This window comes from Helicobacter bilis (assembly GCF_001999985.1).
Lineage (GTDB): Bacteria > Campylobacterota > Campylobacteria > Campylobacterales > Helicobacteraceae > Helicobacter_A > Helicobacter_A rappini.
This window is the reverse complement of the sequence record NZ_CP019645.1, coordinates 1324705-1440047: the sequence shown is the minus strand read 5'-3', so window position 1 is coordinate 1440047 and position 115343 is coordinate 1324705. Positions and strand designations below refer to the sequence as shown.

Here is a 115343-nt window from a genome sequence, read left to right as displayed (position 1 = left end):
AAGATTCTATAAACGCACAGCAAATACAAACCTATCCAAACACTACGCATAACACATTGCAAACCTATTCGATTATACATGATCTTCGCACAGCATTTGAGCCTTACTCCAGCATGGATACACAATATCAGGCTATACTAAAAAACTATAATGAAATGCTAAAAAATACACAGGATTCTAGCACTTATCCGCAAAACACTATGTCTATACAAAAGCGATTAGATTCTAAATCTTTTCATACCCAGAACTCATCTAAATCACTAGGGCTAGATTCTAAAACAAATGCTACAAGCCACACGCAAACAAAACAAGATTCTATACTACGACAAGAAACACAAGATATAGAATCTAACTTTACGCCAAATACCAAAGAAGCTAGAGAATCTGCACTCCATGTATCTACACAAAATACCAAACATTCATACAATGTAGCACCAGATTCTACAAATAGCCCCTTAAATCCTATCATTACACAAGAGTTAGATTCTACAAATCGCTATGCTACTTATAGGGATTTTCTAGCTATCCTTGATTCGTTTTGTTGTTCTGTGTCCCTGCCAAACACCATTATTAATAGCTTTGATTTAAGAGATTCTAAACAAGCCTTGCAACACATAGAATCTAGACTAAAAGACTCTATCCCACAAGATTCCCCATTAAAAGATTCTATGCAAAACACACAGAATCTAGCACAAAAACAAGACACAAAAAGCAAACAAAATAACACAAAGACAACTATCAACACAAGCCTACTAGCTCCAAAATGTGTAAAAAAGAAGTTTAATATTACAAAAGATGAAAAGCTAAATATCCACACCCTGCTACACGCTCTAGCAAAAGAGTGTGATTTCTCCATACAATATACACATAATGCCAAACAAAACCTACACAATCAACAAAATATAACGCTAAATATACGCGACAAACCGCTTGACTTTGTGTTAGAAATGCTTTTAAGTGATATGTTTTATAGTATAGATAGAAATCGCTTGATAATCAGTGATATTTCCATGCAAATGTTTGCGATAAACTACATTTCAAGCACAAGAATGGCTCAAAGCAACACTGATGTCCTATTCGCACAAGAGCAACATGAAAACTACGGCTTAGGATACAATGGATTCTATAATAGCATGACTCCAAACTACACACAAAACTATTCTACACAAAACTATGCTTGGCAGAATCTAGCAAATACACAAACTTCACAACGAGAAAATCAAAGCATGTCAGGCTACCTTGACAATCTCTCATTACGCAATCAACTTCGCTCTCAAATGAGTTCAGCTAATACGCGTTTTGGCAAAAGTGGGACAAAGGTGTATTCACTTGATGAGATTAACTTTTGGGCAGATATAGAATCTAAATTGCACATTATGCTTGATACAAAGCTTGGCGATAAATTCATGATTGACAAAGGGGCGGGGCTTATTGCAGTATGGACTACAAAGCAGAAGATGAGAGAAGTCTCACAATTTTTGCAAGATTTAGAGCAAAAGATGAATATGCAAGTAGCCATTGATGTAGAGATTCTATCACTCATACATTTTCAAACAAATAATGTTGGCATTGACTGGCAGCAGATATTTTCTATATTAAATCCTACGCAATCAAGTCTTAATATCGCATTTGGCGGTGGGGGTGCAATGCTTACACTTGGTAATAATAATGCTGATTTACAAAGTATTTTTAATCTCCTACGCACTTATGGCGATTTGCGTAGTCTTAGCAATCCAAAGATTATGGCTTTAAATAATCAACCAGCATTAATTAGTGTCGGCTCTGTCCTTCGTTACACACAAAATCTTGTATATCAATCAAATAATACAAATACGACAATCCAAAATACAAGCACGCAATACCCAAGCGTTTTTGCGGGAATCTTGCTTGATATTACCCCATCAATTAGCCATGATTCTGTAATCTTACGCATTAATCCATCTATCACAAAGACAAAAGACCCAGATATGGAAAACGCCGCAGAAGCCTTAAAAGCACCTCCAAACCTTAGCACAAATCAACTCTCTTCAATCGTGAAATTAAAAGATGGCGAACGAGTGATTATTGGCGGATTGTTAAATAATGTCGTCCAAAATACAAGCCAAGCTATACCAAAGATAGGCGAAAACAAATGGCTAAAAAATATCTTTGGCAAACAAAGTCGCACAAATCGCAGCGAAGAGTTAATAATCATCATCACACCGCATATTATACGATAACATTTTTTACATGCAAGATTACACGAGTAAGCATATCTCCACCACAAAGAATTTACATTTTGTTGTTACAATACACGCTTTGCAAACACAAATCTAATTTTATTTCAAGATTCCATAAAGGTTAATACATGCGTATCAAACAACTATGTATCATATATATACTCTTGCATATACACATAGCCTATGCGATAGACAATATAGAAAGTCATACTAAAGACTTGCAAACAATAGATTCTACAAAAGACTCTCAAGAAAACACGAAAGAAAATCCTAAAGAAGATTCCAAGCAAAAAGATTCTAAACAAAACGCACTAGACCAAAATATAAGTGATGATTATGCACGCATACAAACACCACCTTTTCATTCAAAAACACTTGATGTAAGATCATTCTTTTCACATTTTAAGTTTTATGAGCCATGGTATATATTACCTGCATATTATAGCTTTAGTGATATGTATAGCACGGATTTAACACGCACAGAGATTAAAGCACAAATAAGCTTTCGTTTAGAGCTATTAAGCGATGTGATGTGTAAATATTGTGCTTTTAGCTTTGACTACACACAAAGAATCTATTTGCAAACCTATAATGACCCACAAAGCGCACCTTTGCGTGATACAGATTTATCACCTGCGATAAGCTTTATATACAAAAAGCCCATTCCCATTGCAAATGGCGATGGTGGCTATTTTAACTGGTTTTCTATTGGATATCGACATGTAAGCAATGGTGAGAGAGAAAATATATATGATTCTGATCCGCGTCAAGAAGCATGGGGTGGTAAGTTTGTAAGATCTAAAGCATTTGATAGAGTGGTATTAGAAACAAATTATAAATATAAGGATTTCAATGCTAGATTGCGTGCGTGGATGAATATCTCTGCGATCGCTTATGATGGTGCAAAAACAAATGGAGATATTGGCAAATATATGGGATATGGAGATATAAAGCTATCTTACACATATAAAAATAATCATTTTGAGCTATATCTAAACAATATTTTTAATAATTATTTTAGCCGTGATTACTGGGATTGGAAAGGGCATGTAGAACTTGGATATAGCTATGGTGTAGGTAAGCATTATGCCATTTATGTGCAGTATCTCTATGGTTATGGTGATAGTTTGTATGAATATAGTTTGCCTGTAAATAGAATTGGCGTAGGCGTGCGTTTGCGTGATTTTTAATATTTAAAATAACGATAAAAACTTATTTCAACATAAGCAAAGAAAAATAAAGAAAGGGGAGACCGATATGTTTTTGCGTAGTCAATTTTAAAAGTAAAAAGGTTAATGTTAATAATACTCAAGCTTTCAGTTAAAGGAAAAAATGCAAAAACAAACAAATCTAAGAATTTTTAGTAACATTAAAAAAATTGCCACATTCTATACTATGAATCCCCTTAACACGCAAGTTCATAGATTTTAGAATCTAATCTCATCATGTTTAGCATAGCAAAACACCTAATAAAGATTCTAAAAGAGATATGTTGGTTTTGTTTCAATATGACAAGAAGTTAAGACTTTGCCAAATTGCACTCAACCCATACAAAGATTAACACAATACTAGATTCTATGCACTAACTTTATATATCATCTCTCTATATGCCAAGCATGGGGATATATTGAAACAAGTAAGACACAACAAAGATTGAGAAAATACAAAGGATAGCACACATAAAGGCTACAAAGCGAATGGGAGCGGTGCTATTGTCTTCATAAAAGATTTCATTACTACCTTGTTTGAAATACATAGCAACGATTAATTTTAGATAATAGCACACTGCAATGGCACTATTTAGCATCATCATAAATGCAAGTAGCATTTCATTTTGCTGCAAGGCATTTGTAATGATAAAAATCTTACCCCAAAAGATAGAAAATGGCGGTATCCCAGCAAGAGATAACATAAATAACGCCATGCTTAAAGCCATTATAGGATGCTTTTTCCCAAAGCCATAGAATCTTTGCAAGTCGTAATCATAGCGAGTTTGCGTATTAAGCGGCTTTGCTATCCATAACATTGTAAATGCTCCAAGATTTGTTATCAAAAACAATACCCAATAAAGTATCAAGGTATCAAATGTCCCAAGATAGATACAAGCAAGGGCAAAACCGGAATGCGAAATCGAACTAAACGCAAGCATTCTTTTCACATCTTTTTGCACTAAAGCCATAATATTTGGCAAAGTAATAGTAATGAGTAAAAGGATTCTAACAAGATATTCAATGTAATTATGCGATGCGTTTTCACTCTGTAAAAGCGGTAAAAAAAGTATAGCAAAAAGACCAAAACCAGCAATCTTTGGCACAACAGAAACATAACCTGCTAACACGGGATTACTTGCCTCATACACATCTGGCATCCAGCTATGCCATGGGACTAATGAGACTTTAAAGCCAAGCCCTGCAAGCATGAAAAGCATACTAAAAAGCAGCAATAAAACATCTAAAACATGTCCGTGTAATAAGACATTTTTGTATTCAATAGCATTTCTTTGCAATGAAAAATCGCCAAAATAGAGATAAAAAAGCATGATTCCAAGTATGAAAAATATACTTGCAAGCGCACTTGCTACAAAGTATTTTATCCCTCCCTCAATGCCATAAATCCTGCGATTAAACGCTAACATCGCCGCTAAAGGCAGACTGCCTATCTCTAGTCCAAGTAGTACTAATACTAAATTATTACCTTGGACCATAAGCATAAAGCCTGATATGGAGAATAGATAAAGCGGATAAAACTCTGGTGTTTGAAACTCAACAAATTTATATTTTGAAAAAGTAAGCAATATAAACCAAAATGATGCGATGAGAATAATATATTCCGCACTTAAAGTAATGGCTGAAACATTCTCAATATGCCCAACGCTAAGGCAGAAAAAGAAAGCCGCTGCGATAAAAATCATACATAAAGATAAGCTTGTATTGCGTGAAAATTGACTTGCAAATACATTGCTAAATAGCACAACAATAGCCCCTAGCACTAAAATGACAGAAGGCATATACATGTATAAATAAGTGTAAAAATCTAGCGTATTCATATTTACTCCTCTTTATTTGTGCTATTGCTTTGATTGTCTATACTTTGAGATTCTGTATTAGAATCCATGCTTTCTCTTTGCGGTGTGGGCGGTGGTAATTCGCCAAGATTATCCATTATTGTATTATTTAGCATTGCCCTTTCTATGACTAAGCCATTATTGACTTTAGCGATATGCTCTTTTGTTGCTTTCTCTTGTGCTAGAGTATAGGTTGTGCCTACAAGTTGCTGCACAGAAACTTGCATAGGTTTTAAAAGCGTATTTGGAAACACACCAAGCCATATAATCACAAATGCGATAGGACCTAGCACACAGAACTCTTTGAATCCTAAGTCCTTTAGAGATTGTGTGATATGCGTTTGTTTGAGTGTGCCATAGAATACATTTTTAAAAAGATAGAGCATATAACTTGCCGCGATAATGAGTGTAGTCCCAGCGATAGCCGTCATAATAGGCGAGGTTTGAAAATATCCATAAAGTGATAAAAACTCTCCTACAAAACCGATAGTAAGCGGTAAGCCAACATTTGATAGCATAACAATGGCAAAGAAAGTTGAGTAATGCGGCATAACATGTGCGACACCGCCAAAATCATCAACATGCCTTGTCATCGTGCGATAGTAAAGCATACCTGCTAACATGAAAAGCCCCCCACTTGTAACACCATGTGCTACCATCATAAAAATCGCACCGCTAATGCCCTCATTATTAAACGCAAAGATTCCAAGCACAACAATACCCATGTGTGAGATTGAGCTATATGCAATAACCTTTTTTATATCCTTTTGTTTAAAGGCAATAATACCTGCATATACCACCATAATAACGGCTAAAACGCTTACAATAGGCATAAAATGCACGCTTGCATCAGGAAATAAAGGCAGGACAAAACGCAATAACGCATAAGTCCCCATTTTTGAAAGCAAGGCTGATAGCATAACACTGCCAAGGGCTGGGGCTTCACTATAAATATGTGGTAGCCAAGTATGCAGGGGAATGATTGGAATCTTTACAGCAATGGATACAAAAAAGCCTAAAAATAGCCATATTTGTGTATCTAATGGAATCTTTAATGCTCCACTCAACCACACACCTAAATCAAAGCTCCAATATCCAAGCTGCTCATAACAGAGATAGCCAATATAAAGGATTGCAAGTAACATCATAAGGCTTGATGCAAAGGTATAAACAAAGAATTTTAAACCAATATAAATCTTTTGTCCGCTACCCCAAACACCAACCATATAAAGCACAGGTAATAATGCAAGCTCCCAGCATGTATAAAACATTAATACATTTTGTGAGACAAAGAGAGCCATAAGTATAGCTTCAAGTGATAGCAAACATACAACAAAAGGCTTTGCATCATCTCTTCTTTGCAAATAGATATTCGCAAGGAAAATAATAAAAGCAGTCAAAATAATCAAAAACAAAGAGATTCCATCAACAAACACAATATAATCAATGCCAAGGGCTGGAATCAAAAATATCTTTGTAAAAAACTGCGTATCCGCTATATCCACACGATAGCTAATCCATAAAGCGATAACAAGCCCAAGCTCAATAAAAGAAATAATTCGCCCAAATCGCTTTGCCCCGCTATCATCAAACATGAATATAAATAAACATGCTACAAGGGGGCAACCAATAATTAAGCTTAATAAATATTCCACTTTTACTCCTTGCTTAATTCATTATAAAATACATAAGCGTTACACATATTAAAATGGCAACACCAGCACTCATTAACCGCAGCATACTGCTTAGATTCCCATTTTGCAATGGTCGCAACATATAGCTACATAGCACAAAGCACTTTGCAATACCATCAACTATTTTATCTAGAATCCCCATATCGATAATATGATATAAGAAATCCGATATAAAGCCAAAAGGTTTCACAATAAAGATTCTATATAAATGCGGAATGTAGTATTCATTTTCTAGAATCTTATGTAAGATATTTTTCTTACCATCTTTATAGCCATTTCTATACATAAAATACGCACTCACAATAGAGAGTATCACAAGCCCTAGAGTAAGTGAGATAAGCATGATAATATTATCTACATGTATTTTTGCTGGGACAAGCACAGATGATAAGAAAGTATCAAATTGAGTATAAAATAACCCAGCAACAATAGCTAGAAATGCTAAAGGAGTTATAGCATATAGCATAACCTTACTTGCTTCATGTGGATGCTCGTTATGATTTTTTGGTGCTAAAAAGACCAAAGTGAAAAGTCTAAAGCTATAAAAAGCCGTACAGATAGCACCAATAAGCAGCACAATCCATAATTCATAGGAGCTTGTAAAGGCAACTTCTAGAATCTTATCTTTTGAGAAATAACCAGAAAGTGGCGGGATACCACAAAGGGCGATAGAACCTATAAACATGAAAATCATGCTAATTTTTAAAGGCTTATTTAAAGCCCCCATCTTTGTAATATCAAGCTTATCATTCATAGCGTGCATAACATTACCCGCACCTAAGAATAAAAGCGATTTAAAAAAGGCATGTGTGAAAAGGTGAAAAAGGGCTATTGTATAAGCCCCAAGTCCAGCCGCTACAAACATATATCCAAGCTGTGAAAGCGTAGAGTAGGCAATAATCCTTTTTAAGTCCTTATTTACAATTGCCATAAGTGAAGCAAACACGGCTACAAAAGCCCCAAGACATGCGATAAAGTAAGCAACTTGTGGGACACTATTATAAAGTGGGGCTAGTCTAATGACTAGATATACTCCAGCAGTTACCATAGTAGCAGCATGGATTAAAGCTGAAACTGGTGTAGGTCCCTCCATAGCGTTTGCAAGCCATGTATGCAGTGGAAATTGTGCGGATTTTCCCATAGCACCGATAAAAAGCAGTATAGCAGCCCATGTCAGCACAGAATCTTCTGGTGGATTACTTGCTAATTGTATAAAAATCTCATTATATGAGAGTGAGCCTACACTTGTATAGACTAAAAAGATTCCAAGCAGCATACCTAAATCAGCGATTCTATTCATCACAAAGGCTTCAATAGAAGCTGCATTTGCACTCTTTTTTTGATACCAAAAGCCAATGAGTAGATAAGAGCAAGTCCCAACACCTTCCCAACCGATGAAAAGCACCATAAGGTTATCGCCACCAACAAGAAGTAACATTGAGAATACAAATCCACCAAGATACGCAAAAAAGCGATTAAACCCTTTATCATGCGCCATATAGCCGATAGAATAAAAATGCACCATACTTGAAACGAGTGTAACAACTAGAATCATCACTGCATTAATATGATCAAACATGAAAGAAAAGGTTACTTGAAACTGCCCTGTTTGGATAAAATCCCACAGCACAACATGAAAACTCTCGCCACCATTCATTAAAAAATAAAATAATAAAAGCGAAAGGATAAAACTCACACTAATACAAAGAGAAGAGATATAGCCAAGCATAATGGAGGGTTTTAGGGTAGAGCTAAGCCCAGCCATAAGAGCGGATATAAGTGGAAGTAAGATTAAGGCTATAAGTATTTGTTCTTGATATTGCATAATCGTTGTAAAAAGCATAATTACCCCCTCATGTTACTAAGCTTATCAATATCAAGCGTTTTATATTTTTTATATAGCATAAGCACTAAGCCTAAGCCAATAGCTACTTCTGCCGCTGCTAATGCAATGACAAATAATGCCATAATCTGCCCTTGCAAATCGCCCTTATAATAGCCAATAGCCACAAAGGCTACATTGATAGCATTGAGCATAATTTCAGTAGCAAAGAGTAGAAGCAAGATATTTTTTCGTCTTAAGATTCCATAAAGTCCAATACAAAACATAATGGCACTAAAAACAAGATAATGATTTAATGTAATCATTGTGCCTCCTTCTGTGATAATTGATTGTGCGGTATTGATTGATTATATTTAAATACATCTTTTTCACTCTCTTTTGATGTTGAGACATCTTTATTGAGTAAAGCTTTATTTGATTCTTCATGCGTAAATTCAGGCTTATGAGAGCCTACGCCAATACCTGCTATCATTGCCATTAAAAGCATGATTGCCGCTGCTTCAAAGCATACAAGATAGTCTTTAAAGAGTAAATGTGCGAGTGCGTTTGTGCTATTGTCATTTTGATATGGGATTGTTGTTTGTGTATTGCCAACGACAATTAAAAGACCGATAGCAAAAATACTTACAAGTAGCCATACCATAAATTGATTCTGAAATCTTTCTTTGACTTCTTTACTCACATCAAATAGCATCATACCAAAGGCATACATAACCACAACAGCACCTGTATATACAATAATCTGCACCACACCTAAGAAATCAGCATTCAGCAAAAAGAATAAACCAGATACCAAAATCATACCAAAAGCAAGTGCGGTGAGTGCGTAAAGAATGTTATTTGTCATAACGACAATCAAAAACGCACATAAACACAACGCACCAAATACATAAAATGCGATAGCCTCAAACATACCTACTCCTTAGTAATCTAGCGGCGTTTGCTTGACTTCTTTATCCGCACTTGGACGCACAGACCCAAACCCTGCAAACTCAAGCTGATGATGACTTTTTGCTTCTTCTAAATCTTTTAGAAAATCTTCTTTTAAACCAAAATGCGCTCTTTGCTCACTTGCATTCTCAAAGCGATTCCCCATAACAATGGCAAGTTCTGGGCAGACCTCAGCACATAAACCACAATAAATGCACCGACCTAAATTAATCGTGTAAGAATCAATCTTTTTACGACCATCTTCGCCCTCATGCGTTAAGATTCTAATGCAATTACTCGTGCATATCTTCTCGCATAAACCACAGCCAATACATCTCTCACTACCTGATTCTAACATTCTCTGCAAGTTATGCACAGCACGATAGCGTGGGCTTAAAGGCTGTGTTTCAAAAGGATAGTTAATCGTTACAGGCTTACTAAAAAACTCTTTTATTGTTAAGCCTAAGCCTTTGATAATATCTGCACCCAAGCTTAACTTCACACTTCGTTTAAAGCTTTCAAAGCCATTTTCTGGCATTTTCTCCATACTCACAAAATAATAATCTTTCTTTTCTTGTGAATCTGTCTTTGTCTCTGTATGTGTTGTTTGCATACAATCTCCTTATAATAATACAATGCCTGTAATAAGCACATTTGCCAAAGCCAAAGGCACAAGCACTTTCCAACAAGTATTCATCAATTGATCTGGGCGGACATGTGGAAGAGTAGCCCTTACCCACATGAATAAAAAGATGAAAAAGCATACCTTTAAAATGATAGCAATACCACCGGGGATAAAGCCGATAGGATTAAAACCACCTAAGAAAATAAGGCTTACAACAAAGCCAAAGGCAAACATGTGTGCGTATTCAGCGATGAAAAACATACCCCATTTTAAGCCACTATACTCCGTGCAATACCCCGCAATAATCTCTGCTTCATGCTCGAGTAAGTCAAATGGCGTTCTGTTTAACTCTGCATAACTTGCGATTAAGAAAAGCAGGAATGCCAAAGGCTGCTTCCATATAAGCCAATCAAGCACACTGCCGCTTTGATAGCTATTCATAGCCACAAGTGAGAGTGAGCCTACAAGCATAATGGGAGCTAAAATCGCAAGTCCGCTTACAATCTCAAAGCTTAAGACTTGGATACATGCCCTAGCCCCACCTATTAAACTCCACTTATTCCCACTGCTAAGCCCTGCTAAAAGCGGCGCATAGATTCCTACTGCACCAACTGATATAAAAAAGAGTAAGCCGACATTAATATCTGAAATAATCGGCGTTACCTTATAGCCAAAAATCTCAAAATCAGGAAAAAATGGAATAGCAACCATAGAAGTCATCGCACTCACTAAAGCCACAACAGGGGCTAGTGTGAAAATAAACTTATTTGCACCTTTAGGGATAATGTCTTCTTTAGTGAAAAGCTTAATCGCATCAGCTCCAAACTGCAACAATCCAAAAGGTCCTACATAAACAGGTCCAAGTCGCCTTTGAAAAAATCCTAGAATCTTTCTTTCAAGATATGTTGCAAATCCACCTAAAAATGAAAACACAAGCAAAACAACTAATACTTTTATGATAGTCTCAATGATAAACTCACTCATGCCCTATTCCTTTCTTCCTTATTCATTTCATCTGCCTTTACAATCTCTAGCGATGTGCTAAAATAGCCTTGAAACAATGCTTTTATATTACTAATCATAGGTGAAACAAGCAAAAGCATAGTATCTATTTCATTATCGCAATAAATCTCACTCTCAACGCGTATATCATTGTGTATAAGATATATGGAATCTCCCTCACTCAAGCCATGCTCTTGCATATATGCTTTACTTGCATAAACACCGCTTTTTGATTGTAGATTCTTACTTGAGCGCGTTGTGTTATTAAACTGATTCTGTGTTTCAAGCAATAACGCATTATAGCCTATATTCTCACGCGGACATAATGAAAACTTCACTTCAAGGCTACTTTGTGCTTCTTTTTTATCTAAAAGCAACATATAGCCGCGATTATCCCTGCCATCTCTCTCAAAACTCACCTTTAAATCTTTATGTAGAATCTGCTTATAAGCGGCATTATTCATATACAAATATTCTGTAAAATCGCTTAAATACTCTAAATGTGAAATCTCATCAGGCAAAGCTTCTAACTCTCTTGCAATATCGCTTAAATCAAGTCCAGATTCTAAACAAGAATCTAAATAAGGCACACTAGGGATTAAAGGCAACACACGATTTTCTAGATTCGTTATACTACCCTCACTTTGTGCGAGTGTAGGCAGACCAAAATTTGGCTTTATAGTAGGGAGATTAGAATCTAGAGTGAAGCTTCCATTTGTGCGGATACCTATGCTATATTTAGATTCTATACTATCACTTGGGCTTAAAGCACAAAGATTTGCTACGCCAATTGTATTTGTGCCTTTTGGGATATAAAGCAGGGAAAGATTTAGCCTATTGCATACAAAGGCGATTAAATGAGCTAGAATCTGCAGTTTTACGCCATTATCCATAATATCATGTCGCACAGATTCTGTAATGCCCTCCATAATCGCTGTTGCCACTGCATTTTCTATTGTGGGGGGATTTTTATCTGTAAAATGTGATTGCAATCCATAGCCTTCACTACTTGTAAAATCATGCGCTAAAAACTCATCAAAAACATATTGTGAGATCATTAAGATTCCATCTTTTTTAGTAAGCTTTAAGCTACTTAGATCAGTGATATTTAATGCGTTTGCGATTATGTTTATATCATAGGGACTTAGATTATCAACTTCGCTTTTTGTGTCTGCTTGTTTCTCTTCTGCTTGATTTTCATTTTGCTTATTTTCTGCTTGATTTACTTCCACTTGATTTTCAACTTGAGAGTCTTTAGATTCTAAACTCTCTTTAGAATCTTGTGTCAAAGTCTCTTCAGCTTCTTTTTGGATATAGAATCCTTCTACCTTTTGGACTTCCTTTTTCATAAATGCACTTAAGCTATTAGGAAAGCATTCTTCAAAATCATCAATTAAATCATTTGCAAATACTAAGCCAAGTATCCCCATAAGTGAAACATTCGCATTATCACCTTGTATTTGTGTAACATTTTTGCCAAGAGATTCTAAAAGTGTATCTTTAAAGAGAGTTATGCTTATCACTTGTGAGTTTTTCTGCATTTTGAGATTATTGTTTAGCTTGTAGCGAACAATTGGTGCGTCATGTTTAAAATAAGTATGTAATGCTATAAAGCTAGGGCTTGTTTTAAAGTCTTCAAAAGTAGCAAAGATATTGTGTTTAGATTCTGTGCTAAATTGTGTTGCATAAAGCTTTCTTGCTTGCAAAAAGTAATTTTCAAAATGCTGCAAACAATAGGCTTCATGATTTATTAATGGAATCTCTAGCTTTTTAGCAATCAGGTCGGCAAGAAAAGCTTCTTCATTACTCACATCACTGCCTATAAATATAGAATCTGCCCTTTGGAATGCTTGGTGCAATGCCGTTGTATTACGAGATCCAAGAGATACCATATCAAAGGCAAACCGCCCTGCCCCACAAATAGGATTATATAAAAAGTCATTTTGCACGCGATAGACTTTTTGTAAATCACCCTTTACATCTAAATGCTTTACATTATATATAAGCTCACAACCACCCGCACAATGCGTGCAAGTAGAATGAATCTTTTCTAACTCCCACGCATTACTTGTATAGGTAAAATCTTTATAAGTCATAGCCCCGACAGGACATACAGAGATACACTCTCCACAATCTTTGCATTCATTTTTACCCACAAACTCAATCAAGCCTTTTTGTCTTTTCGCCCATACAGAATAGGGATCTTTACCCATAGAATCTTTATAATTATCTGGCGTGAAGAGATTTGCTTTACCTGCTTTCAAGTTTGCTTCCCCAATATTATCCTTGCAAGTGGTAACGCACCTTTCACACATGATACATAATGCTGGGTCATAAAAGCTTTGAGCAAAACTATATGACTTTTTATCTGCCTCTTGTAAGCCAAATTGTTGCGTATCAACCTTTGTATAAAGCGTGAAATCTTGCAATTCACACTCCCCACTTTTATCACACACGCCACATTCTAAAGGGTGATTCACACAATAGGTAGTCATAATCTCATTTCTATCTTTTTGTAACTCTTCATTATGGACTACAACTTCCATGCCATCTTTTACTTTCGCATTACAGCTATACACCCTTTTACCATTGACTTCCACCATACACATTTTACATGCTAAAGTCGGGCTACAACCGCTTAAAAAACAAATGGTAGGAATCTGTATATTATTGCGTCTTGCAACATCAAGGATTGTATCCCCATCATTTGCTTGAAGCACTTGCCCTTCAATCGTAATATTCATACTATGCCTTTAATGTTTTATAATCAAAATATTTTGTAGAAGTTATTACATAATCACTTGCAAGGACTGCTACCATGCCTTTCATAAATGAAGTCTGCATAACTCTCACACTAAGGATAACATCGCCTACTTGTAGATTGATAATCTCATTATCCTGCAATTTTGTAGCAATGCAAAACTGCTTTGATACCTTTAAGATTCCATGCAATTCTTTACTATTATAGACTAGATTTTCACTTCTGTATTCATTGCGATAAAAGCTTAAATTGCCACTTAAAGCCGCTTTATAGATAAAAATACCACTGCCCTCACTCATTACAATTTCTGGATATTCAAGCAAAGCTATATTATCTAAAGTAAGCTTCAAACTTTTAGAATCTAAACGCATTTTAGATTCTAAAGAGTCAAAATCTTTAATATTTTTTTCTTGTAAAAACTCACTTAAAAAAGGAACTTCACTTGTAATATCTATCATATATTCACAATCAAGCCCTAAATAATCCTTACTTATATCAAGCAAATCTCTTTGTATAGAATCTTTCGTGCTACTAAAAATATCATCATCTCTAAAGCTTGGATAAAGCTTTACTAGATTCCCATACATATCAATTACACTTCCTTCCATAAACTGCATTGGCATAATGGATACATGTTTGTGTGTATTCTTAGATTCTATTTTAGAATCTAGTTTGAAGGGCATGGGTGCAATGCTAAACTCTGCATTAGAGCGGATACCTAAGATATTATTATAACTACCATCATCATACGCTAAATCGCATAACAAACCAATCGCATGGATATTATCATAGCAAAGCGGGATAATAGAGCAATTCTTATTGCAAAGAGAAATAGCAGATAAAATCTGTGCGATAAGCTTATAATGCTTAGAGAGATAGAAATCTTGTCCTATTAGAATCTTTATGTGAGAAGTTTGAGTGATATGAGATTCTAAAGGCTTATTATAATTACACATAGAATCTAAAAGGGCTAATTCAGCTTCACTTACATTGCTTTCTGCCATAAGATAGGCTAAATCTTGTGCTTGTAGCCATTTTAGAGTATTTTTTAATAAGGCTAGATTCTGTGAGCTATTATTTAGGGCTTGGCTAGTTTCTAAAGTGCTGATTGTAGCTTGTATTTGCTTTGTAAATAGGCTTAAAAGTAGCGTGCTAATAGCAAGCTCACTTGATACTTCATAAGTAATTGCTAAATCACTTTGAAATCTCTCTTCAGCAATAGGGCTTATCCAAATATTTTTCACCCCTTTTTTGAGTGATAGCTTTGAGAGATCACTACGCAATACGGGCATTTCATCATAGAGATAACTGCCTAAGATAATCACAACGCCATTATGTTGTAAGTCTTTTATTGCGTTTAGATTCTCTACTTCTGTGTATGTATTACAAATCGCATTAAATTCTTTATAGGATAAAGCCTCGTTGCAATACAGCTTTTTATTTGCTTTTTGTGCTAAAAGATTTGCGATATAGATTTCTTCATTTGTTAGATTTGTCCCAAGACGCAGGGCATTTGCTTTTGATAAAGTCTCATTTAAACTAAAATTATTAGTTGTAGAATCTTGTAAGTTTTTGCGTAAAAAGTTATGTCTTCCAGCATGGCATAACTGCATGATATGGGCTTCATTTTTAATGCGATAGACTTCTTTTTTAGAATCTATATTATGCTTTACTTCATAATGCAAAGGGCAGTGCAAACTACAATGGATACAATGTGATTTAGCTTTCTCTAACTCCCAAGCATTACTTGTATAAGTAAAACGCGTAGAAAACATAGCACCCGTTGGACACACACTCACGCATTCATCACAATCTTCACAATAAGCATTAAAATCTACACCAATCTTTGAGTGAAAGCCCCCTGCAAGCACAGATAATACACTATTTCCCACATATTCATTACAAGTTCTAGCACATCTCTCACACATGATACATAAGGCTTCATTATAGACTTTATTGTGAAAATGCACATAGTCATTTTGCTTTTGAATGGCAAAAAAGGGCTGGATTGCAACCTTAGATTCTAACACTTTATCCTGCAATTCACACTCACCGCTTTTATCACATACACCGCATTCTAAAGGGTGATTGATACATAAAAAGCTCATAATTTGATTGCGATATTTTTGCAACTTCTCAGTTTGTGTGTAGATTCTAAGTGGCTTTGCTACATAGCTTTTACAACTTGCAATAATATTGCCATTATCCTCTTCTACCACACACATGCGACATGCACCCGTTGGCGTAAGCTTTTTAAGATCACAAAGTGTAGGGATATTTATACCATTATTCCTTGCTACGCTTAATAAACTCTCCCCTTTTTTTGCATAGCATTCCTTATCATCGATAAATACTTGGATACGCTCTGTCTTAGAATCTTCATGCTTTATAGCAATACCTGCTTGTGTCATGTTGTCTCCTTTTGCAAAGCTTCTTTGTCTTTAGAATCTGTATCACAGCCTACAACACACATGCTAATATAATAGCACCGCATACATCGTTGTGCCTCAGCTATTGCCATTTCATTATCAAAACCTAGATTAACTTCCTCAAAATTACCTGCCCTATATTCTGGCTGCAATTTATCACTTACTGCCCGCGTATTGCCTGATAAAAAGCCCTTAATCTCTCTATTCTTATCAAATACACCAATTTGCTTTAATAAATCCTCCATTCTCTCATCATCATTAATCGCTACCTCGCCTGTTTGTAGGAAATTAGCTACAACGCTTGCTACTCTCCTGCCCTGCCCTACTGCATTTACAATCGTTAAGGGACCGCTTACGCAATCTCCTGCGGCAAAGATCCCCTTTTTTGTTGTTGAAAAACTTGCATCATCAACAGCAATTGTTTTCCATTTACTTATCTCCACACCAAAGCTAGAATCTAAAGGGAAATCCATCTCTTGACTAACCGCTGGGATTAAAATATCACACTCTAGCATAACCCCGCCATCTTCAATGAGTTTTAACTCGCCCTTTGGACTTGTATCACTTTTTATTAACTCATAGCGATTTATTTTCAAGGCTTTGATTCTAGAATCTTCTTCTATTATCTCATCTACTGCACTTAAAAACTGGAATACAACGCCCTCTTCACATGCCTCATGATACTCTTCTTTTGAAGTGTTTTTAATGATAGTTGCCTCATCTCTGCGATAAAGCATAATCACACTAGAAGCCCCAAGCCGCACGCAACATCTCACAACATCCATAGAAGTGAAACCACCACCAACGCATACCACTTTTTTACCCGCTAAGTTTGGTAACTCGCCGATATTAAATTTTTGTGCTAGATTTACAGAATCCATAAATTTAATCGCTGGTAAGTAGCCACTTAGAGTTGTATTTTCATTCTTACAGCCAAGCTTTTTACTAGCCCTTGTGCCTACTGCTATCACTAAAGCATTATGCTTAGATTCTAATTCACTAATATTTTTAGAATCTACTAAGAAATTTGTATGAAAAATAACACCTAAAGACTTTAAAGATTCTATATCATGATTATATTCATTAATTGGCATACGATAGTTTGGCACACCCACAGCTACCTCACCACCTAAAACAGGCAAGGCTTCATACACATCGACCTTAATCCCCCTTAATGCCATGTAATACGCACTGCTAAGCCCTGCTGGACCTGCTCCAATAACACCTACTGACTTATTAGCAAACTCTCTTGTCTCTATATTATTTGGGTGAGAATAGCCCTGCCATTTGCTTGTCTGCTTCTTGCTAAACTCAATGTTTGCACCAATTCGCTTTAACTCCATAATGCTAATAGGATCATCTAAAATAGCCCTGCGACACGCATTCTCACAAGGATGCGGACATACACGACCACACACTTGAGCTAGTGGCATACTCCCCCTTGTGCTACTTAGTGAATCAAGATATCGCATATCTTTCACACCCTCAATATAGGCTGGAATATCCACACGAGATGGACACTCATCAGTGCATGGTGCGGTGATTTTTGATATATATTCTAGGTTATTTATCCTTGTTGTGATTGCACTTTTATATCGCTCTAAAGATTCAAAAGTATTTTCAGCGGAATTGTCTCTCGTAATATTATAAGCTACAGGCATAAGCGTGTGAGTTTTTATCTCTTGCGTTGTATTTTTGCCACTTTTGCGGGAATCTATGGTGTCGGCTCGGTCATGTATGTTTAATACACTCCCTTCGCCTCCACCTTGATAACCCGCAAAATTGTCTAAAGATACTTCCGCAGTGGGCATTTTGGATTCTTTAGAATCTGAAATCTTGTCATGTTGAGCCGTTGAAAAAGGCGAAACATCTTTGTTAGATTCTATACTAGATATTTCAGCACACGCCTCAATATGACAATTTTTAGAATCTGCATTCCTATCATTTTGCACCCCTGCACCTTGTGTCCGCTCATTTAGGCTAGAATCTACATTCTCTCTTGCTATCTTTCTAGCAGATTCTATCATTATGCTTTCTAAATCCTCTTTTTCTTGTGTAGCCTTTATATTCTCCATTCTTTGCATAACATCATGGACTAAGGAAGCTGGGGTAACTCCGCTTTCAATGCTTTGCTGCACTTTATCTACAAAATCTCTTGCATCTTGCAGTTTCTTTGTGCTTTGTTTTAATTGCTCTGTTAAGTCATTTAGACTTTGCGTGCTATTCTCTAAATTAGAATCTTTTTGTTTTGATAAAGGCAGGGCTTTTGCAAAGACTTCTGGTTTTTCTTTTAAAATTTGAAGAATAGGATTTGGTGTGGTTTTACCGACTTCACATTTTGAAGTAGCTTTCATTAACTCACATACTTCCTTTAGCTTCTCAATATCCTTTAATGCCTCACAATCACTTGCATAGTTATAATTTTGTAGCTTTTCTAAAAGCTCATAAAGCACTTTGCCACCATATTTACCCGGCGTGCATCTCCCACATGATTGTGCGTAGTTTTGATATTGCTTTGCATAGATTTTTAATGTTTGTAAAATATCTAGGGAAGGATCAAAGATTACTATCCCATCCCAACCGACAAATGCTTTTATCTCTTTTTGTGTGGTTTCAATAGGCTCTTTTGTAAAAAACTTTACTTGCGGTAAAACTTTAGGAAAATCACTTAAGCTATATGGAATGTTTGGATTTGTTTTCTTTACCATTACGCAACCCTTATATGTCCTATGCTTTTTTTACAACTATTGTCCAATCAACATGATTAAACTGCAAAGAGTTCATAAGTGTATGTCCCCTTTCTTTCACATAGTTTGCACTCTTTGCGACATTTTCATGCTCTCCCTTTTCAAAGAGAAAAATGCCTACTTCCCCACTCTCTAATTGCGTTTCAATCAGCTCGCCCATTTTGTCGTAAAATTCACTTTTTAAATGTCGTAAATCAAATCGTTTCATGCCCTACCCTTTTAGAATCTCTATCTATCTATTTCGCCTAAGATAATATTACTATTACCTATAATCGTAATAACATCGGCTAAGTAATGTCCGGGCAGCATTGCCTCTAATACTTGTAAATGATAAAAGCTTGGGGCTTTTATCTTTACTCTGTGTGGATATGGATTCCCTAAAGAGCTTATAAAAAAGCCTAATTCACCTTTTGGAGATTCAGTGGGAGCATAGACTTCACCCTTTGGCGGTCTCATACCTTGTGTTACAAGCACAAAATGCTGCATTAAAGAATAGTTTTGTGTCATCACATCTTCTTTTGGTGCGGAGATATATTGTGGTGCGTGTGCCATAAGAGCTGTATCTGTATCTTTATAGAGTTTCATTGCTTGTCTAATAATGGAGCATGATTGAAACACTTCTTCAGTGTAAAGCACATAGCGACCATAGCAATCGCCACTATCTGTAAAAGGCACGCTAAAGTCTAACTCATCATAGATTTCATAAGGCTCTTCTTTTCTAATATCATAAGGGATACCAGACCCACGAAGCATAACACCGCTAAGCCCATAATCTTGTGCCATCTCTTTGCTGATTTTACCTACACCTTCTAATCTCATACGCCAGATTCTATTCTTATCTAAAAGTCCTTTTATGAGATTAATTGTCTTTGTAACTTCATTTAAACAAGATTCTATATTTTCAAACCAATTATGCGGAATATCAAGTGGCACACCACCTATGCGGATAGAATTATGCGTTAATCTTGCCCCACAATAATCCTCTATCATGTCAAGCACATATTCCCTACCCTTAAATGCATATAAAAATACACTCATAGCTCCAACATCAAGGGCATGTGTAGCCATAAAAAGAAAATGTGAGATAATGCGATTAAGCTCTAAAATGATTGTGCGTATAACCTTAGCCCTTCTTGGCACTTCTACCCCTAAAAGCGTTTCTACACCATAGGCAAAGGCGTGATTATTACTACTTGCAGCGGTATAATCCATTCTATCTGTTGTTGGCATAAATTCATTATAAATCATATTTTCTGCCAACTTTTCAATCCCTCTGTGCAAGTAACCAATATCAGGATATGCCTTTTTTACCATCTCTCCATCAAGCTCTAGAATCAGTCGCAATTGTCCGTGTGCGCTTGGATGCTGCGGACCTAGATTTACAACCATTTTGCCTTCATCTTGCTCAAATAAAACATTTTCAAATTGCGTTTGCAGCTTATTAAAATATTGTGCCATATCTACCCCTATACTCGTTTTTCACGCACTTTTGGTTGTGTGTTTGGAAACTTTTGTAGAATCGGTGGTTTATTTGTCTCTTGATAGCTTATCTCATGCACCATATCGCTTGGCGTTGCACCCTTTGGCACTTCTTTCCCTATGCGTGAGAAATTGATACTATCATTTCTATCAATCCTTGCACTATCTCTTTGCTCTGGTCCTACAACATCTCTATATTCTCTGCCAAAAATCTTATCGACTTCATACCATGAGGCAAACTCATCGCCTTTTAATGGATAGGTTTTTAATAAAGGATTGCCTACCCAATCAATAGGCATAAGGATTCGCTTCAAAAATGGGTGATTGAGAAACTTTATACCAAACATATCATAGCATTCTCTCTCACTCCAATTCGCACAAGCAAAAATGCCACTCACACTAGGCATAGCCTCATTTTCTTTTAAAGCACATTTTACACGCAATCTACGGCGGTCTTTATGTGATTTTTCATGTGAAGTAAGCTGATAGAAAAGCTCAAATGTCCCATCACTTGCAAGATTATCAATCGCACTCATTTCAGACATAATGTTGTATTTCATAGATTTTAGAATCTCTAACGCCCTGCAAACATCTTCTTTTGGGACATAAAATACTGCTTGATTAATCTCTACATAGCTATTTAATATATTAACTTCTTTTTGCAGGGATTCTAAAACTTCTTTATAGTTTGAGTTTATAGTCTCTATTTTTGGGGTTGTTATAGGCTGATAGAATCTATCTGTATGATAGACTTTTTTTTGGACATCTTGTTTTTGTGCTTTTCTGCGTATCATGTTGTATCCTTATCTTCCTTTATTCAAACTTTCCTAGATTTGAGTTTTTACTAGATTCTAAATCCTCTATAAAACAAAGTTTTACTTAACTGCTTGTAGAATCTAAACGCCATATTAAAACTTGTAAATGCAATTTGTCTTATAAAATCTATACGATGCAAGGTTTTTCTATATTTATATAAAGGATATTTACATAAACACGCTCTTTTTGCATTCCTATATGACATGTCCTGCATTCCAAATCCTTTTTAGATTCTCATTCCAATCTATACCTAATTCTTTGACTAGAATCTACCTTATATAAACTTCTCTACACAAGCCTTTTTGGTGCTTCAGTTTTAATCGCCTTTTCAGAGCGAATCTTTTGCTGCAATACCATCATAGCATACTGCAGCGTCTCTGGTCTAGGCGCACAACCGGGCAGATAAATATCTACAGGGATAATCCTATCTACACCCTGCACTGTAGCATAGGTATTAAACATGCCTCCAGTATTTGCACAGCTTCCCATAGACACAACCCATTTTGGTTCAGGCATTTGATCATACAATCTTCTTGTAAATTCTGCGTGCTTCTTCGTCAATGTCCCTGCGATAATCATAACATCGCTTTGTCTAGGACTAGCACGAAAAATGATTCCAAATCTATCGAAATCAAACCTTGAACCACCCGTTGCCATCATCTCAATAGCACAACATGCAAGCCCATAAGTAAGGGGCCAAAGAGAGTTACTTCGCCCCCAGTTTAGAATCTTATCCACACTTCCAAGTGCGACAGGCATACCCCTTGGGCTAAGCTCACCTACCTCATGTGTTGCCATGACAATGCCCCCCTTTTCCACGCAAACAAAAAGCCAACTACAAGTAAGCCAATAAATGCAAGCATTTCAATAAATCCTAACATTCCAAGATTACGATACTCTAGTGCCCATGGAATCATAAAAATAACCTCTACATCAAAAAGCACAAATAGCACAGCTATAATGTAGAATTGGTGTGAGATTTTATTTTCTTGCTTGATAGGGATAGGTCCGCATTCATAGGGTGCCATCTTAAGTTTATCGCCCTTTTTCTGTGCTATCTTTCTTGATACAAGTCTTTGTAAAAAGAAAGTTGCTTGAAAGGCAACAAGCGTTAAAACAAACATAACAAATGCACCAAAATATGGGTGTGCCAACATAGGCTCTAGCGTTTTGGGCATATTCTTCCTTCACTTTCAATTTTGTATGTAATTCTAATTTCAAATTAATAAAAAATAATTTAAACTTAATTTCAATGCGTCATTTTATTGTTATACAAGTTACAAAATGTTACTCAAAGATTTTATCTATACATATATCCACTTATTATAGAATCTGTTATTTTATATACATAAAATTATATATTAAATAATTTTAAGATTATTTTCATAGACTTAAATATGCTTTATTAATCTAAACCCACTAAGGCATATTTAATATAGAATCTAGCTTTAATCTTTTTAGAAACTATTATGCTGCTTAAACTCTTAAGCCTTCCTAAATTTGTAGGACTTTATGTTATAATACTAAGCATTTGGGATTCTAAATTTATTCACAACTACTAAGGATTATAATGACTACAAAAACTACTATGACAAAAAATTCTAAAATCTTTGTTGCTGGGCATAATGGGCTTGTTGGCAGCTCTATTGTAACAAGCCTTAAAGAGCAAGGATTCCATAATATTATATGTCGCACTAGGGCTGAACTTAACTTGTTAGATTCTGTGGCAGTGGAGAATTTCTTTGCTACGCAAAACATAGAGTTTGTATTTTTAGCAGCAGCTAAAGTTGGCGGGATTTTAGCGAATAACACTTATCGTGCGGACTTTATTTATGAAAATCTTGTAATACAAAATAATATTATCTTCAACGCATACAAATTCAATGTAAAAAAGCTTTTATTTTTGGGTAGCTCATGTATCTATCCAAAAAACTCACCTCAACCTATGAGAGAAGACCACTTGCTTACAGGGGAGTTAGAATATACAAATGAGCCCTATGCTATCGCAAAGATCGCAGGATTTAATATGTGTGAGAGTTTTAACCTACAATATGGAACGAATTTTCTTGCGATTGCCCCGACAAATTTATATGGAAATAATGATAATTTTAATCTTTTAAACTCTCATGTATTACCCGCTTTAATCCGTAAATTCCACCTTGCAAAGCTACTAAGCGAGAATAAAAAAGATTTAGTATATAAAAATCTCATGCAAGATTGTGTTAAGAGTGAGAGTGAATGCGAAGCCCTTTTAAAACAACTTTTAATCACAAAAGATTCTGTTGGGATATGGGGTAGTGGGAAGCCTAGAAGAGAGTTTCTACACAGCAAGGACATGGCAGATGCAAGTGTATATATCATGCAAAATGTTGATTTCTCCGATTTAGCAAAAGGTGAAAATGTGCGTAATACACATATTAATGTGGGCTATGGAAGCGATATCAGCATAAAAGAACTTGCAAATCTTGTAAAAAGCATTATAGGTTATAGTGGCGAGATTGTCTTTGATACGACTAAGCCTGATGGCACATTTCAAAAGCTTATGGATTCAAGTAAGCTAAACTCACTTGGATTTAAACCTAAAATCTCACTAGAAGAAGGCATAGCAAGCGTCTATCAACACTATTTGCAAAAATACAATGGATAATCATGCGAAATCTAGCCTATAAATTTCGCCCTACAACACTTGAAAACTTCATAGGACAAAAACATTTATTAGCACAAGATGCACCGCTAAGAATAATCATCGAGAAAAACATACAAGATTCTAATATGCTACCAAATCTTTTATTTTTTGGACCACCGGGCAGTGGCAAAACAAGCCTAGCCCACATCATCGCAACACTTAGCAAAAAAACCTTTTTATCCTTTAATGCAACAAATTTTAAGCTAGATTCCCTAAAAAAAGAATTAAGCTTGTATGAACACACAATGAATAAGCCGCTTTTATTTATCGATGAAGTCCATAGGCTAAACATAGCACAACAAGAGTTTTTACTACCTATTTTAGAAAAAGGACAAGTCGCATTCATTGGGGCTAGCACAGAGAATCCTTTCTTTACCCTAAGCCCAGCCCTAAGAAGTAGATCCTTTCTTTTTGAGTTAAAAGCCTTGCAAACACAAGATTTTGAAGAGCTTTATAACAGAGTATTAAAAGCCTATCCACCAAAGCATAGCTTTGATTCAATAAAGTCATGGCTTTTAAGCCATCACAATGGCGATTGTCGTGCGTTTTTGAATCTACTTGATATTGCCCTTGATATAGATTCCAAACAAGAAGTCAGTGTATCTATGCTTCAATCTCTAGTCCAAAACGCACAGGGAGTAAAGTCACAAAATACACATTATGACTACATATCAGCCCTTATTAAATCCATACGGGGCAGCGATGAGAATGCAGCATTATATTATCTCGCATGTCTTATACAAGCAGGGGAAAATCCAGAGTTTATAGCACGCAGACTAGTCATTCTAGCAAGTGAAGATATAGGCAATGCAAACCCAAATGCACTCAATCTTAGTGTAAGCACAATGCAAGCAGTAAGTAAAATCGGCTATCCAGAAGCAAGGATCATTCTCTCTCAATGCGTGATTTATCTAGCATGCTCTCCAAAAAGTAACACCGCATACACAGCGATAAATCACGCCCTAGAAGATACAAAAATCCGCTTAGAATCTGTGCCAAGCTATCTAAAGACAGACGCAAAAGGCTATAAATATCCACATGACTTTGGTGGCTTTGTAAAGCAAATCTATCATCATGGAAAAAAGTATGTATTCCTTAAAAACATCGGCTTTGAAAAGACCTTGCAAGAATGGCTAGTGAAAATAAGAAAATAATTATTTAGTGAAAACAATATAATTTAGTTTTAACTTTCAAACCATAAGTTTTAATTCATCATTTTTTTGTAACATTGTTGTTTTTTAATCATCTAATAGTGATTATATTATAAATGAGCTAAACGATATGAATATTGACTTGCAATTAAGCACAAAGCCATAAATTTGTTAAATAAAATATCGCAGAGAAACAATATATTGCATAATACTTTGTCGCATATTAAGGCATTAAAATAATTTAGCATAACAAAAATATGAAAATTATTTTAAAAACAAGTATTTATTATGTGATATCATAGTTCATAAGTTACAAAGAATGTATATCATTATAACTTCACTCCCCTATCTAATTAAAGCTTATAACTATATATTGTTATAAAGAGTATAAACACTTTATGATTAAAAATCTTGTTATTTTATTTGATAATAAAACTTTTAAGTATTGAGAATATTTCAACTTTATGCTTTAAACCTTGCTTTCACTCACAGAATCTACAAGATAAATAAGATTTTGCCAAATGATATTTGTTTTGTCATTTAGCCCTATTTCACAAGTGCTAGAGCTTGAAAAGCCAAGGCGTAGTTTTTTATGCCTTTGTGTGTTATTTTGCGTAGTGGATTCTACGCTAGAATCCACTTTTTCACTCTCTATTTTAGATTCTAGCCCGCAAGCTGAATCCCTTTTTTGCTTATCTGCGTAAAACTCGCTTAGCTCCCGCAAAGCTAAAGCATTTAGCTCGCTGCAAATAAAGCCCTTATTCCCAGCAAAGCCACAGCACTGCGTTTTAGAATGCACTATAACTTCGCCACTCGTGCAAGTTTTGGCAATAGATTCTAGAGACTTATCCCATTTGCCCTTTCTTGTAGAGCACATCGCATAAAGCGCAATATCTTCATCTAAAGGCGTGATATGTAATCGTGGCAAAAGAGTAGATTCTATACATTCTGGCATATCTAAAATAGTGAGAGTAGAATCTAGCTCCTTTAAGCCATTTTTTAGCTCATAGCTACACGCGCTATGATCGCACACAATATGGATTTGCTTCACACCTTTGCTTTGCAACTCTTTCACACTAGATTCTAACGCCCTATACACTTCCTTGCGTTTAAGCTTGGCACTTTGTGGATAGTCTTTATACGCCTTGCCACAGCAAAGATTACTAAGATTTTGCGGATATACCACACTCACATTAGCTTTCTTACACAAGGATTCAAAGACTTCTTGCAAGGCTCTTGTATCTTTCAAGCTTGATTGTGGGGCAAAGGAGCGATTGATACAAGTGCTAAAATATATGATTGCTACTTGGGATTGTGCGTTAGAATCTTTAGATTCTAGTCTGTAAGCATTTGCCCTAGGCAGTGAATGGGGGATATAGGGCAGGAAACTCATCTTTTTGCTTAAATTACTGAGTGTATTTTTACCCAACATATTAGAGCTAAAGTTTGCTATGCGTAAGCCCCCTTTAGCAAGGCTAAGAGTGGTGCTAAAATGCTTGGCACTCTGTGTAGCAACAAAGCGTGAAAATGTGCCTTTTGCGGCAGGGCTAAGTTTGGAGGCGATTTTACCGCTATCAATTTCTAGGGGGCAGGAGAGGGAACACATAGAGCAGGTGGCACAGGTTTCCACACCAAAGTATTGATAGCTTTGTTTTAACTCTTTTAGTTTTTGTGCGTTGTCTTTTTTGCTAAAATCTTTGATTTGGCGTTCGCCAACTGCGTCATTTATGTTTAATAAACTCCTTGTTGGCTCACTTAAAAACAAAGATTTTAGCTCAAAAATACTGCCGCACTTTGTCCCACATTCTCCCCCTTTTTCTGCGTTTGTAGTTTCCGCATTTGTAGTGATTGATTTTTGTGGCTTGGTTCTTAAATCAGCGATTGCTTCGCTTCGTGTCTCCACACCAGATTCTATAACACCTTTAGAATCCATAGAATCCGCCCCATTAAGCAAAGCCTCTAGCCTTGTGATTTCTTTTCGCACCGCTATTCTCTGCCTTGGCGTCAAAGTAAGCTCTCTGCTAGGGCAAACCTTTTCGCAAAATCCACATTCCATACATTGATTGATAAAGTCCTCTACCTCGCTGCTTTGTTTGAGATTTTGCGTGTGGATTTGGGGATTATCACTAATGATAACATCAAGATTGATAAGGGCGTGCGGATCAAAAATCTCTTTTATCCTGCGATTTATAGCATAGGCTTTCGCACCCCACTCTTTTTCCACAAAGGGGGCTATCATACGCCCTGTGCCGTGCTCTGCCTTTGTGCTACCCTGCAAGGAGATAACAGAATCTACCATCGCTTCCATAAACGCCCCAAAGGCTTGGCTTTCTTTCTCATCATTAAGATTAGGCGTGATGATAAAATGCACATTCCCACTTAAAGCGTGTCCAAAGATAATGCCTTGAAAGTTAAACTTCTCAAAAAGCTTAGTAATAGAATCTATGCCTTGTGCGAAAGTGTGAATAGGGAAGCAAATATCTTCAGTGATGACTATGCTCCCACTTGGGCGACTTCCCGCTGCAAGGGGCAAAAGGGCTTTGCGGATTTTCCACCAAGATGCCATAGTCTTTTCATCACTGCTAAAACGCACGCCAAAAAGGCTTGGCACAGATTCTAGCTCCTTGCTTATAAAAGCGATTTTAGAATCTAGCTCCTTTTGTGTGCTAGATTCTAACTGCACTAAAATCGCACAAGCCCCACTCTCTATTTGCCCTAGCTCACGCGGTGCGTTTTCCAAGCCTTTAGCAGAATCTAAACACGCATAGTCCATAATCTCCGCCGCACTCACAAGGCTTTCATTTGCCGCTAGAATCTCCACCGCCTTTGCCCCAAGAGCTAAATTCTCATAAAAAAGCAAAGCACACGCTTTGTAAGCATAGTCTTCTACGCATTCATACTCCACAGAAGACACAAAGCCCAAAGTCCCCTCCGCACCGATAAAAAGATGATTGATAATATCTTTAATTTCACTAAAATCTAGCAGGGCGTTGATACTATAACCGGTTGTATTTTTGATAGCAAATTTTCTTTTAATGAGTTTGCAAAGATCTTTATCTTGCAAAATCTCTTTACGCAAGGCTAGAAGTGAATCTGCCTTATCTTTATGTTTTTGCAAAAAAGATTCTATGCTTTCATTTGGCTTGGCATTCTCACTTGTATCAAGTATAGTGCCATCAAATAGGATAAATCGTGCGGATTTTATGGTGTTGTAGCTATTTTGCTTCACGCCACAGCACATACCGCTAGAGTTGTTTGAAAAGATTCCACCAATCATTGCGTTATTGATAGTCGCTGGGTCTGGTCCTATCTTTTTGCCATAGGGTTTTAGGGCTTCATTCGCTTCTACCCCAATCACGCCACAGCTACATTTTATACTCTCCGCATTCCCCACAATCTCAATATCCTGCCAAAACGCATTGGCTAATACAAGCACAAAGTCACTACACGCCTGTCCGCTTAAACTCGTCCCCGCGGCTCTAAATGTGAGTGGGGTATTATATTTTTGACTAAGTGTAAAAAGCGTGATGATTTCATTTTCATTCACCGCTCTTACCACCACACGCGGCACATACGCATAGCAAGAGGCATCAATCCCATAGGCAAAGCGGCGGAGATAATCTGTGTAGATTCTATCTTTAAATATTTCTTTAGCTTGGGCGATAAAGCCTTCAAAGTCTCTATATTGTGTTGTCATTTTTACTCCTTTGGCTTAATAGTTGGGTTCATCTATGATGACTTGTTGGTGGTCTATCACCCCATTTTTGTCCCATTTCTCTGCATTTTGTTCCATAATCTTTTCTAGCTCTTTGGCTTTATAAGCCATACCTGCATTATATTTTAAGCTACTTGTATCCCACTTGGTAATATCTAGGTTAAAATCTTCACGCCGATAAAACATAAACCTCATATCCTTAACATTACTTGTATCCCAAGATTCTATACCTGCTAGATTTTTTCTTTTACCGCCATTTTCTTTGTAGCATTGAAACATTATAATATCCCATTGCTTAAAATTGTTACGCCGAATCTCATTTATTTTCCCTTCATAATATAGCCAATCATCATATAGCCAATCCATAAGAAAAACTTCCCGATGATCTTGATACCCTTCACACAACTCGCCGGGTAGCCAGTCTTTCCCCCAGCTACCCCTACCTTCAGGATCATCATATACAGGATAGTATTGATTTCTCAAGTGATTTGCAAATAAAAAGCTCATATCTGTAATGGCACTGGTGTCAATCTTTGCGAGATTTACGCGTTTATCATTGATAAGCTCCACAAGCTCATCTCTATTTTGCGGAAAGTAGGGTAGTCCCTTTTTTGATTTTGGCTTTTTAGATTTGCCTACATCTGCTTGACTACATTGATAGGCAGTAGTGTAATAACAGGCATTTGCACTTTGTAGCAAACAACCATTCTGCAAAAACTCACAGACTTTTTTCTGTGAGGCTTTTTGCTGTGAATTATCATAGTAGTTGCTAATCCCCATTATCGCAAACTTAAACCAAGTCCTTGCTCCGTAAAACTCATCTGCAAACATCGCACAATATAGCCCAAATCCCTGCAAACAAGCACTTTGAAAAAGTTGTGCCGTCATCGTATCTATGCGTTGCTCAAAAATCGCAGCCAACACATCGTTATTATCTGCAATAACTTTATGCTCACTCTTTTTCAAATCCATAAAGCTATAATACAATCTCACACAGCCCGTAGGCTCACCTAGCTCACAAGCCCTAGTATTAAGATATGTCCGCACACTAAATTGCGGCAAACCAGAGGGCTGAAGTTTTTCAACCTCTTTGACTAAGTCTTTATAGGTATCATTAAATCGCTCAAAGTCCTTTTCTCTAAAAAACTTATTTAAAGCCACACAAGAAAAGCCGCTATCTATATGTGCTTTTTTAGCCATACAACGAGCCTGTAACTTGTTGAGATGTTTTATATATTCCTTATCTTCAAATACCCTTGGAGCTGAATCCTCTCTTGCCGTCTTTGCATAGATTCTTGCATATTCAATAAACTTATATTGTGTCTTAATTTTCTCAAGGCAAGCCACCTCTAAGCCCCTTTCACACGCTAAACTAAGTGCATTTAAGCCCTTTTTAACATCATTTTTTTCTACCTCAAATCTCCCATCATCAAGCAGATGCAAAACTTCCTTATACCATTGCTTTTGCTCTTGGCTAAAATCTTTGGCAAAGATATAAGATTCTGGCTGGGAGTGCAAAAATCTTGGGATAAGAGCTTTTGTTTTTTGTAAAAGCATAGCTTCTGTGCTTTCATCTGGAAAAGTATAATATTGTTCTTGGTATAAGCTTCTTTGTGTAGAATCTGCTGCATTCCCCACACAGACCCATAGCATCACACAGAGCAAGATTTTTATAGCGATAGAGTAAAGATTGATACAAATTCTATCCTTAAAATATTCCTTTGCCTCAAGCATAAAGCGTTCAATTTCTCGTGTCATCATTGTTTTTTCTTTTGATTATTATTTACTAGCAAATTATTCCACTATTATAACACATCTGACCAATTATGTTTAGTTCTTGCTATAAAACTATAAATACCCGCATGATTTTGGTAGCTTTGTAAAACAAATCTATCATCATAGAAAAAAGTATGTATTCCTTAAAAACATCGGCTTTGAAAAGACCTTGCAAGAATGGCTAGTGAAAATACGAAATAGTGCTATATCTAAAAAGTAGATTATATAATTACTAACTACTGCTATGTTAAAAGCAGATTCTAATTTTTACTTACAATATCAAAATAATCTTATAGGATCTCATCTTAATAAGTGATCTTTGCCAACTTATATTGCTACTACATTCAACGATTTTTCCATGCAACCTTGCCATAATTTGTGCTAATGACATATCACCATATAAACCACTTGCTTTATTAAGATTCTGTGTTAAAAAATTCTGTATAAGGCACTAATCGTCAAAAAGTACCTAGCAATCAAAGCTGTGTTCTGAAACATAGAATCTAAAAAAAATAAAACCTGCATTTACTCATAATAGTCTTCTATTTCTTTTACTATAAGGTTGCCATCATCTGTTCTTTGGGCAGTGTATTTTATCTCTTTCTCTTCTGCTGCCATTTCTTCTGCACCCCTAGACATCTCTTCTTTAAATTCTTTTGCCTTTTTCTTTGCCTCGTTTATTATCTTCTCTTTTTGTGCCTTAGACATATTATCGCTGATCTTGTTTTTTTCAGCGGTTCTTATAAAAATTTCTTCAATATTTTTCTCTGTTATCTCCTCGCCGGACTTAAACTCTAAAGTATCTTTAAGTTCTACTCTGCCTATTAGATACATAAAATCTTTTGCCGCATTGACATCGATTTTCACATGTGCTTTACAAGTAACCTTTTTTCTTGTGTCATTCACTTCATCTGTAATGAAATTTTGAAATTTCGTGCCTTTTACGATTTTTTCCAGTCCTATGTCCCTAGTAAATGGAGTATCTTCCATGTGTGATTTTAAAATTTCGGTAAGTTTTTCTTGCACATCTTTATCGCCGCATTTTGGTGTGCTTGTATTATTTCCACACGCTATAAAAGCAAACACGCAAGCTGCACTTATAACACTAAGTGAAATCTTTTTTCTAAAACTCATACTAACTTCTCCCATAATGTATTCAGTCTTATCACAAACAATAAAACGCAAAAGGATTTTACAAAAAAAACAAATCAAGTGAAAGCATTTTAAGCCTAGAATCTATTTTGATTTAGCCCTATAACTCTGCCATGTGGTAATAAGATTCTTACAAAAGTTACTTTCATTATGTGGATAGATAATAATGTCATCTTGTGTCAGTAGCAAACAGAGTTTAGAATCTGTAAAAATGGGTAGCACATAAGTGGAATTATGTCGTTTTAAACTAGATTGCAAATAAACCAACCATGATATAAAGGTGGTTTGTATGCACTTCTTTTGTGCTGGATAGTGTGTATTTCCTGCTTTGCACTGCATGATAGCTGTGGGATTTGTAGGCTCAAAAGGTGTAAAGGAAAAGTGTTTTTGCATGGTCTTTACATTGCTGTGTTTTTGCTGTGTGTATAAGATCTTATTGCTAGCTTTTAGTGTAGAATCTGGGAATTGCCTTGACATTACATGCAATATGGAATTGCTTTGAAATTTTTCCATATATTTGGCATATAAGATTCTATAAAATAAAAAAGAGTATAGGGAATCTGGCAATACATATTGTGTTGTTTCAGTGATTTTTTGTGTTTCTTTGCTAGTTTGTGTGGCATAGGTGTATTTTTGTGTGAGATATAAAAGGTTGTGTGCTAATACGATGTTATTGAGATTCTCATAGCTTTCATTTTCAAGTTCTTCTATCTCTGCGGCTATATTTGCTACAAAACTAGCACTTAAGATATGATTGCTAAACTCAATATCACTTGCAAAGGCTTCCCATGGGGCAACTATTAAACCCCTTTCCTGCAAGAATAAAAACTCTCTAAATAAATCCTGTGCAAAGAGTGTAAAGCTAACAGATTGCAAAAGTTTATCTTGTGGAATGCGCTTATCATAATCTCGCATTTGACTTAAATCTGCGAAATAAAGCTTTGCAAACTGCTCGTATTCTTCTGCACCTTTTTTGCTTGATGATTGTTTGAGAATGGGTAGAAACTGCTCTTTATACCATTTATTACTTTCTGCTTTATTTGTGGCAAATGGTATGCTTGGCTGGTTTGTTTTAACTTGTGTTTTTATATCTTGTTTGGGTGGGACTTCCTTCTTAGCACAGGCACTAAAAAAGGCATATATAATGCAAAATAGAATGTATAAAATAGGTTTTGGCTGTGCTAACTTCCCTATATTCATGATTTTTATTCTTTAATCACATAAGCACATTACGCACACTTAAGCATTCTGGTATGGCTTTTAAATCATCTAATAGCTGGGTAGATACCGCACTATCAACAAGTATTAAAGCTAATGCATTTCTTTCACTAGAATCTGTTTTTCTGCCGAGTCTAAAGTCCGCAATATTTACCTTATGCTTTGCGATTGTATGTCCTATGCTACCTATAACGCCCGGGACATCTGTATTTCGCACAAGAATCATATTGCCATTGGGCTCTAAATCCATGCCAAAACCATTAATATTATTGAATCTCACAATATGTCCATCATAGATTGTGCCGCTTACACTCATGCTTTCTTTAGCAGTATTGAGAGTAATTTTTACAAGATTCTTATAAGGTCCTGCATTATGTTTGACTTCTACACTGCTTTGCACGCCCCTTTCAGTCGCAACAAATGGGGCATTTACATAATTGATTTTATCATCAAGGGAAGGCTTTAATGCTCCAACAAGTCCAAATGTTAAAAATGCGTCTTTGTATTTCTCAAGCTCAACGCCATTAATATACACATGCAATGCACTGATTGCCCCATCAATTGCTTGTGCGGCAAAATAGGCAAGCTTTTGTGTAAGCTCAAGATATGCGATGATAGAATCTGGCATATCCTGCGTTTTGGTTGGGAGATTGAGTGCATTTGGAAAGGCTGATCCTCTTGCTGCTGAAATGGCGGCATGTGCAGCTTCTATTGCTATTTTTTCTTGACTTTCAAGCGTATTTGCTCCAATGTGTGGCGTTACATAAATATTGTCTAAATCTAAAAGTTTGTTATTTGTAGCAGGTTCAGAATCAAATACATCAAGTCCAGCCCATGCGATTTTTTTTGATTTTAATCCCTCATAAAGGTCATTTTCATTATACAAGCCACCACGCGCACAATTGATGAGTATCACGCCATCTTTCATTTTTGCGATTTCTTTACTTGTGATCATATTTGTAGTTTGCTTATTCTTTGGCGTATGGATAGTGATAATATCACAGGCTAGAATGTCATCAAAATTCGTTGTATATTCTATACCTAAATCGAGAGCTTTATTTGGATTAATGTATGGATCATAGGCGATTACTTGCATGTCAAAGGCTTTTGCACGGATTCCAACACGGCTACCGATATTGCCAAAGCCAATCACACCAAGCTTTTTATCCTTTAGCTCAATACCATACCAATCTTCTCTCTTCCATTTACGCTCAACTTTAAGCTGTGTATGTGCGCTTGGGAATCTGCGGATAGCACTTAAAAGATGAGTCATTGTCAGCTCTACTGCAGCAATCGTATTTGCAGTAGGCACATTCATAACCACAACACCTCTATAAGAACACGCATCAATATCGACATTATCCACACCCACGCCAGCACGCACGATAGCTTTCAGCTTTTTAGAATCTTTATATGCAGATTCCAAAAGCCTTCCATTAACTCCAGTTGAGCTTCTAGTGATAAGCACATCGGCTTTATGTAAATGAGTGAGTAGCTCATCTTTTGGTAAATGTGCTAGATTCTCCATAGAAATATCATCTTGTGTGCTTAGAATCTTTAAACCTTCATCATGGATATGATCGCATACTATAATATGTTTTTTCATGTCATTCCTTTAAAATCATTGAGATAGAATCTATTTTTTCAAACTAATTTCATACTCTATACCATAATACTTAAAATCATTTAGAATCATTTCTCGTTGCGCTTCATTTGGCATAAATAGCAATAAGTCAAGCGTATCTTTATGCTTAAAATAAGAAAAGTCAATATGCTTTTGTCGCAAAATCTCATTCAAACAGAAAAACTTATAGTCATCAAGATTTTTGACTAGCACCTTTGTATAATCTGTCTTTAAGTCTTCATAGCGTTTGACTTCAATATTAATATCTAGCACATTTGAAGGAAACTGATAAGTAGTGGCAATTGCTTTTTCATTTGCATTGCTAATCCATACATCATCTTGTATGGTTTCCATTTTTGGGATATTTTTTATTACCTGCTTTTGTGGGATCTTGGCAACGGACTCTTCCACTTGCACATCAGCATTTTGCATTTTTTGATAAAACGCATATAAAACATAGCCACCACCAAGCACAACAATAAGTATAAGCCCAGCAATTATGCCCCTTATCATTCAAAACCCTACACACAAAGATATTATTTTTTACCGAGATTCTTAAACTTATCGCCTAATGTATCGCCTAATGTAACCTTCTCATCAGAATTATAATCATTTAATTCTTGACGCTCTTTTTTCTTTTGTAATCTACGCACAGATAACCGCACACGATTTGCCTTTCTATCAACCTGCACTAATGCTCCCTTGATAGTATCGCCCACCTTAATGCTGTCTCTAGCAATATTGCCTAAATCTTCATTGCGAATAAGTGCGTCAATATTTTCATTCTCTACCTTGATAAATACACCAAAGTCTTTAATATCAATAACCTGCCCAGAAATCTCATCATCAATAGCGTATTTTTTTGCAAACTGCTCACTAGGCGATTCTACAAGATAGCGTCTATTAAGTGAAATTTTCTCATTGGTAGTATCAATCTTATCAATTTTTACTTCAATAGAATCTCCAACCTTAAACTCATCGGCACATTTCTTAGACTTATCCCAAAATGCGTCTTCATTATGTAATAGTCCATCAACAGAGCCAAGATTCACAAACGCACCAAAATTTGTAATAGTCGCAACCTTACCTTTTATCACATCGCCTACCTTATGCTCTTTTGTAAATCGCACAAAAGGTTTATCTTGTAGCTTCTTTAAACTTACTCGTAAGCGTCTATTATCAGGGTCAATCTCTATAACCTCAACATTAATCTCTTCGCCTACTTTTAAGCAATCGCTAGGTTGTTTAATGTTCTTATCCCACGACATTTCAGAGATATGTAAAAAGCCCTCAACATCATTGCCTAAATCTACAAACGCACCATAATCTTCAATATTACTTACCGTAACGCGTATAACATAGCCAACTTTAATCTCATCTTTAATCTCTTTCCATGGGTCATCAAAAAGAGCACGTATAGAAAGTGATAGTCTATTTTTCTCTTCATTATATTCAAGTGGTTTTACTTGCACCTTATCGCCGACTTTATAGTGCTTTTCAGGATTCACAGGTCCCCTATGACTAATCTCTGTAAAATGCACGAGTCCATCAACAGAACCTATTTCAACAAATAAACCAAATTTTGTAACATTTTTTACAACACCTTCATAAGCCAAACCGCTATCAAGAATCTTTTTTGCATTCTCTTTTTGTGCGGCAGTATGTGTGTCAAGATAACGCTTTCTTGAAATTACAATGGAGTTGCCATTTGGTCGTATATCAACTATACAAGCTTTTATGGGCTTTCCAACCACTTTAGAATCATCTTTATCACGGCTTAGAGCTGAATAATGCCTTGGCATGAAATATTCAACACCATTTGCAGATTCTACAATATAGCCACCTTTATTTTTCCCTCGTATTACACCCTCTACCACTTTATCCTTATAATCAGTGCCAAGAGCCTTGATCTCATTTACAACTTTTTCATACTTAATGGCTTTTTTGTAAGATACTCTAAGACCACCTTTTTTTGACACATGCACAAGAATGCTATCGCCTTGCTTAAACAAAAGATTCCCATTAGAATCTTTTATCTCATCGATACTCATGCGACCTTCTTTTTTGTCTTGCACATCAATCATAACGCTTTCATCATCAATCTTTACGATTTTTCCTTCTCTCAAAACATTATCTTCAGATTGTTCTGAACGGCTTAACATTGTTGCAAAATCTTCTCCTTCATTTGGAAACATTTCATCGATTTTTTCTGGACTAATTTTCATCGGATACCTTTTTTGAAATCTATAGATTTTGTTATTTTAGTATATTTTCAGTGAAAATGCGATAAAAATCTACAAAAAACGATTTTTTTAAAGTAGAGTTATTGCAAAGTTTTACGCAAATTTGATTTAAATATTGTTTTATGCTATTTCATAACATTCTAAATTTTGTTAATTTTATATTAGAATATAATATTTTCATATAAGGCTATATTATGATTATTATTCCAGCACGACTTGCCAGCTCAAGGTTTCCAAATAAGATTTTATGTGATATAGGCGGTGTGCCCATGTTTATTAAAAGCGCACAAAACGCACAAGCAATCGATGAAGTCGTCCTAGCCCTAGATTCCACTGAAACATACAATATCGCAAAGCAGTATAAGATAAAGGCAGTCCTAACTCACCCAGACATTCCAAATGGCAGTCTCCGTGTGCTTGAAGCTGCTAGAATCTTAGGGCTAAATGATGATTGCATGATTATAAATCTACAAGCAGATGAGCCATTTTTAGAACACCATGTGATACAAGCGTTAAAAGATTGTATGCAGCCTGACATTTTTATGGCAACTTGTGCGAAGGGCATAACGGCCGAGCAAGCACAAAATCCGAATCTAGTAAAAGTGATAACCAATCACTTACAACATGCTATATATTTCTCTCGCACAGCGATACCATTTTGCAGAGATCGCAATGAATCTATACCTATAAATTATCTAGGGCATTTAGGCTTATATGGATTCTTTAAAGCAACACTTGAAGAATACGCAAATTTGCCAGAAACAAAGCTAGAACAAATTGAAAAGCTAGAACAACTCCGTGCAATTTACTACAACAAACCCATTAAAATTGCGCATGTAGAGAGTGAAAGCATAGGCATTGACACAGAAGAAGATTTGGAAAATGCAAGAAATAAGTATGGGTTTTAAGAAGTTTTAATAACTGATTTAATTTTCCATAGCAACATATTGTTGCTTAATGTTTTAAACTTTTAAATACCGACTTTATTTAGCGTTCAAAGCTGTGCAGTTTTGCATAAATCAAAGTAAGAGAAAAAATTTATACAGATTCAAAAGAATTCTATACATTCCTACCTATTTTTATACATTGTGCGGGATAGCATAAATTATGGAGTTTAAAGGGGTATTTAAAAGATTAAAGGTTTTTGTGTTGTTGTTTGTGGATATAGGCATATAGATTTCTATAAAAATATGTAAAATGCGCATGTAGCTGGGGTTTAACTATACGTTTAAGATGTTTAATGCGAGTTTAAAGGCTAATGCGCGGGAATTAAGGAATCTTTTGGAATAAGCCTACAACAATGCCTAGTATCCCATCTTCTCTATCTTCTAGCTCTATGTCATCATAACTCGCTTATAAGCTTATATTTGGGGCATTTTTGCAATCTTTTTACATAGAGTTCATCTGTGCGGGTAGCACATATTTGTCCCCCTCGTGGTGTGCCTTTCTGCACGATAATCTGGCAGTTTTCAGGCACGGCTGGTAGCATGGAGTCCACTCTGGCTGTGATAATGGATAGATCTAGGAATGAAGTAAGCCCAAAATATGAGCGTAAAAAGTCCTTGTCTAGCTCTATGTGTCGCGTGATATGCTTATCGTTTATAAAGCCTTGCCCTGCACTTGCATAGACTTCATCATATACTGGAATTTTTACAGAATCATTTGATTGAGTGTTGTTTTGACTGAGAGACACTAACGAATTACTGGGAGACAACCCAGAGGCATGACTATAAGACATATCTCTCATAACAAATAATTTCACATTAACTTCTATGTTTATTGAAACCATCTAATGTAATATTATTGTCTTTTACAGATTCATATCGTTTAATACTTTGCAAAGATACACCACTTACTTCTGATAAGTCTTCTTGAGTTCATTTTTAACTTCCCCTATTTCCTTATTTTATAATTTAGTCTCATGCAATGTATTATCCTTTTTACAAACATAATGCCACCGAGGCATGAGAATAAAGGCGCGGGCTTTATCTAAAGTCCTAAACCAAAGAGATATAGAATCTCTAAATCTCTCTCATGTGACAGATCTAAAGGTATAGGAGGGCAGAAGTAAAAACTTAGAGAAATGCTAGATTCAGAGGGATTTTATATCCCAAAATCGATGTATTCCGCAGCGGTGGACATGGCGGACAAAGTGTTAATACAACTGATTCTGCTGTGCGTATCACGCATATTCCAACGGGTATCAGTGTGTCTATGCAAGACGAAAAGTCTCAACATAAAAATAAGGATAAAGCCCTAAAGATATTGCAGGCAAGGTTGTATGAAGCCGAGCTTGAAGCACAAAATGCACAAAATAGAGAATCAAGGAAAAACCAAGTCGGTAGTGGCGATAGAAGTGAGAGAATACGCACCTATAACTATCCACAAAACCGCATGAGTGATCATCGCATAAACCTTACATTATATAGCCTTGAAGAGATTATGTTAAGTGGCGATTTAGATAAAGTGATAGACCCACTTATCGCACATGCACAAAGCCTTGCTTTATCGAACGCAAATGAAGCGTAGGTGATTTGGCAGCAAACTTGCTTTAGCATAAGAAATGTTGTCTTTAAGCATTAATGCCATTGTTTTTTGTAATTTATGCTATAATACCCCACACTTCACAAAAAACCACAAATTAACACAAAAGGATACACATGGGATTACGAAAACTTATAAGAAAAACTTCTTGGTATAAAAACTATCAAGCAAAGAAAGAATCAAAAATGAGTGATGAAGAATACTTCATATACAGACATAAAAAAATCTTTGGCTATACACCAGATTTTAAAAATCCACAAACCTTTAATGAAAAAATCATTCATAGAATCTTATTTGATAGAAATCCAATATATACAGCCCTAGCAGATAAACTCAAAGCTAGAATCTATATAGCAACAATATTAAAAGACTTTAATGCTAACAATACACTAGACTCTAACAAAGATGCTAATACTCTAGTTTCTCATACAAATCATATAACTCATATAACTACGGGGGGGGGGGGCAAATATAGCCTAAATCAAAACAACACAGATTTACAAAATAATCCTACTTTAAACACAACAACTTCTATTACCCCACAAACACAAAATAAAGAATATTGCAATCCAAATCAAAATAACACAGAATCTAGCAATAAAACTTCACAAGCAACACAACATAAAGAAAATGAAAGTATAAATTCTACTTCCATTTGTCATACTGAACCTTTAGGTGAAGTATCTAAAACTTTAGAATCCAAACAAGATTTAAGCAAAGATATTTCGTGCTTACACACTCGCACGAGCGAAGCTCTTGCCCACACTTGCAAATATGACAAGAATCTAGATTCTAAAAATTATACCCTAAACCCCGCAGCCCACCCAAATTCAGCACAGAATCTAGAACCCACACCAACAGAGCACGCAAACAAAACTACAAATTCTAGCAGTTGTTCTGTGGCTTTGGAGACTTTGGCTGACTTAGGGGGTAGGAGTTATCTAAGCGATATGACTATCCATCACAATTCAGCCAATCGCCCAAATTGCATAGACAAGGGAGTAAATTTAGAGAATCTAGAACCCACACAAAACACACCACAAAATCCTATACCTAACCAAGCAACACAGAATCTAAGCTCACTTCTTACTAAAGATTCCTTGCTTTTTAAGCCAATAGACACACTCACACAAGAACTCTTTAATACAAACTCTTGCTCCTACTTACCAAAACTCTATGGAATCTATAAAAGTGTTAATGAGATTGATTTCTCTAAACTTCCACAAAGCTTTGTATTAAAGACAAATCACGATTGTGGTGGTGTAGTCTTAGTGAAAGATAAAGACACTTTTTTAAAAGATTCTAAAAGCTTTAATGAAGCTATAACTAAACTCACAAATCATTTAAACACAAATTTTTACACACTTTATAGAGAATGGCATTATAAAGATATAGAGCCTAGAATCTTTGCGGAGGAGATGTTGTTAGATGGGACAAAAGATCCAGATACCTATAAATTTCATATTTTTCAAGGTTTAGAAGATCATTATATCCAGCTTACTGCCGATAGATTCACAAATTATAAACGCACGATTTTAGATAAAGATTGGCAGCTTGCCCCATTTGGTTTTCTTTATGATAATACAAATAATCCCATTCCGCCAAAGCCTAGTGAGTTAGAGCATCTTAAAAGACTAGCCTTTATGCTTTCCCAAATGTTTGATTATGTGCGTGTGGATTTATACTATATGCCATTTGCTAAGGGGCAAAAAATCGTTGTGGGGGAGCTAACTTTTACGCACGCTTGTGGGACAGAAAGGCTTGTCCCAGAATCTTGGGATAAAAAACTAGGTGATATGTGGAAGCACACTTCATATAATAGGGGGAGTGATGAAGGCAAATAGTTTTATACAAAATCTTAAGCCCTATATCCCTATCGCACATAAGGTATGGGAGATTTCAAAAAAAGAAGAGATTCTAAAGCTTGATTGGAATGAATCTAGTATGCCGCCATCGCCAAAAGTCCTAACCGCCTTGCAACAAGCCATTTTAAATGATAACTTGCACTGGTATCCAAATACGCACAATGCAGAGTTATTAGCCCTTTTGAGTAAGTATGCAAATGTGCCAAGTGAATGTATAGAGATTTTTGCAAGCTCTGATTGTTCGCACGAGTTTATTTTGCAAGTCTTTGGGAGTGTTGGCGATAATGTGTGTATTGTTGCACCAACTTATGATAATTTCCGCTCAAGGGCTGATGGCATAGGGCTTCAAAGTGTATTTTTTCACACAGATGAAAAGGGCAATATTGATTTTAATTTGCTTGATAATTTTCTTGCAAATACACAACCAAAAATCGTGTATCTATGTAATCCCAACAATCCAACTGGCACATTGCACGATATATTGAATCTAGAATTACTTATCACAAAATATGGCGATATTCTGTTTATTATAGATGAGGCGTATTATGAGTTTTGTGGTAAAAGTGTGGCGTATTTGTTGCCAACAATGCAGAACCTTATCATCACAAGGACTTTTTCAAAGGCATTTGGCTTAGCATCATTTCGTATAGGCTATTGCTTAAGTTCTGCGCAAAACATTGCTGCATTAAATTTACTTCGTAATGCAAAAAATATTACTCATCTCTCACAAGTAGCAGCTATTGCAGCAATAAAAGATAAAGAATATATGGAATCTTATGTAAAAGAGGTCATATTGGCAAGAGAGTTTTTTATAAATGCGTTAGATTCTATGCGAGAGTTTAAACTTTATCCATCAAATGCTAATTTTGTTTTTATTCAGCATAGGGATATAAATGGATTAAAAATGTTTTTAGAAAAAAGGAATATTTTTATACGAGATTATTCGCATATTGTAGATAAGCATTGTCGTATTAGCATAGGCACAAGAGAGCAAATGCAGTGTGTTGTTAGAGAAATAAAGAGATTTTGCAATGAGTGATTGGAGAAAATATGCAGACAAGAGAGCAGAACAACAGAGTTTTAGCATTATTTGATTTTTGTGAAACGCTTGTAGATTTTCAAAGTGCAGCAAGATATTTAGAGATTGTCGCAAATTATCGTGGCTACAATATGAAACAAGATCTGGGACATAGAGTGTGTGCTAAATTGAAGCGTAAAGTAGGCAAGAGGATTCAAAAAGTTTTACCTAAATCATATCGCAATAAGTTTATTCAAAAACCTGTTAATTTTGAAGTTTTGCGGGGATTAAGTCTAAAAGAAGCAGAAAATATCGCACAAGATTTCTTTGAAAAAGAATTGCTTTTGCGTGTTAATGAACGCATTATGGAGCGTGTGCGTTATCATCAAAAGTTGGGGCACACCATAGCGATTGTATCAGGTGGCTTTGAGATATATATTCGCATTTTTGCAAAGCATTTTGGGATTCAATATGTTGTGGCGGTTTCGCTGGAGAGTAGTGAGGGGGTTTTAAGCGGCAATATGGCAGGTATTCATACGATGGAGCATAGAAAGCTTTATAAGTTATCACAAACACTTGATCTATCAATGTATGATTTAGCACAAAGCTATGCGTATAGTGATTGCCCTAGTGATATTCCTTTGCTAAGTTTAGTGGGCAATGGCATTGTTGTAGAATGCGGGAAAGATATAGAATGGGCGAAGATTTTAGGATTTGAGATTGTTTAGGATTTTTGCTTGAACTACCAGCCCTAACACAACTTAACCACACATTAGCACCAACAAAGGCCCCATATTAAACATCTTTTATAATTTGATTAATGTGCTTATATCTTACATTCATTGCAAAATAAAAACAAGCTTTCAGACTTTATTAAAGCGATTCATTTCTTAGTGTTTTATGTTTGCGAAACGCCAACCTAAGGGGTTTTTATGTTTTATACAGGGCGTGACAAGAGATTAAAAGAAAGTGGTTTAAGTAAAAAAGAGTTTGCAAAAATTGTGCATATGCGGTATGTAAAGTGCAGTCAATAATAACAAAGTTAAAGATTGTTTTGTTGAGCCTTTAGGCGAAACACCTCTTTTACACGAAAGGTTAGATTTTTTCATACTTGCAAAATGATAGTCTTTATCATTGCCAACTTCTAACCCTTGTTGTTATTTTCTATCATGCACTGGACTTACTTGCAGGTTGTAGCAATCTAAACACTCATTCCTACCTTTTCTTATAAAAACTACGCTTTTATTGTTGCCAACACTGCAAGAAGCATATATAACGCATGTAAAATCAGTGTCGCCAGACTTATAAACAACAATATCATAAACGAAATAAGTTTTCTTATCTTCTCTATTTATATAAAATATTTTTGTGCAAAATTTCATTCTTTATCCTTTAGCACATCTAATTTTCTTTCCATAAAATCTAAACTTGTATGTCTGTATTCTATGTAATCATATTCTGTAATATTCATGTATCACCTCCTATAAAAGCAAGTTTCATATTCGCTAAACTCATTGTCATGAAATAATAATATTTGCTTTGCTTCTCTTTTAAACCCGCTTACTTCTTTTTCATTCCACTTCCACTCATGCAGTGGATATTTTGTTATTGCATAATCTAAATGACTTACCCGCCATTCTCTACTTCATTATGCGTATAGCCAATGAGTGCAGCTACTCTAAACTTATCTTTGCATAGACTTTTTACAAACTTTTCAGTAGGACGGATCTTTGTTTCTCTCGTGCAGTAATCCTTACCTATAGGATAACAAAGCTTATCAAAAATTAATATTTTAATATTACTAAAAGTAAAAATTAATCTTATTATGCTATTATTGCAAATCATATAAAATTGAATATGGAGTTTATTTTGCAAGGTATTATGGAGTTTTTGAAAATCTATCTTGATCCGCTTGTATTTAGTATTTTGGGTTTTATGGCATTGCTTGTTGTATATTTTAGTATCGAAAGATTTATGTTTTTTACTCGTTTGCAGTTTGAGAAATACACCGATGTAAAAGAGTTAGAAGAAGATGTGAGCAAGAATCTCACACTTTTATATATCGTGTATTCTAATGCACCTTATGTTGGGCTTTTAGGCACGGTGGTAGGCATTATGATTGTGTTTTATGATATGGGTGGTAGTGGTAACATTGATGTAAAAAGCATAACACTTGGGCTATCTATGGCATTGAAAGCAACAGCACTTGGGCTTGTAGTCGCCATTCCTACTTTAATGATTTATAATGCGTTTTTGCGTGTGGCAGACACAAAGGTAAATCGCTTCAAGATTCTAAATAAGAAACACACAGACTAGGGGCATTACATGAAGATTAAACGCGGAGATGGATTAAATATTGTTCCTTTTATCGACATTATGCTTGTCCTACTCGCACTTGTATTATCAATCTCTACCTTTGTTTCACAAGGAAAAATAAAAGTGGAAGTGCCAAATGCAAGCAGCACAGAACAGGAAAAAAAAGATGATAAAAAACCCATTGTAATTGTAGTTAATGCGGACAATAATATATATGTAGATGATAAGGAAATAAATATAGATGACTTTGAATCTTTTATAAGCACGATACCAAATGATTCTATGGTGCATTTTAAAGGTGATAAGAATTCTAGTCTTGAGCGATTAGTGTTTGTGATAGACCAGCTCACAAAAAAGGGGCATGATCATGATAAATTTAGAATCGATACGCAGCGTAATTAAGAATCCAAGCTTTTATGGTGTTGCATTCGCATTTATAGGTGCGGTGGGAATCTTTAGCTATAGCATATATAGTAGCACAAATATTTTTACAGAAAAAGAGAATGGCGACCAATTTATAACCATTCAGCTTTCAGCCTTTGCCCCTCCAAGCAAAGACCCCATAGCAGAGAGAGTAGAGCAGCCAAAAAAGGTGCATAAGCCACAAATACACAAACCAAAAAAAGAGATGATACAAGCCCCGCCAAAGCCAGAACCTACGCCATTACAAGCTATGGAGGAGCCACAAAAAGAGGTTGCAGAAAAGATTCCAGAATCTCCAAAAGAAGTCGCACAAGAGACAGAGGCGACAAAAGCCACTACGACAGCAAAGCCCAATAATGAAGCGTTCGCACAAGAAAATATCAAGATTATGCGTTTCTCTGATGGCAATGAAAACGAGTTTCTACAAGCCATACATCGTGCGGTAGAGAAGCGACATATCTATCCGCCGCTTGCATTGCAAAGAGGATATGAAGGAGAGGTGCTTGTAAAATTCTATATCGATATAAATGGAAAGGTTTCTCACTTTGAGATTGTAAGGCGTTCACCACATGCTTTGCTTGATAAAGCCGCGATTAAGACCTTAAAAAGAGCGTGTAAGCATTTCCCAAAACCAGATGAAAATGTATATGTTGAGATTCCAATTGTTTATAATTTACAGAGAGGATAAGTTGGATAAGGTGTGATTTATATTAAAAACATGTTTCATTGTATAAGCAATACACAAGCAATATTAACATGCTGTATCTTTTATATTGGGGGTTTTGACATCCAAGTTGTATCTACTTTTTACTTGTGATAATTTAACAGGCATCTTTTGTGTTTAAAAACTCAAGATTTTTCTCTAATGAATCTTGGCAAAGTTGCATAGCTTTTGTTTTCGATGTGATGACTGATTATTCAGGGCTTGGCCACTGAAAACCAATTTGGATTTGGTTTCCACATATCCCCAAACTTTTTATCCCATTCTTGTGGTGTGAATCTGCCCGTGCCGCCTTCTGGGGTAAAAGTAAGTTCCCCAACCACAATTCTACCTTGAATATTGTATAAATCAACTCTTAGATAAGGCGACATTATTAATATACGGGCAATCTCAAGCATAATGTTAAGGTGTTCGGGCTTATTTGGAATAATATTTGGAAGCTGATAAAGATATTTCATCGGCATAACACTCCAACTCTCATCAAAAATACTTCTTGTATGCTCCACAAATCTATCAGTATCCACTTGTATGCATTGTGTTTTATCAAAGCAGTGGATTTTATAATCACTTGGCACTTTAGCTTCCCCATTTGCGTTAGTCTCAAGCAACATCTCCTCCGCAAAGATTCTAGGCTCTATATCTTTATAATGCCATTCTCTATAAAGTGTGTAAAAATTTGTGTTTAAATGATTTGTGAGTTTAGTTATAGCTTCATTAAAGCTTTTAGAATCTTTTAAAAAAGTGTCTTTATCTTTCACTAAGACTACACCACCACAATCGTGATTTGTCTTTAATACAAAGCTTTGTGGAAGTTTAGAGAAATCAATCTCATTAACACTTTTATAGATTCCATAGAGTTTTGGTAAGTAGGAGCAAGAGTTTGTATTAAAGAGTTCTTGTGTGAGTGTGTCTATTGGCTTAAAAAGCAAGGAATCTTTAGTAAGAAGTGAGCTTAGATTCTGTGTTGCTTGGTTAGGTATAGGATTTTGTGGTGTGTTTTGTGTGGGTTCTAGATTCTCTAAATTTACTCCCTTGTCTATGCAATTTGGGCGATTGGCTGAATTGTGATGGATAGTCATATCGCTTAGATAACTCCTACCCCCTAAGTCAGCCAAAGTCTCCAAAGCCACAGAACAACTGCTAGAATTTGTAGTTTTGTTTGCGTGCTCTGTTGGTGTGGGTTCTAGATTCTGTGCTGAATTTGGGTGGGCTGCGGGGTTTAGGGTATAATTTTTAGAATCTAGATTCTTGTCATATTTGCAAGTGTGGGCAAGAGCTTCGCTCGTGCGAGTGTGTAAGCACGAAATATCTTTGCTTAAATCTTGTTTGGATTCTAAAGTTTTAGATACTTCACCTAAAGGTTCAGTATGACAAATGGAAGTAGAATTTATACTTTCATTTTCTTTATGTTGTGTTGCTTGTGAAGTTTTATTGCTAGATTCTGTGTTATTTTGATTTGGATTGCAATATTCTTTATTTTGTGTTTGTGGGGTAATAGAAGTTGTTGTGTTTAAAGTAGGATTATTTTGTAAATCTGTGTTGTTTTGATTTAGGCTATATTTGCCCCCCCCCCCCCCGTAGTTATATGAGTTATATGATTTGTATGAGAAACTAGAGTATTAGCATCTTTGTTAGAGTCTAGTGTATTGTTAGCATTAAAGTCTTTTAATATTGTTGCTATATAGATTCTAGCTTTGAGTTTATCTGCTAGGGCTGTATATATTGGATTTCTATCAAATAAGATTCTATGAATGATTTTTTCATTAAAGGTTTGTGGATTTTTAAAATCTGGTGTATAGCCAAAGATTTTTTTATGTCTGTATATGAAGTATTCTTCATCACTCATTCTTGATTCTTTCTTTGCTTGATAGTTTTTATACCAAGAAGTTTTTCTTATAAGTTTTCGTAATCCCATGTGTATCCTTTTGTGTTAATTTGTGGTTTTTTGTGAAGTGTGGGGTATTATAGCATAAATTACAAAAAACAATGGCATTAATGCTTAAAGACAACATTTCTTATGCTAAAGCAAGTTTGCTGCCAAATCACCTACGCTTCATTTGCGTTCGATAAAGCAAGGCTTTGTGCATGTGCGATAAGTGGGTCTATCACTTTATCTAAATCGCCACTTAACATAATCTCTTCAAGGCTATATAATGTAAGGTTTATGCGATGATCACTCATGCGGTTTTGTGGATAGTTATAGGTGCGTATTCTCTCACTTCTATCGCCACTACCGACTTGGTTTTTCCTTGATTCTCTATTTTGTGCATTTTGTGCTTCAAGCTCGGCTTCATACAACCTTGCCTGCAATATCTTTAGGGCTTTATCCTTATTTTTATGTTGAGACTTTTCGTCTTGCATAGACACACTGATACCCGTTGGAATATGCGTGATACGCACAGCAGAATCAGTTGTATTAACACTTTGTCCGCCATGTCCACCGCTGCGGAATACATCGATTTTTAAATCATTTGGATTAATATTTATCTCTAGTGAATCGACTTCTGGCATGATAGCAACAGTTATTGCGGAAGTGTGGATTCTGCCTTGTGATTCTGTCTTTGGGACGCGCTGCACCCTATGTGTGCCACCCTCATATTTTAGCCTTGAGTATGCACCATCACCTTTCACTAAGGCAATCATCTCTTTATAGCCGCCGACTGAATTTTCACTGCTGCTAATAATCTCTACTTTCCACTGCTTAGAATCTGCGTAACGACAATACGCACTAAACAAATCGCCCACAAAAATCCCCGCTTCATCGCCGCCTGTCCCAGCCCGAATCTCAAGATAGATATTCTTTTTATCATTTGGATCTTTTGGGATTAATAGAATCTTAATCTCATCTTCAAGGTTTTTTTGTGCCATTTCAAGCTCTTTTAGCTCCTCTTTGGCTAACTCTCCTAGCTCTTTGTCCTCTAATAACGCCTTGTTGCTAGTAATGTCATCAAGGACTTTTAGATACTCTTTTGCCTTCGCGACTATCTCATCGCTTTCACTTTTTTCCTTGCTTAATGCGGTGAGTTTCGCAATGTCATTTATGACTTCTTCAGTGCTTAACATGGCTGCTAATGCGTCATTTCGCTCAATAATTGGTTTTAATCTATCAACTAACATGAATGCCTTTGCTTGTAAAATATTGTATTATAAAAGATGGATTCTATCTTAAATCTAACAATTATCGTAACTTTAATGATTTTGCAGATCCTAAGCTGGATATTAAATATGATTTTGCAAGGGTAACTACATTTTCAAAAAAAATGCTTTTAGCATTGAAAAGAATTATTGTCATATTAAGCGAATTATCTTTTTCAATAGCAATATTGCTTGAGATAAACACACTTGAATCATATTTATTTTTGACACAGCGATTGATAATTGGGGTTGAGACTTGCCATCTAGATAAATGTAGGACTTTAATACCCTTAAAGATCAGAGAACACGATGGATTCAAATCTTGTGACTTACATATAAGTCTTATAGTTTCTTCTATGCACTATAAATTAGATTAAAACACAATATCCAAACCTAATTGTCCAATACGATACAAAGCAAAGTCATACTTTATTGGGTCTTTAGAATCAAAGGATTTTAGTGTATGCGTGATTTCTTTTACTGCCTTTAGATTATAAGATTTAGTTTTACAGAGTCCAAGTTGCTTTGAGATCTTAAAAGTATGAGTATCAAGAGGTAAAAGCAAATGCGATGTATCTACTTCGTGCCATAGCCCAAAGTCAAGGTTATCCTTGCGGATTAGCCATCGTAAAAACATATTGTATCGTTTGCGTGTGGATTGCATATTGCAGGGGTTACCAAATAAAAATTGCAATCCATAACTCTGAATCTTGTGTGCGTTTATATAGTCATTTGCTAGTTTTTCAATACGATTGATGGCATGTAAAATATCAAAATGTTTTGTATAAGATTCTAAAAATAGCGATTTAATACCGCCTTTTTTAATAAAATCAGCAATGATGAGAAAACAATTTTTAGTATCTTCTCGTGTTTGGAATCTGTAATATGGAAACAAATCTAGTGGCATATCTTTTATAGAATCTGCGTCAATCAAGCAAGAAAAGGGCGTATAAGAGAGATTTTTTACAATCATTTGTGCGTTACCATAGGCATATAAAGCACAGATCAAGCACAATTCATCAAAATATATAAAATCTCTATGTTTGTGGGCTATTTGCAATGGGTCTGGGTGTGAATGCAGGTATATTTGTGCGTTAAAAAGAGAGTATTGTGCGTCTAGGAATTGTTTTAGTTTCCTGTTATATTGCATAAAATTCCTTATCATTACTAGAATCTATAAAATTTTATCATTAAGTCTTGACTATTAATAAAATTTTCTATATAATTATATCTTTATTTTTACTTCATTCCGGATTAGCTCAGCGGTAGAGTAGGTGGCTGTTAACCACTTGGTCGCAGGTTCGAATCCTGCATCCGGAGCCATTCATTATCCCCTTTTTTGACTTCAAATTTATTTGTTACAATTTTCTATGATATTAAATCAAGATAAAATTTGTTATACACTATACTTTACATCTAAGCACGATCTTATTGCCATTACAAACAATATTGAAATATTCATTATTAATAAAAAGACTGACGAATATAAAGTCTAAAAAGAGCGACATTAAAACATGTCGCAAAGATTTGAAAGAGCTAATTATATATTAGCTGTTAGAGGGGATAACAGAAACTTTTTTTCTGTATTTATCTTTTTGTTGGAAACTCACAATACCATCGAGAAGCGCATAAAGCGTATGGTCTTTGCCCATGCCGACATTATTTCCTGCATGCACCTTTGTGCCTCTTTGTCGCACGATAATATTCCCTGCTCTTACAAATTGAGAACCAAATTTTTTAACGCCCAACCTTCTTCCTGCAGAATCTCTATTATTCTGCGTACTACCCTGACCTTTCTTGTGTGCCATCTAACATTCCTTACTTAATGATATTTGTTACTTTTACGCGTGTAAAGTCTCGTCTAAAACCTCGTTTTGTTTTGCTGTCTTTACGCCTTCTTTTCTTAAAGGTAATAACCTTTTTGCCTCTACCTTCATTAATAACCTCTAATTCCACTTTTGCATTTGCAATAAATGGATTCCCTACGACCAAATCCTCACCATTTACGATAGCAAGGACTTCACTAATTTCTAGCTTTGACTTCGGCTCAAGGCTCAATTTATCAAGCAGAAGTATATCTCCCACTTGTGCCTTGTATTGCTTGCCTCCGTTCTTAAATATAACTTGCATAGCTATCCTTTAAAAAATGTAAAACCGCTATTATACTATCATTTTCTAATTTTTACCTTAAAAACCACAAAAAATGACACAATCATAGAATCTTTATTGCACAGAATCTCACAAAAGAATCTATGCAAAATCAGCATACACTAACGCACTTCCCCATGTGAAACCAGAGCCAAAGGCATCAAGCAATAATAAATCTCTGTGCTTAAACTTACCACTTGTATAAGCATCATCAAGTGCCATAGGAATGCTTGCTGCAGAAGTGTTGCCATATTTTTGCACGGTTAGGATAATCTTTTCATCAGGGAGGTTAAGCGTATTTGCGACCGATTGTATAATGCGTAAATTCGCTTGATGTGGCACGAAATAATCTAGGTCTAATGCGCTCATATTATTGTGTGCTAAAATATCTTGTGCGTCCTTTGCGATTGTCCTTACTGCTACCTTAAATACTTCATTGCCTTTCATTTTTAAGACTTGATTTTTACTCTCTTCTTCATCTATGCTAAACATGCTTAGAGCTTCGTTTTGTGTGAAAGTATTGAATCTTTTTGGAGTGCAAAGCAGGTGTGAAAACTGCCCATCAGAAGAAATGTGAATATCTTTAATGCCGACTTTATCCCCTCTCCCAACGACACAAGCCCCAGCCCCATCACCAAATAAAACGCAGGTTGTTCTATCGGTAAAATCAAGCACAGCGCTCGTCTTTTCAGCACCTATTATAAGGACATTTTTATACATTCCGCTTTCTACATATCCTTTGGCTGCAGATAAGGCATACACAAAACCCGTGCAAGCTGCAGTTATATCAAATGCAGGGACATCAGCAATGCCAAGCTTTGTAGCGATAATACAAGCGGTTGAGGGCATGGCGAAAAAGTCTGGATTAATGGTCGCACAAAGGATTAAATCAATATCTTTTAGACTAAGATTTGCTCTCTTAATAGCAATCTTAGCGGCTTCCACACCTAAATCACTACTCATCTGTTCTTTATCTGCAAAATAGCGTGTTTTTATCCCTGTGCGTTGTGTAATCCACTCATCATTAGTATCTAAGAATTGCGTAAAAAAATCATTTGGGACACAATTGCTAGGGACATAAGAGGCGATAGACTTGATAGAGGCATAGAACATATCTTCTTCCTTAAAAACACTTGTAACGATACATATTGAAGCAAAAAATGAAATGCTTACAACACAATGGGCTTTAAAACAATAGCCATTATATTATCACTTTTTATCGTTGCATAGACTGAAACGCTTCTGCAATTTTATCACATATTTTTGAATCACACGCTTCAATAGCCTGATAAATTGCACATTCCATAGCCCTAGCATTACTCTTGCCATGACTAATAATTACAGGCTTTTTAATGCCAAGCAGGGGAGCACCGCCATATTCTGCATAATCAATCTTTGTTTTCAACGCTTTGAATGCTGACTTTGCAAAAAGATAGCCTAAAGAACTCATAAAAGACTTTTTAATCTCAGCCTTTAATATCGTGCTAATAGAGCTTGCGACACCCTCACTTGCTTTTAGCACAAGATTCCCCATAAAGCCATCACACACGATAACATCAACAGAGCCATTGAATATGTCTGATCCTTCAACATTGCCTTTGAAAAAGTTATATTCTCTCAATAATTGAAAGGTTTGCTTTGTGAGTTCATTGCCTTTAGAATCTTCCTCGCCATTTGATAAGAGTCCAACGCTAGGTGTTTCATAGTGCAAAACATGTTTTGCGTAATGAAAACCCATTAATGCAAAATCGACAAGATATTCAGGCTTACAATCTGTATTTGCACCTGCATCAAGTATAATGCTGCATCGATTCTCTATCGTTGGCATACAAGTGCATATAGCGGGACGAGAAACGCCCTTTATCCGCCCAATTTGCAAGGTGGCTAAACTCATTGTAGCACCACTATGTCCTGCGCTGACACATGCGACTGCTTCATCATTCTTTACAAGCCCAATGGCATGATATATAGAAGTGGTTGTGCGTTTGTTCGCATCGCTTGCTTTCTCTTCCATACGCACATAGTCATCAGTATGCAATAACTCAATGCGTTGCAATATATCACTTGAGAGATTCTTAGAATCTAAAGAAGTTTTTAGCAACGCAGTATCGCCTACTAAATATGCCTTAAAATTTCTATTTTGCAATGCTTGCAACAAACCACACACGACAGGCTCAACGCCATTGTCAGCACCCATTGCATCTAATGCAATCTGTAACATAATGCCCTAACTATAAGATTGTGTAAATTTATTAATATGGTGCGGTAGTTTCCAGCTACCATCTTTATCTTTTACCGGTGTTGCTAGTCTTACTTTGTAGTGCGTTCTTCTCTTTGCCGCTCTAGTTTTACTCACTCTTCGCTTAGGAACAGCCATGACTTACTCCTCAATATTATAATCTAATCGTATAGATTCTATCTCGCTCGCTAAAACAAAATCAAAATCTATGAAACCATCAAAAAACTCAATCACATCAAGTGAATTGATGACTTTTGATTGGCTTTGTGCCTCCCAGATTCCATCTGAAAAATACAAAACCAACGATTCATCAATTTCAGCACTAAACTCATTTCCACTCAAAGAGCAAATAAGCTGCAAATTCCCCTTAATATTACCACGAAATACCGCAAGTTTAGAATCTTGCCGCATAATCTCGCCTTGCAATTCTATATGTTCGTTTTCAAATATAACTTCACTTTGCTTTTTATCAAGTATTAAATGGATTTGCTTTGGCTTTTCTGTGATTTTTCTAAACTCAATCCGCACAAAAACCGCCTATTTGCCAATATGCTACAATACCTTATAGTATCTTACTTTTTGCGAAGAAAAAGGCTATCTCAATAGCCGCATTTTCTTTAGAATCGCTCCCATGCACTGCATTTGCATCAATGCTATCTGCAAAATCAGCACGTATAGTCCCGGGTGCTGCTTCTTTAGGATTTGTAGCACCCATCAGCTCCCTATTTTTCGCAATCGCATTATCTCCCTCTAACACCATAACAACCACAGGACCACTTATCATAAACTCCACAAGATCATTATAAAAAGGGCGGTCTTTATGCACTGCATAAAACTCTTTTGCTTCGCATTTGCTTAACTGCACTTTTTTTGCTGCCGCGATACGCAAACCATTGTCTTCAAATCTTGTGATAATCTTACCGATAACATTCTTTTTCACCGCATCTGGTTTAATAATAGATAGTGTTTGTTCCATAACTTCCCTTTAATTCACAAATATTCATCAGTCATCACTAGACTGATAAAAATTAAAAGTATGTATTCTACCCTAAAAAATGTTAAAAATCAAGATATGCCGATGATAGACACTTCTTTTTATGGAAACATTATCTAGTTATAGATTCTTAAAGACAATAACACAACTTTACTTTTTGTAAAACTTAAAATAGACTATCTAACAGATCAAAAAATTCTTTTAAAGATGGAATACTTTTTTTGCCTTTTTGGCTTTCAAAACCAGAACATATATCAAGCAACATGGGTTTGAGTGTGAGTATAGTCTGTAAATTTTTAGCAGAGATTCCACCTGCTAACCATAAGTTCCCCTGCAAAGTTTTGTGTTTTGCTAGAAAATCTTGCATAGCCACAATATCTATATCACACCCACTACCCGCACTACTATCCCATAAGGCAAAATGTGTTTGCAATCCTTTTTCTACATGCAATAGTTCCTTATAGTTGATGGATGGATAAAAGGGTAAAAGCCCTGCATTTAATCTCGCATAAAGTGTATGCAGGGGATATGGTCCATAAAAAGATTCAATATCTTTTACAATCTCACTTTCAATGCAAAATGATATAGGCATATCATGCAGTTGCAAGCAGTCAATAAGTCCTTCTTCTAAATATTTTACACCGACCTCAACGCACTCATGCGTAACTACACCGACCCTTAAAGGCATAGAATCTTTATGTGTGTTAAACGCTTTTTGTGCTTCTTGTAGAAACTTTCTACCCACATAACGCATACTCTCTGGCGTTAGGATAAAGCCTAGCATATCAGCGTATTTCACACTCTCTTTTAAAAACTCTAAATCATTAATACCGCATACTTTAATGAGTGGTTTATAGCACTCTTTTTGCATTGAGTGATTTTTTGTATAGAATCTTTGCAGTAAAGTAGCAAATATAGCCTTATTTGCACCGATACTGAGTGCTTGTTTTAATCCATGTATGATGCTGTGGTGTGGTATATGTTTAGATGCTGGAATCTGCGTTGTCTTTTTAGCACTTTCAAGTGAGTTTGCTTCTTGTGCTTCGTCATTTATGTCTAATAAACTCCTCGCACAAGAATCTGCACAACCCTTGAAATTGTCTAAAAATACTTCCGCAGTGGGCATTTTGGATTTTTTAGATTCTACATAAGACAAAACTAAATCCCCACTAGATTCTAAAAAAGCTTCTTTTTTATCAAGCTGCTCTACTAAAAAACTGCCGCATAAAATCCCTTGAAATCCACCACTCCCAGCCATAAAGCTATCATACTCTGATTGTATGCCAGATTCAAAGATAACAGGTATATGCTTTGGAATCTGTGCGCGTAATTTCATCGCCTCCATTTTATTGATTTGAAAGGTTTTGAGATTCCGCGTATTAATGCCTACAATAGCTTTTTCAAGATTTAAGTCCTTAATCAGATTGTATTCAGCAAGTGTGTGAATCTCTATTAATGGTGTGAGATTATAGGCTAAGAGTTCATCATATATAGCACAAAAAGATTCCATATCATCAACAAAAAGTGCCACTATAAGCAGCACCATATCCGCCCCAAAGAGATAGCTAACTCTTGCTTCATCTTTATGTAAAATGAAATCTTTACGCAAGATACAAGCCTGTGGAAATGCCCTTTTAATCGCATATAAATCCTGCAAACTTCCTTGAAAATAGTCTTCCTCACAAAGCACAGAAATTGCATTTGCCCCTTGATTTATATATATCTGTGCAAGTTTTGTTGGCTCTGTGATGGTGCTGATATGTCCTTTTGTAGGGCTTTTTCGCTTCACTTCAGCAATGACAAATGGAGCAGTTCTATCATTAAGCAAAGTAGGGCAAATCAGTGGAAACTCCCTTTTTTGCGGTAAATCATATCCAAGCGATATGCCCTTTTCTTGCATTTTTCTCTTTTTTGTTTCGCATATTTGAGTGAGAATCTCAATGCCATCAATTTGTGGTTGCATGTAATCCTTTGCATGTATAATAGAAATCTTGAAACAAAATTTTACACAAACTTCGTTTGTAAATGCAACTAACACTATATATTTTATTCACACAAATCACAATTAAAAGTATTTTGTTATAATCTTAGCATGTAGCCCGTATCATCATGTTTGTATGATACATCTGTGATTGGGCTACAAATGTTTATAATTATTAGGAGAGATATATGCAAGAGTTAAATCATAGCAATTTTTCGAGTATGACAAGTGAAGGTGTGGCAATAGTCAATGTTGGGGCTAGCTGGTGTCCTGACTGCAAACGCATTGAGCCGATCATGACAGCATTAGAAAATGAATATAAAGATAGAATCCGCTTTTTTAAAGTCAATTTTGACACAGAAGAGCAACTCAAAGATTCACTACAAATTAGAAGAATCCCAACACTCATTTTCTACAAAAATGGCAAAGAAGTCGCAGAACGACTAGTCGAGCCAAAAAGTCAAGCAGAGATTGAAAAAGTCGTGCAACAAGTGCTATAAAAATAGCATGATAATAACACTTTGAAAAATCACTCATTGTATGTAGAATAAGCATATATAGGGTGATAGCACAAAATCACTATTTATTATAAAAAACTAAGCATGACTATACTTTAATAACAAAAATTTATAAATTCAATGAATTACAATTTCACACATTAAAGCCACTAAAAGATTAGAATCTTTTTATAAATAATCCTACTTAAACTTTACATAAACGCATATCACACGGCAATCTACTTGCTTTTATCCGCCCAAATCATCTCAAATATCACGCCAGAAACTTTTTCTTTAAACTCCGCTTGTTTGTCCCCTAGCTGTTCTAAAAATGGCGAGTTTTCTAAGTAAAAATCTAAATATTTATTTTTAAAAATATCCGCAAATAACCTGCGTGCATTTTGCTCATCGCCTAGAGAATCTCTAAAAGTCTGCTCCTTTGCAATATCATCTTTTAAATCCATAAGTTCTTTTGCTATCTTTTCATCTGCTCCAAATTCTACATTGCCAAATTTATCATTAAATGCCTTAACGATATTTAATAGTCGTTCAAACTCTACTTCTTTCTTGCTAGAACCATCAGCACTTGATGGTTTAACCCCGCCTTTGCCCTCTTCTAGCTCTATGTCCTTTGTGTCTGTAAGTATTATGCGTATGCTCTCTAAATCTACATTATTTACTATCCCCTTTGCTAAGTCCTCCGTGCTTGGTGGGGCAATCTTAGTGATAAGCATTTTTAGCAAGATATGTAGCTTTTCAAGCTCTGTATCATTAAAGGGCAGAATCTGTGCGAGAAAGGAGTATTCTCTCAAATACGCCTTTGCTTTTGTGTAAAACTCTGTCTTTTCATCATCGCTTTTTGCGTTATATTCCTTTACCATAGTATCAAGTTTAGAGTGGATTCTATCCTCGCTTTGCCTTTGTAAAATAGCTTCTACAAAAGAATCTAGCTCATATTGCGTATAGATTCCATATTCAAATAGATTACTTTTAAGCGTGAAAATCTTTTCAATATCGCTTGGCTCTTTGAGATAAGTCTGCCCATAAAAAGTGCTAAAAGACTCCCCAATCTTTTCGTGCGTGTTTGCAAAGTCTAGCACACAAGTATCCTCTTTATTTTTACAGATTCTATTAAGGCGTGAGAGTGTCTGCACCGCACTTATGCCCTCTAAGGCTTTATCTACATACATTGTGTGTAAAAGCGGCTCATCAAAGCCTGTTTGATACTTCTCTGCGACAATTAAAAAGCGATACTTATCCTTTTTAAACTCATCTTTTAGCATAGATTCACTAAAGCCATTAAGACCTGCTTCGCTATAACTCTCCCCATCTATTTCCTTATCCCCTGAAAATGCCACTAAGGCTTTATATTGTGGATAATTCTCTTGCAAATACTCCCTAAAGAAAAGATAATATTTAACCGCATTTTCCCTAGAGCTTGTAACGACCATTGCCTTTGCCTTGCCGCCGATTTTTTTATAAATATTTTGAAAAAAGTGTTCTATCATTATTTTTGCTTTTTTCTCAATGGTTTCATCGTGATTTGTTACATAGGCTCTTAATTTCGCATTTGCTTTTGCTTTATCATATTCTTTATCATCATCTATGCTAGAGATGATTTTATAGTAGCTTGTATAAGTGATATAGCCCTTTAATACATCAAGGATAAAGCCCTCTTCTATGGCTTGTTTCATAGAGTAGAGATGAAAGGGGATAAACTTTCTCTCCCCATTTATCTCACAAGGGATTCCAAACATTTCTAGCGTTTTTGGCTTAGGCGTAGCAGTGAAAGCAAAATAACTTGCATTTTTTTGAAACTTTTTATTTTCAATGATTTTTATCAGCTCTTCTTCTATGTCTATTTCATTAGAATCTATGTGATTAGATTCTTTATTGCTTATGGCTTTCGCCATTTCTTGTGCGTTTTTGCCACTTTGGCTTGAATGTGCTTCATCTATGATTATTGCAAAGGTTTTATTCTGTAAATGTGTGATTTCATCAGCGATATAGGGGAATTTTTGTATCGTTGTGATGATGATTTTTTTACCCTCTTCTATGGCGGCTTTTAGCTGTCTGCTTCCATCTGTGATAGATTCTACAAGGTTTTTATCTTGTGTGAAAGACTTGACATTCTCTTGTATTTGTCTATCTAGCACTTTTCTATCCGTTACGACTAGAATGCTATCAAAGACAGGTTTTTCTTCATCATTTTGCTTTCTGTGTAAGCTTACTAGATTATGGGCTAACCACGCTATTGAGTTGCTTTTCCCACTTCCTGCACTATGCTGGATAAGATACCTTTGCCCCACGCCCTTTTCTTTTGCGTCTTTTAAAAGCTTACGCACCACATCAAATTGATGGAATCTAGGAAATATCACAGATTCTGTTGCGTCTTTTTTTACAATTTGTGCGAAGTTAAAAAGCAGATTCAGCACATTATCTTTTTGCAAAATCTCTTCCCAAAAATAGCTTGTTTTCATTTTATTCGCAACAAGCGGATTCCCACTGCCACACTCACACCCTATTTCTCCACTGCCATTATTTAGCCCACGATTAAAGGGTAGGAATCTTGTAGCCATTCCCTCTAGCTTTGTGCTCATATACACTTCATCACTATCAAGGGCAAAATACACCACACTTTGCTTAAATATACGCTCTCTTGGGTCTCTGTCTGTTTTATACTGCTTTGTGGCGTTATGGGCATTTTGATATGTGAAAGGATTTTTAAGCTCCATAGTGATAAGGGGCAGTCCATTTAGGAAAATCGCCATATCTAAAGAGTTGTTATTTTTCTCACTATAATAAAGCTGACGCGTGATAGAAAAGATATTTTTCTTGTAATTTTCTATGGCTTGTGGATTAGCACTTGAATTTGGCTTAGGGTATGCAAGAAAGAGTTTAACGCCCATTATTTCTATATGCGATTGCAGGGCTTTTAAGATTCCTTTCTCGCTTATTTGTGAAGCCACTCTTTTTAGCAACTCTTGCTCTTTTATATTTCGTTTTGCTAATTCTTGCAGGGCTTTTGCTTGAGTTGATTGCAAAAAGCGTTCAAATAGCTCTTTATCCACACATAAATTTTTATCATAATCTTTGCTTTCTCTTTTGATATAGCCATTTTCTAATAAAGCAGATTCTATAAAGTTTTCTAAATCTTTTTCTGTGTAGTTAGTCATTATTGCTCCTTTCTTGATAATTAAATAAGTTTGGTTGCAAATCTTTTTCTTTCTGCCGTTTCCTTTTTAGACCAAATTTTGTAAGCTCTATTTTTTCATCAAGTCGTGTTCCAACCACTTTTTTAACTCTATAAGATATTTTAACTTCTTCTCCATATTCATCAAAAGTTCTACTAATTTCTAAATCACAAATAATACTTGTTCCGTTAATAAAATTATATTTTTGTGTAATTACATCATTCTTAAAGCTACTATCACCCATACTGAAATCTATTTTATTTCCATTATAGATTCCTTTCCATTTGTATTCATCTTCTTTTAATACAGGGGATATAATTTCAATTTCAGCATTTTCTATAAGTTCTATATCCTTATTTTCTGTAAGAATGAAAGTTTTAAATTGTTCTCTTTTAACAAGCAATTCGCTTGACTTCTCGGTTTTGTAGCCTATTTTTTCAATTTTTTCATATTTTTCTGCTTTGTTATAAAAATTTGACACTATCCTTCTAATTTTTGGACTTCGATCAAACCCTTGAAGTATCTTTTTAAGTTCGGTCAGCACATCATTATTATTTTTTAGCTGTAATTCCTTGATTTGCTCTTTCTTTAAGAGATTTTCTAACTTTTCTCTTTTGTATGCTCCTGTGAGATAATGGATTATAATTTTATTAACAGATTCCTTCAAATATATTGCAACGCCAATAGCAATTGATGTAGTAGCAATAGAATCAAAATGTAGAATCAAAGATTCTATCAGTCCGCCCTCATCTCTTGCTTGATTTTCTACTTTAATTTTTATATCTAAAATATTTGCAATTTCTTTCATCAAATTGAGCAAATATTTTTCCATAGCATTGCGGACAAAAGCGTCCATTGAATGAGACTCATCTGTAAAATAATAATGGATTTGCAAAAGTTGTTTTTCAATTTCTAACTTATCTTGTTCCAAATATAACCCCCTTTTTAATTTACTCTTATCCTACCACAAACGGCTTCGTTTATAAGTGTGTTTTTGTATTCTTTCACAAGTTCTATTTGCTTTTTTGTTTTCTCTATAGCTGAATCTATTTGTGCGACTTTGGAATCTAAAAATGCCGCAATTTCTTCTTGCTCTTGTAGTGGGGGTAGGGGGATTTTGAAGTTTTTGATAATATCTTGACTAATATTGGGTTGTCCGCCACCATATGCCATTGAAATAAGGTCTTGTCTTTTTGCAACAAAATAATAAAAAACAAATCTTGTATTCAAATATTTACTTTCACATAAAACACAACACGCCTGATTTGTGCAAGCATCAATTCCTAAAATAGATACTTTCCCTATTGTTGCTCCATACATAGCTATAATCAAAGAGCCTTTGGGGAAAATTTTTAACGCGGAGTGTGCCATCATTGCCTTTTGTGTAATTTTATTTTTGCTATTTGTTAATACAGAATCGTTTAAATCCCCAGAGTTAATCCAAAAAATATTACCATTTTTATAATACTCATCATTGTCGCTTTGTGGTGTCGTTCCACTGCTAATATTTTTATAAATCAATCCACTTCTTACCACTTCCCAGTGGTGTGGAATAAGCCCGAGATATTCTATATCGCTATTTTTAGATTCTATATTTGGATTAAGTCCTTTTGTAGCGGCCTCATTAATTAAGGCTTGTTTTTTCTCTTGTAAAAGTGTGATTAGCTTTTGCTTTTTATCTATATAGTTTTGAATCTTCTCGCACTTAGAATCTAAAAATTCCGCAATCTCTTTTTGCTCTTGTAGTGGCGGTAAGGGGATTTTGAAATTTCCTAATTGTGTCGTTGTAACTCCACCTATAAGACCACTGATATTTGAAAAAAAAGTATTTTTGAAAAAACTTCCTTGAAAAAAATAAAACAATGCTTTTGAGTCCAATTCTTTTGACTTATTACTAATACAACAAAGTTTATTTACAAAACAAACTTCTTGATTCAAAAAAGCTATTTTCTTGCCCGCATTTGCACCTTCTAAGCAAAGCAATGTAGAATTTTTATAAGCTCTTTTAAAGCCTGTATCATCATTTTGTATAAACATACCATTGTTGTAATTTACATCATTAGAATCTAGCCCTATATCTTTTGTGGCAATATAAGGAATAGCATTTTCAACAATACTATATTTGTCCTTATCAGCGTCCTTTATGCTCTCGCCTGTAAAAAGAATGGTTAAATGCTTTAAACGCCTTATCTCCCAACTTTGCGGAATCTCCCCAAGCCATTCTATCCCGCTAGGTTTGTAGGACACTTTGCTACTTTCATAAGGGGATTGAGTATGCTTTTTCATTTAGTTGCCTTTTAGCATAGCACTTAAGATTTGTGCCAACTCATCTTTGCTTATCTCACCACTTGCTACGCTTACAATTACATCTTCTAGCCTTTGGTAGAAATCAGCAGGGAGAGAATCTGGGCGGTTTAGCTTGATAAAGGCTTTTGCTATGTAAAGTGCGGTGCGTTTATTGCCATCTGCAAAGGGGTGGAACTTCACACAAGCAAACATTAAATGGGTAAGCTTATCTATAAAGCTTGGGTAGTAATCATCGTTTTGGATTTGTGTTAGTGCAGAATCTAAAAGGGCGATTTGCTTAGGATTTGCCCCACTTAGTCCGCCTATTTCATTGATAATATCATCGTGCATTATTTGCACTTCTTGTAAGCTTAGATATTTCATTTATCTTTAAGCCTTTCAAACACGGCTTTATTTTCTGGCTTTTTTAAATCTTGTAGCATAGCTTCGCGTAATTGTTGAAAATCATCAGTTTGTGTTTGTGTTTGCTCTATGCTTAAACCCGCCCCCGCCTTATCTGCTAGGGCTTTAAAATCATCTAAAAACTCTTGCTTGACATTTTCTAGTATCAAAGTCATTTTTGCTCCTTTTGTGTAAATTTTAGCACATTATCTTTAAGTCATTTGCTAACATAAAATCTGCTTTAATAAATCCTGCGTTTCTTGCTCTAAGTCTTGTAAGTCTTTATTGATAGATTCTAGGCTTCGTGGGGCTGTGTAGGTATAGAAATATTTGTTAAACAAAATCTCATAGCCTATGTTTAGAGTATCCCACGCTATCCACGAGTTTGGTACATAGGGCTTTACTTCGGTTTCATAGTAGCTTTTTATATCTTGTGTTAGGGGGATTTTCTCTGTGTTGTTTGTCTTATCGCTATCTATGAGTAAATTTTCCTCTGCTTTTTTGAGTTTGACATCAAGGAAGTTTATAAAGTCTTCTTTGCTTGTGAAATCTTGCGGATTTGCCTCTAGCTCCTTAAGCTTTGATACAAGCTCATCTTTTTGCTCTAGGGCTTGAAATTTCTCATCGTTTAGTAAAATTTCTATGCTTTTTGGTCTCTCAATGGTGATTTTAGCATAACCAAACTCGGTGTTATCATAAATTTTACAATCATCATTTTCTTTATTTGCTAAGAAAAGATTTGTAATCTTGTCTATATGCTCTTTTGTCATATTATTTTGCTTTTGCCCTAAGGACTTTTTCATCTTTGTGTAATATGTCTCTTTTGTGGCGTTTATGAGCTGGACTTTGCCTTTTTTAGATTCTGTTTTGTTGTTGGTTAGAATCCATATAAAAGTGGGAATGCCTGTGTTATAAAACATATTTGTAGGCAAGGCGATGATGGCTTCTAGGAGGTCGTTTTCTATGATGTATTTACGGATAGCTACCATACCGCTATCGCTATTAAAAAGTGAGCTGCCATTATGCACGGAGGCTATGCGAGAGCCTACGCCATTATTCTCGCTTGGCTTTTTCATCTTGCTTAGTTGGTTAAGTAAAAACATCATCTGCCCATCGCTTTTACTTGTAATGCCTACCTGAAATCTTGGGTCATTGCAAGTGGTGATTCCGCCCTTTTTGCTGACATCTAATTCTTTTTGGTCTTTTTCCCACGATTTGCCATAAGGGGGATTTGTCAGCATAAAGTCAAATTTTTCGCCGCTTAGCTTATCTTCGCTTAGGGTTGAGCCGTATTTGATATTGTCGGGATTTTCGCCCTTTATCAGCATATCGGCTTTACAAATGGCGTAGGTTTCTGGGTTTATCTCCTGCCCGTAGAGATAAATTGTAGCTTTAGATTGGATAAGCCCTTTTTCATCTGTGATAAACTCTTTAGATTCTGTAAGCATACCGCCACTTCCACACGCATTATCATAGATAGTAAAAGCACCTTTTTGGATTCTATCTTTTATAGGTAAAAAGACTAAATGTGTCATAAGCTCTATAAGCTCTCTGGGCGTGAAATGTTCCCCAGCTTCTTCGTTATTCTCTTCATTAAATCTTCTTATAAGCTCTTCAAAGACATAGCCCATACCAAGATTGCTTAAGCCTTTGTGGATAAGCTCATTTTTATCGTTGAAAATAGGGTGCATAGAGAGATTTATTTTTGCAGAGCAGAATCTCTCTATAACGCCATAAAGAATTTTTGCATCTTCTAGCGTGTCAAGCTGATTTTGAAATTTAAACTTTGTGATAATGTCTTTGATATTTTCACTAAAGCCTTCAAGGTAGTTTTCAAAATTGATTCTAATGTTTTTGGGGTCATCTAAGAGCTTTTTAAGTGTGAAATTTGAGTGGTTATAAAATGTAGCTTCACTTGTTTTGCATAGTAAAGTATTTAGAGTATCTTTGTCTATCTTGTCTTTATGTTTGTTATAGGTTTCTAGGACTTTATCTTTTGTCGGCTCTAGGATAACATCTAGTCGCCTTAAAATCGTCATAGGCAGGATAACATCGCGGTATTTTCCTTTCACATACACATCGCGTAATAAATCATCTGCTACACTCCAAATAAAACTAATGATGGGCTGAAATTGATGGATTTGCATAGATACTCTCTTTTCTTTTTGTGAAATGATAGTAAATAATCACTAAATTGTCTAGCCGTGTATGAGATTTAAGGCTAGATTCTATTATGTTTAGGTCATTCTTAGCATATATTAGCAAGGCACAATATATAAACCATTGCGTTTAATCTTGCCCTCTAGTTCATACGCAAAGACTAAATCTCCAAAAAGTTTTAAGGCATCTTCAAACAATCCATTATTGTATGCAAACTCTAAAAGCGGGTCTTTTATCTCTTGCATATAGGCGATATTGTGAATCTCACAAGCATTTTTTACAAAAGATTCTATATCATAGATACATTGCGCCTTCTGTGCGTGCAGCAACTCTTGTGTGCCGCGACTTTCGTGCAATCTATGGGGCAATACAAAAAGGGGCTTTTGCAGGGTTATGGCTAGATTTGCCGATGAGCTTGAGCCACTTTTTATATCTGCTTGGGGTATGATTATGATATCACTCCATGCAATTATCAAGCGATTTCTCTCTAAAAATGTATGCTTCATGGGCTTATAGGTGCCGCTATATTCGCTTAAAACCAGCCCATTTTGTGCTAGATTATTAATCAAAGTAGCATTTTCTTTGGGATAGATTGCATCAATACCGCAGGGCAAAATAAGAATGGCGTTATTATTCGCGTTTAAATGTGCGATAGAATCAATGCCAATAGCCCCACCGCTAACGATTACAAAGCCTTTTTGTGAAAGCGTGTTTGCTAGTTGTGTAGTCATTTGTTTTGCATATTGATTTGGCGATCTTGTGCCAATGATGGCTACTTTTGGCTTTTTGAGTAGGGATAGATTCCCATGCGCAAAGACTCCATTAAATGCTTTGTATAAATGTTTGCTTTTGAGATTATTTTCTTTTGCCTTATGTATTAAATCGTCAAGTAAAGCGATTTTATCCATTGAGAGATATTTGGCTAACGCACTAGATTCTAAAAATTCACTTTGAGTGATGATTGTGTGCATAAATGTCCTTTATTTATTATATTAGGTTTTACGCATTCGCACACAGCGAGTCCTATCCATTGTTAAGTGTAGAACAAATTTTTGTTACATTGCACCGCAGATAGAGTCTCCATTCAAGAGATTGTTGGAAATCTAACCCCTACATACACTCTGCTTTGCAAGTTACGATAAGTAGGCGATTTTATCCATCACACGGAATCATAGGAAAAATATCCCAAGAGAATCTAAACTTGAAAATATTCCATTGCACTCGACATGGCAACTTCAACAAAAACTTAGATTCTATTAATCCTTATTTGAAAGACCTAATATCTGCAGTAATGCAGTAAAGATATTCAACACATCAAGGTATAAAGAGATAGCCGCCATAATAGGATTATCATAACGACCTCTTACAATATTTTGTGTATCATAAGCGATATACAAACTAAAGATAAGCACTACTGCACTTGCAATTGCAAACTGAAACATAGGGCTTTTGAAAACAAACATATTTAAAAGACCAAATACAAAAATCACAAGCACTGACCAGAATAATGCAGTCCCCATATTTGCCAAATCTTTTTTAGTTTTCAAAGCAAAAATACTCATGATACCAAAAATAATAGTAGTCATAGCAAGAGCTTGAGCTACAATCGCCGAATTTTTCGCCATCACAAACGATAAAAGCGGGACCAAAGCCAAACCACTAATGAAAGCAAATGCGGCAAATACAGCCAGATTAATACCGGGCTTATCTTGCACAAAACCCAGACCAAAAATCAGTGCAAGTTCAAGCACAAAAATTGGAATTCTATATTGTGCAACCAAAACAGGATCATAAAACCCAACCAATGCACCTATTGTCGCTAAAAGCAAACTGCCTGCAAAAAATTTATATGTCGTTTTTACAAAATTCACAAGAGCAGTATCACTATATGAAGATTGATAATCTACTTCTTGTGTATTTTGAGTGTAATTTCTATCATAAATTCCCATAATTTCTCCTCATAATAAAGAATTTGCGAGATTTTAACCAAAAATTATTAACCAAGCAACAAAATGCATTGTTCCACAAAAGCCCAAACTATGTATAATCAAAGTTATTTGACTTTATAAAGTAGTCCCACCCTGCTGGACCATCCTAGATTCTTTGGCATGTAGGGTAAATGAGACACTCATTACCGCATGGCGATATGAAACAACATTTAGCTTATAAAATATGCACTTCGTAAATATAATCCTTTGTATCCATGCTATAACGCAATTCTCGTATAAGCGTGTGATGATTTTTCCCTTTGAAAAAGCTCTCAAGTTTTTTCAAATCTTTTTCCGCATTTTCTCTATCAAGATAAAATATTGCACCTTTGCTACCGCTTTCTTCCACCTTTTTTGCCATTGCTTCAAATGTAATGGTGTTTGCCTTGATATCTGCCTTGAGACTTTCTTTAGCAAGTTTTAGTTCCATGTATATCCTTTTTCATATATTTAAAATGAATGGTATTCTATCTTAATCTTGTTAAGATGTTAGCATTACAGCATAATAAAATTATTACCTCCGCAACGCCACGCAACATGCGAAAAAATACTTTGTATGGTTAATTGAAAATCCAGAAAGAAGTGGTACGCCCAAGAGGATTCGAACCTCTGACCTACGGCTTAGAAGGCCGTTGCTCTATCCAGCTGAGCTATGAGCGCATGAAGTGGTACGCCCAAAGGGAGTCGAACCCCTAACCCCCAGATCCGAAGTCTGGTGCTCTATCCAATTGAGCTATGGACGCATAAAGCTTCGCTTATATTATGCTTTGTAACAATGTAGAAATATGGGGTGGATGATGGGGCTCGAACCCACGACCCTCAGAGCCACAACCTGATGCTCTAACCAACTGAGCTACACCCACCATAGATATCCTGAAATAACTTATAGTGAAAATGGTCGGGGCGAAAGGATTCGAACCTTCGACCCCTTGGTCCCAAACCAAGTACTCTAACCAGACTGAGCTACGCCCCGACACAAAAAAAGAAGTGATTATAAGATATTTTTGCAATAAAGTCAAGATATTTTTATGATTTTAAGTTTAGTTTTGTTTATCATAAAAAAGCATTTCCATCTCGCATAGAGTAAAAAACAAATAAACTATTTTTTATTTCTTTCAACCTGTATGCCTAAACGCATCCATTAGATATGCTTCAATGCATAGATGATAAAGAATTTGCTACATGAAAGTACGATAAAATCCAACAACCTTATTTCCACAACTCCCCTAGTTTTCTATCCCATTCGTTCGGGGTGAATTTGCATGTGCCACCTTCTGGGGTAAAAGTAAGTTCCCCTACAATTACTTTTTGAGGCATAATATATAAATCAACTCTTACAAAACTAAATAGATATGATAACATATTGGCTATCATTACAGATTCTTCCAATATTTTTGGCTTTGGTAGCTCATCTGACAAAATTTTATTATTGTAGCTAAACGGCTGAAAATTCCAGTTTGCATCATAAAAATATCTTGTGCCATAAACATCCATATCGCTCGCTTGTATGTATTTTGTCTCACCAAAAGTAAAAAATCTATACACCAATACATTAATACTTATTGCCGTTGTATCTATATTTGGCAAAAGTATTTGACCCTCTATACCCCTCTCTTGCTCCCCCAACATCTCCTCCGCAAAGATTCTAGGCTCTATATCTTTATAATGCCATTCTCTATAAAGTGTGTAAAAGTTTGTGTTTAAATGATTTGTGAGTTTAGTTATAGCTTCATTAAAGCTTTTAGAATCTTTTAAAAAAGTGTCTTTATCTTTCACTAAGACTACACCACCACAATCGTGATTTGTCTTTAATACAAAGCTTTGTGGAAGTTTAGAGAAATCAATCTCATTAACACTTTTATAGATTCCATAGAGTTTTGGTAAATAAGGGCAAGAGTTTGTATTAAAGAGTTCTTGTGTGAGTGTGTCTATTGGCTTAAAAAGCAAGGAATCTTTAGTAAGAAGTGAGCTTAGATTCTGTGTTGCTTGGTTAGGTATAGGATTTTGTGGTGTGTTTTGTGTGGGTTCTAGATTCTCTAAATTTACTCCCTTGTCTATGCAATTTGGGCGATTGGCTGAATTGTGATGGATAGTCATATCGCTTAGATAACTCCTACCCCCTAAGTCAGCCAAAGTCTCCAAAGCCACAGAACAACTGCTAGAATTTGTAGTTTTGTTTGCGTGCTCTGTTGGTGTGGGTTCTAGATTCTGTGCTGAATTTGGGTGGGCTGCGGGGTTTAGGGTATAATTTTTAGAATCTAGATTCTTGTCATATTTGCAAGTGTGGGCAAGAGCTTCGCTCGTGCGAGTGTGTAAGCACGAAATATCTTTGCTTAAATCTTGTTTGGATTCTAAAGTTTTAGATACTTCACCTAAAGGTTCAGTATGACAAATGGAAGTAGAATTTATACTTTCATTTTCTTTATGTTGTGTTGCTTGTGAAGTTTTATTGCTAGATTCTGTGTTATTTTGATTTGGATTGCAATATTCTTTATTTTGTGTTTGTGGGGTAATAGAAGTTGTTGTGTTTAAAGTAGGATTATTTTGTAAATCTGTGTTGTTTTGATTTAGGCTATATTTGCCCCCCCCCCCCCGTAGTTATATGAGTTATATGATTTGTATGAGAAACTAGAGTATTAGCATCTTTGTTAGAGTCTAGTGTATTGTTAGCATTAAAGTCTTTTAATATTGTTGCTATATAGATTCTAGCTTTGAGTTTATCTGCTAGGGCTGTATATATTGGATTTCTATCAAATAAGATTCTATGAATGATTTTTTCATTAAAGGTTTGTGGATTTTTAAAATCTGGTGTATAGCCAAAGATTTTTTTATGTCTGTATATGAAGTATTCTTCATCACTCATTTTTGATTCTTTCTTTGCTTGATAGTTTTTATACCAAGAAGTTTTTCTTATAAGTTTTCGTAATCCCATGTGTATCCTTTTGTGTTAATTTGTGGTTTTTTGTGAAGTGTGGGGTATTATAGCATAAAAATAATCTCTATATCCTTGTATTACAACATTTTATTCAACCATCCATTTTAACTCACATTGAGATTGCACTACACAGAAACTGGTATATACATTCTCACACAAAGCTTAGTATAATACTCATACAATAAACACAGAAAATAAAAAAGGAAACACTATGTTACCACCTTTTCTACAAAATATAGAGATTAATGATGGATTTGACTTGCTTGTGATTTTACGCCAACATTATAATGTCGGGGATAAGCAAAGCTGGTGGTGGCCTAGCTTCTTGTCTTTGCGTGTAGAAAATGGCATTGAGATAAATGGAGCAGCACAGATTGAGATGGATTTAAGCCTTTGCTTTGCTGCTATTTTAGGACAGAATACAAAGTATGAATATGCTGCTACTAGCCTTAGTAATCTCTACATGTTTTTTTATAATAATCTTACAAAAAACCTAAATGATGATATACATCTATATAGCAATTATCCTAATCCACAACTCACACAAATCGCCCAACCACATTATCAAGATTTGATACTCAAGCAACTTGCAAATCTTTTGCCACAAGATATTATGCCTCTTATTAGAATCTCTGGATTCTATCAGCAAAAAGCAACGCGTTTAGTCGCCCTAGCGAAAAATATTATAAAGGATTTTGAAACTTTTCATAATTTCTCACTACATGTTACAAAAGAGTGGCTTTTATCTCAAAAAGGCATTGGGCTTGAGAGTGCATCAAGTATTTTAAACTATGCGTTAAAAAGAGAAGAAATGGTGGTTGATAGCTATACACAACGCTTACTTGGGCATTGCGGTTTGCTTTTTGATGATTATCACTCAATGCAAGACTTTTTAACACAGAATCTTTATAGGGCAAGTGATTTGTATGGTGATATGCCATTAGCACAAGTTATGGCAAGGTTTCATGGAAAAATCGTTGAATGTAGTAAGCAGTATAAGTTAGCAAAACTTACTTATCTAAGATAAGATTCTATATCGATATACATAACTTAAAATAGTTTCTACTTTTTTGTCATTTTGAGCGTAGCGAAAAATCTTTAAAGTATAGAATCTAAAAAAGATTCTCTACTCTTTTCAAAGACACAATACGATAAACATATAAACCACGCAATATTATTAAAGCATTATCATAAAACATCATTCCCATTTACAAGCAATCTTGCGGCTTGTTTTGCATGCAAGATAAAGCTTTGAGCGATATTATCAAGGCGGTTAAATGGCAATTTAAATAGCACAATATCAGCACATTTTCCTGCTTTAAGACTGCCATTATTTAAACCTAGTGCTTTTGCGCTATTACGCGTGATAGAATAGATTAAATCCTTGCTTAAAGATTCTATATCTTGTGCTTTATCTTGACTAAGTGTCGCAAAAAGTGCGTAACGAATCTCTTCTAAAATATCAACATCAGCATTCGAGCTTTTACCATCAGTAGCAATGATATGATTTAATCCCATTTTGCCTTGCAATAAAAGGTTAGATCTAGGACAAGAGATAATAGACCCTTGTTTTAATAGTCTTTCTTTAAGGTTAGAATCTGCATACAAACAATGCACAAAAAGAGTATGTATATCGCCTAATAAATCTAAAAAGCTATCTATGCTAAAATGTGCCTTTGCATCTTTTACCTGAAAATTCTTTGCATAAAATTCCTTAAAATACCCTGTATTCTCACTAAGCCATTCTAACTCTTGTCTAGATTCTAAAAAATGTGTTGAAAGCAAAAGGTTATAACGCATAGCAAGCTCAACCACATAATGTGCTATTTTTGGATTTATGGAATATGGTGCGTGCAAGGCTAATGCGGGTGTAAATGTAGCATTTTTTAAAGACAAAGTCTTTTCAAGGCGATTTGAGATATTTAGGGCTTGTTGTGTGAAATCACTCTCCATTGCCCCCAACACTTCATGGCAATAAATCACTTTGAGTTTAGAATCTAATAATAACTCTAAATCCAAATCATAGCTACTAATCGCACAGACACTGCCCACGCCACTACGCTTTTGCGTCCTTATAGCCTGCTGCATTGCCTGTGTATTGTGCTTTAGGACTTCACCACGATTTGCCATAACGCTATCAAGCCATATATCAAAATCCCCATAACAAAAACTTGTATCATTCTTGCTAAATTCAAAATGTATATGAGAGTTAATAAAAGCTGGTAGCATAACATGATTTTTATAAAACACAAAATCGCAATTACTATATTTTTGTCTCAATGAATTAAAATCGCCAACTTCTTTAATCATACCAGAATCAATGATAATACCACCATGTTCTACAACCTCCCATACTTCATCGCAAGGGAGCATTATGCTTGTGCCTATGAGTTTCATATCTGTCCTTATTATTTTAAACATTAGAATCTTTTGTATTATAGCAATAAGTATTCTTTCTTAACAGCATATAGATTTTTTGCATACTAATTTTAACAAGCTTTATGCAATACATGTAAATTCCATGAGATTATCTTGTAGGAAACAAGCTAAAAACATTGATGAGACATAGAATCTAAGCTTTAGCTATATTTGCTATAATTAGGGCTTTGTTTAGATAAGGATTATTATGCGTCAAAGTGCTATGAGCGGCATTTTATTCATGTTTGCTGCTTCACTTACTTTTTCTTTAATGAATGCGTGTGTTAAGCTTTTAGATTCCATGTCTTCTATGGAGCTTATATTTTTTCGTCATGTTTTCACGGTGGTTTGTATAGGTATTTGGTGGTGTTTTTATCCACCTTTTAAGCCAGATTCTAAACCACGCAAAAAAGGTGGCTATTTGAGATTACTTATGCGTTCTCTTACAGGTGGATTAGCTATGCTTGCTATGTTTTATAATATCGCTACTATCTCGCTTGGGACTGCTTCAGCCTTTGCACAGACTATGCCTATTTATATTGTGTTATTTACACTGCTTTTTACAAAAGAGCATGTGAGATTACCCATCATATTAGCAACGATGATAGGCTTTGTTGGGGTGATTTGTATCTGTGATATACGCACTGAAAGTCTAGGGATTGATAATATTATTGCAGGTATTATTAATGGAATCATGATGGCATTAGCTTATATGAGTTTAAAGGACTTGAAAGAATATTTTAATGAATCAAGTATGATTATGGGCTTTGCCATGACTATGGTTGTCGTTGGTGGGGTGTTTATGTTTATTGAGATTCCACATTTATCTGGCTTTAGCATACCAAATGTGCGTGAATGGATAGGTATCCTTATCTTAGGGATACTTGGGACTTTAGGACAAATGTTTCTAACAAGGGCTTTCATACTAGCCCCTGCTGGGCTTATATCCCCGCTTGATTATATGCGTATTGTATGGGGTGTGATTTTTGGAGTAATGCTTGGAGATTCTCTGCCTAATATGATGACATTAAGCGGCATTACACTCATTATCATATCTGGTGTTTTGATAGCTATGCCTGTGTTTTTACAAGACTATAAAAAGTATAAAAACAAGAGTCTAAAACCTTAGACTTTGAGTGGTGCTTTATGTATTTTATCTTTAATGTAAAAAATAGTAACTCTTTATTTTATCATTTATATAAAAAATACACAATGTAATCTATATTAATGCAAAAGATTGTTAAAATTCTGTTTTGTTATAGAATTAGTAATTGGGGTGCAAAATTTAGATTCTACAAAGTTATAATAAGCATAGTTTCATAGAATCTAATTGAATAAACAATATACAAGATTCTAAGTTTTATGATGATAAAAGGAAAACTATGTTTGGTTTTAGAAAAAAACAACAAAAAGAGCAAATTACAACACATATAGTAAGCCTATATCTTAAAAGTCATGAGATAGAAGAAAGGCTTAATAATCTCACCATTCAGCCAAAATTAGCCATTGGCTATCTTATGCCAAATATGGATTTTGCAAGTATTGCAAATAAGATAAAACAGACATTACCACATGATTGCGTTGTGATTTTAGCAAGTTCATCTGGGCTTTTATGCAGTCAAGATGAGCTAAAAACATGTGATAAATTTTATGGTAATGATATGGAGGGTGATGGTGTTGCTATCATGCTTTTTGCCGAAGGTATGATAGAGCATATACATGTGCATACGCTGCCCCTGCATAAAGATTCTGCTGATATAAATGCACAAATCTCACAGCTTGAAAGTGAAGTAAGAAAGGTGAACTTACCCTTTAAAGCCACGCATACAGATACGCTAGGGTATGTGCTTGTTGATGGGCTTAGTGGTAGTGAGAGCTTCTTGATGGAAGCGATTTATAATGCAGGTAAATTGCCATGTTTTTATGTGGGTGGAAGTGCTGGTGGAAAGCTTGATTTCAAAAACACCTACATTTATAATAACACGAGCGTTGTGCAAAATGTAGCGGTGCTAACCTATGTCAAATTGCGTGAAAGTTATCGTTTTGGAATCTTTAAAACACAAAATTTTGCACCTACAAATACACATTTTGTAGTGCTTGATGCTGATATGAAAACACGCGTTATTACAGATTTTTTAGACACAAAAACCTATACGCAAGTAAATGCCCTGCAAGCCCTTGCCACACATTTTAACTGCCCTGTTGAAAAAGTCCCAACTTATATGCAAGAATACACATTTGGTGTAAAAATACAAGATGAAATCTATGTGCGTTCAGTAGCAAATTTTGATATAGAAAATGGCAAAATATGTCTTTATTGCGATGTTGATAAGGGAGAAGAGATTCTGCTTTTAAAAAGAACTGACTTTATAGAATCTACAAAAAAAAGATTACGAAGAGTTTGCAAGAAATAAGCCAAAACCGCTTGGTGCGATATTTAATGATTGTATTTTAAGGCGACTAAACAATACGCAAAGACTTTCTTCATTGCAAATTTTTAATGATTTTCCTGTAGTTGGGTTCTCAACTTTTGGAGAATTGCTTGGTGTGAATATCAATGAAACTCTAAGTGCTATATTTTTCTATAAGCAAGAAAATGGCGTATTCAGTGATGTCCTTGTAGATTCTTTCCATAGACAATACGCACAATATAAAACATATTTTATTACTAAGAAAATGCGTAAATTAGAACTTATTAATAATATCAATCAAAAAATGCTAAGTCAGCTAAAAGCAAGTGTGCCGACATTCAAAAGCGTATCTGATACTCTAGCCCATGTTGCAGAAGACTTTAAATGTGTAGAAAATAATCTTGATGATGTAAATATGAGCTTTGATAGCTTTGTAAGCGGTTTAACTTCTGCTATGGATAGAAATAGCGAAAATATGAATCTAGAAGATTATATTAAAAGCCTTTTGTCTGGCATTGATGACTTAAATAGAATCTTAGATATTATCGCAGGTATTGCAGACCAAACGAATTTATTAGCATTAAATGCAGCGATTGAAGCAGCAAGGGCAGGAGAGCATGGCAGAGGCTTTGCAGTCGTAGCCGATGAGGTGAGAAGTCTAGCTGAAAGGACACAAAAAAGTCTCGTTGATACAAACACTTCGGTAAAATCAGTTATTGAAAATGTGCAAACTATCGATCAATGTGTGAAAAATACAAATCAAGGCATGTGTGATATTCAAGAACAATCTCACAGCATATCAAGCACAATTACAGAACTTATAAATAACGGCAAGGCAATATCAACTATGATAGCCCAAAAATCACAAATAGGTGATGATCTTGACAGAGAACTAGAACACATAGCAGTGTATGAGCGTATTTTGGAAATGCTTTATAAATAATCTTAAAAAACATTACCCATATAAAGCTTAGATTCTGTTACATTAACATAGCCTTATTTGCTATTTGATAACGATAAAATAAGATATAATACGCCCTTTAAACAATAAATTAAGGTAAATTTATGAAAAAAACAATTTTTTTAACAAATGATGATGGCTATTTTAGTCAAGGCTTGATTGCCCTGCGTAACGCTTTAAGTGATATTGCACGCGTTGTGGTCGTAGCCCCAGCCCATGAAAAGTCAGCATGCGGTCATGGTTTATGTGTGAGTAAGCCTCTGCAACTTATAGAATTGGAAAAAGATTTCTACAAGCTTGATGATGGCAGTCCAACTGATTGCGTGTATGTTGGCTTGTGTGAGCTTTTTTCTAACACAAAACCAGATTTGCTTATATCAGGGATTAATATCGGTGCAAATTTGGGCGAAGATACAACATATTCTGGCACGGTCGCAGGTGCAATGGAGGGGGCATTGCATGGGATACAAAGTATTGCCATTTCACAATGTATTAACGACAAACATGGCGAAGACAATAAACTAGCAAATCGTGATTTCACACTAGCCCTTGATACAATAAAGCAACTCTCATTTGATATATTGCATAATAACTATACGATTGGACACAGAAAACTACTCAATATCAACATTCCTGCAATCTCAAAAGATGAATGCAAGGGCATTAAAGCTACACAGCTTGGATATAGAATCTATAATTCAAAAGCACAAGTCATGCAAAACCCACGCGGACAGAAATACCACTGGATAGGCTTAAATCCATTGCAATGGCAAGAAAGAGATAATGCGGATAATCCATACTTAAAAGATAATTTTTACACTCGTAAAGATATGAAAATAATAAGTGATTTTTCCGCAGTAGCAAATAACTATATATCTATTACGCCTATGCAGCTTGATATGACAGATTATGCATGTATGCAATCTTTGCATTCATATTGCGTGGAGAAAGAATAAGTTTTTGTGTTAGGTGATTCATTAATAGAATCTTATGCCGCAATATTAGCTTAATGTGAAACATTTGAATTGCATGTTTGTATAGGATTATAAAAAGTATTAAATATAGACACATTGTAAGTTTAGGTAAAAAGCGGATACTTTTTTGCTTGGTTTCATTAATCTATATCACTTGTTGTCTCATATAAATAAACTTTCGGGCAACAAATGCTTATGCAGACATTTTTCTCTAGCAACATTTTTTAGCACCATCTCTACTATATCTCTTATTTTGAGAATCCATGAAAAATTCTTTGCGTGTTTTTGGTGTGCAGTGTGGATGATATTTTTTATGATAGTCTAAATATTTTTCATAGCTTGGCAATCCAACTAAGAGATGAAAAAATCTTTCAGAATCTTTATACCATCTAAAGCAAAACTGAAAAAGAGATAATACAATATCTTCTTGCTGTTTCTCTTTGTATTCTCCGTGTAATGAATCTTGACCTAGTGAATCTTGTGTATTTATCGCATTAGGTGTTTTTTGTGTGTCTTTTGATTCCATGCTAATCCTTTTTGTATGGCTAAGTCATTCTAGCACATTTCACAAGGCATGTCAATAACTGCTTAACGCACATCAGCCCGAAGCGTTACTATGCTAAACATTGCACCACTTTTGCATTGAAAATACTTGGTAATGCGTTTTGGGCTATTATTTAAATAGCTTTCTATGTTTCCCACTTTTGTGCCACCAAGTAGTAAAGCTTGAGTTTGTAAATCCTTTAATGCGGAGAAAAAGAGCATAGAACAAACTTCTTTAGAATCTTTAAATACATGAGAAGCCATTTTATTTGCGATAATACCTTGCTTTCTTAAGATAGAGCGCTTTGGATTCTTACTGAATTGCAATGTGATATTTTTATGTAGCTTACTTATACTTTGGGATTTTTTGAGATTTGGTAGCGGTATGTCCTGTGTATCTGCATAAAGTGGATAAAACATTATGCAAAACAAAAGCACAAAACAAACTTTCATTGAAAACCTTGCTAGAGAAAGCCTACTACTCTATGAAGCCATCATGATTCCAGCATGTACATAGTTGATATTGTAGAGCTTATTTACAAGCTGACTGATAAGCCCTTTCATCTCCATGCTTAACTGCTCGTTACGCAATAATTTATTAAACGCTTCAAAGTTAATGTCTTCGCTTGTTTTAGCGATATAACCTGCTGCGATTAAATCCTGACTATTAAGAATATTTTCACCACGCAATACATTTGCCATTGCCATAAAGCTTGAAGCGTCCTTAAATCCCCCTTGTATAGAATCCCCTAGTCCTTCAATCTTTTGCAAATATTCCGATTTTACAAACACATCTTGTGGCAAATAGTTTTCATCTGCACTTATTGGAATATAGCGATTCCTTGAGCCATGATGAATGTCGATTCCTTGCTGATTATGCACGCTGTCTGTATATCTTTTTTGTAAAACATTCTGTGAAACTTGCATTTGAAATCCTTTCAAAATAGATTTATAGGCTTTTAAGCAAAAAGGATTCCAAAATTAAAATATGTAAAAATATAGACATTTTAGTGTGTCAAATGGGTGAGATTTTATGTGTTTAAATACTCTGAATTGCTGGTCTAACATGATGAATAAAAGCGAATCTAGATTCTGTAAATTTTGCACCCACCCAGATTTGGTAGAGAATCTAGAATCTTAGAATATTTATAGCCTTGAGTAAATTGTGCGATTTTAAAGTGTGATTTTTAGAATCTTTTGGTGTTGTAGTCAATGTTTTGCAACAAGTTTTATATGTTTTATAAAAATATGAAAGGTATTTTGTGCGTAGATTAAAAACTATAAGTATTGCTTCTCTACTAACCTTATTTGCTTACTTGCTTTTTGATGGATTAAAGCCACCGCAAACATTCCGCGAAACTAAAGAGATATTGACAAAAATATGGGAATCTAAAGGCTTTACAACGGAGTTTTATTGCAAAGCACCCTTTCAAATCACAGATAATGGTATAAAGCCAATAGAATCTCCACACTACACCCCCAGAAAGCCACTCACAAAGAAAAAGACAATTAATGAACGCACACAAAATATTGAGTTTGAGCATATCATGCCAGCCCATAACTTTGGACATCATCTCCCATGTTGGCAAAAAGGCGGCAGAAAAGCATGCAGGGATGATAAAACCTTTAATCTCATGGAAGCAGACCCAAGAAACCTTGTCCCAGCAATCGGCGAAATAAATGCAGACAGAAGCAACTTTAGATACGCAGAAGCCCCACGATATATAGTCTATAATCAATATGGAAATTGCAAGGTTTATACTGACTTTAAAGCAAAGAGATTCTATCCAGCAAACTATTCTAAAGGGCTTATCGCCCGCACATATCTTTACATGAGTGAAACTTATAATATCCGCTTAAGCGATCAAGAGAGAAAACTCATGGAAGCATGGGACAAAATGTATCCAAAAGATGAGTATGAAAAAGCAAGGGATAGCGCCATCGCTCAAATACCTTTATGGAAAATGTTTTATAAAGCACAGAGTCTGATCACAAGATTATAGAATCTTGGCAGAAAAGATATGTTTTAATCTCTTTGGTAGATACATATAGCCGTGTAGTTAGCTTTCATATCAGTGATACTGAAAATAGTCTAGGTGTGGCTAGGGCTGTGGCTAAATATATCCTTAAATATGGTAAGCCAAAAGTTATTAAAGGGGATAATGGAAAAGCCTTTCTATCCAAATACACTAAAGCTGTTATGGAAAACTTAGATATAGAGTATAAGAATGTAAGGGCTTATAGTGGGTGGTTAAAACCTTATGTAGAAAATACTTTTAGGGCATTGCAAGATAGGATTATCTCTTGGGGTAAAGGCTATATTGGACATAATGTAGCTCAAAGACAAGCAATAGAGTTTTTCTTTAGTAAAAAAGAGAGAAGACTTAAAAAAGGGGCTTTAACAAACTTAAAAGAGCTAGATAGCTTTGAATCTATGCTTTATGCGATAGACACATATACAGATACACTGCTTAATAATCGCTATCTAGATTCACTAGGCATGACTCCAACAGAGGCTTATAATCAAAAAGCAAATGAAGCAGTGGCTATGAATGAGTATGAACTCATTATGAAGCTATCGCCTAGCGTAAAAAGAAAAGTGAATAAAAAGGGCATTATGCATGGGGGAGTGTGGTATCAAAGCATTCAAGCGTTTAACTATGACTCTGTAATCATTCGTGCAAACATCAATAATACACAAGAGTTGTTTATCTATGATGAAAAAGGGGTGTTTGTAGATATAGCTACTCGCATAGGCTTTGATGGTGTGAGTGCAGAGAGTGCAAAAATGGCTGAAAAAATATCGCTTAAACGCATAAAGGCAGCTAAGAAAGATATGCAGGCAGCAAAAGATAGTCAATATGCAAACTTGCAGGGCTTAATAGAGAGTGCTGCAAGTAATGCACCAAGAACAATAAAGCCTTGTGTGCCTAAAATCAATAATGTAGACATTGTATCTGCAAAGCTAAAGAGTGAGGCAAATAAGGCTATTAGTGGTGGGGATGTAGTGAATCTAGTGGAGTTGCAGGAAAATGAGGTAAAGGGTGAAGTTAAAAGGGATTTGAGTTTTTATAATGCGGTAACCAAAAATAAAATAATTATAAAACATAATGTTTTATTGCAAAGTCTCTATTGATTGCTACAATTCTTTTGTTTTAATCTAAAAAAGGTTATACATTTTTTAAATTATTAAACTATGTTTTATGTGCTTAAAAGGTATATAAAACTACACAATAAAGGCTTATAAATTCCATTAAGTAGAGAATGTAAAATTAAAGTATTGTTTGCTTATGTAATTTTAATTTGTATCAAAGCTTAAGTAATTTGTAATTTTGTATTGCTTAGTTTGTCACACTTTGTAAAGTGAAAAAGTAATATATAATCACTATATAAAAATCATATAAAAAGACTTAGATTTTAAGTTATGATGTAAGGGTATTTTAAAAAACAGGAAAGAAATAAAACTTTAAAACCTTATTCATACAACACAATCAAAACTGAAATCTTTAGAATATGTATTATTTTACTTGTGATTTTTTGATTTAATCTTAAAAGGTTATACAGAATTATAACAGGGCTTTTTTGCTTAGTGTTTAGAGTATCGGTTTTAGGGTGTTTGGAGTTAAAAAAGTTTAATATTTTATAAGTGATAACTAAAAATCCTTACTTTATATGAAAACTCTTAACCCACATGCCCTACAAAAACATAGAATCATCTCTATTTTAAGCGCTACTTGTTGTCATAAAATATTAAAAATGTTACTTTTATCTACACAAAACTAAAATAATTTCGCTTTTTTTACAAAAAAAAAAAAACGATTTTGCATATATTATAATGCAAATCTACATGTAAAAATATTTTTTATCGACACTACTTAAGGAACACAAAATGCAAACACAAATCCAATCATTAATCTATAAATCTCTCCAATCTCTAGCAGATGAACTAGAAAATGAGAATCTAAAAAATCCAACGCTTGAAACAAAAATCTATGGGATTGAGGGCAATTTAGATTCTCTAGCCCTTGTAAGCTTTATTGCTGACTTAGAGGAAATGCTAGCGGATGAACTCAATCTCAATCTTGTCCTAGCTGATGAAAAGACAATGAGCGGAAGAAACTCGCCATTTAAAGATGTCGCTACCTTAAGTGCCTATATCCTAGAAAAGAGCAAAGCAAATGCCTAGAGTTATACTTATCACAGGGACACGCAAGGGCATAGGCAGGGATTTAAGCGAGTATTACTTAAATAAAGGCGATATTGTATGTGGTTGCTCACGGACACAAAGCAATTTGGAGCATAAAAATTATAGGCATTTTACCCTTGATGTGTGTGATGAAAATGCGGTTGTAAATATGGTAAGGGCTGTGAAAAAGGAATTTGGCACAATTGATGTTTTGCTGAATAATGCAGGTATTGCCCCTATGAATCATATCCTTACTACACCACTAAAAACTATGCAAAATATCTTTAACACAAATGTATTTGGTAGCTTTCTTTTCTTACGAGAAGTCTCAAAGGTTATGGTGCAAAATTATAAAAAGCGTATAAAGGATTTAGAATCTAAGGGGCTAGATTCTAAAAATAATGCGAAAAATGCTATTGCGGAAGCGGTTTGTGATGATTTTAAAGAATCTGCAATCTTAGATTCTAACAATAAGGATTCTACTGCGGAAGGATTTTTGAGTGATTTTAGTGGTTTTACTAAAGAAAGCATAGCTTTTGGAGCGAAAGGTGAAGGGAGTTTATTAAACATAAATGACCGAGCCTTGAGCGAATAATCCGCCAAAAGCACCACTTGTGCGAAGCACCAGTCCAAACCTGCAAAAAAGCCGACGCAAACAACGCAAATGCCCTACCGCATCGTAAATTTCGCCACCATCGCCACCCCCTTACGCCTAGAGGGTGAAGCCGCCTATGCCGCCTCAAAAGCCGCACTAGTCAATCTCACACAAGTATGTGCTAAGGAATTAAGCGAGTTTGGTATCACCATAAATGCCATTGGTCCTACACCTGTGCCAACGGATTTAATCAAAAATGTCCCTAAAGCAAAAATGGACGCCCTTTTAAACCAACAAGCCATCAAACGATTTGGTGAGTTTAGAGATGTGCTAAATGCCATTGAGTTTTTCTTAAATGAAAAGAGTGATTTTATCACCGCACAAGTGATTTACCTTGGAGGCGTGAATGCGTAGTAATTCTTATAATTTCACGCACCCATTTTTACGCAAGATTGAGGGTTTTGAGCAAGATTCTATATGTCTTATTGCACAATCTCAAAGCCACACTTATGGGGAGCTTTTAGATTCTATATGCAATGCTCTAAATTTGCTAAATGACATAAAGGCAAACAGTGTCATTGGCATTATCGGCGATTATGATTTAAAGACTTTAGCCTTTTTCCTAGCGTGTGTAGAAAAGGGGTTTATTATCACACCGCTATCTGCTTCACTTGCCCCAAAAGATTCCATATTCTCTCCTATGCTTCAATCTTATATCAAAGAAGGGCAAATAGACTATCTTTTCTATAATAACACCTTGCATTCTACGCATAGCACAGACAAAAAACACAGCATTATTGCTTCCCTGCAGGCAAATCACACAAGCGGATTAATCCTTTTTTCAAGCGGTAGCACGGGCAAACCTAAAGCCATAGTGCATAATCTAAACACCTTGCTTCAAGGTTTTTTAGAGAAAAAGCCAAAGCGTATAAATATCTTATTATTCCTTATGTTTGATCATATAGGTGGGCTAAATACGCTTTTTAATGTGCTAAGTCTGGGGGCGTGTGGCATTACTCTAAAAAATCGCAAAGATATGCAAGAGATTGCAAAAAGTATTCAAGATTACAAAATCGCCCTTTTACCCGCTAGTCCTAGTTTGCTTCATCTCTTTTTGCTCTCAAACCCAACGCAGCTTTATGATTTAAGCTCACTAAGGCTTATTACCTATGGCACGGAAAAAATGTCAGATTCTCTTTTAGCAAAGCTTAAAAACGCTTTTCCAAAAGTGCGATTTCATCAAACATTTGGAGCAAGTGAGATAGGTATCACGCAGACTACAACAAAGGATAATTTTATTCGCCTTGATAATATGGAATATAAGATTGTAAATAACGAGCTTTTTATCAAATCCCACACAAACGCACTAGGCTATCTTAATAGTGATAATAGTGTGTTTGATAATGAAGGCTATTTTGCAACAGGGGATTTAGTAGAAGTAAAAAATATTAATGGGGAAGAGTATATAAAAATCATAGGCAGGGCAAAAGAAGTTATAAATGTAGGTGGAGAAAAGGTTATCCCACAAGAAGTTGAAGGGGTGCTATTACAAATTCCATTTATAAGTGATTGTGTTGTATATGGGGAATCTAATGCTATTACAGGGCAAAGTGTGAGTGTAAAGGTGGTGCTAGATTCTGAAAAAATAGAAGAGGTAGAATCTCAATCTCACGCTACTTCAAACTTAGCGCTAAAAAAACATATCCGCACTTTTTGCAAAGACAAACTCGCCTCCTTTAAGATCCCAAGTAAAGTAAGCATTGTGGAATCTTTAGAAATGAATGAGAGATTTAAGAGAATAAAAATATAACGTGGAATTGGTTATTCTATAACACTAAGAAATAGAAAGGAAAACTATGGCACAAATAATTCGAGAAGAAGAATTGCAAGGAAAATATGTAAATTTACGCGAGATTACTTTGGCTGATGCGGCATTTGTCGTTGCGCTTCGTTGTAGTCCAAAGGCAAAGTTTTTAAATCCAACTAAAAATGATGTGGATTTGCAAGAGCAATACATTGAAAACTATTTTAAAAAGAATGATGAATGGTATTTCATTGTAGAAGACAAGCAAGGCAAGGCACTTGGGACGATTAGGATTCACAACGCACATGATGGTGAGTTTGGCTCTATTAGCTGGATTATGTCAGATGATGCTAAGCAAGAGCAAACCCTAGAAGGCAAATACCTTTTAAAGCATTATGCCTATCATGTCTTAGGATTCAATAAAGATTGCTTTGAAGTGCGTAAAGCAAATAAAAAAGTCGTGCAATATCACAAGTTTTGTGGATCACGCATTGTTGGGGAAACCGATATAGATTATCTTTTTGAGCTTACAAAAGATGAGTTTGATTCCAATAAACATAAACTTTTAGACCTTATGGAGATTTACGCTAAAAATTAGTTTCTTGTGTGTTAAACTGCGTAGCTATCATGGTAAAAATGTTTTTACCAACTAGATTCTAAAGACTTTTTAAGACCGCATGATTCAAATAGCCAAACAATACTAAGTAAAGCCAATGATAATGCTATAATACACAATCTCAATTTATGATTTAAGGAATAGCACATGATTATATTCAGTAGTTTTGATAATGACAAAAAGTTTATGCAAGTAAAAAGGCTTAGTGATTGTGATACTTTAGAAGCTGATAGCTATGCGTTTATATGTATAAAACATGCGGACAAAGAAATGTTAGAATCTTATTTTACGCTTGGCAAAGAACTATATAAACATAATATCCCTTATGCCGTGTTGCTTGATAGCCCGGCTGTGCTTCAGTATTGTGGTCATACTAAAACAGAAGATGGTTCGTCAAAGTGGGAAAAACATATATATCGATATAGAGGCGATATTGCTTATACAGACGATGGGGAGTATAAAAGTGAAGATATAAGTAGCCTTTTACCACTTCGAACACTACTTTTTATGTTTGCAAAGCATGGTGCAAGTTTTTTTATACTTGATAAGCAAAACTACGATTTTTTACCTGCGGCACAAACATGGATAGATCATTATTTACTTGATATAAAGCTTTTAGGACTCGTAGATTCTTATATGGAGATTGAAAATATTGCTTCGTGGTCTACATATCATGACTTTATGTACAACTTCTTAAAAAATTCCAACAAATACATTGGCATTGATGGTGTAGTAGAAAGAAGTTTGCTTGTTTTTAAATAAACAACTGGGTTGCAGGTCTATTCTACCATAAAGACTCCCTTAAAACTTTCCACAAGATTCTAAAATAAATCTTTGTAGATAAAAATTCGCTTTAAAAGATTATAATACGCACATCTTACAAGATATAGGACATTATGCTAACAACTTTAGAATCTTTTCTGCAAGCCATTATGCAATATAGCTTTTTGCAAAACGCCTTACTTGCTATTGTGCTTATTAGCGTAATTGCTGGGATAATTGGCTCTTTGCTTGTGTCAAATCGCATTGTATTTGTTGGTGGCGGTGTCGCTCATTGTGCGTATGGTGGGATTGGCATTGCGTTATTTTGCGGTTTTTCTGTGTTGCTTGGGGCAAGTATCAGTGCGATTATTGTGGCATTTAGCCTTGCGTTTGTGCAGAAGAAATGGGATACACATATTGATACTTTTAATGCGATATTGTGGGCGCTTGGCATGTCTGTGGGCGTGGTGTTTATGAATCTTAGTCCAAACGCAAATGCCGATATGGAATCTTATCTCTTTGGCTCACTCATTAGTGTGGATATGGAATCTTTGCTGCTTATGGGCGTGTTTGATGTGATTTTGCTGCTTTTTGTTGGTATGTATTATAAAGAGATTCTAAGCGTGAGTTATGATTCTGTGTTTTGTCAGTTGCGTGGGCTTCATACAAATATCTTTACACAAAGCATTTTTGTATTTATTGCCATTGGGATCATTCTTAGTATGCAAATATCGGGTTTAATCCTTGTATTAGCCATGCTTTCTATCCCTGCGTATATGGGAAATATTTTTGCAAAAACGCTCAAAACTCAAATGTTTTTTGCTGGAATCTTTGCGTTATTGTTTATGGTTATTGGCTTATTTCTTGCTTATGCTTATAATATTATGCCCGGTGCAGCTATCACTTTTGTTGGCACGATTTGCATTATTTTGGTGCATTTATGTAGATGGTTTTTGGGATATTTACAAAAAGGATAGATATGGATTCTGATATAAAGGCATTGCTAGAGCAAGTAAAGAGTTTACAAAATGAGCTAGACGCACAGAAAAAGACTACAAAAAATGCATTGAAACTTAGCATAGGCGTTGGCATACTCTGCTTTTTCTTTGTTGCGCTAAATCTTAGCATACTCTTCACTATTGCAGGTGGTGTGGCAGGAAATGAACGCAAAGTGCAATCCCTGCAAACACAAGTAGAGAAAATGCAAAATCTCGGTGAGAAATAAACTTTTTACCTTTATATGCTTGGTATAGATTAATACAGAATCTTTTGGCTATTTCTCTAGAGTTTCTTAGACTACCTTAAAGTTTGCTGCAAAGATTCTATTTCTTGCATACTATATCCAGCCTCTAGTCTTGCCTCTATATTTGGAATCTTGCCTATGATATTAAAGTCATAGCCTTGCAATATCTCACATAAACTGCGATTATCATTATAAAGCTTTTGTGCGTAATTGAGCCATTTTACGCCTTTTGAGACATGCCCTATTTCATCATGTAAGATTCTATCAAGTGCAGCAAGAATCTGTGATTTTAGCGGCGTTTGTGCTTGTTCTATCTTCTCTCTTACAAATGGATTTGCATCAAGTCCTAAGGCTTCTAAGCCCTTATGCACGAGTGCCATACGATCAATTAAAGTCTGTGTGCTTTGCATAGCGCAAAACAGATTATCATGCACGAAAAAATCTCCATAGCCATACCCAAGCTCTTTTAGTAAAGATTCTAAAAGCCTAAAATGCAAAACCTCTTCACCAGCAAGAGTGATAAAATCATAATAATATTCAAGCGGTAAATGTCGAAAACGATATGCCGCATCAAGCCCTAAATCAATCGCATTGTATTCTATATGTGCGACTGAATGCAGGATTTTTGCTAGGGCTTCTTTTGAGTTTCCGCCCTTTGGTCTTTGCAAACGCGTAGGGTGTATAACCTTGCAAAAAGGGGCATAAGAAGGTGTTTTTATACTCTTAATTTCAATATCATGCTGCATATTATATGTGTAGAAATTTGCCTGTAAATATTCTACTTTTTGTAATTTTAAATCAATTTGCGTAGTGGTGAGTGCATCAAAAACTGCGGTAAAAAACTCCATTTATGCTCCATTTCTATCTTTCAGATTCTAACATAAATAATGCAAAGTATAAACCAAACCGATAAAGACATATAATATTTGGTAGTTTAAATGTAAAACCAATGCGAGAACATAAAACCTTGCAATTACAGCACAAAGTATTTTCTATACAAATGATTATAAAGAATATAAAGCATTATCATTGGTTTTTTTGCTATCATCCAAATCTTTTACAAATCCTACGATTGATCATACTTTCTATTTTATATAATCTCCTATTAAATACACAAAGAAGTAACTTTTATAAAAGCTTTCAAATATAATGTAGAATATGGTAACCATCGCATATACTTTTAATATAATTTATCATTATAATAATACATATTATTATTCATAATGTATATAATTCCACCTGTTAATGATATTAATTATCATAACATTAGATTAAAATGGGATTATATATATGCATTTTTTGCAACATTGCATTTGAGTTATGCTCTAGCTTATCCATTAATGGATAGCAATACGACTAAAGAAGAAATCAAAGGCGATATAAAAACACATACACTGCAATCTGTCGTTACAACTGCCACAGGCAAAGAGCATTTACAAAAAGATGCACCAGCTTCAATTACCATAATCACACAAGAAGAGATAGAATCTAAACCGCACAAAGATTTGACAGAAGTGTTGTCAGGCATACCATTGGAGGGGGTATGGGTAGAAGTGGCAATGCAGAAATATCTGTGCGAGATATGCCTAGCGATTATACATTAGTGCTTATAGATGGCAAAAGACAAGATGTAAGCGGGGCAATAAACACTTTCAATAATGGTTATCAACAAATCGATAATGGTTTTTTACCGCCATTAAATGCGATTGAAAGAATCGAGATTATAAGGGGACCATTAAGCACATTGTATGGCAGTGATGCAATGGGTGGAGTTATAAATATTATCACAAAAAAGCATATCAACAAATATGGACTGAATTTAAATATTGAGACAATACAAAATGAGCATAGGTATTTTGGAGGGCATTATATTGCTAATATGTTTGGTGTTATTCCCATTATTAAAGATGTATTGGGGATACAATTGCGTAGTTGCTTTTATTATCATAGTCCATCAAGCATAATGCTATCAGGTCCAATACAAACAACAACAGGCGACAACAACAATAATGAGAATTACACATTAGGACAAATTGTTACAAGCACACCAGATGGCGGGATAGGAAACACAACAGAGGGGTTAATCTTTGATATTGGTGGACGGATTTTATGCAATCTAGATTCACAAAATCACATTTACTTTGATACACAATTCGCAAAACAATTATATGATAACAGCAAAGAGCAGTGGGGACCACATACAAGTGTAGCAAGCAATTATATCATCATGCGTAATAATTCAATATTAGCGCATGAGGGAAAATACCACAATTGGAGTATGCAAAACTCCATACATCTCAATTAAGCATACAATGCAAACATATATAATTTTAGCAAACTGGATTCACTCACAACACCACCAACACCAAGGGATATTCAGGGTAGAGATGTGATATTAGAATCTAGGGCATTTATGGATTTGGCATTTAACAACACATTGAGTGTTGGTATGCAATATTGGTATGCGTATATGCAGGATTTAATCGGCAATCCTAGCACATTTTCACAACATACCATATCTTTGTTTGCCGAAAATGAATGGGAGGCAAGGGATAATCTAAAACTTACTTTCGCCTTGCGTGAAGACTACAACTCTCGCTTTTCCCAGCAATGATAAAACGCAAAGCATTGAGTTTAATAAACCCTGCGGCGTCCTTTTGATTATACACAGAATCTTCCTCAAAAGTGCTGTATGCGGCGTTAAAGAGTGAGTTTTTAGACTCTCTTCCTACGACAATCACATTGCCTTTATACAGCTTCAAAGACACCACGCCACTCACACGCTCTTGTGTCTTATCTATCAAGGCTTGAAGTGCCTCTCGCTCCGGGCTAAACCAATAGCCATTGTAGATTAACTCCGCATAGCGAGGCATAATAGAATCTTTTAAGTGCGCTTCCTCTCTATCAAGGCATAAAGATTCTATCGCACGATGAGCCTTTAGATATATTGTGCCACCGGGCGTTTCATAGCAGCCGCGAGACTTCATACCCACATAGCGATTTTCTACCAAATCAAGCCGCCCTATGCCGTGTTTGCCCCCTAGCTCATTGAGTTTCGCCCAGAATCTTGCCGGGCTTAGTCTCTCTCCATTAATCGCTACGCCATCGCCTTTTTCAAACTCCAGCTTAACAGATTCAGGCTCATTTGGTGCGTTCATCGGTGAGACACTCCAACGCCACATATCCTCTTCAGGCTCGGCATTTGGATCTTCTAGAATCTGCCCTTCATAGCTGATATGAAGCAGGTTTGCGTCCATTGAATAGGGCGATTTATTTGGCTTTTTCTCAATGCTAATACCAGCAGATTCTGCATAGGCTAAAAGCTTTTCGCGGCTGTTTAGGTCCCACTCACGCCAAGGGGCGATGACTTTTATATCAGGATTTAACGCATACGCTCCAAGCTCAAATCGCACTTGATCATTGCCCTTGCCCGTTGCTCCGTGTGCTACTGCGTCTGCTCCAACGGCTTTTGCTATCTCTACAAGCCTTTTTGCAATCAAAGGTCGTGCGATGCTTGTGCCTAGCAGATATTCGCCCTCATAAATGGTATTTGCACGAAACATAGGGAATACAAAATCCTTGATAAACTCTTCTCTCAAGTCCTCAATGAAAATATTCTCACTTTTAATGCCAAGATTTAAAGCCTTAGCCCTTGCGGGTTCTACTTCCTCGCCCTGCCCAATGTCTGCGGTGAAGGTTACCACCTCGCAGTTGTAGTTATCCCCAAGCCACTTTAAAATCACGCTTGTATCAAGCCCACCGCTGTATGCCAAAACGACTTTTTTAATTGCCATGTTACTTTCCTTTAAAAATTGTAAAATTGAGATTTTAAAACAAGTGATATTTTAGCTTTAAATTATGGAATACTAGTTTATTAATCTCTATATGTCGTCAAAAATTAAACTCGATGAAAAATGGGAATACATTTCTTGCTGCATATGTTTAAAATTTGATTATTATGGTTATGTGCAATAAGTCTTTTCTATCAATAGATTTTTTAATTTACAGAATCTAGCGCATGTTTATTACCATATTGACCCTTTGGGAAGATGAAATATTTTTATTTGTTGCAGAATCTATATTTTCTGTCTGTGTAAATTGGTAATAATTTTTTAAATATTCACAATATTATAGATCTATTGCTTTTGTCTTATTGGCGTTTATAACATGCAGTTTTTACTTTATTCTACATTTATGATGGCAATCAAGCGATTTGCTTTTACATAAAACATTATTCTTATGACATAGATTCTATTATGTTACTTTTTGTAAAAATTAGCTTTTTTGTTATTTTTTGATAATCTTGTTTATCATATTTATTTACATAAATGAATCATGATTGATTATCAAGTTACTTAAATGATTTGACATTTTACATAATAAGGATTAGTATGCAAAGACCTGTTTGGAGTTCTCAACTCGCATATATTTTAACCGTTGCTGGTGCGACAATAGGCTTTGGGGCTACATGGCGTTTTCCCTATATGGTCGGGCAAAATGGTGGTGGTGCGTATGTGCTTACATTTTGTATAGCGATGATTCTAATCGGAATCCCTATGATTCTTGTTGAAAATGCGATTGGCAGACGCATGCATAAAAACTCTTTTGATTGCTTTAGTGGCACAGCAAATGGCAAACCTATATCGCCGCTTTGGAAGATCATAGGCATTACTGGACTTATTGGCTGTTTTGGTATTATGGCGTATTACATGGTGATTAGTGGTTGGGTTTTAAACTATATTTTTAATAGTATAACAGGCTCACTTTCTCTCTCGCATACGCTTTCTGCTAGTGAGACAAAGGCATTTTGGGAATCGAGTGTCGTTCATGCACCACTTGCAGTAAGTATTGCTACTTTCTTTTTTGTTTTGGCAAACTATATTGTTTTAACTCGCGGTGTTATTAATGGAATCGAAAAGGCTGCAAAGATTCTCATGCCTCTGCTTTTCTGCCTTATGATTGGCATGGTTATACGAAATGTTACTTTAGATGGTGCTATGGAGGGCATTAGATACTACTTAACACCTGATTTTAGTAAAATCACACTTGATTTATTCATTGTAGTATTGGGGCAAGTATTCTTTGCATTATCGCTTGGCTTTGGCGTTATGATTACGCTCTCATCGCATTTGCATAAAAATGAACAGCTTATTAAAACCTCTGTGATTACTGGTGTTGTTAATACTTTAATTGCAGTTGTAGCTGGCTTTATGATTTTCCCATCACTCTTTAGCTTTGGTGTAGATCCTGCTGCTGGTCCTAGCCTCGTATTTGAGAGTTTGCCTATTGTGTTTTCTAAAATGCATGGTGGCACGATTTTTATGGTTGCATTTTTCTGCTTGCTTATGCTTGCGGCATTTACGACTTCGTTGCCAAATTTTCAAGTCCTAATCGTTGTGTTAGAAGAGAAATTTGGTATGAATAAAAAAGTAGCGGTATTCCTTGTTTTAAGTGTGGTATTTGTGCTTGGTAATATCCCCTCAATCTTGGGTGATAACGCATGGAGTGATATAAAGATTCTAGGAAAGAGTATATTTGATGCTTTTGATGATATTAGTGCGACTATATTTTTTATCTTTACTTCCCTTGGCTGTGCCATCTTTGTAGGTTGGGTGCTTAAAGATGAAGCAAAGCAAGAAATATTGCAAGGAAGCGAAAAGTATGTAGGCATTGTAAATATTTGGTTTTTATATGTGAAATATATTATCCCTATTATCATTTTAGTTGTCTTTGTGGCGAGTTTCAAAGAGAAGTTTTTATCATAAAGTCTAATTGATATCCCTTATTTGTTAGGGCTTTGGTGCATTTTATAGGCTATTTATTTTTTATTCTATGTAAAATGCTATAATCCCGCTTTAGCAAGTAAAAAAGGAGTCTTAAGTATGACTAGCACACATAACACACCAGAATCTATTGAGATTTTTTTTGATTTTTGTAAAGCAAATGAAGTAGAATTTGTAGATTTTAGATTCACAGATATAAAAGGAACTTGGCATCATATAAGCTTCTCAATGTCTGCTATTGATTCTGATACCTTTAAAGTAGGCATTCCATTTGATGGCTCAAGTCTTGCAGCATGGCAGCCTATCAATAAATCTGATATGATACTTATCCCAGAGCTTGTGCGATATTTTATCGATCCTTTTACTGCGGATACAACAATCGTGGTATTTTGTGATATTTGGGATATTTATAAAAATGAGCCTTATGAGAAATGCCCTAGAAGTATCGTTAAAAGAGCTATGCGGCATTTAGTTGATTTAGGTATTGGCGATAGTGCGTATTTTGGACCTGAAAATGAATTTTTCGTATTTGATAGCATTAAAATGCGAGATTCTGTAAATTGTCAATACTATGAAGTGGATACAGAAGATGGAGAATGGAACAGAGATAGGACATTTGAAGGCGGTAGTAATATAGGACACAGGCCCGGCTTAAAAGGTGGATATTTTCCCGTTGCCCCTGTGGATTCCTTAGTAGATATTCGTGCAGAAATGGTAAAAGTGCTAAATCAAGTGGGGCTAGAAACATTTGTCGTGCATCATGAAGTCGCACAAGGGCAGTGTGAAATCGGTGTGCGTTTTGGCAATATGATAGAAGCAGCAGATAATGTGCAAAAGCTAAAGTATGTCGTAAAAATGGTAGCACATCTAAATGGCAAAACTGCTACTTTCATGCCAAAGCCCTTATATGGCGACAATGGCAGCGGTATGCATGTGCATATCAGTATATGGAAAGATGGTAAAAACTGCTTTGCGGGTGATAAATATCAAGGGCTTAGTGAAATGGCTCTATATTTCTTAGGCGGCGTGTTGAAACATGCAAGAAGTGTAGCAGCCTTTACAAATGCTAGCACAAATTCATACAAAAGGCTAATTCCGGGTTTTGAAGCCCCAAGCATTCTAACATATTCTGCGCAAAATAGAAGTGCAAGTGTGCGGATTCCATACAATCAAGGGGAGAAAGCAAAAAGAATGGAGTTTAGATTCCCAGATAGCTCGAGTAATCCTTATCTAGCCTTTGCTAGTCTATTTATGGCAGGACTTGATGGAATCATAAAAAAGACAAATCCGGGTGAGCCTATGGATATTAATCTTTTTGAGTTAAGCCTTGATGAAATTAGAGATAAAGGCATCAAGCAATTACCGCACACATTGCGTAGTGCTATTGAAGAAATGCTTGCGGATAGAGAGTATCTAAAAGAGGGCAATGTCTTTAGCGAAGACTTTTTACAAGTATATAAAGCATATAAATTTGAAACAGAAATCTGGCCCTGGGAAGCAAGACCACACCCATTTGAGTTTTTAACTACTTATAGTTGTTAGTTTGCATTAGTGCAAAGCATTATTGTATAAGTCCCTTGTGAATATTTACATGACACTAGATTCCATGCTTAGAATCTAGTGTAAGCAGATTTAGCATGCAAATTAGAAATTGTAAAATCTTTTTGTAGATTCTAATCCTGTCTTATCTCTACAAATTTACAATAAACATCAAGATTCTAGCCATTTAGAATCTTTATCCCTACCACATTTTCTTAAAATACATATCAAAATTTATAACTATATGCTTATAAAATAGTCATAATTGCATAAAATCTCTGTGAAATTCAAAAAATAATGTAAAATATAAGAAAGACACAAGGAGAGTGGTATGCAAAAGGATAAACAGACAAACGCAGAAATCGCAAAAAAAGACATGTATTTTAACCGCGAGTTGAGTTGGCTAAGATTTAACACGCGCGTTTTAAATGAGGCAAAGAATACAAAGTTGCCCCTACTTGAGCGACTAAAGTTTCTAGCGATTTATAGCACAAATCTTGATGAATTTTATATGATAAGAGTAGCTGGCTTGCAGAGACTTTTTGCCAATGGTGTTATTGAGAGCGGGGCTGATAAACTCACGCCTTTAGAGCAGCTAAATGCCATACGCACATACATCAACAAAGAAAAAGATATTATTGCAAATCTGTATAGTGATATTAAGAAATCACTTGCGACAGAAAAGCTTATTTTACGCAATTTTGATGAGCTTGATTCTAGAACAAAGCAGGAGATGCACAAATATTTTAAGACCTATTTGTATCCTATTATCGTGCCTATCGTTGTAGATTCTGTGCATCCATTCCCCCATCTTAATAATCTAAGCTTTGCCATAGCCCTAACGCTAAAAAATAAGGAAACAAATGAGATAAAGTATGGCATGGTGCGTATATCACGCGTTTTGAAGCGTTTTGTGCGTGTGAATCACGACTCTTTTGTATTTACTGAAAGTATTGTTGGGGAGTTTGCAAGTGAGCTATTTGAGGGCTATGAGACACTTGCATATTTGCCATTTAGAGTTACAAGAAATGCGGATATGGAGATAGAAGAAGATGAGGCAGATGACTTTATCGCGCTTATGAGCGAGGGTTTACGGGCAAGGAAAAAAGGCGAGATTGTGCGGCTTGAAGTCGGTAGTGCAAACAAAGAGAGTGAATATACAAAATTGTTAGATTTTATCAATACGCAGCTAAAAGTGCCAAAAGAAGATGTCTATACATATAAGACGCCTATTGGCATGAATGCCTTTTGGGAGCTTGTAGGATTAAAAGAATACGCATATCTTACCTTGCCACAATATGTAGCAAAGACTCTGCCACCACTTGATGATTCTGTAAATATTTTTGATTGCATTGAAAAAGAAGATATATTGCTATTTCACCCATTTGAGAGTTTTGATCCTGTCGTGCAGTTTATACAACAAGCAGCAAAAGACCCTGATGTGCTATCTATCCGCATGACACTTTATCGTGTAGGGGCAAAATCCCCTATCGTTAAAGCTTTGACAGAAGCCGCTGAGGTGAAGCAAGTAACCGTGCTTGTTGAGCTAAAAGCGCGCTTTGATGAAGAAAATAATCTTCACTGGGCAAAGGCTTTAGAATCTGCTGGGGCGCATGTGATCTATGGTGTGCCAAATCTAAAAGTGCATGCAAAAATAGCCCTTGTCATTCGCAAAAAGGGGGATAAATTGCATGAATATGTGCATCTAAGCTCTGGTAACTACAACGCACAAACTGCAAAAATCTATACAGATGTGAGTTTGCTTAGTGCAAATCCAGCCTTTGCAAAAGATGCGGTAAAATTCTTTCACTCACTCTCTGCAGGTAGCTCTAAACGCGCTACACTTGATACGCTATATAGTGCGCCAACGCAGATAAAAAAGCACCTTTTGCAATTAATCAATGATGAAATCGCACATAAAGAACAAGGTAAAATCATTATGAAAGCAAACGCATGTGTGGATATTGACATTATAAATGCGTTATACAAAGCATCACAAGCGGGGGTAAAAGTGGATCTTATTATACGCGGTATATGTTGTTTGAAACCCGGAGTTGCGGGATTGAGCGAAAATATCAATGTATATTCTATCGTTGGCAAATATTTAGAACATGCTAGAATCTATTATTTCAAGCACGCAAAAACAAACATTTACTTTGCAAGTGCAGACATTATGCCAAGAAACTTGGAGCGTAGAGTAGAGCTACTCACACCAGCGATAAATAAACGCGTAGCAGAAAAACTCATGCAGATTCTGACCTTGCAGTTAAATGACACTATGCAAAGATATGAATTGAAAAGCGATGGTGAATATCAAAAAGTCCCAGCAAAAGATGGCGGACTCTCATCGCAAGAGGCATGGGAGAGAATGACTACACAAATACACAATGCTAACAAAAAAGTCGATGAAAAAATGAAACGACTTGTAACACGCATGATGGGCGAGTCGTAATTCATAAGCTTTAATGATTTGTGGTGGTTTGTGTGTATAGTTAGGTTTAGATTTCAGTAGGTGTTATTTTAAGTATAGCAAAATATATGGTTGTAACACTCAAAGAGAACTTATCATCTCATGCAAAGTGCGTAGCAGTTGCTACACTTCTAAGGATGGATGCAGAACTTTTGGTGCAAAATAATAAGAGTATAGAATCTAAAAAGGGCAACAATGTATTACGCAAATATACTTACGGGCGGTATAGGTTGTGGGAAAAGCACAACCGCAAGGCTTTTAGCATTGCATGGATTTAAGATTATTGATGCGGATATAATCGCACGAAAAGCATTGGAGGCAGCTAAAAGTAGCGTTGTGGCGGCATTTGGTGATGAGATTTTAGAATCTAGTGATTGCTATGCTATGCGTAAGCAAATATCTAGCATAGATTCTAAAGCTACTATTTTGACCTCATCTCAAAATGAAGCGTATTTGGAAAATGAAAGAAGGCTAGATTTCATAGATTCAATACAATCTGCTGTCGCTCAAGTAGCAGAGAGCAAGGAATCTAAAGATTGTCATATCAACCTTAAGAAGCAAAGCGAAGGGGAAATATCTAGCACAGATTTGGAGAGTAAAGGCAAGGCTTGTTTAGAAACTCAAAAGAATCTTGATTCTGAGATAACTTATCGTGCTAAGCCTTTAGGCAAAGTATCTAGTATAGAATCTAAAGCAAATTTTTTGCTTGAACTTCAAGATGACAATGTTCTAAAATCCGCAACAATTTTAGATAAAGATATTCCACCTCTTCTAAACGACCAACATGACAAAAAACACAATTTAGAATCTAATCCTAAAGCAATAACAATTAGTCGTGAAAAATTAGGCAATATAGTATTTAACAATGCTGAGAAAAAAGCAAAGTTAGAATCTATACTCCACCCACTCATTCAGCAGTATATCGCACAAGAGTGCGAGATTTTAGAGAAAAAGAAAAGCCCATACTTCATAGATATTCCCCTTTATTTTGAAAGCAAATATGAGTATAAAAAGCGATTTGTTATCTGTGTATATGCCACAAGGGATATGCAAATACAACGCATACAAGCCAGAAACAATCTAAGCCTTGAAGACGCGATAAAAAGAGTGGATTCACAAATTGATATTGAGATAAAGCGAAGTAAAAGCGATTTTGTCATTGAAAACACAAGCGATTTAAAAACGCTGCAAAAAAATATAGAATCTTTTTTACAAACTTTTTTAAGTCAATATTAAAAAATGGCAGAAGTGATATTGCATAACAATAATTTGTTACAATAACACCTTTTTTAAGCTATGGAGTGAGAAATGATAAGATATTGTTGTGCTTTTATGCTATGTATTGTGTGTTTTCAATATATATATGCTTTCGATCAAGAAGCTGATACAAAAGATTCTATAATAAATGAGCAATTTATGACAGAAGAAGAGTATGGCAAATATCTGTATCAAGAACCACGAGGCATTAGCTGTAAAAAATGTCATGGCGAATATGGCAAGGGCAAACAGCTTGTAAGCTACACGCATAGGGGTAAAGAAATAGAGATTGAAGCACCAGATATTACAGGACTTGACTTGCAAAGATTTACAGAAGCCTTGCGTAAAACACATGCGGTTATGCCAAAATACTACTTAACAGATTCTGAAATCCATGTGCTATATAAATACATTAGAACGCATGAGTAATGGGTTTAAATGGGTGTAAATTCTAATATTGTCAGAATCTAAGCCCATTGCATTACATGCTATTCAATTTTATACGATAGAATACATTTCTTACACTAAATTATATTAAGGTTATATTTTATGGAACAAAATAATAAAAAAGTTGCATTATTGATGAGTGGCGGGGTTGATAGCTCATATTCTGCCTATTTATTGCAACAGCAAGGCTATGAAGTTTTGGGAATCTATCTCAAACTTCATGATAAAGAAGAAAAACATGCAGTTTTTATTAGAAACTGCGAGAAAGTATGTGCGTTTTTAGGCTTAGAATTTAAGATTATAGAAGCAAAAGAAGAGTTTAAAAAAGCCGTTTATAATGAGTTTATAGAATCTTATAAACGCGGTGAGACGCCTAATCCTTGTGCGTTATGTAATCCACTAATGAAGTTTGGACTAGCTTTAAATGCGGCACTTGGCTATGGCTGTGAGTATATCGCAACGGGGCATTATGCACGCATTACAAGCATAGATGGCATAAAGCGGATACAAGAGGCAAGGGATAAGAGCAAGGATCAAAGCTACTTTTTATATGCCATTAGTCAAGATGCGATTAATCGCCTTATTTTCCCGCTTGGCGATATGCTAAAAGAAGAGGTAAAACCTAAGGCGTTTGCGGCTTTGCCAATACTTGGAGATTTGGAATCTTATAAAGAGTCGCAAGAGATTTGCTTTGTTGAGACAGATTATATTGATATTTTAAAGAAGCATGTCAGCGTGGAAAACAAAGGTGTTGTGCGTGATACGCAGGGAAACATCGTTGGCGAACATAAGGGTTACATGCAATACACTATTGGCAAACGAAAAGGTTTTAGTGTTAAGGGCGCGCATGAGCCGCATTTTGTGCTAAAGATTAATCCAAAAGATAATGAAATCGTTGTTGGCAAAAAAGAAGAGCTAGAGACTTTTTGTGTAACCGCACTCAATAAATCCCTGCCAAATGAGTTTATAAATGGTGAATATAAAGCAAAAGTGCGTTATCGTAGCACACCAAGCAATGCGACTATTACTATACAAGATGATAAAATCATAGCGACACTAAAAGAGCCTGTATATGGCGTAGCAAAAGGACAGGCTTTAGTGATTTATAAAGATGATATTGTGCTTGGTGGCGGTGTGATTATATAGGCTAGATTCTAGCATTGTGTAAAATATCACGGAGAAGAAAATAAAAGCTTGTGTGTTTTGAATTGTTTCCATTGTATTTAAGTGTGAGTGGTTATTTTTGATTTTCCAAACCCCTACACTTAGGTAAACATAAGCGCAAGGCTAAAAATATTTAAGGTAAATAAATCGCCACTTATTTTGCATATATGTTTTGAGATGTTCGCATCGGAATTGAAACATATATTTTTTACAAGAGATTCTTAAAAATAAGTTTTGAATATCTACTTAGAATCTAACCTAATATTTGAAGCAAGTCTTTTATTCTTAGAAACTATAAATATGTGGAAGTGGAGTTTATGTTCTCGTAAGTATATATTTATAATCTAAATTTGCAAGATTCCCAAGAAAAACATATAAAGGTTTATAAACTAGACTTAAAAGATTTGATATTTAATGTATAGAACCTAAACTTTCAAGATTGCTTAATAGCATTATCTAGCTTTTGTATAAACTGCTGGCTTGCTTCTTCCATAGCATTCAAATGCGTAACGATATAATCAATATCTGTGCTATCTAGCTCTTTATCTATCTTTTGTAATGCGTCAGTTACATTTTGAGTGATAATATCTCGACTTCTATCGACTTCTTGGCTACTTACAAGGCTAAAAAGGACTTTTTGACATATCGGGTCTTCAAAAAGATGTGATATAGCATGTTTGCTAAAATCTTGTGCTGGTTTAAAAAGCTTAAAGCTCAAATACGCATTGGATTTATACAGAATATGCTCAATTTTTGCTACATTGATGATAAGACTTTTTTGCAAGATACTAAATGCACTATGCAGGGCTACACTTTCATTGCCAAGATTCTCAAACACATCGGTAAAAGAAGCGATTTTACTTTGCGTGTCATTGATGATACGATAGACTTCTTCACTTCCTGCTTGAATGGTTGTGATCTCTTGTTGCATAGTTTGGATAACAAGTGAAATCTCATCAGTTGCTTTATGTGTATTTTCAGCACGCTTTCTTACCTCATCAGCAACGACTGCAAAGCCTCTGCCATGCTCTCCTGCCCTTGCGGCTTCAATACTTGCGTTTAATGCTAAGAGATTTGTTTGTGCTGCGATATTGATAATAAGTTGTATAACATTGCCAATATCATTTGAACGCTGTGCGAAGTTATTAATCACATCATTGCTTTGGGCGATAAGTGTTAGGAGATTTGCTATACTATCAGCTATTTCTGTGATATTTGCTTTATTTTCATCTGCGATTTGAGTAAGCGATTGGATATTATCACTTACGCCGTGCATTTTACTCATTTCATGTGTTAAATCTGTGCTAATGCTATTTAAGTCGTGATTCTGATTATCTAGGCTCATATTCATAAGTGATCTTGCAAGTGAGTTTTGGATACTCTCTTTTGCATTTGTCTCAATACTATTTAAACAAAAATTAATACTATCTATGTTTTTTACAAATGCGCCTTTCAAGCCCTCACCTAAGGCTCTTCTATAAAATTCATGGTTTTGTGATGCACTCACAGAAGTATTTACCTCACGCAGAAAGGCTTCAAGATTATCCAGTAAGACATTTAGATTCCCACCAAGTGTAACAAGCTTAGAATCTCCATGCAAATGGATAACGCGACTTTCAAAATCACCATCTTTTGCATGCTCGGTTACTTCAATAATGCGATCTAAAAATTGTGCATGTCTAGTCTCAAAAAATAAGCTCACACCTTGTGCCACACATGCAAGAAGCGCTATGCTTCCAGCAATAATGCCACCATTTAAAAAGCTTAATAAACCCGCAATGAAAGAAAGCAATATGCCTATTACCAAAAAGATTCTAAGCGACATGTCCATTCCTTTGAAGATTTAACACGAGATTATTGTAGGTTAGATTTGCATTTTTTGCATATTCAAGGATAAAGTTATACGCCTTATCTATCCCTTGTGCTTTTTCAATCCGCAAAGTCTCTTCATAAATCTTGCTAATAACCGCTATGGCTGCTTCATTTGGTTTTCTACGCACAGAATAGTAACCTATGACTTGATTATGTTGATTATAGTTTGGCGTAATGTTTGCAAATACCCAATAGAAATTATTGTGTTTAGTCTTATTTTTCACAAAAGCAAAGACTTCTTTGCCCTGCTTAATATGCTCCCATAGAATCCTAAAAACACACTTTGGCATGTCTTCATGACGCACAATGTTATACGATTTAAATAAAACTTCTTCTTCATCATACTCTGCATAATCTAAAAATGGCTTGTTGCAATACAGCACATTACCTTTTAAATCCGTTTTTGAAGTAATTAATACATCTTTATCAAGTATAAGTTCTTGCATATAACCTCCTTGCAAGTAATTAAATTGAATAATCATAGAACATAAAAGCGACTTGGCATTATAACATGTTAGGCTTAATGCAATATTAACGCTAGAACATATACTCTTTGTAACCTTAACATTGTCTAGTATATCCACAATAAAAATAAGTAAAATCATAGTTTGAGGTTTACTAAGAATATGACTTTGTTTATATTTTAATCATTTTGCTTACACTTCCAGATAGCAAAAGATTCCAAGTTATTAATTTATTTTAGCTTTAACAACTATCGGATAATCGAGATGCGGCTATCTATAAGCGGTACTATTTACACATTACACAACCGCATTCTCATCAATCACAATGCCAACAGGGCAGTGATCACTCCCCATTATCTCGGGGTAAATATGTGCTTCTTTAAGATTCTTAGCAAGGCATCTTGAGAGTAAAAAGTAATCAATTCTCCAGCCCGTGTTATTTTGCCTTGCTTTTCCCATGTAGCTCCACCATGTATAAGCATGCTCTTTATCGGGGTAAAAGTAGCGATAAGAATCAATAAAGCCACTATCTAAAAGCACACTCATTTTTTCTCGCTCTTCATCAGTGAATCCTGCATTTCTGCGATTTGTCTTTGGATTTTTTAAATCTATCTCTTTATGTGCTACATTTAAATCACCACATACAATCACAGGCTTATACTGCTCTAATCCCTTTAAAAAAGAGCGAAAATCATCTTCCCATTCTTGTCTGTATGTAAGCCTTTCTAGCTCTCGTTTAGAATTTGGTGTATAAACATTTACAAGAAAAAAGGTTGCATATTCTGCAACGATAATTCGCCCCTCTTTATCATGGTGTGCTATCCCCATATCATTACACACGCTTAAAGGCTCTGTTTTGCTAAGAATGATTGTGCCAGAGTATCCCTTTTTTTCTGCTTCATTCCAAAATTGATAATATCCATCAAATGCAAAATCACTTTGACTTCTGTGCATTTTAGATTCTTGAATACAAAATACATCAGCATCTATTGTGTTAAAAAAGTCCATAAATCCTTTCGTCATACATGCACGCAAACCATTTACATTCCAAGATATCATTTTCATATTACTATCCTAAAGTATAAAAGTAGATTCTATATAAAAGAGTAAATTATAACCACAGAAATACAACATTACTTAATGCAAATATGGAATCACATTTCTAACCATCATATGTAACAAAAAGTAATAAACATGTTATTGAGAGTAAAAAGATTTCTTAAAATATGTTTCTTTTTAACACATGAAAATCCATAGATATCGTGTAAGCAAAATGAAAATCCCAAGAATTTACAAAATATTTGTTACAATTAAGATATAACAAGCTCTTTACACACAGCAGCATAAGCTAACAACATAGTCTTTTAGAGTATTTATTATGCTTCATTCGCAATACAGGATAATGTTTAAAGAGAATGTTTGTGTTTCCATTTGAAACGATAACCCAAAACAAGGAGAAGATAATGTTAGAAATCAGATGGCATAGTAGAGCTGGTCAGGGTGCTGTAACAGGTGCCAAAGGGCTAGCAGATGTAATCGCTGGCACAGGCAAAGAAGTGCAAGCATTTGCGACTTATGGTTCTGCAAAACGCGGTGCTACAATGGCGGCATTTGATAGGTTTGATGATACCCCCATTCTTAATCATGAGAAATACATGGAGCCAGATTATGTATTAGTGATTGATCCCGGTCTTACTTTTATCGCAGATATTTTTGAGAATGAAAAGCCTACAACAAAATATATTATCACAACGCATTTAAGTAAAGAAGAGTTGCAAGAGAAAAAGCCGGAGTTAAAGGATCGAGAGTTTTACATAGTGGATTGCATTAAGATTTCTTTAGAGGCATTGGGTAAGCCTATCCCAAATGCGCCTATGCTTGGTGCTTTCATTAAAGAATCTGGTCTTTTACCTATTGAAGAGTTTAAAGAAGCGTTTAAAAAAGTGTTGGGAAAAAAATTGCCACAAAAAATTATTGATGCAAATATGGTGGCAATACAGCGCGCGTATGATGAAGTGCATTAATAAAGTATGAAAGGATAGATTATGCAAAATGCGAATAAAGGTTGGAATGACTTATTACCCGGTGCAGTTGTATTTCCACTTGAAACAGAAGGTGAAAAAAGCCTTGACATGCACCAAGAGGAGAGAAAATATACAGATAATAGCTCTTACACACTAAGCGTAGCACATTGGCGGACAGAAAAGCCCGTGCATAATGTAGAGCATTGCATTAACTGCTATTTTTGCTGGGTGTATTGCCCTGATAGCTCTATTTTAGTAAGAGATGAAAAGATGACTGGTGTAGATTACAAGCATTGTAAAGGTTGTGGTGTGTGTGCTGATGTGTGTCCTACAAATCCTAAATCTTTAATTATGTTTCAAGATTTTGTTACAAAAGAAGATGCGATTAGTCAATGGCCAGCAAAAGAGAAGAAAGAGAAAAAGGCATAAGGAGTTAAGCAATGGCAAAAGTATATGATTTACAAGAAGTTGAGGTATGGGATGGCAATGTCGCCGCTAGTCATGCCCTGCGACAAGCACAAATTGATGTAATGGCAGCATATCCTATCACACCATCAACGCCGATTGTGCAAGATTATGGCACATTTGTTGGCAATGGCTATATTGATGGCGAGTTTGTGCTTGTAGAATCTGAACATGCGGCAATGAGTGGTTGCGTTGGTGCAGCAGCAGCAGGTGGTAGAGTGGCTACTGCTACAAGCTCACAAGGCTTGGCATTAATGGTTGAGGTATTATATCAAGCAAGTGGTATGAGACTACCTATTGTATTGAATCTAGTTAATCGTGCATTAGCAGCACCGCTAAATATCCATGGCGATCATTCAGATATGTATCTATGCCGTGATGCAGGGTGGATTCAGCTTTGCACTTGTAATCCACAAGAAGCTTATGACTTTAACCTTATGGCGTTTAAAATCGCAGAAGACTATGATGTAAGAGTGCCTACAATAGTGAATCAAGATGGCTTCCTAAGCTCACATACCGCACAAAATGTGCGTCCTTTAAGCGATGAAGAGGCATATAAATTTATCGGTGATTATAAGGTAAAAAACGCATTGCTTGATTTTAGCAAACCTGTTACTTATGGTGTGCAAGCAGAAGAAGATTGGCATTATGAGCATAAGGCACAATTACATGCAGCAATCATGGATTCTATGCCTGTTATTGAACGCGTATTTAATGAGTTTAAAGAAAAGACAGGCAGAGCATACAAGCCTGTAATGAGCTATGATATGGACGATGCGGAAGTAGCAATCTTTGCTATCGGCACAACCGCAGAATCTGCAAGAGTTGCAGCAAAGGCTATGAGAGAGCAAGGCATAAAAGCTGGAGTTGTAACTATCCATGTATTACGCCCATTCCCTTATAAGCAAGTAGGCGAGGCATTGAAAAACGCAAAAGCAGTTGCTATCATGGATAAGTCTTCACCAGCTGGGGCTATGGGTGCCATGTTTAATGAAGTGAGTGCAGCTATCTATCAAGCCGCTACAAATAATCGTCCTATACTTTCTAACTATGTGTATGGCTTAGGTGAGAGAGACTTAACACAAAAAGATATTAGAAAGATTTATAGCGAACTTGCGGAGAATGCTAAGGCTGGAAAGCTTACGCATAACGCACAGCAGTGGATTTGTTTGCGTGGTAAAGAAATGGGTTTTAATTAAGATTCTTAACTTTGAAAAGTTACATTAAAAAGGAAAGATAATGACAAAAGAGATAAAAAATCTAAAACAATTTAGCAAAAGTGCTGAAAGATTTGAAGGTGCGCATTTATTGTGTCCGGGTTGTGCGCATGGTATGATTGTGCGGGAGGTTTTAAATGCAGTTGATGGACCAATAGCTATTGGAAACTCCACTGGCTGCCTAGAGGTTTCAACAGCGGTATATCCGCATACTTCATGGAATGTGCCATGGATTCATATCGGTTTTGAAAACGGCTCGACTGCGATTTGTGGTGCTGAAGCTATGTATAAAGCCCTTGAGAGAAAAGGCAAATACAAAGGACAAAAGCCTAAATTTGTAGCATTTGGTGGCGATGGTGCGACCTATGATATTGGATTCCAATGGATTAGTGGCTGTTTTGAAAGAGGGCATGATTTTACATATATTTGCCTTGATAATGAAGTGTATGCTAACACTGGCGGACAGAGAAGTGGCTCTACACCACTTGGGGCTAGCACTTCCACAACACCAGCAGGAAAAGTAAGCTATGGTAAAAAACAAAAGAAAAAAGACTTGCTAAGCATTATGGCAGCACATGGAAGCCCCTATGTCGCACAAGTCGCACCAAATAAATGGAAAGATATGAATGCTAAGATAAAAAAGGCGATTGACACAGAAGGACCTACTTTTATCAATGCTATGAGTGCTTGCACGACTGAATGGAAATTTAACTCAAATCACACCGTTGAAATGAGTGATTTAGCCGTAGATAGCCTTGTATTCCCATTGTATGAAATCATTGATGGGCATGAATTGCGTATCACTTATCGCCCTAAAAAAGTCATTCCGGTTAGGGACTATCTAGCCGCACAAGGCAGATTCAAACATTTATTTAAACCAGAAAATGAGCATATCATCGAGCAATTTCAAAAAGATGTTGATGTTAGATGGGAGCTACTACAAAGAAGAGAGGAAGCAAAGTTGTAATACATTTTTAGCGTTATTTCTCTACCAGCTACCCTTAAAACCATTAAGATTTAGAGCTACTTTAAGCTAGATTCTAAATCTTTTAGATTTTTGATTACACTTTCTATGTTATTTGATTGCATTAATAACTTTAAAATTCTATAAAATTGCAATAGAGTGTATATGCAATTCAGCCTAGTTTTATAGCTAATTTGTATGTGCTACTAGATTTGATTCCATACTTGTCATTTTGAGCGTAGCGAAAAATCTAATATAAAACCCATTTTTGTCATATTGAGACGAAGTCGAAATATCTTTTTTCAACTCAACATGACAAGATTCCAGAAACCACACAACGCAATCTCTCAAATCACTACAACATATCAAAAAAGTGTAAAATATATACAAAATCCACACAGATTCTATAAAACTCGTAACTTTTACCTACCTTTTACAAAATCTGCTTGAATTTGTTTTTTTTTTTTGTTAAAATTCCACGCAATATTTATTTGCTATTGCAAATATTCAATTTAGAAAGAGCGAGTAAAAGGGGCAAGCTATGAGAGTGAAAGCATATATATTAAGTGGGATTTTGCTTAGCGTGAGTCATTGTGTATATGCTGGGGATATTCAAGGCGATATTTATAATCTAAATAGCAAAAATGATAGCTCAAGCGATACATTTTATAGTAACAATATGGGGACAACATACACTGGTTTGGCATGGGGTAGAGATTTTACACAAAGTTATGAAAATGGTACATTAATCATTGGCAACACTTCAAAAAGTCCAACAAGTAACGGACATTGGTTTGGTCGTGGCGGTGATGTAGGGTTTATTAATGCTACTTTCAACGCAAAAGAAGTCTATATTACAGGTACATTAGGTTCTGGTAATGCAGCAAGGACAGGTGGCGGGGCAAATCTTACTTTTAATGCAAGCAATAATCTCACATTAGATGGGGCAAATATCAGTGTAAATCGTGCAGGCACACAAAATTCAACTACTGCTTTAAATGGCAAAGAAATCGATATAAAAAATTCACAATTCAATATAGAAAATATCAATGGCGGTGGCATTAATATCGGCAATGAAAAAACAGAGAATCTAACTATAGATAATACAAATATAAGTATGAGTGGTGGACAGATAAATATCACCGCAAAAAACTCAAAGCTAAACTTTGGGTCGGTCAATATCACAAATGGCACACTTGATTTAATAAAAGCAAATTATACAGAACTTACAACACACTCACTTAATATCACAAACTCTAGCTTTCGCTCAAAAGAACTTAATATGTCAGGTGATATTGTAAATGGTAGATTCACACCAACACAAGATCTAGCACATGGGGCAGGTTTTCGCCAAAGTCTAGGAAATGGAGGGCAAGATTTTAGTTCAGATTCTGTAACAATAGATGATGGCAGTAGCACCTTAAATGCGACTAATGCGACGATCAAAGAGTTAAATTTCAAAGGTCCATCAACAATCTTTGGTTCAACACAAAAAAAGCTTACTGCTACTATTAGCGGTAAGTTAAACATTACAACACTCACAAATCCTTACCAACCGCTTGGCAAAGGTTTTGCCGCTGAACTAGAAGTAAAACAGGCTAGTGAAGTCAATATAGAAAACATACACCACCAAAACTATACTGGCGGTAGCTGGATACATGTCAATGTGGATAATAAACTTGTTGTAGGAAATATTCAGTTTGCAACAGATGGTATAGCTGGGAGTCAAGGGCATGTCGAGCTTAAATCTAGTAACGGCGATGTAATAGTAAAAAATGCAGCTGGTTGTGGCAATGCCTGCACAGGTGGTTTAGGTATCCGTCCGCTAAACTTTCTTAAGATAGATGGTAAAAACTTCTATGGTGGCAACATAGAAGCTATAGGTTTGCCAACAGCTGGAAGCAATTCTACGCTTGATTTAACAGGGGTTAGCGGCACAAAATTTATCGATACTTTCTCTATACGCACAGGCACGCTACAAGCAAAAGATTTTCATGTGAATAATTTTATTGTCTATAAAAGTAACTCTTACTCTGTAGTAGATCAAAATATCGGTAAAAGTTTCATCAACTATCTATCAATGGAGATAGGCACAAGCGACTTTGCAGATGGAGCAGATATTAGATTCAATGGTGGCGGTGAGATTCTAAACTTTAACTTCATCGATGCGAGACCGACTTCATTTGTGCGTATGGGTGAGATTAAGCATGTCAATGTTAATGAAATGAAAATCAAAGAAGCTGAAGTTAATATTAAAAATGGAATCTTTAATACAATAGTTTCACAAAAAGGGCAAACTGCTATCACAAACGGCGCTTCAAAAATCACGGCTAACGCCCTAAATGTCAATGAGCTTTTACACTTAAAAGACTCGAGCAAACATAGTGGTGTTATGAGAATTGAGCTAAATGCTAATGGCGAAAACATAGACCAAAAGTTTGACAAATACCTAAATGTAAGCGTAGATTCTAAAGATTTAAAAAATATGAGTGGAAGTGAGATAGCCGAACTCATTAAAAAAGCTGAAGCAAATGGAAGTAATGGCAATACAACAGATTACAAAAACGCAAGTGGCACATATATCACAACAAGTGATGGCAAACATTATCTAGTCTTACCAGATATTATGACAAATGAAAATATTACAAATAGCACAGGACAAGTTGCAAATGGTGGTAATATCTTAATAGAGCAAACCGAACTCACAAAAGGTGCATTAAATAACTATGGAAAGATTCTCATAGATGATGGCTTTGTAGATGGAAATAAACCGACACTCTATCTCACAGGTAATCTCAATAACTACAATACAATAGATATGGGAGCAAATGGACATATAGAAGTAACAGGAAACTTTAATAACAAAGGTAAAATCCTTTTTAGCATTCAAGCAAATCCAAATGATTCTAATAATGAAATAAAAAATGCAAGTATGAATATCAAAGGCAAAGCAACACTTGATATATCACCCGGAAGCACAGGGGCATTACAAGCAGATATAGCAGATTCTAAGACTTTAGCAAGTATAAGCAGTCAGCTTAATAACAAAGGCGACAAAGGTGTAGAATACAAATTAATCACAGCAGAATCCATAAGCTACACCTACACACAAGGGGATTATACGACTACTTTTGAAAAAGACAAAGATAAAACAACCATAAGCACAACACATAAAGACGGCAACAGCGGTTGCAAGAACAATAACTGCCAAACAGGAAGCAATGGCAATACAAAACAAGAAACCGACTTCACAACAAATGGCAAAGATAATCCATGGGATATGGATAAAGCCCAAACAGATTCTAATGGCAATGTAGTAGAAAATGGCATAGGCTCTACTGATAATGAAGGCAATCTCATACAAAAGCCAAGCCAGCAAGATAAACAAGAAGAATGCAAGAAAGATGGTTATTGCGGCTTTGGTAATGATAAGAATGCTACTGAAGCAGACAGAGGCTATGACTACGCACAGCAAAAGATGAAAAATAGCTTTTCACTCACTTATAAAGGTGGTAGCATAGATGGTAAATATATCGATATAGAAAAAGTGGTAACAGATAAAGAGATAGGCTTTAAAATCAATAAAGTAGATATTAATAACTTTATAGAAGGCAATACAGAAAAGCCTTTATGTAATGCAGAATCTAGCACATTTGATTGTGCCTTGTATATGGAAGCAGGTGGGAATAACTCATGGATAAATGCTATTAAAAAAGAGAGTGCAAATAGCTATGAGATTCTAAAAAATCTATTCTATGATGATAAATCTTCACTTGTGTTTTTAATAAACCTAGACCAAACTCTAGCTGCTTCAAGAAATCTAGATTATTTCCTAGAAGTAGGAAGGACTCTAGATACAGCAATAGATCATGTCTCAAACCTAGAGAATAAAGCATCAACACTTCATACACTTACACTATCAATGGAGAGTGCAAAGCTAAATCGTCTAGCAAGAGTAGCTAGCATTCATGGGAGTGCTAGTAGCTATATTGCTATGCAGAACTATCAAAAGAATTTAGAAGCAGCGTTGAGGGAAGCAGAGAAACTAAAACTAGCAAGTCTAGATTCTAATACAAACACAAGAATAGCAGCTATTAATAATATAGTAAGTGGTAATACAAATAGTAATGCAGTTTATAGAAGCAGTGTAGCTACTCTAGCAAGTAGCTCAAATCCTAAAGGGGCAACAGATATACAAACGGACATAGGGCATGGGGTGCAAAATAATACACAATATGCTATGCAAAACACACAAAATGCAAACAATGGAGTAACAGATATACAAAGTGATATAACAACTGATAACAATTCAAATGAAGTATGGTTTGATACCTTAGCAGATTTAATCATGAGATTTAATAATAGAGAAGAATATCCAAATCATGCTTGGGTTAATATGCTAGGGAATCTTAACTTCTCAAAAACAGGGACAGCCCAACTTTATGGCTTTAATGCAGGATATGATTATTTTGTAGATAAACTCCAAACTGCATTTGGTGCGTATGGTGGTTATGGCTATGGCACATTTAATGGAAATAATAATGGCTTTACTTCAAATAACTCAAATAATGTGTTTGCTGGAATCTATACAAGGACTTTCATTGAAAACCATGAGATAGATGTAACGCTTAATACTGCCTTTAGCTTTACAAACGAGAGACAAGGATCACAAATTCCTAACTTTGATTTACTTAATCTCTTTGGTGATGGATATGCTTATACTCTTTCTAATGTAGAGTTAAATGCAACTTATGGTTATGCCTTTTTAATGAAAAAGGGCTATATAGTAAAACCTTTTGCAGGATTATCGTATTATGTATTAGGCTCAACTAATTTTAAAAGAGATGATAATACGAAACCTATATTTGCTATGAATACAGATGATAATATAAGACAAACTATAAGTGTAAATATAGGCATAGATGGTCGTAAATACTTTGCAAATCAAAGCTATATCTTTATAGTCGCACAATTAAAACAAGATGCAATCATTTTACAAAATAATGTAGATTCTAGTGGGACTACAACTACAAGTATAGGCAATATAGGTGATTCTGTAAATAACTTTAATATGAGATATAAAGCTCAAGGCTATAAGTCTTATGTATTCCTTACAGGTGGTGGAGAATATAGCTTTGGTAGATGGTATTTAAATGGAAGTTTGAGCTTACAAAGCAGTGTATTTGATAAAAACTTTGGCTTAGGATTTAATATTGGTGGTAGGGTTGTGTTTTAGGGGGAGTGGGGTAAATTGATTTATAAGTTTGACTTGAAATAATGTTTATGTTGTGGCTGTTTTAGATTCTTTGCCATAGATGTTACAATGCAGGTTACATTTTCAAGTAGAAATTTATTGTAAAAGAATGTGTATTTAATGGAGGGGGGGGGGGTGATTAGCGTGTTCGGGCTGCAAGTTTAATATAATTTTAGACTTAGAACAGGAAATTAGATCTATCAGGATTCTAAAACCCTCCAAAAATCTTCCACATAGTCCCTAATTATTCATTATTTACGCTTATCTCGCTTCCATTCTCAATGGCGTTTTCTAAAATCTTTGTGCCGTTTTTAAGTGTTTGACGCAAGTCCATGATTTCTCTTATTTTGTTGCGGATAGTTTTTTCATTTTCTTTTGTGATTTGTGAAAGTTGTTTTGGGATAGAATCAAAAATTGTGTGTGAGATAGGCAGGGAACAAAAAATTTGCTCAATTTTTTCAGGTAAAAACTCTAAAATGCAATCTTGTAAAAATACTTTATCAAGTGGGGTTGCATGTATCTTATTATCTTGTTTTACTAAGGCTTTGTCTGCGTGAAACTTCTGGTCTATACGCAATATTAAGCATTCAAGCAATATGGTTTTTGTGGCTTCTACCCATACACTTATAGTTGTAATATCTGTGTGCATTTTTAACAGAGAATCATCTATCATGGCTTTATATTGCTGCGTAAAATCTTGGAAAATTTTTAGCTGGAATTCTTCAAGATTTATATAGCTATCCGTGCTAATATAGTTTGGCTTTTTTTGCAGGATAATATGATGAGATTCCTCTACCCATTCTTGTAATACTCGCTCAAAGTTTTGCATAATATCTCGCATACTTTGCTTGATATAGGAATCAAGTCGCATAAGCTTTTGTAATAAATTTTTATGTTTTCTTGCTAAAAGGCTTTTAGAATCTTTTATTTCTCTTAGTAGTTCATCTTTGTTGAGTTGAAAGCTCTCATATACAATGCGGCGATTCGTCAATATATCAAGGAATTTTGGTTGATTTGGTCTAGTCTTTATCTTAATTGTTTCTAAGTTATCTAACACACTTTCTACAATGCTGTCTAAATACCTTTTTAAGCCCTTTGCAATGCTAACAAAAATTTCATAATTATAATCATTAATAAGCTTATTTAGCCTAGTGATAAAGTGCTTACTTGCCTTATGATAGGCTAAATCCAGCTTTTTATAATGCTGAAAAATGATTTTGTAATGCTTATCTATATTTTTATTTTTTTCAAGTGCTATTTTAAGGATAGCATTTCCCCTTTTTAGCTTTGCCCTTTGCAAGACTGCTTGTATGTTCTCTAGAATATCTTGCATGATTGTATTTTGTGCTGAATCTTGCTTTAGCGTGTCTTTTTGGGCGTAAAAAGTTTCTATTAGAATCTTTGTTTGGTCGAGTGCGGATAGGATATTTTCTGGTGTTTTTATCTTGCCTGATAGTTGCTGTTTGGCGAGATTATTAAGAATTTTACATAACGCAAACTTCTCATCAAGCCTGTAAAACTCAAGTAGATTCCATAAATGCAAGTCATGGATAGATTGCAAATTGTATTGAGAGATAAGTTGTTTTCTATGTGTGGATACTTGCTCTAATATTTCATGCTCTTCTTTCTCTTTTTTATCATAGGCGATTATAGCTATACTTGGCTTTTTCTTGATGATTTTTAATAACTCTTCTTTTTTGAGTTTTTCTGGCTTATTTAATACCCATAGAATGCAATCAGAATCTTTTATTGCATTAAGCGTTTTTTTACTGCTAAAATCACTCTCTTTTATAATCGCGCATTCTTGCAATAAATCTACATTCACAAAGACTTCAAAATACTCAATAGATTCTAAATTACTAGAAGAACAATCAAGCGTGTGTAGATTCACATTAACACTATTTTGTTTGTAATATGCCCTTGCAAATGAGACTTGAGAAAAACGAATGATAAATTTTTTCTGTGCTAAAGAGTTGTTTAAAGGTATAAGAGAATCTTTAAAAAGCACATTTAAAAAGGCAATCATACTAAGATGGCAATCGCCCACAAGCTGCATTGTCAAAGGGCTTTTATATTGTTCTTTTAGCTGTTTGTAGCACTGCTTTATCTCTTGTGTGGGGTGCAATTTTGGCATATTAATGATTTTTTCTGCTTGTTTTATTTCTTGCAATATATCGCCTGTGCCCTCCTTGCTAAGATTCTTATCATATAAATCATCATATTCTTGTATAAATTGCTTTAATAAGCTCATTTATTCCCTCCATATACAAGCATTGAAATGAGTGTATCAAAGTCTTCTTTCTCTTGTTCTTTATATTCTTCAAAATAGTGGATAAAGCAAGATTCTAAGATATGTTCAAGTCGCTCTAATTGGGTATTAAAAAGATTTATTTTATTATGAAAAAGTGTATTGATATTTTGTTCTAACAATAAGAAATAGTAATCAAAATTTTCTTTCAAAGGCTTTATGACAGAATCTTCTTGTATATCTGCCTTTTTAATCGTATTGGGCAATAAAATATCAAGGCGATAGGAAAGGTGTTCTACTACAATGGCGTTGCTATCATCAAAAAAGTCTGCTTTAATGCTGTTTGTATATCGCATGAAAATAAGATCTAGAATCTTTTTATGCTCGTTTGTTTGTGCAAACTTTGCAATAGAGTCTGTATTGTTTGGATGCAATAGAGTTGTTATCTCATGTAATTCCTTAATAGCAAAAAAGTATTCCTGCAAGATTCTAGCAAGCTCCCTTAGTCCTACAATAAGGCTTTGTATCATAGAAGTTTTTAACTTCTGTATGTCGATATTTCCACGCTTTTTTGTTTCATAATTTAGGGCTTGTATGAATTGTGAATACAGATTATCACGCAAATTTGCAAACGCGTCATAAAAGGAATAGTATTGTGCTGGAAGTCTTTTTAAAACTTCTTTGCATAGGGATTTTATGTGATTTATTTGTGTTTTTATCTCATCTTTGTTTATAGAATCTATTTGCCTAGATTCTGTAGGGAGTTTGCAAAGCTTTAATATATTTTCTAGCATTTGGATATTAAAATGTGTTGATGGGGTGTTAAATATATGTGTGAAAAGCATAGATTCTAGCTCTAAAATCCCGCTAGTTGCTATATCAAATCCACTTTCAGAAGCACTTGCCCCACATCTCATTGAGTGGGCTACCCCTGCGGTAATGAAGTGAAAATGCAGCTTTGCAAGACTTTTTTGTCTTTCTTTTTGTGCGTGTTTCAACCGCTCTTCTAGTGCATTTTGTATTTTTTGGCAAAGGCTTTGTTTTTTTCGCAAGGTCATATTTGCCTTGTCAATATGCGTTACAATAAAATGAATGTGAGAGATATTCTGCTTTTTTACTAAACGCAGTAATATAGCAATGATTTTATCAAAAGATAATACCGCATTTAACTCATTAAGATTAGCTAAATACAGAATCATATCGCTTTTTGCGGTATAGTCATACACTTGCAAATGGCGAAAAGTCTGGGGTATGAGTGAGGGGGTATTAATAAATCTCATAAACTGCAACAACACATAATCCTGTGGGACAATAATGCGATCTACAATAGCGATTTTATTATTCTTAAAATATGAATCATAGATTTTTTCATATTTTATTTTTTCACTCCCATTTTTTAAGCAATCATGAAAGGTTTCTTGCAAGTTTTTATAATGTTTTGCGGTATCTATTATGGGCGATTCCTGCAGGGTTTGTAGATCATTTAAGTGCATATAGACTACACTAGCCAGACCTTTACCATAATGGTATTCAATGGGTACTTTTGCTTCCAATGGCATGTTAGATTCAGTAGATTTTTTACCATCATAAAGCATGGTTGCTAGAAGTGTTGATTTTCCTGTTTTTTGTCCGCCTAAAACTA

At 35.4% G+C, this 115343-nt stretch carries 98 protein-coding genes, 5 tRNA genes and 4 pseudogenes (2 of these 107 only partly in view); 43 read left to right on the top strand and 64 right to left on the bottom strand.

What is annotated here, in order from left to right; all coding sequences use genetic code 11:
• Positions 1-2219, top strand: partial view of a secretin GspD/PilQ domain-containing protein gene (locus XJ32_RS06770; protein ID WP_254422295.1) — the 3' portion only. Its footprint begins 103 nt before the window's first position; 2219 of the gene's 2322 nt are visible here — the last part of the coding sequence; its start codon lies off the left edge, out of view; it ends in the stop codon at positions 2217-2219.
• Between the two features lie 128 nt (positions 2220-2347).
• The gene (locus XJ32_RS06765; protein WP_077388773.1) at positions 2348-3409 is read left to right on the top strand and encodes a phospholipase A; all 1062 of its coding nucleotides are present in this window, start codon (positions 2348-2350) and stop codon (positions 3407-3409) included.
• 413 nt (positions 3410-3822) lie between these two features.
• On the opposite strand, the gene XJ32_RS06760 is transcribed toward XJ32_RS06765, so the two are convergent.
• From XJ32_RS06760 to XJ32_RS06685, 16 genes and pseudogenes are all read right to left on the bottom strand, one after another.
• Entirely contained in the window at positions 3823-5265 is a 1443-nt protein-coding gene (locus tag XJ32_RS06760; protein ID WP_005217182.1) for an NADH-quinone oxidoreductase subunit N, read from the bottom strand.
• Positions 5266-5267: 2 nt separating this feature from the next.
• The gene (locus XJ32_RS06755) at positions 5268-6938 is read right to left on the bottom strand and encodes a complex I subunit 4 family protein (RefSeq protein ID WP_077388772.1); all 1671 of its coding nucleotides are present in this window, start codon (positions 6936-6938) and stop codon (positions 5268-5270) included.
• Between the two features lie 13 nt (positions 6939-6951).
• Positions 6952-8802 carry an NADH-quinone oxidoreductase subunit L gene (nuoL, locus tag XJ32_RS06750; protein ID WP_077390205.1) on the bottom strand — a complete coding sequence of 617 codons (1851 nt, stop codon included), beginning with the start codon at positions 8800-8802 and terminating at the stop codon, positions 6952-6954.
• A 20-nt stretch (positions 8803-8822) separates the two neighbouring features.
• A complete protein-coding gene (gene nuoK, locus XJ32_RS06745; RefSeq protein WP_005217175.1) occupies positions 8823-9125 on the bottom strand; it encodes an NADH-quinone oxidoreductase subunit NuoK in 303 nt (100 codons plus the stop codon).
• Positions 9122-9733 carry an NADH-quinone oxidoreductase subunit J gene (locus tag XJ32_RS06740; RefSeq protein WP_077388771.1) on the bottom strand — a complete coding sequence of 204 codons (612 nt, stop codon included), beginning with the start codon at positions 9731-9733 and terminating at the stop codon, positions 9122-9124. Before XJ32_RS06740 ends, nuoK begins: the two co-directional genes overlap by 4 nt.
• Before the next feature lie 12 nt (positions 9734-9745).
• Positions 9746-10363 (bottom strand): annotated as a pseudogene (nuoI, locus tag XJ32_RS06735) (NADH-quinone oxidoreductase subunit NuoI); the annotation flags it as partial.
• Positions 10364-10372: 9 nt separating this feature from the next.
• Entirely contained in the window at positions 10373-11359 is a 987-nt protein-coding gene (gene nuoH / locus XJ32_RS06730) for an NADH-quinone oxidoreductase subunit NuoH (RefSeq protein ID WP_004085692.1), read from the bottom strand.
• Positions 11356-14121 carry an NADH-quinone oxidoreductase subunit G gene (locus tag XJ32_RS06725; RefSeq protein ID WP_077388770.1) on the bottom strand — a complete coding sequence of 922 codons (2766 nt, stop codon included), beginning with the start codon at positions 14119-14121 and terminating at the stop codon, positions 11356-11358. Before XJ32_RS06725 ends, nuoH begins: the two co-directional genes overlap by 4 nt.
• A gap of 1 nt (position 14122) precedes the next feature.
• Positions 14123-16549, bottom strand: a complete 2427-nt coding sequence (locus XJ32_RS06720) for a 2Fe-2S iron-sulfur cluster-binding protein (protein WP_077388769.1) — start codon at positions 16547-16549, stop codon at positions 14123-14125.
• On the bottom strand, positions 16546-19275 hold the full coding sequence (locus XJ32_RS06715) for an FAD-dependent oxidoreductase (RefSeq protein WP_077388768.1): 2730 nt from the start codon (positions 19273-19275) through the stop codon (positions 16546-16548). Before XJ32_RS06715 ends, XJ32_RS06720 begins: the two co-directional genes overlap by 4 nt.
• Positions 19276-19294: 19 nt before the next feature.
• Positions 19295-19522 carry an NADH-ubiquinone oxidoreductase subunit E family protein gene (locus tag XJ32_RS06710; RefSeq protein WP_005217164.1) on the bottom strand — a complete coding sequence of 76 codons (228 nt, stop codon included), beginning with the start codon at positions 19520-19522 and terminating at the stop codon, positions 19295-19297.
• A 20-nt stretch (positions 19523-19542) separates the two neighbouring features.
• Positions 19543-20772, bottom strand: a complete 1230-nt coding sequence (nuoD, locus tag XJ32_RS06705; protein ID WP_077388767.1) for an NADH dehydrogenase (quinone) subunit D — start codon at positions 20770-20772, stop codon at positions 19543-19545.
• 8 nt (positions 20773-20780) lie between these two features.
• Positions 20781-21587 carry an NADH-quinone oxidoreductase subunit C gene (locus XJ32_RS06700; protein WP_077388766.1) on the bottom strand — a complete coding sequence of 269 codons (807 nt, stop codon included), beginning with the start codon at positions 21585-21587 and terminating at the stop codon, positions 20781-20783.
• 50 nt (positions 21588-21637) lie between these two features.
• Positions 21638-21823: a hypothetical protein gene (locus XJ32_RS06695; RefSeq protein ID WP_077388765.1), complete on the bottom strand. Its 186-nt coding sequence runs from the start codon at positions 21821-21823 to the stop codon at positions 21638-21640.
• Between the two features lie 74 nt (positions 21824-21897).
• Positions 21898-22407 (bottom strand): NuoB/complex I 20 kDa subunit family protein, encoded by a 510-nt coding sequence (locus XJ32_RS06690; protein ID WP_004085715.1) that lies wholly within the window; start codon positions 22405-22407, stop codon positions 21898-21900.
• Positions 22389-22787, bottom strand: coding sequence for an NAD(P)H-quinone oxidoreductase subunit 3 (locus XJ32_RS06685; RefSeq protein ID WP_077388764.1), 399 nt, complete (start codon positions 22785-22787; stop codon positions 22389-22391). Before XJ32_RS06685 ends, XJ32_RS06690 begins: the two co-directional genes overlap by 19 nt.
• Before the next feature lie 410 nt (positions 22788-23197).
• On the opposite strand from XJ32_RS06685, the gene XJ32_RS06680 reads away from it, so the two are divergent.
• Positions 23198-24256: a GDP-L-fucose synthase family protein gene (locus tag XJ32_RS06680; RefSeq protein WP_077390202.1), complete on the top strand. Its 1059-nt coding sequence runs from the start codon at positions 23198-23200 to the stop codon at positions 24254-24256.
• Between the two features lie 2 nt (positions 24257-24258).
• Positions 24259-25449: a replication-associated recombination protein A gene (locus XJ32_RS06675; protein ID WP_077388763.1), complete on the top strand. Its 1191-nt coding sequence runs from the start codon at positions 24259-24261 to the stop codon at positions 25447-25449.
• A 466-nt stretch (positions 25450-25915) separates the two neighbouring features.
• Here the strand turns inward: XJ32_RS06675 and XJ32_RS06670 are convergent, their stop codons facing one another.
• From XJ32_RS06670 to XJ32_RS06635, 7 genes are all read right to left on the bottom strand, one after another.
• Entirely contained in the window at positions 25916-29143 is a 3228-nt protein-coding gene (locus XJ32_RS06670) for an FAD-binding and (Fe-S)-binding domain-containing protein (protein ID WP_077388762.1), read from the bottom strand.
• A 15-nt stretch (positions 29144-29158) separates the two neighbouring features.
• Positions 29159-30922 (bottom strand): BspA family leucine-rich repeat surface protein, encoded by a 1764-nt coding sequence (locus XJ32_RS06665; protein WP_077388761.1) that lies wholly within the window; start codon positions 30920-30922, stop codon positions 29159-29161.
• 540 nt (positions 30923-31462) lie between these two features.
• Positions 31463-32071 (bottom strand): hypothetical protein, encoded by a 609-nt coding sequence (locus tag XJ32_RS06655; RefSeq protein ID WP_254422294.1) that lies wholly within the window; start codon positions 32069-32071, stop codon positions 31463-31465.
• A gap of 102 nt (positions 32072-32173) precedes the next feature.
• Positions 32174-33289, bottom strand: a complete 1116-nt coding sequence (locus XJ32_RS06650) for a hypothetical protein (RefSeq protein ID WP_077388759.1) — start codon at positions 33287-33289, stop codon at positions 32174-32176.
• Between the two features lie 16 nt (positions 33290-33305).
• Complete coding sequence (gene serA / locus XJ32_RS06645; RefSeq protein WP_077388758.1) at positions 33306-34913, bottom strand: phosphoglycerate dehydrogenase; 1608 nt, start codon at positions 34911-34913, stop codon at positions 33306-33308.
• 30 nt (positions 34914-34943) lie between these two features.
• Complete coding sequence (locus XJ32_RS06640; RefSeq protein ID WP_004084222.1) at positions 34944-35444, bottom strand: hypothetical protein; 501 nt, start codon at positions 35442-35444, stop codon at positions 34944-34946.
• Positions 35445-35467: 23 nt separating this feature from the next.
• Positions 35468-37150, bottom strand: a complete 1683-nt coding sequence (locus XJ32_RS06635) for a 30S ribosomal protein S1 (RefSeq protein ID WP_414601011.1) — start codon at positions 37148-37150, stop codon at positions 35468-35470.
• Positions 37151-37368: 218 nt separating this feature from the next.
• On the opposite strand from XJ32_RS06635, the gene kdsB reads away from it, so the two are divergent.
• Positions 37369-38082, top strand: a complete 714-nt coding sequence (gene kdsB / locus XJ32_RS06630) for a 3-deoxy-manno-octulosonate cytidylyltransferase (RefSeq protein ID WP_077388756.1) — start codon at positions 37369-37371, stop codon at positions 38080-38082.
• 434 nt (positions 38083-38516) lie between these two features.
• Here kdsB and XJ32_RS06625 read toward each other — a convergent pair whose 3' ends face one another.
• Positions 38517-38936 (bottom strand): S24 family peptidase, encoded by a 420-nt coding sequence (locus XJ32_RS06625; RefSeq protein WP_077388755.1) that lies wholly within the window; start codon positions 38934-38936, stop codon positions 38517-38519.
• Positions 38937-39286: 350 nt separating this feature from the next.
• Here XJ32_RS06625 and XJ32_RS06620 point away from each other — a divergent pair.
• The 4 genes and pseudogenes from XJ32_RS06620 to XJ32_RS06600 all read left to right on the top strand — a co-directional run.
• Positions 39287-39703: pseudogene (locus XJ32_RS06620) on the top strand (peptide chain release factor-like protein); the annotation flags it as partial.
• A 131-nt stretch (positions 39704-39834) separates the two neighbouring features.
• Positions 39835-41562 carry an ATP-grasp fold amidoligase family protein gene (locus XJ32_RS12845; protein ID WP_254422293.1) on the top strand — a complete coding sequence of 576 codons (1728 nt, stop codon included), beginning with the start codon at positions 39835-39837 and terminating at the stop codon, positions 41560-41562.
• Positions 41549-42622: a pyridoxal phosphate-dependent aminotransferase gene (locus XJ32_RS06605; RefSeq protein ID WP_077388754.1), complete on the top strand. Its 1074-nt coding sequence runs from the start codon at positions 41549-41551 to the stop codon at positions 42620-42622. Before XJ32_RS12845 ends, XJ32_RS06605 begins: the two co-directional genes overlap by 14 nt.
• 11 nt (positions 42623-42633) lie before the next feature.
• Positions 42634-43329, top strand: a complete 696-nt coding sequence (locus XJ32_RS06600; protein ID WP_077390196.1) for an HAD-IB family hydrolase — start codon at positions 42634-42636, stop codon at positions 43327-43329.
• Between the two features lie 429 nt (positions 43330-43758).
• Here XJ32_RS06600 and XJ32_RS06595 read toward each other — a convergent pair whose 3' ends face one another.
• Both XJ32_RS06595 and XJ32_RS12840 read right to left on the bottom strand, forming a co-directional pair.
• On the bottom strand, positions 43759-43983 hold the full coding sequence (locus XJ32_RS06595) for a hypothetical protein (protein WP_077388753.1): 225 nt from the start codon (positions 43981-43983) through the stop codon (positions 43759-43761).
• Positions 43984-44227: 244 nt separating this feature from the next.
• Complete coding sequence (locus XJ32_RS12840; protein WP_155761469.1) at positions 44228-44446, bottom strand: hypothetical protein; 219 nt, start codon at positions 44444-44446, stop codon at positions 44228-44230.
• A gap of 36 nt (positions 44447-44482) precedes the next feature.
• Between XJ32_RS12840 and exbB the strand changes: the two genes are divergently transcribed.
• Genes exbB through XJ32_RS06575 form a run of 3 tightly spaced genes read left to right on the top strand, consistent with a single transcriptional unit; the run spans position 44483 to position 46028 of the window.
• Positions 44483-44917: a TonB-system energizer ExbB gene (gene exbB, locus XJ32_RS06585; RefSeq protein ID WP_077390193.1), complete on the top strand. Its 435-nt coding sequence runs from the start codon at positions 44483-44485 to the stop codon at positions 44915-44917.
• A gap of 9 nt (positions 44918-44926) precedes the next feature.
• Positions 44927-45319: a TonB system transport protein ExbD gene (gene exbD / locus XJ32_RS06580; RefSeq protein ID WP_077388751.1), complete on the top strand. Its 393-nt coding sequence runs from the start codon at positions 44927-44929 to the stop codon at positions 45317-45319.
• The gene (locus tag XJ32_RS06575; RefSeq protein WP_077388750.1) at positions 45285-46028 is read left to right on the top strand and encodes an energy transducer TonB; all 744 of its coding nucleotides are present in this window, start codon (positions 45285-45287) and stop codon (positions 46026-46028) included. Before exbD ends, XJ32_RS06575 begins: the two co-directional genes overlap by 35 nt.
• Positions 46029-46258: 230 nt before the next feature.
• Here the strand turns inward: XJ32_RS06575 and XJ32_RS06570 are convergent, their stop codons facing one another.
• The 4 genes from XJ32_RS06570 to XJ32_RS06550 form a co-directional block, all read right to left on the bottom strand.
• Positions 46259-47191 (bottom strand): ATP-grasp fold amidoligase family protein, encoded by a 933-nt coding sequence (locus XJ32_RS06570; protein ID WP_254422292.1) that lies wholly within the window; start codon positions 47189-47191, stop codon positions 46259-46261.
• 419 nt (positions 47192-47610) lie between these two features.
• Entirely contained in the window at positions 47611-47976 is a 366-nt protein-coding gene (locus XJ32_RS12835; protein WP_077388749.1) for a hypothetical protein, read from the bottom strand.
• 131 nt (positions 47977-48107) lie between these two features.
• The gene (gene prfA, locus XJ32_RS06560) at positions 48108-49178 is read right to left on the bottom strand and encodes a peptide chain release factor 1 (RefSeq protein ID WP_077388748.1); all 1071 of its coding nucleotides are present in this window, start codon (positions 49176-49178) and stop codon (positions 48108-48110) included.
• Between the two features lie 391 nt (positions 49179-49569).
• Complete coding sequence (locus tag XJ32_RS06550; RefSeq protein ID WP_020995506.1) at positions 49570-50346, bottom strand: TIGR02757 family protein; 777 nt, start codon at positions 50344-50346, stop codon at positions 49570-49572.
• Between the two features lie 98 nt (positions 50347-50444).
• On the opposite strand from XJ32_RS06550, the gene XJ32_RS06545 reads away from it, so the two are divergent.
• Positions 50445-50519: transfer RNA gene (locus XJ32_RS06545), tRNA-Asn, on the top strand.
• 224 nt (positions 50520-50743) lie between these two features.
• Here XJ32_RS06545 and rpmA read toward each other — a convergent pair.
• The 8 genes from rpmA to trpF form a co-directional block, all read right to left on the bottom strand.
• Positions 50744-51004 carry a 50S ribosomal protein L27 gene (gene rpmA, locus XJ32_RS06540; protein WP_077388746.1) on the bottom strand — a complete coding sequence of 87 codons (261 nt, stop codon included), beginning with the start codon at positions 51002-51004 and terminating at the stop codon, positions 50744-50746.
• A 10-nt stretch (positions 51005-51014) separates the two neighbouring features.
• A complete protein-coding gene (gene rplU / locus XJ32_RS06535; RefSeq protein ID WP_004085776.1) occupies positions 51015-51326 on the bottom strand; it encodes a 50S ribosomal protein L21 in 312 nt (103 codons plus the stop codon).
• Between the two features lie 120 nt (positions 51327-51446).
• Positions 51447-52457 (bottom strand): beta-ketoacyl-ACP synthase III, encoded by a 1011-nt coding sequence (locus XJ32_RS06530; protein WP_004085777.1) that lies wholly within the window; start codon positions 52455-52457, stop codon positions 51447-51449.
• Between the two features lie 103 nt (positions 52458-52560).
• Positions 52561-53565, bottom strand: a complete 1005-nt coding sequence (gene plsX, locus XJ32_RS06525; protein ID WP_005217104.1) for a phosphate acyltransferase PlsX — start codon at positions 53563-53565, stop codon at positions 52561-52563.
• A gap of 6 nt (positions 53566-53571) precedes the next feature.
• Positions 53572-53721, bottom strand: a complete 150-nt coding sequence (gene rpmF, locus XJ32_RS06520; protein WP_004085779.1) for a 50S ribosomal protein L32 — start codon at positions 53719-53721, stop codon at positions 53572-53574.
• Between the two features lie 3 nt (positions 53722-53724).
• Positions 53725-54069 carry a hypothetical protein gene (locus XJ32_RS06515; protein WP_174566034.1) on the bottom strand — a complete coding sequence of 115 codons (345 nt, stop codon included), beginning with the start codon at positions 54067-54069 and terminating at the stop codon, positions 53725-53727.
• Positions 54070-54145: 76 nt separating this feature from the next.
• On the bottom strand, positions 54146-54559 hold the full coding sequence (gene ndk, locus XJ32_RS06510) for a nucleoside-diphosphate kinase (protein WP_005217096.1): 414 nt from the start codon (positions 54557-54559) through the stop codon (positions 54146-54148).
• Positions 54560-54743: 184 nt separating this feature from the next.
• The gene (gene trpF, locus XJ32_RS06505) at positions 54744-56540 is read right to left on the bottom strand and encodes a phosphoribosylanthranilate isomerase (protein WP_077388744.1); all 1797 of its coding nucleotides are present in this window, start codon (positions 56538-56540) and stop codon (positions 54744-54746) included.
• A gap of 206 nt (positions 56541-56746) precedes the next feature.
• Here trpF and XJ32_RS06500 point away from each other — a divergent pair, with 206 nt between their 5' ends.
• On the top strand, positions 56747-57058 hold the full coding sequence (locus XJ32_RS06500; protein WP_005217091.1) for a thioredoxin family protein: 312 nt from the start codon (positions 56747-56749) through the stop codon (positions 57056-57058).
• Positions 57059-57294: 236 nt separating this feature from the next.
• Here XJ32_RS06500 and XJ32_RS06495 read toward each other — a convergent pair whose 3' ends face one another.
• The 15 genes from XJ32_RS06495 to XJ32_RS12830 all read right to left on the bottom strand — a co-directional run bounded on the left by XJ32_RS06495 (position 57295) and on the right by XJ32_RS12830 (position 70017).
• Entirely contained in the window at positions 57295-60231 is a 2937-nt protein-coding gene (locus XJ32_RS06495) for a type I restriction endonuclease subunit R (RefSeq protein WP_077388743.1), read from the bottom strand.
• Positions 60224-61180, bottom strand: coding sequence for a hypothetical protein (locus XJ32_RS06490; RefSeq protein WP_077388742.1), 957 nt, complete (start codon positions 61178-61180; stop codon positions 60224-60226). The genes XJ32_RS06495 and XJ32_RS06490 overlap by 8 nt, the downstream gene beginning before the upstream one ends.
• Positions 61181-61194: 14 nt before the next feature.
• Positions 61195-62535 (bottom strand): restriction endonuclease subunit S, encoded by a 1341-nt coding sequence (locus XJ32_RS06485; RefSeq protein WP_077388741.1) that lies wholly within the window; start codon positions 62533-62535, stop codon positions 61195-61197.
• Positions 62536-62919, bottom strand: a complete 384-nt coding sequence (locus tag XJ32_RS06480) for a type II toxin-antitoxin system death-on-curing family toxin (protein WP_077388740.1) — start codon at positions 62917-62919, stop codon at positions 62536-62538.
• On the bottom strand, positions 62916-63113 hold the full coding sequence (locus XJ32_RS06475) for a hypothetical protein (protein WP_077388739.1): 198 nt from the start codon (positions 63111-63113) through the stop codon (positions 62916-62918). Before XJ32_RS06475 ends, XJ32_RS06480 begins: the two co-directional genes overlap by 4 nt.
• Before the next feature lie 48 nt (positions 63114-63161).
• Positions 63162-65084 carry a type I restriction-modification system subunit M gene (locus XJ32_RS06470; RefSeq protein WP_077388738.1) on the bottom strand — a complete coding sequence of 641 codons (1923 nt, stop codon included), beginning with the start codon at positions 65082-65084 and terminating at the stop codon, positions 63162-63164.
• A 111-nt stretch (positions 65085-65195) separates the two neighbouring features.
• Positions 65196-66068, bottom strand: a complete 873-nt coding sequence (locus XJ32_RS06465) for a DNA-processing protein DprA (RefSeq protein WP_155761468.1) — start codon at positions 66066-66068, stop codon at positions 65196-65198.
• A gap of 285 nt (positions 66069-66353) precedes the next feature.
• Complete coding sequence (locus XJ32_RS06460; RefSeq protein ID WP_005219299.1) at positions 66354-67046, bottom strand: Bax inhibitor-1/YccA family protein; 693 nt, start codon at positions 67044-67046, stop codon at positions 66354-66356.
• 214 nt (positions 67047-67260) lie between these two features.
• Entirely contained in the window at positions 67261-67515 is a 255-nt protein-coding gene (locus XJ32_RS06455) for an HP0268 family nuclease (RefSeq protein ID WP_005219298.1), read from the bottom strand.
• Positions 67516-67668: 153 nt separating this feature from the next.
• Positions 67669-67745: transfer RNA gene (locus XJ32_RS06450), tRNA-Arg, on the bottom strand.
• A 6-nt stretch (positions 67746-67751) separates the two neighbouring features.
• Positions 67752-67828 (bottom strand) — tRNA-Arg (locus XJ32_RS06445).
• A 43-nt stretch (positions 67829-67871) separates the two neighbouring features.
• A tRNA-His gene (locus XJ32_RS06440) sits at positions 67872-67948 on the bottom strand.
• 32 nt (positions 67949-67980) lie between these two features.
• Positions 67981-68058, bottom strand: a tRNA-Pro gene (locus tag XJ32_RS06435).
• Between the two features lie 236 nt (positions 68059-68294).
• A complete protein-coding gene (locus XJ32_RS06430) occupies positions 68295-69233 on the bottom strand; it encodes an ATP-grasp fold amidoligase family protein (RefSeq protein ID WP_254422291.1) in 939 nt (312 codons plus the stop codon).
• 424 nt (positions 69234-69657) lie between these two features.
• A complete protein-coding gene (locus tag XJ32_RS12830) occupies positions 69658-70017 on the bottom strand; it encodes a hypothetical protein (RefSeq protein WP_077388736.1) in 360 nt (119 codons plus the stop codon).
• Positions 70018-70231: 214 nt separating this feature from the next.
• On the opposite strand from XJ32_RS12830, the gene XJ32_RS06420 reads away from it, so the two are divergent.
• On the top strand, positions 70232-71047 hold the full coding sequence (locus tag XJ32_RS06420) for an endonuclease III (RefSeq protein WP_077388735.1): 816 nt from the start codon (positions 70232-70234) through the stop codon (positions 71045-71047).
• 161 nt (positions 71048-71208) lie between these two features.
• Here the strand turns inward: XJ32_RS06420 and mqnF are convergent, their stop codons facing one another.
• Positions 71209-72441: an aminofutalosine deaminase family hydrolase gene (gene mqnF, locus XJ32_RS06415; RefSeq protein WP_077388734.1), complete on the bottom strand. Its 1233-nt coding sequence runs from the start codon at positions 72439-72441 to the stop codon at positions 71209-71211.
• Positions 72442-72646: 205 nt separating this feature from the next.
• Between mqnF and XJ32_RS06410 the strand changes: the two genes are divergently transcribed.
• From XJ32_RS06410 to surE, 4 genes and pseudogenes are all read left to right on the top strand, one after another.
• Positions 72647-73567 carry a DMT family transporter gene (locus tag XJ32_RS06410; RefSeq protein WP_077388733.1) on the top strand — a complete coding sequence of 307 codons (921 nt, stop codon included), beginning with the start codon at positions 72647-72649 and terminating at the stop codon, positions 73565-73567.
• Between the two features lie 253 nt (positions 73568-73820).
• A complete protein-coding gene (locus tag XJ32_RS13195; RefSeq protein ID WP_302475929.1) occupies positions 73821-74852 on the top strand; it encodes an FIST signal transduction protein in 1032 nt (343 codons plus the stop codon).
• 541 nt (positions 74853-75393) lie between these two features.
• Positions 75394-75792, top strand: a pseudogene (locus tag XJ32_RS13415) (methyl-accepting chemotaxis protein); the annotation flags it as partial.
• A gap of 122 nt (positions 75793-75914) precedes the next feature.
• Positions 75915-76766: a 5'/3'-nucleotidase SurE gene (gene surE, locus XJ32_RS06400; RefSeq protein ID WP_077388732.1), complete on the top strand. Its 852-nt coding sequence runs from the start codon at positions 75915-75917 to the stop codon at positions 76764-76766.
• A gap of 229 nt (positions 76767-76995) precedes the next feature.
• Here surE and XJ32_RS06395 read toward each other — a convergent pair whose 3' ends face one another.
• The 3 genes from XJ32_RS06395 to XJ32_RS06385 form a co-directional block, all read right to left on the bottom strand.
• Positions 76996-77310, bottom strand: coding sequence for a YbdD/YjiX family protein (locus XJ32_RS06395; RefSeq protein ID WP_077388731.1), 315 nt, complete (start codon positions 77308-77310; stop codon positions 76996-76998).
• Between the two features lie 62 nt (positions 77311-77372).
• Positions 77373-77780, bottom strand: a complete 408-nt coding sequence (locus tag XJ32_RS06390) for a hypothetical protein (RefSeq protein ID WP_077388730.1) — start codon at positions 77778-77780, stop codon at positions 77373-77375.
• A 30-nt stretch (positions 77781-77810) separates the two neighbouring features.
• On the bottom strand, positions 77811-78254 hold the full coding sequence (locus XJ32_RS06385; RefSeq protein WP_005218966.1) for a hypothetical protein: 444 nt from the start codon (positions 78252-78254) through the stop codon (positions 77811-77813).
• Between the two features lie 389 nt (positions 78255-78643).
• On the opposite strand from XJ32_RS06385, the gene XJ32_RS06380 reads away from it, so the two are divergent.
• From XJ32_RS06380 to XJ32_RS06340, 10 genes and pseudogenes are all read left to right on the top strand, one after another.
• Positions 78644-79330 (top strand): endonuclease, encoded by a 687-nt coding sequence (locus tag XJ32_RS06380; protein WP_077390184.1) that lies wholly within the window; start codon positions 78644-78646, stop codon positions 79328-79330.
• A gap of 32 nt (positions 79331-79362) precedes the next feature.
• On the top strand, positions 79363-80463 hold the full coding sequence (locus XJ32_RS06375; protein ID WP_077388729.1) for a TnsB C-terminal domain-containing protein: 1101 nt from the start codon (positions 79363-79365) through the stop codon (positions 80461-80463).
• A gap of 753 nt (positions 80464-81216) precedes the next feature.
• A complete protein-coding gene (locus XJ32_RS06370) occupies positions 81217-81513 on the top strand; it encodes a hypothetical protein (protein WP_077388728.1) in 297 nt (98 codons plus the stop codon).
• The gene (locus XJ32_RS12825; protein WP_254422290.1) at positions 81506-82108 is read left to right on the top strand and encodes an SDR family NAD(P)-dependent oxidoreductase; all 603 of its coding nucleotides are present in this window, start codon (positions 81506-81508) and stop codon (positions 82106-82108) included. Before XJ32_RS06370 ends, XJ32_RS12825 begins: the two co-directional genes overlap by 8 nt.
• A gap of 63 nt (positions 82109-82171) precedes the next feature.
• A pseudogene (locus tag XJ32_RS12820) lies at positions 82172-82522 on the top strand (SDR family oxidoreductase); the annotation flags it as partial.
• On the top strand, positions 82515-83918 hold the full coding sequence (locus XJ32_RS06360; RefSeq protein ID WP_077388727.1) for an ANL family adenylate-forming protein: 1404 nt from the start codon (positions 82515-82517) through the stop codon (positions 83916-83918). The pseudogene XJ32_RS12820 and the gene XJ32_RS06360, both read left to right, overlap by 8 nt.
• A gap of 46 nt (positions 83919-83964) precedes the next feature.
• A complete protein-coding gene (locus tag XJ32_RS06355) occupies positions 83965-84510 on the top strand; it encodes a GNAT family N-acetyltransferase (RefSeq protein WP_077388726.1) in 546 nt (181 codons plus the stop codon).
• A gap of 165 nt (positions 84511-84675) precedes the next feature.
• Entirely contained in the window at positions 84676-85290 is a 615-nt protein-coding gene (locus XJ32_RS06350; protein WP_005217622.1) for a hypothetical protein, read from the top strand.
• A gap of 134 nt (positions 85291-85424) precedes the next feature.
• Positions 85425-86267, top strand: coding sequence for a metal ABC transporter permease (locus XJ32_RS06345; protein WP_077388725.1), 843 nt, complete (start codon positions 85425-85427; stop codon positions 86265-86267).
• A 2-nt stretch (positions 86268-86269) separates the two neighbouring features.
• Positions 86270-86515: a hypothetical protein gene (locus XJ32_RS06340; protein WP_077388724.1), complete on the top strand. Its 246-nt coding sequence runs from the start codon at positions 86270-86272 to the stop codon at positions 86513-86515.
• Between the two features lie 71 nt (positions 86516-86586).
• Here XJ32_RS06340 and XJ32_RS06335 read toward each other — a convergent pair whose 3' ends face one another.
• Entirely contained in the window at positions 86587-87381 is a 795-nt protein-coding gene (locus XJ32_RS06335) for a ferritin-like domain-containing protein (protein WP_077388723.1), read from the bottom strand.
• Positions 87382-87846: 465 nt separating this feature from the next.
• On the opposite strand from XJ32_RS06335, the gene XJ32_RS06330 reads away from it, so the two are divergent.
• From XJ32_RS06330 to XJ32_RS11870, 3 genes are all read left to right on the top strand, one after another.
• The gene (locus XJ32_RS06330) at positions 87847-88137 is read left to right on the top strand and encodes a hypothetical protein (protein ID WP_155761467.1); all 291 of its coding nucleotides are present in this window, start codon (positions 87847-87849) and stop codon (positions 88135-88137) included.
• Complete coding sequence (locus XJ32_RS06325) at positions 88077-88838, top strand: TonB-dependent receptor plug domain-containing protein (RefSeq protein WP_077388721.1); 762 nt, start codon at positions 88077-88079, stop codon at positions 88836-88838. The genes XJ32_RS06330 and XJ32_RS06325 overlap by 61 nt, the downstream gene beginning before the upstream one ends.
• Positions 88839-88922: 84 nt before the next feature.
• Complete coding sequence (locus tag XJ32_RS11870) at positions 88923-89147, top strand: TonB-dependent receptor (protein ID WP_155761466.1); 225 nt, start codon at positions 88923-88925, stop codon at positions 89145-89147.
• Here XJ32_RS11870 and XJ32_RS06320 read toward each other — a convergent pair.
• Positions 89098-90327 (bottom strand): argininosuccinate synthase, encoded by a 1230-nt coding sequence (locus tag XJ32_RS06320; RefSeq protein WP_077388720.1) that lies wholly within the window; start codon positions 90325-90327, stop codon positions 89098-89100. The two genes, XJ32_RS11870 and XJ32_RS06320, sit on opposite strands and share 50 nt — an antisense overlap.
• 597 nt (positions 90328-90924) lie before the next feature.
• On the opposite strand from XJ32_RS06320, the gene XJ32_RS06315 reads away from it, so the two are divergent.
• From XJ32_RS06315 to mnmA, 6 genes are all read left to right on the top strand, one after another.
• Positions 90925-92298 (top strand): sodium-dependent transporter, encoded by a 1374-nt coding sequence (locus tag XJ32_RS06315; RefSeq protein WP_077388719.1) that lies wholly within the window; start codon positions 90925-90927, stop codon positions 92296-92298.
• Between the two features lie 117 nt (positions 92299-92415).
• Positions 92416-93858: a type I glutamate--ammonia ligase gene (glnA, locus tag XJ32_RS06310; RefSeq protein WP_077388718.1), complete on the top strand. Its 1443-nt coding sequence runs from the start codon at positions 92416-92418 to the stop codon at positions 93856-93858.
• Positions 93859-94186: 328 nt separating this feature from the next.
• The gene (locus XJ32_RS06305; protein ID WP_077388717.1) at positions 94187-96307 is read left to right on the top strand and encodes an RNA degradosome polyphosphate kinase; all 2121 of its coding nucleotides are present in this window, start codon (positions 94187-94189) and stop codon (positions 96305-96307) included.
• A 213-nt stretch (positions 96308-96520) separates the two neighbouring features.
• Positions 96521-97561 (top strand): dephospho-CoA kinase, encoded by a 1041-nt coding sequence (gene coaE, locus XJ32_RS06300; protein ID WP_077388716.1) that lies wholly within the window; start codon positions 96521-96523, stop codon positions 97559-97561.
• Between the two features lie 72 nt (positions 97562-97633).
• A complete protein-coding gene (locus tag XJ32_RS06295; RefSeq protein WP_005219940.1) occupies positions 97634-98011 on the top strand; it encodes a c-type cytochrome in 378 nt (125 codons plus the stop codon).
• Between the two features lie 120 nt (positions 98012-98131).
• The gene (gene mnmA / locus XJ32_RS06290; protein ID WP_077388715.1) at positions 98132-99175 is read left to right on the top strand and encodes a tRNA 2-thiouridine(34) synthase MnmA; all 1044 of its coding nucleotides are present in this window, start codon (positions 98132-98134) and stop codon (positions 99173-99175) included.
• A gap of 451 nt (positions 99176-99626) precedes the next feature.
• On the opposite strand, the gene XJ32_RS06285 is transcribed toward mnmA, so the two are convergent.
• From XJ32_RS06285 to XJ32_RS06275, 3 genes are all read right to left on the bottom strand, one after another.
• Complete coding sequence (locus tag XJ32_RS06285) at positions 99627-101018, bottom strand: methyl-accepting chemotaxis protein (RefSeq protein ID WP_077388714.1); 1392 nt, start codon at positions 101016-101018, stop codon at positions 99627-99629.
• On the bottom strand, positions 101008-101511 hold the full coding sequence (locus XJ32_RS06280) for a PAS domain-containing protein (protein ID WP_077388713.1): 504 nt from the start codon (positions 101509-101511) through the stop codon (positions 101008-101010). The genes XJ32_RS06285 and XJ32_RS06280 overlap by 11 nt, the downstream gene beginning before the upstream one ends.
• A 315-nt stretch (positions 101512-101826) precedes the next feature.
• Positions 101827-102594, bottom strand: coding sequence for an exodeoxyribonuclease III (locus XJ32_RS06275; RefSeq protein ID WP_077388712.1), 768 nt, complete (start codon positions 102592-102594; stop codon positions 101827-101829).
• Positions 102595-102992: 398 nt separating this feature from the next.
• Between XJ32_RS06275 and XJ32_RS06270 the strand changes: the two genes are divergently transcribed.
• From XJ32_RS06270 to XJ32_RS06250, 5 genes are all read left to right on the top strand, one after another.
• A complete protein-coding gene (locus XJ32_RS06270) occupies positions 102993-103553 on the top strand; it encodes a pyruvate flavodoxin oxidoreductase subunit gamma (RefSeq protein WP_005218890.1) in 561 nt (186 codons plus the stop codon).
• Positions 103554-103574: 21 nt separating this feature from the next.
• A complete protein-coding gene (locus tag XJ32_RS06265) occupies positions 103575-103982 on the top strand; it encodes a 4Fe-4S dicluster-binding protein (protein ID WP_005218893.1) in 408 nt (135 codons plus the stop codon).
• 11 nt (positions 103983-103993) lie between these two features.
• Complete coding sequence (locus tag XJ32_RS06260) at positions 103994-105217, top strand: 2-oxoacid:ferredoxin oxidoreductase subunit alpha (protein WP_005218895.1); 1224 nt, start codon at positions 103994-103996, stop codon at positions 105215-105217.
• 40 nt (positions 105218-105257) lie between these two features.
• Complete coding sequence (locus XJ32_RS06255; protein WP_077388711.1) at positions 105258-106202, top strand: thiamine pyrophosphate-dependent enzyme; 945 nt, start codon at positions 105258-105260, stop codon at positions 106200-106202.
• A 538-nt stretch (positions 106203-106740) separates the two neighbouring features.
• A complete protein-coding gene (locus XJ32_RS06250) occupies positions 106741-111435 on the top strand; it encodes a vacuolating cytotoxin domain-containing protein (protein ID WP_077388710.1) in 4695 nt (1564 codons plus the stop codon).
• A gap of 262 nt (positions 111436-111697) precedes the next feature.
• On the opposite strand, the gene XJ32_RS06245 is transcribed toward XJ32_RS06250, so the two are convergent.
• Both XJ32_RS06245 and XJ32_RS06240 read right to left on the bottom strand, forming a co-directional pair.
• Positions 111698-113704 (bottom strand): hypothetical protein, encoded by a 2007-nt coding sequence (locus XJ32_RS06245; RefSeq protein ID WP_077388709.1) that lies wholly within the window; start codon positions 113702-113704, stop codon positions 111698-111700.
• A protein-coding gene (locus XJ32_RS06240; RefSeq protein WP_077388708.1) for a hypothetical protein crosses the window boundary here: on the bottom strand, positions 113701-115343 show its 3' portion. Its footprint extends 673 nt past the window's final position; the window shows 1643 of its 2316 coding nt (coding positions 674-2316); its start codon lies beyond the right edge, outside the window — the gene reads right to left on this strand; its stop codon occupies positions 113701-113703. The genes XJ32_RS06245 and XJ32_RS06240 overlap by 4 nt, the downstream gene beginning before the upstream one ends.

Bases quoted from the DNA above. Each gene is read 5' to 3' on its own strand.
- XJ32_RS06765 (WP_077388773.1), top strand. From the start codon at position 2,348: ATGCGTATCAAACAACTATGTATCATATATATACTCTTGCATATACAC.
- XJ32_RS06760 (WP_005217182.1), bottom strand. From the start codon at position 5,265: ATGAATACGCTAGATTTTTACACTTATTTATACATGTATATGCCTTCT.
- nuoL (WP_077390205.1), bottom strand. From the start codon at position 8,802: ATGCAATATCAAGAACAAATACTTATAGCCTTAATCTTACTTCCACTT.
- nuoK (WP_005217175.1), bottom strand. From the start codon at position 9,125: ATGATTACATTAAATCATTATCTTGTTTTTAGTGCCATTATGTTTTGT.
- XJ32_RS06740 (WP_077388771.1), bottom strand. From the start codon at position 9,733: ATGTTTGAGGCTATCGCATTTTATGTATTTGGTGCGTTGTGTTTATGT.
- nuoH (WP_004085692.1), bottom strand. From the start codon at position 11,359: ATGAGTGAGTTTATCATTGAGACTATCATAAAAGTATTAGTTGTTTTG.
- XJ32_RS06725 (WP_077388770.1), bottom strand. From the start codon at position 14,121: ATGAATATTACGATTGAAGGGCAAGTGCTTCAAGCAAATGATGGGGAT.
- XJ32_RS06720 (WP_077388769.1), bottom strand. From the start codon at position 16,549: ATGACACAAGCAGGTATTGCTATAAAGCATGAAGATTCTAAGACAGAG.
- XJ32_RS06715 (WP_077388768.1), bottom strand. From the start codon at position 19,275: ATGGTAAAGAAAACAAATCCAAACATTCCATATAGCTTAAGTGATTTT.
- XJ32_RS06710 (WP_005217164.1), bottom strand. From the start codon at position 19,522: ATGAAACGATTTGATTTACGACATTTAAAAAGTGAATTTTACGACAAA.
- nuoD (WP_077388767.1), bottom strand. From the start codon at position 20,772: ATGGCACAATATTTTAATAAGCTGCAAACGCAATTTGAAAATGTTTTA.
- XJ32_RS06700 (WP_077388766.1), bottom strand. From the start codon at position 21,587: ATGATACGCAGAAAAGCACAAAAACAAGATGTCCAAAAAAAAGTCTAT.
- XJ32_RS06695 (WP_077388765.1), bottom strand. From the start codon at position 21,823: ATGCAGGACATGTCATATAGGAATGCAAAAAGAGCGTGTTTATGTAAA.
- XJ32_RS06690 (WP_004085715.1), bottom strand. From the start codon at position 22,407: ATGGCAACACATGAGGTAGGTGAGCTTAGCCCAAGGGGTATGCCTGTC.
- XJ32_RS06685 (WP_077388764.1), bottom strand. From the start codon at position 22,787: ATGCCCAAAACGCTAGAGCCTATGTTGGCACACCCATATTTTGGTGCA.
- XJ32_RS06680 (WP_077390202.1), top strand. From the start codon at position 23,198: ATGACAAAAAATTCTAAAATCTTTGTTGCTGGGCATAATGGGCTTGTT.
- XJ32_RS06675 (WP_077388763.1), top strand. From the start codon at position 24,259: ATGCGAAATCTAGCCTATAAATTTCGCCCTACAACACTTGAAAACTTC.
- XJ32_RS06670 (WP_077388762.1), bottom strand. From the start codon at position 29,143: ATGACAACACAATATAGAGACTTTGAAGGCTTTATCGCCCAAGCTAAA.
- XJ32_RS06665 (WP_077388761.1), bottom strand. From the start codon at position 30,922: ATGATGACACGAGAAATTGAACGCTTTATGCTTGAGGCAAAGGAATAT.
- XJ32_RS06655 (WP_254422294.1), bottom strand. From the start codon at position 32,071: ATGAGTTTTAGAAAAAAGATTTCACTTAGTGTTATAAGTGCAGCTTGC.
- XJ32_RS06650 (WP_077388759.1), bottom strand. From the start codon at position 33,289: ATGAATATAGGGAAGTTAGCACAGCCAAAACCTATTTTATACATTCTA.
- serA (WP_077388758.1), bottom strand. From the start codon at position 34,913: ATGAAAAAACATATTATAGTATGCGATCATATCCATGATGAAGGTTTA.
- XJ32_RS06640 (WP_004084222.1), bottom strand. From the start codon at position 35,444: ATGATAAGGGGCATAATTGCTGGGCTTATACTTATTGTTGTGCTTGGT.
- kdsB (WP_077388756.1), top strand. From the start codon at position 37,369: ATGATTATTATTCCAGCACGACTTGCCAGCTCAAGGTTTCCAAATAAG.
- XJ32_RS12845 (WP_254422293.1), top strand. From the start codon at position 39,835: ATGGGATTACGAAAACTTATAAGAAAAACTTCTTGGTATAAAAACTAT.
- XJ32_RS06605 (WP_077388754.1), top strand. From the start codon at position 41,549: ATGAAGGCAAATAGTTTTATACAAAATCTTAAGCCCTATATCCCTATC.
- XJ32_RS06600 (WP_077390196.1), top strand. From the start codon at position 42,634: ATGCAGACAAGAGAGCAGAACAACAGAGTTTTAGCATTATTTGATTTT.
- XJ32_RS06595 (WP_077388753.1), bottom strand. From the start codon at position 43,983: ATGAAATTTTGCACAAAAATATTTTATATAAATAGAGAAGATAAGAAA.
- XJ32_RS12840 (WP_155761469.1), bottom strand. From the start codon at position 44,446: ATGATTTGCAATAATAGCATAATAAGATTAATTTTTACTTTTAGTAAT.
- exbB (WP_077390193.1), top strand. From the start codon at position 44,483: ATGGAGTTTTTGAAAATCTATCTTGATCCGCTTGTATTTAGTATTTTG.
- exbD (WP_077388751.1), top strand. From the start codon at position 44,927: ATGAAGATTAAACGCGGAGATGGATTAAATATTGTTCCTTTTATCGAC.
- XJ32_RS06575 (WP_077388750.1), top strand. From the start codon at position 45,285: ATGATAAATTTAGAATCGATACGCAGCGTAATTAAGAATCCAAGCTTT.
- XJ32_RS12835 (WP_077388749.1), bottom strand. From the start codon at position 47,976: ATGGGATTACGAAAACTTATAAGAAAAACTTCTTGGTATAAAAACTAT.
- prfA (WP_077388748.1), bottom strand. From the start codon at position 49,178: ATGTTAGTTGATAGATTAAAACCAATTATTGAGCGAAATGACGCATTA.
- XJ32_RS06550 (WP_020995506.1), bottom strand. From the start codon at position 50,346: ATGCAATATAACAGGAAACTAAAACAATTCCTAGACGCACAATACTCT.
- rpmA (WP_077388746.1), bottom strand. From the start codon at position 51,004: ATGGCACACAAGAAAGGTCAGGGTAGTACGCAGAATAATAGAGATTCT.
- rplU (WP_004085776.1), bottom strand. From the start codon at position 51,326: ATGCAAGTTATATTTAAGAACGGAGGCAAGCAATACAAGGCACAAGTG.
- XJ32_RS06530 (WP_004085777.1), bottom strand. From the start codon at position 52,457: ATGTTCTATGCCTCTATCAAGTCTATCGCCTCTTATGTCCCTAGCAAT.
- plsX (WP_005217104.1), bottom strand. From the start codon at position 53,565: ATGTTACAGATTGCATTAGATGCAATGGGTGCTGACAATGGCGTTGAG.
- rpmF (WP_004085779.1), bottom strand. From the start codon at position 53,721: ATGGCTGTTCCTAAGCGAAGAGTGAGTAAAACTAGAGCGGCAAAGAGA.
- ndk (WP_005217096.1), bottom strand. From the start codon at position 54,559: ATGGAACAAACACTATCTATTATTAAACCAGATGCGGTGAAAAAGAAT.
- trpF (WP_077388744.1), bottom strand. From the start codon at position 56,540: ATGCAACCACAAATTGATGGCATTGAGATTCTCACTCAAATATGCGAA.
- XJ32_RS06500 (WP_005217091.1), top strand. From the start codon at position 56,747: ATGCAAGAGTTAAATCATAGCAATTTTTCGAGTATGACAAGTGAAGGT.
- XJ32_RS06495 (WP_077388743.1), bottom strand. From the start codon at position 60,231: ATGACTAACTACACAGAAAAAGATTTAGAAAACTTTATAGAATCTGCT.
- XJ32_RS06485 (WP_077388741.1), bottom strand. From the start codon at position 62,535: ATGAAAAAGCATACTCAATCCCCTTATGAAAGTAGCAAAGTGTCCTAC.
- XJ32_RS06480 (WP_077388740.1), bottom strand. From the start codon at position 62,919: ATGAAATATCTAAGCTTACAAGAAGTGCAAATAATGCACGATGATATT.
- XJ32_RS06475 (WP_077388739.1), bottom strand. From the start codon at position 63,113: ATGACTTTGATACTAGAAAATGTCAAGCAAGAGTTTTTAGATGATTTT.
- XJ32_RS06470 (WP_077388738.1), bottom strand. From the start codon at position 65,084: ATGCAAATCCATCAATTTCAGCCCATCATTAGTTTTATTTGGAGTGTA.
- XJ32_RS06465 (WP_155761468.1), bottom strand. From the start codon at position 66,068: ATGCACACAATCATCACTCAAAGTGAATTTTTAGAATCTAGTGCGTTA.
- XJ32_RS06460 (WP_005219299.1), bottom strand. From the start codon at position 67,046: ATGGGAATTTATGATAGAAATTACACTCAAAATACACAAGAAGTAGAT.
- XJ32_RS06455 (WP_005219298.1), bottom strand. From the start codon at position 67,515: ATGGAACTAAAACTTGCTAAAGAAAGTCTCAAGGCAGATATCAAGGCA.
- XJ32_RS12830 (WP_077388736.1), bottom strand. From the start codon at position 70,017: ATGGGATTACGAAAACTTATAAGAAAAACTTCTTGGTATAAAAACTAT.
- XJ32_RS06420 (WP_077388735.1), top strand. From the start codon at position 70,232: ATGTTACCACCTTTTCTACAAAATATAGAGATTAATGATGGATTTGAC.
- mqnF (WP_077388734.1), bottom strand. From the start codon at position 72,441: ATGTTTAAAATAATAAGGACAGATATGAAACTCATAGGCACAAGCATA.
- XJ32_RS06410 (WP_077388733.1), top strand. From the start codon at position 72,647: ATGCGTCAAAGTGCTATGAGCGGCATTTTATTCATGTTTGCTGCTTCA.
- XJ32_RS13195 (WP_302475929.1), top strand. From the start codon at position 73,821: ATGTTTGGTTTTAGAAAAAAACAACAAAAAGAGCAAATTACAACACAT.
- surE (WP_077388732.1), top strand. From the start codon at position 75,915: ATGAAAAAAACAATTTTTTTAACAAATGATGATGGCTATTTTAGTCAA.
- XJ32_RS06395 (WP_077388731.1), bottom strand. From the start codon at position 77,310: ATGGAATCAAAAGACACACAAAAAACACCTAATGCGATAAATACACAA.
- XJ32_RS06390 (WP_077388730.1), bottom strand. From the start codon at position 77,780: ATGAAAGTTTGTTTTGTGCTTTTGTTTTGCATAATGTTTTATCCACTT.
- XJ32_RS06385 (WP_005218966.1), bottom strand. From the start codon at position 78,254: ATGCAAGTTTCACAGAATGTTTTACAAAAAAGATATACAGACAGCGTG.
- XJ32_RS06370 (WP_077388728.1), top strand. From the start codon at position 81,217: ATGCAAACACAAATCCAATCATTAATCTATAAATCTCTCCAATCTCTA.
- XJ32_RS12825 (WP_254422290.1), top strand. From the start codon at position 81,506: ATGCCTAGAGTTATACTTATCACAGGGACACGCAAGGGCATAGGCAGG.
- XJ32_RS06360 (WP_077388727.1), top strand. From the start codon at position 82,515: ATGCGTAGTAATTCTTATAATTTCACGCACCCATTTTTACGCAAGATT.
- XJ32_RS06355 (WP_077388726.1), top strand. From the start codon at position 83,965: ATGGCACAAATAATTCGAGAAGAAGAATTGCAAGGAAAATATGTAAAT.
- XJ32_RS06350 (WP_005217622.1), top strand. From the start codon at position 84,676: ATGATTATATTCAGTAGTTTTGATAATGACAAAAAGTTTATGCAAGTA.
- XJ32_RS06345 (WP_077388725.1), top strand. From the start codon at position 85,425: ATGCTAACAACTTTAGAATCTTTTCTGCAAGCCATTATGCAATATAGC.
- XJ32_RS06340 (WP_077388724.1), top strand. From the start codon at position 86,270: ATGGATTCTGATATAAAGGCATTGCTAGAGCAAGTAAAGAGTTTACAA.
- XJ32_RS06335 (WP_077388723.1), bottom strand. From the start codon at position 87,381: ATGGAGTTTTTTACCGCAGTTTTTGATGCACTCACCACTACGCAAATT.
- XJ32_RS06325 (WP_077388721.1), top strand. From the start codon at position 88,077: ATGGGTAGAAGTGGCAATGCAGAAATATCTGTGCGAGATATGCCTAGC.
- XJ32_RS06320 (WP_077388720.1), bottom strand. From the start codon at position 90,327: ATGGCAATTAAAAAAGTCGTTTTGGCATACAGCGGTGGGCTTGATACA.
- XJ32_RS06315 (WP_077388719.1), top strand. From the start codon at position 90,925: ATGCAAAGACCTGTTTGGAGTTCTCAACTCGCATATATTTTAACCGTT.
- glnA (WP_077388718.1), top strand. From the start codon at position 92,416: ATGACTAGCACACATAACACACCAGAATCTATTGAGATTTTTTTTGAT.
- XJ32_RS06305 (WP_077388717.1), top strand. From the start codon at position 94,187: ATGCAAAAGGATAAACAGACAAACGCAGAAATCGCAAAAAAAGACATG.
- coaE (WP_077388716.1), top strand. From the start codon at position 96,521: ATGTATTACGCAAATATACTTACGGGCGGTATAGGTTGTGGGAAAAGC.
- XJ32_RS06295 (WP_005219940.1), top strand. From the start codon at position 97,634: ATGATAAGATATTGTTGTGCTTTTATGCTATGTATTGTGTGTTTTCAA.
- mnmA (WP_077388715.1), top strand. From the start codon at position 98,132: ATGGAACAAAATAATAAAAAAGTTGCATTATTGATGAGTGGCGGGGTT.
- XJ32_RS06285 (WP_077388714.1), bottom strand. From the start codon at position 101,018: ATGTCGCTTAGAATCTTTTTGGTAATAGGCATATTGCTTTCTTTCATT.
- XJ32_RS06280 (WP_077388713.1), bottom strand. From the start codon at position 101,511: ATGCAAGAACTTATACTTGATAAAGATGTATTAATTACTTCAAAAACG.
- XJ32_RS06275 (WP_077388712.1), bottom strand. From the start codon at position 102,594: ATGAAAATGATATCTTGGAATGTAAATGGTTTGCGTGCATGTATGACG.
- XJ32_RS06270 (WP_005218890.1), top strand. From the start codon at position 102,993: ATGTTAGAAATCAGATGGCATAGTAGAGCTGGTCAGGGTGCTGTAACA.
- XJ32_RS06265 (WP_005218893.1), top strand. From the start codon at position 103,575: ATGCAAAATGCGAATAAAGGTTGGAATGACTTATTACCCGGTGCAGTT.
- XJ32_RS06260 (WP_005218895.1), top strand. From the start codon at position 103,994: ATGGCAAAAGTATATGATTTACAAGAAGTTGAGGTATGGGATGGCAAT.
- XJ32_RS06255 (WP_077388711.1), top strand. From the start codon at position 105,258: ATGACAAAAGAGATAAAAAATCTAAAACAATTTAGCAAAAGTGCTGAA.
- XJ32_RS06250 (WP_077388710.1), top strand. From the start codon at position 106,741: ATGAGAGTGAAAGCATATATATTAAGTGGGATTTTGCTTAGCGTGAGT.
- XJ32_RS06245 (WP_077388709.1), bottom strand. From the start codon at position 113,704: ATGAGCTTATTAAAGCAATTTATACAAGAATATGATGATTTATATGAT.